Consider the following 111691-nt stretch of genomic DNA (forward strand, 5'->3'; position numbering starts at 1 on the left):
CCAACTGCTGGAAATGGAAATGGGGCAGATTTGGCTCTCCGCCGAGATCTCCAACCTCTCCCAGCCCGCCTCCGGCCACTGGTATTTCACCCTGAAAGACGACCGCGCCCAGGTGCGCTGCGCGATGTTCCGCAACAGCAACCGCCGCGTCACCTTCCGGCCGCAAAACGGCCAGCAGGTCTTGGTGCGCGCCAGCATCACGCTGTATGAACCGCGCGGCGACTACCAGCTGATCGCCGAGAGCATGCAGCCCGCCGGCGACGGCCTGCTGCAGCAACAGTTCGAGCAGTTAAAACAGCGCCTGAGCGCCGAAGGGCTGTTCGATCAGCAGTTCAAGCAGCCGCTGCCCGCACCGGCCAAACGCGTCGGGGTGATCACCTCCGCCAGCGGCGCGGCGCTGCACGATATCCTGCAGGTATTGCAGCGGCGCGATCCGTCGCTGCCGATCGTCATCTACCCCACCTCGGTGCAGGGCGCGGAAGCGCCGATGCAGATCGTGCGCGCCATTGAGACCGCCAACCGCCGCGATGAATGCGACGTGCTGATCGTCGGCCGCGGCGGCGGTTCGCTGGAGGATCTGTGGAGCTTCAACGACGAACGCGTGGCGCGGGCGATCTTCGCCAGCCGCATTCCGATCGTCAGCGCCGTCGGCCATGAAACCGACGTCACCATCGCCGACTTCGTCGCCGACCTGCGGGCGCCGACCCCTTCCGCCGCCGCCGAACTGGTGAGCCGCAATCAGCTCGAGCTGTTGCGCCAGCTGCAGTCGCAGCAGCAGCGGCTGGAGATGGCGATGGATTACTACCTGGCGCAGCGTCAGCAGCAGTTCACCCGCATTCATCACCGTTTACAGCAGCAGCATCCGCATCTGCGCCTGGCGCGCCAGCAGACGCTGCTGTTCAAGCTGCAGCGCCGAATGGAAGACGGCATGCAGCAGCAGCTGCGCCTGGCCACCCGCCGCAGCGAACGCATCCAGCAGCGGCTGGCGCAGGTGCAGCCGCAGGGCCGCATTCACCGCTACCAACAGCGCGTGCAGCAGCAGGAATACCGTCTGCAGCAGGCGATGGAGCGCCAGCTCAACGCCTACCGCCAGCGTTTCGGCGTGGCGTGCAGCCAGCTGGAGACCGTCAGCCCGCTGGCGACGCTGGCGCGCGGCTACAGCGTGACGCAAACTCCGCGCGGCGAGCTGCTGAAAACCACCAAGCAGGCGCAGGTCGGCGAACTGCTGAAAACCCGCCTGCAGGATGGCTGGGTGGAAAGCGAGGTGAAAACCATCACCGTCGACAAAAAGCCGCGCAAGAAGCGCGCGGCCGAGTAAGCCCTACTCCAGCGTAAAACGCTCGCCGGGTTCACCGTTCACCCACAGCGCGCGCGTTTCGCCTTCCGGCAGGCTGAGCGTCAGCGTGCGCCAGGCCGGGCGGAAATGCCCTTCCGTCGTGATATCCACCATGATGCGCTGATGGTCGCAGCGCATTTCCCAGCGCAGCCACAGCGCATCGCCCTGCCGCCAGCCGTCGCTTTCGCCGTCGTCCTCAAACAGCAGCCCGCCGCTCGCCCCGCCGCCCTTGAGCGGAAACAGGCGCAGCTCGCGCCGATCGTCGGCGGCCACGTCCACATGCGCCAACCGCTGCGACAGCGGCAGCGCCGCCCCGGCGCGCACCAGCAGCGGCAGACGCTCCAACGGCGCCGCCAGCGTCACCGTCTGGCCGCCGCCGAACCACTGGCCGCTGTAGAAGCAGTACCAGCCTTCGCCATTATCCGGCAGATACACCGAACGGCGACGTTGCCCCGGCTCCACCACGCTGGCCACCAGCAGATCGCGGCCAATCAGAAAATCGTCGTTTTCGCCAAAGGTGCGCGCATCCTGTTCGTGATCGAGAAAAGTCGGGCGCAGCATCGGCTCGTCGTCGGCGCAGGCCTGCCACAGCAGCGTGTAGAAATACGGCAGCAGCCGGTAACGCAAGTTGATCGCCTCGCGCACCGCCGGGGTGGCGGCCGGGTACATCCAGGGTTCGTTGACCGTGGCGTCGTCATTCCAGGAGTGGATGGTGAAACGCGGGTGCATCACGCCGTTTTGTACCCAGCGCACCAGCAGCTCCGCGTCCGGTTTGTCACCGGAGAAGCCACCGACGTCGTGGCCGAGGTTATACAACCCGGACAGGCTCATGCCCAACCCCATGCGAATGTTGTAGCGCAGCGTCTGCCAGCTGGTGCGATTATCGCCGCTCCAGGTCTGCACGTAGCGCTGCATGCCGGCGCAGCCGGAGCGCGAGATCAGGTACGGCCGCCGCTGCGGCGCAAAGCGCAACTGGGCCTCCATCGAGGCGCGCATCATCAGCAGCGGCATCACCGGGCGGAGATGTTTGATGGCGATCGGCCGTCCAAAGCCGTGGCAGCGCGCTTCGCCGTCCCACACTTCGTACTCGTTGTTGTCGTTCCAGGTCGAATCGATGCCCATCTCCAGCAGCTGCTGTGTGACGCCCTGCTGCCACCAGCGCACCGTCGCCGGATTGGTGAAGTCGAGGTGCGATCCTTCGTCGTCCCAGAAGCTGGAGCGTTCCGGCGCGTCGCTTTGCGAATCGCGGATAAACAGCCCCTGCGCCGCCACCTCTTGATACTGCGGATGATCCTGCAGCAGGCACGGCTTGATGTTGGCCGCCAGCTTGAGGCCGGCGTCGTGAAACGCCTGGCTGAGCAGCCTGGGCTGCGGCACCTTGTCATAGTTCCAGTTAAACACGTAGCGTTTGTTGTTGATCGAGGTGTAGCCCGACGACAGCTGGAAAGAGTCGCAGGGGATGGCATGTTGGCGGCACAGCGCAATGAACTGTTGCAGCTGCTGCTGGGCGTCCGGCGCGTCGGTGTAGTACATGGTCGAACCGCTGTAGCCCAGGCTCCACTTCGGCCCGAAGTGGGTGCGGCCGGTCAGGCGCACGAACGCCTTGGTGACATCCAAAACCTTCGGCCCGAGGAACAGGTAGTAATCCAGATCGCCCGCTTCGGCCTGATAGCGGCGGTAGGCCGTATGGTAGTTGTCGATCTCGTTGCCCAGATCCAGCCAGCAGCTGCTCAGGTTGTCGTAGAACAGGCCGAAGCTCGCCTCCGGCCCGCGGGTGATGGTAAACGGAATGTGCTTGTACAGCGGATCGGTGCTGGCGGCGTTGTAGCCCATCGCGTCCAGGTTGCGCATCTCGAAGCGGCGGCCGGTGCGTTCCAGATCGCCGGCCTTCTCCCCAGGCCGTAATAGCGCTCATCGGCGAAACGCCGCTGGTAATGCGCCACGCCGTCGCCGTGCGCGTTGAGCAGGTAGGCGCTGGTCGGCCGATCCGCCGCCAGCGGCCGCCACTCGCCGGCGGCATTGCAATACTCCCACGCCAGCCACAGCGGCTGATGCACCGTCACGCGCAGCAGCGGCGTGCTGACCACCAGCCGATCGCCCTCCCGGCGCAGCTGATAACCCGGCAGGCTGAAACCGGCGACGCTGAGCCGATCGCGCCCCTCCCAGGGCACATCCTCCTGCGGCGCAATGCTCCAGGTGCGATCCAGCGCCAGCTCGCCCTCACGTTTGATCAACACGCGGAACAGACCGTCTTCCAGCACGTACAGGCAGAAACGGTGGCGTTCATCGACCAGCAGCTCGACGTAGTCGGCATGCTGCGCCGCCAGCGTCCAATTTTTCAACGTTTTCATACATATTCCACTTAGCTGTGTGAAGGGGTTTTCTTACCGCCGCGCTCGGCGATCAGGGTGATCAAGAACAGGGCGCCGATCAAATCGAAGAAGCCCATCGCGATAAACAGCGGGTTGAAACCGAGGGTGTCGGATACCGCGCCGATCAGGAGCGTGAACAGGAAGCTGGCGATCCAGGCGCTGGAGCCGCGCATGCCGTTGACCGTCGCCATTTGGTTCTTATCGAACGATTCCACCACCAGGGCGCTGAGCATGCAGGAGATCACCTGATGGCCGAATCCGCCGATCGAGATCAGCGCGATCGCCACATAGGGATCTTGGGTGATCGCCACGAACGCCAGCGACACCATCAGGAAAGCGCCGGTCACCGAGCTGGCGACCACCGAGTTGACGCGGCTGCAGCCGAACCATTTGCGGTATAGCGTGGTGAGATAGCCGCTGGCGACGCTGCCGATATCCGCCGCCAGAAACGGCAGCCAGGCGAACATCGCGATCTGCTTCAGATCCATGCCGCGTTCGGTGGCCAGGTACAGCGGCACCCAGAAACTGAAGACCGCCCAGGCCGGCTCGGCGAGAAAGGCCGGGATGGCGATGCCATAGAATTTCTTGTTCTTGCACAGGCTGGCCAGCGAAGTGAAGAACGGCAGCTTCGGCAGCACCGGCTCGTTGTCTTCACGGATCAGATCCAGCTCTTGTTGGCTGAGGTTCGGGTGCTGCTGGGGCGAGTGGTAGAACAGCCACCACAGCACTACCCAGATCAGCGCCAGCCCGCCGGAGAACAGGAACGCGCCCTGCCAGCCGAAGGAGACGTGGGCGATGACGATGATCGGCGGCGCCAGCATGGCGCCGATGGAGAAACCGACGCCCGCCCAGCCGGCGGCGATCGGACGCTCCTTCTTCGGGAACCAGTCGGAGATCGCCTTGGCGTTGGCCGGAGTGGCCGCCGCCTCCGCGCCCCCCATGAAGAAGCGCAAAATGGCCAGTTGCAACCAGCTGCCGGCGCCGGCGTGCAGCATGCACACCACCGCCCAAATGCCCGCGCAGATCAGAAAGCCCATCTTCAGGCCGATGACGTCGATCAGCCAGCCGCAGATCGGCTGAAATACCGTATAGGCCAACTGGAACGACGCCACCACCCAGGCATATTGCTCGGTGCTCATGTTCAGGCTGGTTTTCAGTTCCGGCGCCAGAATGCCCAGCGAGTTGCGGGTAATGTAGTTGACCGTGACGCCCAACAAGAACAGCGCCAGCATCCACCAGCGTAGCGATTTGAACTTGCGCCGGCCGCTCTGCGCGACCGTCTGATTGATCTCCACACTCATCGGTTCTCTCCCCGCGGCCGCCCGTGACAACGACGCGCGCATTGGTAGGGTACATTGCGCTATCAAAAGGGGACGGTGAACACAGGCCAACGCCCGCATAACAGACCGGCAGTCCATCACAACCCCATGATTTATTTTTTGTTTTTCTTCTTTGCACACCGTTAAAATTGGACTGACAAGTCGTTAAAATTGGTGTACCAATGCAGACTACTCAGCGATCACGCACAGCGAAACGGGGTTTTTTGCAAAGATTTTCACAGGCGGGTGAAAAAATAGTCATAATGGCCGCAGGATCCAGTCAAAGTGCTGAAAAGCCGCAGTGAAAATATTCTCATGGACGAATTTGAAGGAGATCACAAAATGAACGGAAAGCTGAAAATCCAGGAGATCGCCCGCCAAACCGGGCTGTCGATCAGCACCGTTTCCCGCGTGCTGGCGGGCAAGGCCAACACCAGCGCCGAAGCGCGCCGCAAGGTGCTGGAATGCGCGCAGCAAAACGGCATTCTACAGGGCATTTCCAGCGGCCGACTGATGTTGAACAATGTGATGGTGTTCGCGCCGCAGCGCGCGTTCGACGTGCGCACCGATATCTTCTACTACAAGGTCATTCAGGGCATCGCCGCCGCACTGATGCAGCACGAGGTGCGCATCCGTTACTGCGGCCTGGAAGAGCAGCACAGCGACGGCGCGCTGTTTCTGGAAAAAATGAGCGATCCGCACACCGAAGCGGCGCTGATCATCGGCATCGACGACGAACACATCCATACCCTGGCGGCCGATCTGCCCAAGCCCTGCGTGCTGATCAACTGCACCGATCGGCAGATGCGGCTGGACAGCGTCTCGCCGGATCATCAGCTGATCGGCGACTATTCCGCCAGCTATCTGTTCCAGCAGGGGCACAGCCATATTCTCAACCTGCAGTGTCTGCGCCGCCACACCATGGAGCTGCGGCTGGCGGGCATCCGGCAGGCCTACGCGCGGCATCATCTGCCGTTCGACGACGGCCGCCATCTGGTGACCACTTCCGGCTTCGGCAGCGAAGAGGCCGAACAGGCGCTGAGCACCTACCTGAACCGCGCCCCGCTGCCGACGGCGATCCTGGCCGGCGGCGACTACATGGCGGTCGGGGCGGTCAAGGCGCTCAGCAAGCTGGGGCTGAGCGTACCGGGCGACGTATCGGTGATGAGCACCGATGGCTTCAACCTGGCGGAAATACACGACGTGCCGCTGACCTCGGTACAGGTGCCGCGCGATGAGCTGGGCTACGAGGCGATCCAGCTGCTGCAGCGGCGCATGCTGCGCGCCGACGCGCCGCCGTGCAACCTGCTGCTGCATGGCCGGTTGGCGGTACGCGCCTCGGTGCGGCGCATAAGTCCCCACAAGACCACCCCGGCGGTGAGCACGCATAACCACAGGCTTTATGACGAGTAGACTACACTTAGGCTCAGTGCATTCATTCGATGAGGTAAATTTTTTGCCTAAGGAGAGCCACTATGCCAGCCCAGCGCATGCGTTCCGTCATTCCTCCCTACATGCTGCGCCGCATTATTGAACACGGTAACGCCCCGCAGCGCGACTGCGCGCTGCACACCCTGAACCACGTGCAAAGCCTGCTCGGCAACAAGCCGCTGCGTTCACCGACCGAGAAAAACGCCCGAGCCGGCGAAGCGCTCCGCGATATCTACGACGCCCAGAACGGCACCCAACTGCCCGGCAAACAGGTGCGCAAGGAGGGCCAGCCCAGCAACCACGACGTGGCGGTGGACGAGGCCTACGACTATCTCGGCGTCACCTACGATTTCTTCTGGCAGGCCTACCGGCGCAATTCGCTGGATAATAAAGGGCTGCCGCTGGTCGGCAGCGTGCACTACGGCAAGGAGTACCAGAACGCTTTCTGGAACGGCCAGCAGATGGTGTTCGGCGACGGCGACGGCGAGATCTTCAACCGTTTCACCATCGCCATCGACGTGGTCGGCCACGAGCTGGCGCACGGCGTGACCGAGAGCGAGGCTGGGCTGATCTACTACCAGCAGTCCGGCGCGCTCAACGAATCGCTGTCTGACGTGTTCGGTTCGTTGGTCAAGCAATTCCACCTGCAGCAAACCGCCGATAAAGCAGACTGGCTGATCGGCGCCGCTCTGCTCGCCAAGGGCATCAAAGGCAAAGGGCTGCGCTCGATGTCAGCGCCCGGCACCGCCTACGACGACCCGCTGCTGGGCAAAGACCCGCAGCCTGCCAGCATGAAGGATTACATCCAGACCAAGGAAGACAACGGCGGCGTGCACCTCAACTCCGGCATTCCCAACCGCGCGTTCTACCTGGCGGCAACCGCGCTGGGCGGCTTCGCCTGGGAAAAAGCCGGCTACGTCTGGTATGACACAGTGTGCGACAAAGCGCTGCCGCAAAACGCCGACTTCGCCACCTTCGCCCGCGCCACGGTGAAACACGCGCAGGCGCGTTTCGATCAAAGCGTGGCGGACAAGGTGCAACAGGCCTGGCATCAGGTGGGGGTGGAGTAATGAAACCGCTGCCGACGCTCAATCAGGATACGGTCATTGAGCTGGCGCGCGAGGGAGGCTTCGCCTACATTCCTAAACTGGCGGGCCAGCGCCGCATTGCGCTGGCCGATATCACGCCGGAGCAACGGCAGCGCCTGAATCAGTTGCTGAATCAGACTCTGCCGTACGCCCAGGAAGAGGGCCAACCCAACTCCCCGGCTGCGGCGACCAGCGCTACTACCGCGTACAGATCAACTACACCAGCCCCACCCTGAGCACCGAGATCGTGCTGTTAATCCCGGAAAGCAGCGCGCCGCAGGCGCTGGTGGATCTGTGGAAAACCGGCCAGGTGGATGAGTGAGGGCTTACAGCGGCTGATAGCTGAAATTCACCCGTTTTTTGGAGATCAGCCCGTGCCCGTTCTGGCACAGGTAATCCACCGCCCCGCAGGCCTTCAACTCTTGCAGCGGCTGCCCGCACTCCGGGCAGCTCGCCAGCTGCCGATAATCGCGCTGACAGGCGGCACAATGGTAGTGACCCGCTACCCAATTCATGGTCTGACGACAGTGCGGACAATGCGCATCCATAACGGCTCCCAGGTTAAATCGCGCCCCATGAGCGCAAGAAATAGATCCCCAACGCGGTGGTGAAGAACGACCCGACGGTGGTGATAGCGATAATGTTGGCCGCCAGCGTGGCGTTGCCGCCCATAGCGCGCGTCATCACATAGCTGCCCGAAGCGGTCGGCGTGGCGGAAAACAGGAAGATAATGCCCAGCGCCGCCCCCTGAAACCCGCACAGCCAGCCGGTCAGCGTCATCAGGAACGGCACCAGAAACAGCTTGGCCGCCGACGACAGCGCCGCCACGTTGGACGAGCGGAACATGGCGCGAAAATCCAGGCTGGCGCCGGTGCACAGCAGCGCCAACGGCAGCGACAGCGCGGAGATATAGCTGCCGGTCTGGCGGATCACGGTCGGGATGCCCAGCCCGGTTTGCGCATACAGCAGCCCGCACACCAGGCCGATGATCAGCGGATTGGTGACAATGCTGCGCAGCAGCGACAGGTGGCTGATTTTCTTGCCCTGCCCGCCCTGCAGGCTGCGCGTGAGGGTGATGACCGACAGTATGTTGAACAGGATCACGGTCACCGTCAGGTACAGCGAGGCGAGCGCAATGCCTTCGCTGCCGTAGGCGGTCATGGCGTAGGCCAGACCGACGATGGCGGTGTTGGCGCGAAACCCGCCCTGCACGAACACCCCGCGCTCACGCGGTTCTTTCACCACCCACCTGGCCGCCAGCTCCAGCAGCAGGAAGGTCGCCAGCGTGCCGACCGCGCCGAACAGCACCAGCGGCAGATTGCCGAGCAGCTGCGGATGGTTGGTGGCGATGCTGAAAAACAGCAGGCACGGCAGCGCCAGATTGAACACCAGGCGGGTCGCGCCGTCGACGAAGCGGTCATCCATCAGGCGCCAATGGCGCAACAGGATCCCCAGCAGCATCATCAGCAGATTCGGCACGGTGACGTCGAACGCAAAACTCCAGGTTTCCCAGGACATGGTGTTCCTTCAGACAGGCGAGGTAATCTTCAGATAATAAAACGATTTCGGGCCAATAAAAAAGGGGCGCGGCATCACTGCCGCGCCCCTCATGAGCGATTACTTGCTCTTTTTCAGGTGGCTCATCAGGCGTTTGCGCTTACGCATCTGGGTCGGCGTCAGCAGGTTGCGTTTGCCGGCGAACGGGTTGTCGCCCTCTTTGAACTGGATGCGGATCGGCGTCCCCATCACGTTCAGCGAGCGACGGAAGTAGTTCATCAGGTAGCGCTTGTACGAATCGGCCAGATCGCTGACCTGGTTGCCGTGGATCACCACGATCGGCGGGTTGTAACCGCCGGCGTGGGCGTATTTCAGCTTCACGCGGCGGCCGCGCACCAACGGCGGCTGGTGATCGTCAACCGCCATCTGCATGATTTTGGTCAGCATCGAGGTGTTTACGCGACGGGTTGCGCACTCGTAGGCTTCCTGCACCGATTCGAACAGGTTGCCGACGCCGCTGCCGTGCAGGGCGGAAATAAAGTGCACACGCGCGAAGTCGACGAAGCCCAGACGCAGATCGAGCATCTCTTTCACGTGCTCGCGATCTTCTTCGCTCATGCCGTCCCACTTGTTGACCGCAATCACCAGTGAGCGCCCACTATTGAGGATAAAGCCGAGCAGCGAGAGGTCCTGATCGGAGATGCCTTCACGCGCGTCGATCACCAGCAGCACCACGTTGGCGTCTTCAATCGCTTGCAGGGTCTTGATCACCGAGAATTTCTCGACGGTTTCGGTCACCTTGCCGCGTTTGCGCACCCCGGCGGTGTCGATCAGCACGTATTCGCGTTCGTCACGCACCATCGGAATGTAGATGCTGTCGCGGGTGGTGCCCGGCATGTCGTACACCACCACGCGCTCCTCGCCGAGGATACGGTTAGTGAGCGTAGACTTACCTACGTTCGGGCGGCCGACGATCGCCAGTTTGATCGGCAGATCCTGCGGATTGAACGCTTCTTCCGGCTCTTCGTCTTCTTCGCCTTCCAGCGTTTCGCCGTTTTGCTCGGCCCAGTAAGCGGCGTTGGCCTCTTCCTCGGTCAGCTCGACGTCTTCCGGTTTTTCCGGCACGAACGGCACCAGCACGTGTTCAATCAGCTGGGTCACGCCGCGGCCGTGAGAAGCGGCGATAGCGAACACTTCACCCAGACCGAGCGAGTAGAAATCGGCGGTGGCGGTGTCCGGATCCAGACCGTCGGTCTTGTTGGCCACCAGGAATGTCGCCTTCTGGCGGCTGCGCAGGTGCTGGGCGATGCCCTGATCCGCCGGCATCAGGCCGGCGCGGGCGTCGACCATGAACAGCACGATGTCCGCTTCTTCGATCGCCAGCAGCGACTGACCGGCCATGCGCGTTTCGACGCCGTCTTCGGTGCCGTCGATGCCGCCGGTATCGACGATGATAAATTCATTGCCTTCGATTTCAGCACGACCATACTTGCGGTCACGCGTCAGCCCCGGGAAATCCGCCACCAGCGCATCGCGCGTATGGGTTAAACGGTTGAACAAGGTGGATTTACCCACATTCGGGCGCCCGACCAGCGCGACGACAGGTATCATTGTTGAAGCCTCATTACTTAATAATCAATGCGTTACTGCACTGTGGATAGACACCAGCGGTGCAGCTTATAAAATACGAAACGGCCCCTGAACATTCAGGAGCCGTTTTCCCCTTCATCTTTCGCGCCACAGCGGCGTTGTCTGCGCACCTTCGCCTCGGTCACTTAGCTCACTAAGCTCCCGAGGACTCATGCGCTTGCCGCCTGGCTGCAACCCGAAATCATTCGGATGCAAGAAGGGATACGACGAGCGGCGTTAGCGGGTGAAAGCGTAAACTTTCCCGCCGCGAGCCTGGATGATCAGCTTGTCGCCGGCCACCATCGGCGCAGACAGGAAGCCGGAGCTGTCCACTTCCTGCTGGGCGACAAAACGGCCATCGGTGGTGTTGACCCAGTGCAGATAGCCTTCGGCGTCACCGGTCACCAGATAACCATTATACATCACCGGCGGCGTCAGGTTGCGGTGCAGCAGATCGCTTTGCGTCCACACGGTCACGCCGCCTTCGGTGCTGAGCGCCACCACGCGATCGTTCTGGTCGATCAGGTAGATGCGGCCCGCATCGACGATGAAATCATTCACCGAACCCAGCTCGCGTTTCCAGATGATCTGACCGGAACGCAGATCCAGCGCCGTCAGGTTGCCGTTGTAACCCAGCGCGTAGACCACGCCGTCAACGATCACCGGCGTGGTGTCCACGTCGTTCAGGCGATCGATTTCGGTCGCGCCGCTCGGCTGAGAAATGCGCTGTTGCCAGATCAGCTGGCCCTGCTGCATCAGCACGGCGCTGACGCGGCCGTTGTCACCGCCGACGATGGCGGCGCCAAAGGCGACGGCCGGCGCGGATTCACCGCGCAGCGACAGCGAAGGCATGTCCAGGTTAACCGTCCACTTCACCGCGCCGTCGGCTTCGTTCAGCGCCTGCAGCATGCCGTTGGAGGTATGCACCAACACCATGCCGTCGCTGACAACCGGACGGGAGATCGCTTCGCCGGCCACTTTGGTCTGCCAGGCGATGGCGCCGTCGGCGGTGTTCAATGCGTAAACCACCGCTTTTTCGCTGCCGACGTAAACCTTGTCACCCGCAACCGTCAGGCCGCCCGACAGCAGCGCAGACAGGTTGCTGGAGAAGAAGCCGGTCTTCTCGGAAAGATTGACCTTCCACTTCTCGTTGCCGCTGTCGGCGTCCATCGCTTTCACGATGCCGAAGCGATCGGCGGCGTAAATGGTGCTGTCCTGATAGGCCGGGCGCAGGTGGGAGTAATACTCACCGATACCGTCGCCCACCGAGGTGCTCCACGCCTTGTTCGGCGTAAACTGATTTTCAACTTTCGGCAACGGCGACATGGTAACCACGTCTTCTTCGCTGTTAAACAGCGAGCAACCACTCAGCAAGGCAGCGGAAACCAGTCCGACCAAGAGTGTTTTACGCAATTGCATGGGAATTCCCCTTAGCTGGACAAGTTATTCAATTTCATGCGCAGCAGAACCTGCAGCGCTTGAGAAGCGTTGGACTCAATGCCTTTGCTGTAAGCTTCGCGCGCGCCCTTGGCGTCGCCCTTCGCCAGCAGCACATCGCCGCGCACATCCTGCATCATCGCCGCCCAGCCTTCGCCTTTCACGCCATCCAGCGTTTTCAGCGCTTCATCCAGCTTTTTCTCCTGCAGCTGGACGCGCGCCAGACGCAGGTCGATCATCGCCAACAGGTTGTCGTCTTTGGTCTGGCCCTGCGCCAGCGCCAATTGTTGTTCCGCCTTGGCGAAATCATTCTGTTCGACAAAGTGCTTGGCCAACTGCAGCGCGGCCAGTACGCCGTAGCTGTTGCCGTTGGCCTGGACAAATTTCTCTGCGGCAGCCACGTCATCCGGCTTGCCGGCCGCCAGACGATCGCTGGCTTCCTGATAGGATTGCGATGCCGCCATCATGTTGGAGTTTTCATGGCTCTGCCAGTAACGCCAGCCAACCAGGGCACCAATTCCGAGCACCACGCCCACCGCCAGCGCTTTGCCGTTCTCGGCAAAGAACCGACGCAGTGCGTCGACTTGTTCGTTTTCAGTGGTATAGACTTCCACGGTGTCCTTCTCCTTAACCTAACATCAAAGCCAGACGCGCAGCGACTTCGCTTTGCGCCAGCGTTTCTTGTTCACCACTGCGCAGGTCTTTCACCACCACCTGCTGCGCCGCCACTTCGCTCTCGCCCAGGATCAGCGCGATGCGCGCGCCCCATTTGTCCGCACGGGTGATCTGCTTCTTGAAGTTGCCGCCGCCGTAATTGGTCATCAGCTTCAGCTGCGGCGCCGCGTCGCGCACCTGTTCAGCCAGCTGCATCGCCGCGCTCTGGGTGCCCGCGCCGGAAGAGATGACGTACACGTCAATAGCCGACGGCGCCTTGAATTCCGGGTTGACCGCCTGCACCAGCAGCACCAGACGCTCCAGGCCCATGGCGAAACCGACCGCCGGGGTGGCGCGGCCGCCCAACTGCTCGACCAGACCGTCGTAACGGCCGCCCGCGCAGACGGTGCCCTGCGCGCCCAGGCTGGTGGTCACCCACTCAAACACGGTGCGGTTGTAGTAATCCAGACCGCGCACCAGGCGCTCGTTAACGGTATATGGGATACCTGCCTGCGCCAAAAGTTCACACAGACCAGCGAAGTGAGCACGGGATTCTTCATCCAGGTACTCGGACAGGCGCGGCGCGTCGTTCAGCAGCGCCTGCACCTCAGGATTCTTGGAGTCCAGCACGCGCAGCGGGTTGCTGTACATGCGGCGTTTGCAGTCTTCGTCCAGCACCTCGACGTGCTGCTCCAGGAACGCCACCAGCGCATCGCGGTAGTTGGCGCGCGCCTCCAGCGAACCGATGGAGTTCAGCTCCAGCTTGACGTGCTCGGCGATGCCCAGCGCTTTCCACCAGCGGGCGGTCAGCAGGATCAGCTCGGCGTCGATATCCGGGCCTTGCAGGCCGAACACTTCCGCACCCAACTGATGGAACTGGCGATAGCGGCCCTTTTGCGGGCGCTCGTAGCGGAACATCGGGCCGATGTACCACAGACGCTGTTCCTGATTGTACAGCAGACCATGTTCGATGCCGGCGCGCACGCAGCCGGCCGTCCCTTCCGGACGCAGCGTCAGGCTTTCGCCGTTGCGGTCTTCGAAGGTATACATCTCTTTTTCCACGACGTCGGTCACTTCGCCGATCGCGCGTTTGAATAACGGGGTCTGCTCTACAATCGGCAACCGGATTTCGCTGTAACCGTAGCCGCCCAGCACCTGCTTGAGGGTGCCTTCAATACGCTGCCATAATGCCGTTTCTTCCGGCAGGTAGTCGTTCATGCCGCGGATGGCTTGAATGTTCTTTGCCACGTGAGTTCTCTGTCCGTTGTCTGTAAAAATGAACCTGATTATAGGGACTTTGCCGCCCGGTATTCAACGCGGATGCGGTTTTCCGCCCTTCAGGTGCATAAACAAGCGGGCCAACAGGCCCGCCGTGTAGCGATAACGCTTATTTTTCCAGCAGATTGACCGTGATACGGTTGCTTTCGTCCATCATCGCGGCCTTGGCGCGAATCTTCGCTTCCAGCTGGTCGATCATCTGTTCGTTGTCGAAACGCTCTTTCTGGCGCACGCCGTCTTCGTAGAAGCCGCTCTTCTTGTGGCCGCCGGTCACGCCCATGGTGGACACCAGCGCTTCGCCCGGGCCGTTCACCACGCAACCGATGATCGAGACGTCCATCGGCGTGATGATGTCTTCCAGGCGCTGCTCAAGCGCGTTCACCGTGCCGATCACGTCGAACTCCTGACGCGAACAGGTCGGGCAGGCGATGAAGTTGATGCCGCGCGCGCGGATGCGCAGCGACTTCAGGATATCGAAACCGACTTTCACCTCTTCGACCGGATCCGCCGCCAGCGAGATGCGCAGGGTATCGCCGATGCCTTCAGACAGCAGCATGCCCAGGCCGATGGCCGATTTGACCGACCCGCTGCGCGCGCCGCCGGCTTCGGTGATGCCCAGATGCAGCGGCTGATCGATGCGCGACGCCAGCAGACGGTAGGATTGCACCGCCAGGAACACGTCCGACGCCTTGACGCTGACCTTGAACTGGTCGAAGTTGAGGCGATCGAGGATATCCACGTGGCGCATGGCGGATTCCAGCAGCGCTTCCGGCGTAGGTTCGCCGTACTTTTCCTGCAGATCTTTCTCCAGCGAACCGCCGTTGACGCCGATGCGAATCGGGATGTTCTTGTCGCGGGCGCAGTCCACCACCGAGCGAATGCGCGATTCGTTGCCGATGTTGCCCGGGTTGATGCGCAGGCAGTCCACGCCGTATTCGGCAACCTGCAGCGCGATGCGATAATCGAAGTGGATATCGGCGACCAGCGGCACGTTGACCTGCTGCTTGATCAGCTTGAACGCCTCGGCGGCGTCCATGGTAGGAACCGAAACGCGGACGATGTCGACGCCCACGCGCTCCAGCGCTTTAATCTGATTAACCGTTGCTTCAACATCGGTGGTACGGGTGTTGGTCATCGACTGCACAGCAATCGGCGCGCCATCACCAATAGGCACCTTGCCGACGTAAATGCGTGTAGATTTTCGACGGTTGATGGGCGCTTGGTTATGCATTACTTACTCTCCATTGCTGCTCTGACATCACGACCGGGGCCGCGCGATTACTGCGCGGCGACGGTCAGGCGAGCAACACGGTTTGACTTAACGAACCGGCTCAAATCAACCGGTTTACCCTGATACTGGATCTGTACTGCCGCCGGCGCGCCGATGGTCAGTTTGTACGGCGCAGTGCCGGTCAGGTTCAGCTTGCCGCCCTGCTTCTGGGTGCCGCTGAACAGCGTTTTACCGCTCGCGTCGGTCACCTGCAGCCAGCAGTCGGCGGAGAAATCCATCACCAGCGCGTTCGGATCGGCCGCCGGCGCAGCCACGCCCGCATCGGCGGTCGGCAACGGCGATTGCGCCGCCGGCGCGGTTTCCGGCAGGGTGGTCTGGCTTGGCGACACCACGGCAGGCTGTTGCTGAGCCGCGCCCGGCGTCTGGGCGGTCGCCGCCGGCGCCTGAGCCGCTGCGCCGGTATCGGCCGGCGCGGCGCTGTTGTCGGTCAACGGCACGTTGGTGCCGGCGTCGGCGTTGCCGTCCGTCAGCGGCACGGACTGCCCTTCGTTATTCTGTGAAAGCTGCGCGGAGGATTGATCGGCCATGGTGGCGATCTCTTCCTGCTGCGCCTTGTGGTTTTGCCACCACCAGGCGCCGGTCAGGCCAATCACCACGAACACGATAAGCCAGGTGAAGCTCATCAGCCAGCCGTCGCGTTTCTTGCGGCGCTTGCCCAGCGAGAAGCTTTGCATCGGCGCCACTTTCGCCATCTTCAACGGCGCCTGCTTGGCCAGCATCGGCAGCAGTTCGTCTTCCGGCAAATGCACCAGCTTGGCGTAGGAACGGATGTAGCCGCGCACGAAGGTGGACGCGAGGTCAGCGGACACGCTGTCTTCCTCGATATCGCGCACGGTGGACATTTTGAGACACAGGCGTTCTGCAACGGCCTGTTGGCTCAGCCCGAGTTGCTCACGGGCCTGACGCAGGCGCTGGCCCGTCGTCATGGATACGGTTTTATCTTGGGAGGCTTCAGTATTCATTAGCTAAGAACTGCTGGTACTGTTTGGATTGTGGAAAACTTCGCGCTAACTGCTTGCCATAGCGTTGAACGCTATCCTGACGGCCGGCTAACGCGGCGAAACGAATCTGTAACCATAAGCTGCTGGCGCTAGCCGGCAGAACATGCTGATAAACATCCAATAAAAGTTGCGACTGGGCGCGCTTCCCTTCTCCAAATTGCTTTTCGGCCTCCGCCAACAGCGGAGCGCCTTTGTCCGGATCGACTTTCAGCGCGCGGCTCAACAGCGTGCGCGCTTCATCGTTTTGTCCGGCCTTGAGAAAACAGTAACCTGCGTTTTCCAGGCTGTCGGCGACCTGACCATAATCGGGCGCCAGCGCCGCAGCGCTAAACTGCTGTTGCGCCGGTACATACTGCCCTAAACTGCAAAGAAACGCACCGTAATTATTCAGTACGGTGCCATTGCCCGGCGCAAGTTTGAGCGCTTGCCGATAACGCTGTTCGGCCGCGGCGTTTTCACCGATCCGCTGCGCGTAGAGCGCCATGCCCAACTGCGTGCGGTAGTCCTGCGGGGCCGCGTCCAGCGCCTTTTCCAGGTTCTGGCGCGCGGCGTCCATGTCACCTTGCTGCAGGTACTCCAGCCCCAGCTGCAACCGCGTCTGGCCCGCCTCAGCGACCTGTGCTTCCTTTTCCGGCGATGAGCCGGAACACCCGGCCAACAATCCGGCCGCCAGCCACACACCCCACAGTTTCAGCTTCATGCCCGCATTCATTTCCTTATCGGCCGTCAGCTAACGCCCATTAGCGTCAACATCTCGCATAACAGGCTGTTAGATAACAAAAAAGGTGCTATAGGATTCAGACCGCCCGTACGTTGATAGGTTCCCCGGCCATTTTCTTTTTCAGGGTACGCTTGGTACGGTCGATCACTTCACCCGCCAGTTGCCCGCAGGCGGCATCGATATCGTCACCGCGGGTTTTACGAACAATAGTCGTAAAGCCGTATTCCATCAACACCTTGGAGAAACGATCCACCCGGCTGTTGGAGCTGCGGCCGTAAGGGGCGCCCGGGAACGGGTTCCATGGGATCAGGTTGATCTTGCACGGCGTGTCTTTCAGCACTTCCGCCAGCTGATGCGCATCGTCGGTGCTGTCGTTGATATGATCCAGCATCACGTACTCGACGGTGACGCGCCCCTGGTTGGCGTTGGATTTCTCCAGGTAGCGACGCACCGCGGACAGGAAGGTCTCGATGTTGTACTTGCGGTTGATCGGCACGATCTCATCGCGGATGGTGTCGTTAGGCGCGTGCAGCGAAATGGCCAGCGCCACGTCGATCATGTCGCCCAGCTTGTCCAGCGCCGGCACCACGCCGGAGGTAGACAGGGTCACGCGGCGTTTGGACAGGCCAAAGCCGAAGTCGTCCAGCATGATTTCCATCGCCGGCACCACGTTGTTCAGGTTGAGCAGCGGTTCGCCCATGCCCATCATCACCACGTTGGTGATCGGGCGTTGGCCGGTCACCTTCAGCGCGCCGATGATCTTCGCCGCGCGCCACACCTGGCCGATGATTTCCGACACACGCAGGTTGCGGTTGAAGCCCTGCTGCGCCGTCGAACAGAATTTGCACTCCAGCGCGCAACCCACCTGCGAGGAGACGCACAGCGTCGCGCGGTCGGCTTCCGGGATGTACACGGTTTCGACCTGCTGATCGCCCACCTTGATCGCCCATTTGATGGTGCCGTCGGCCGAGCGCTGTTCTTCCGCCACTTCCGGCGCGCGGATTTCCGCCACGCGCTGCAGCTTGCCGCGCAGGACTTTGTTGATGTCGGTCATCTGCTCGAAATCGTCGCAGCAGTAGTGATAAATCCACTTCATCACCTGATCGGCGCGGAACGGTTTCTCGCCCATTTCGGCGAAGAACTCGCGCATTTGCTGGCGGTTCAGATCCAGCAGGTTGATTTTTGGCCGCAGCCGGTTGCTCCACGTTAACGGAGGGGGTAGTCAGCGAATTATTTTCAGACACGGTGTGCTCGGACGTGATGGGTTCTAACATAATGATCTCTGGCCTCGTTATTACACGTTATGGCGCTAAAGAATGGAAAGTAAGTTGTGCATTTCAGCCCGCGAGATTCGGGTGGCGGCACTAAAAACACGCCCCTGACAAGTCGTCTTATCAGGGGCGCGGCATTGTACAAATTTTAGTAGCGGGTTTCTATGGCTGAAAGGCATTCAGGGCATTTTTATTGTTTCAGCCGGTGAATGTCTGGCTATCAGCTCAGAAACGGCACGATTAACGTGCGCAGATTTCGCTTTCGTTGAAGAAGTAAGCGATTTCACGCTGTGCGGATTCAACGGAGTCGGAACCGTGAACGGCGTTAGCGGTGAAGCTGTCCGCGTAGTCGGCGCGCAGGGTGCCGGCCAGTGCGTTGTCCGGGTTGGTTGCGCCCATGATGTCGCGGTTGCGCTGCACGGCGTTTTCAGATTCCAGAACCTGCACCATGATTGGGCCGGAGGTCATGAACTCTACCAGACCGTCGAAGAATGGGCGGCCTTTGTGCTCAGCGTAGAAGCCTTCAGCTTGCTCGCGAGTCAGACGCAGCATTTTAGCGGCGATGATTTTGAAACCGGCGCGCTCGAAACGCGCGTAGATAGCGCCGATGTCGTTATTGGCTACAGCGTTTGGTTTAACGATGGAAAAGGTACGTTCTACGGTCATGATGGCCTCTGTATGACTTCCAAAACAGGCCGGTCTGCAATGTTGCCGGCCTTCTCAAGTGGCGCAGATTATATGTGCGCCGTTAACGCTTGCCTACGGGAAAATCAACATTTCATTAAAAAAATATGATCTTCCTGCGGCATTTCCGACCACGCGCCGCGTTACTGGGTTTTGTCGGTGGACGGGATCAAATTGCGCAGCCAGCTGCCCCAGCGGCGCTGATAAAACGGCTGCGTATGGGCGATCAGGTAGTGGCTGATGCCGCGCTCTTTCTCCGACACCAGGCAGAAATCGACCGGTTCGTCATTCGGCGCCGTTTCGCTGGCGACGCTGCCGGCCTCGTTGATCAACGCCTCGATCTCCGCCGGTTCTGCATCCACTTCCAGCCCGATCAGCAGATTCGGCTTCTCGTCCGCCGCCTGGTCGTGCATCAGCGCCAGAAACGCGCGGCGCACCGGTTTGCGCTGGCTGAACAGCGTGGTCAGCGCACCCACCATCGCCGACGGGTACTCTTCGGGCTGCCCCAACAGGATTTGGGTCTCTTTGTCGACGTAATGCTCCACCGGTTTGACGACGCCGCCGGTCGCCAGCAGCATCGCCACCTCTTCCGGGTAGAACTCTTTGCCGTATTCCGCCTTCGGGTTGAGGAACAGATCCGCGCCCTGGGTGATTTCAAACAGCACCCGAGCCGGCATGGCGATGAACGGCTGTTCGTCCTCAACGGCCTTCTGCAACGCTTCCAGCGAGGTGAAGAACGGAATGATGCTGCCGCCGTCCTGCTTTTCCCAATGCTGGATATTGACCGGCGTATCCGCGTTCAGCGTAATGTCGCCGTCCTGCTGCACCTGCTCGCTGTCGCCGAGGATCAGCACCGTGGCGTCGAGCAGTTCACGGAAGAACGCCGGACGGTGGGCCGGCTCCGTCACCGCCAGCTTCAGCAGGCGTTCAAGCTCGTTCTCGCTCGGGGCGGCATCGTGATGATGGGAACTCATGGCAAACTCCAGGGATCAAATAGCGAGGCCCAGCATGCTGGGCCCCGAAGATAATGCGCATTCTAGCGCCCGACGCGGCGGGCGTTCAATTATTTGGCTTTGCTCAGCAACAGATTAGCCAGGGTGCGCACGCCCAAACCAGTCGCGCCGGCCGACCACTGATCCACCGCGCCTTTGCGGTAGGTGGCGGAACAGTCGATGTGCAACCAGCCTTGCTGGTAGTTCTTAACGAAATGCGACAGGAAGGCCGCCGCGGTGCTGGCGCCGGCGGTGTAGGCCGGGCCGGCCACGTTGTTCAGCTCGGCGAAGTTGGACGGCAGCTGGCTGCGGTGGAACTCGGCCAGCGGCAGACGCCAGAACGGCTCGTGCTCGGCGGCGGCGCTGCTCAGCAGCTCCTGCGCCAGCGCGTCGTCGAAGCTGAACAGCGCGTGATAGTCGTTGCCTACCGCCGTTTTCGCCGCGCCGGTCAGGGTGGCGCAGTCGATAATCAGCTGCGGGTTCTGCTCAGAAGCGTCGATCAGGCCGTCGGCCAGCACCAGGCGCCCTTCCGCATCGGTGTTCATCACCTCAACGGTTTTGCCGTTGCGGTAGCGAATGATGTCGCCCAGTTTGAAGGCGTTGCCGCTGACCATGTTGTCGGCGCAGCACAGGTACAGCTTCACGCGCTGCTTCAGGCCGCGCGCCGCCGCCAGCGCCAGGGCGCCGGTGATAGTGGCCGCGCCGCCCATGTCGGATTTCATCGAATCCATAAAGGCGCTCTGCTTCAGGCTGTAGCCGCCGCTGTCGAAAGTGATGCCCTTGCCGACCAGGCAAGCGAACACCGGCGCATCCGGGTTACCGGTCGGGTTGAAGTCCAATGCCAGCAGCACCGGCGGACGTTCGGAGCCGCGGCCGACGGTGTGGATGCCGGCATAGTTCTGCTCGCGCAGATCTTCGCCCTTGGTGATGCGGTAGCTGACGGCATCGCAGCCGACGTCGCACATCAGATCGACGGCACGGGTCGCCAGTTGCTCCGGCCCCAGCTCTTCCGCCGGCATGTTGATGGTGTCACGCACCCAGTCGACGATCTTCAGGCGCTTATCCAGCTCCTGACGCGCGGCTTCCGGCAGTTCGGCCCATTCGACGTTGCGCTGCCCTTTCGGCCCGCGATAGCCTTGCCAGAACGCCCAGCTGTTTTCCAAATCCCAACCGTCGCCGGCCAGCTTGACGTTTTTGATGCCCTGGCCGTCAATTTTGCGGCCCGCGCGCTGGATCGCGCCCAGCTTGTCGGCCCCGGTCAGGTGGATAGTCATCCCTTCGCCGTTGGTGCTCAGCAGCGCTTTCTCGCCCCAGCGGGCGTCGGCAGGTTGTTGCGACAGCGTGACCTGCATGAATTCAGTTGTCATAGCCTTCTTACTCCGGATGTTCCCTTTATTATTTCATTAGGGCTTTATTGCATACCCTATGGATTTCAAATTGCAGCTAGGCGCCCAGCGATCTCATCCCCAGGAGCTTACTCAGGTAAGTGACTGGGGTGTGATCGTGCAGGTAACAACGCTGCGGTTTGAAAGACGACGGGTATGTCGGATACAAAATAAACGGGCCGCCCATGGCAGCCCGTTACGCTATTTACTCCGCTTCATCTAACCAGACCAGCAGGATCGCTTCCAGTATTTTTTCGTTGGAAGCCTGCGGATCGTCATCGAACTCTTCCAGATCGCAGATCCACTGATGCATGTCGGTAAAACGCACGGTTTTCGGATCGGTGTCCGGGTATTGGTCGTACAGGGCTTCGCCGATTTCACGGCTGTCGGTCCACTTCAGTCCCATTATGATCTCCGGGTTGACGCTGCGGCTAACAATTAATGCTCACGCGCGTGGTTGACGGTGTAGCGCGGCATTTCGACCACCAGATCTTCGTCGGCGACCAGCGCCTGGCAGCTCAGACGGCTTTCCGGCTCCAGCCCCCACGCTTTGTCCAGCATGTCGTCTTCCAGCTCGCTGCTCTCTTCCAGCGAATCGAAGCCTTCACGCACGATGCAGTGGCAGGTGGTGCAGGCGCAGGATTTCTCGCAGGCGTGCTCGATTTCAATGCCGTTGCGCAGCGCAACGTTGAGGATCGACTCCCCTTTTTCGGCTTCCAGAACCGCCCCTTCCGGGCACAGATCTTGATGGGGCAGGAAAACAATTTTAGGCATGGTTAAACCTCATCCACAGAATGGCCAGCCAGCGCGCGGCGAATGGAAGCATCCATGCGGCGCGCGGCAAAATCTTGCGTTTGTGCATCTAATGTTTTGATGGCGTCTTCGATAGCGGCGGGGTCTTCACCCTGCACCGCCTGCTGCAACGCCTGGGTCGCGGCGGCGATCGCCTGGCTTTCCGCCTCGCTCAGCAGCGCGGCGTCGGTAGCCAGCGCGCCCTGCAGGCTTTCCAGCACCCGCGCGGCTTCCACGCGTTGCTCCGCCAGCTTGCGCGCGCCCACGTCGCTTTGCGCGTTGGCCATCGAATCCTTGATCATGCCGGCGATTTCGCTGTCCGACAGGCCGTACGACGGCTTGACCTGGATCGAGGCTTCGACGCCGGTGGATTTCTCCATCGCGGTGACGCTCAGCAGGCCGTCGGCATCCACCTGGAAGGTGACGCGAATATGCGCGCCCCCGGCAGGCAATGGCGGCAGGCCGCGCAGCGTGAAGCGCGCCAGCGAACGGCAATCCTGCACCAGCTCGCGCTCGCCCTGCAGCACGTGGATCATCATCGCGCTCTGGCCGTCTTTAAAGGTGGTGAACTCCTGCGCGCGCGCCACCGGAATGGTGGTGTTGCGCGGGATCACTTTCTCCACCAGACCGCCCATGGTTTCGAGGCCCAGCGACAGCGGGATCACGTCCAGCAGCAGCATGTCGCTGTCCGGCTTGTTGCCCACCAGAATGTCGGCCTGGATCGCGGCGCCGATGGCGACCACTTTATCCGGATCGATCGACGTCAGCGGCGTGCGGCCGAAGAAGGCGCCCACTTGCTCACGCACCAGCGGCACGCGGGTGGAACCGCCGACCATCACCGCTTCCAGTACCTCGGCGGCGGCGACGCCGGCGTCTTTCAGCGCGCGGCGGCAGGCCATCAGCGTGCGTTTCACCAACGGAGCGATCAGCGCTTCAAACTGGGCGCGGGTCACTTCACCCTGCCAGCCGGCCACCTCGACGCGCACGCTGTCGGCATCGCTCAACGCGATTTTGGCGGCGATGGCGGCATCCAGCAGTTGGCGCTGCACGCCGTGGTCGCTGCGATCGGCCACGCCGGCCTGCTCGCGCAGCCAGTCGGCCAACAGGTGATCGAAGTCGTCGCCGCCCAGCGCGGAATCGCCGCCGGTGGCCAGCACTTCGAACACGCCGCGGCTGAGGCGCAGAATGGAGATATCAAAGGTGCCGCCGCCCAGATCGTAAACCGCGATCACCCCTTCCTGGCCGGAATCCAGCCCATAGGCGATCGCGGCCGCAGTGGGTTCGTTCAACAGACGCAGAACGTGCAGGCCGGCCAGACGCGCCGCGTCTTTGGTGCCCTGGCGCTGCGCGTCGTCGAAGTAAGCGGGAACGGTGATCACCACGCCATCCAGCTCGCCTTCCAGCGCCGCTTGCGCGCGCGCGGACAGGGCTCGCAGGATATCGGCGGAGACGCCGACCGGGTTAACCGCGCCGGCGGCGGTGACGATCAGCGGCAGGCCGTTGTCGCTGGCCTGAAATTGATACGGCAGGTTCGGGTAACGTTGCTGCACGTCCGCCAACGAGCGGCCCATCATGCGTTTGATGGAGCTGACGGTATTGGCCGGATCCTGCGCCGCCTGTTGGCGCGCCTCCCAGCCGACGCGCTGCGCGTCCGCCTGATAATGCACTACCGAAGGGAGCAAATGGCGACCCTGTTCGTCGGCCAGCGTTTCCGCTTGCCCGCTGCGCACCGTGGCGACCAGCGAGTTGGTGGTGCCCAAGTCGATGCCGGCGGCCAGACGTCGCTGGTGCGGCGCGGCGCTGAGGCCAGGCTCACTAATTTGTAATAAGGCCATGTTGAAGCTTCCACAATCAGAATCAGAAGGTGTTACTCAAAACCCAGCAGTTTTTCTTCGAGTTGTTCAACCTGTTGCTGGAGTTTGTCCAAGAAGCGCAGCTTGCGCACGGTGTCGGCGGCGTCCGCCCACTGCTCACTGTCCAACTGCTGCAGCATCAGCGCGCTGCGCTGTTTGACCGAGGCGGCCAGCCGCGCGCCGAAATCGGCCAGCAGGCTTTCCGCCTCCGGCTTGCGCTCAATGGCGTCGAGCTCTTCGCGCAGTTCCAGCTGTTCCATCAGGAACGCGGTGTCGCGCATCGTATGCTGTTCGTTGCCCAGATCGAAGCCGTGCAACGATAGCATATACTCCGCGCGTTTTAACGGGTGCTTCAGCGCCTGGTAGGCTTCGTTGATGGTCGCCGCCTGCTGCAACGCCATCAGGCGTTCGCGCTCCGGCTGGTTGGCGAAACGATCGGGGTGGAATTGGCGCTGCAGATCCTGGAAGCGGGACGCAAGCAGGCTGCCGTCCACGGTGTAGCGAACTGGCAGCCCGAATAAAGTAAAGTAATCCATAGCGTGCTCTGGGCGTTAGCGGATGAAGTTCCCCCGCCGAAACGGGGGAGCACGATGGACTGTCAGACGTTGAAACTCTCGCCGCAGCCGCACTCGCTTGAGACGTTCGGGTTGTTGAACTTGAAGCCTTCGTTCAGGCCTTCCTTAACGAAATCAAGCTCGGTGCCGTCAAGGTAGACCAGGCTCTTGCCGTCGATGATCACCTTGATGCCTTTGTCTTCAAATACGATGTCGTCATCGTTGGCTTCGTCAACAAATTCCAGCACGTACGCCATCCCGGAGCAGCCGGAAGTTCGCACTCCCAGACGCAGGCCGAGACCTTTGCCGCGGTTCGTCAAAAACGCCTGAACACGCTGCGCAGCGCTGTCGCTCATGGTAATAGACATCACAACCTCACACTTCACATCAAAGCCCGGCGCGGCCGGGCCGACTCAGACAAATTACTTGGCGCTATGCTTGCTCTTATAGTCGGCAATCGCTGCTTTGATGGCGTCTTCAGCCAGGATCGAGCAGTGAATTTTGACCGGCGGCAATTCCAGCTCTTCGGCGATCTGGGTGTTTTTGATCGCTTCAGCCTGATCGAGCGACTTGCCTTTCATCCATTCGGTCACCAGTGAGCTGGAGGCGATGGCGGAACCGCAGCCGTAAGTTTTAAAGCGCGCGTCTTCGATGATGCCTTCATCGTTAACCTTGATTTGCAGCTTCATCACGTCGCCGCAAGCCGGCGCCCCTACCATGCCGCTGCCGACGGTAGGATCTTCGTTGTCGAAAGAACCCACGTTACGCGGGTTTTCATAATGATCGATTACTTTTTCGCTGTAAGCCATGACCTTGCTCCTGAAACCTGAGAATTAATGATGCGCCCATTCGATGCTGTTGATGTCCACGCCCTGCTTGAACATCTCCCACAGCGGGGACAGATCGCGCAGACGGCCGATAGATTTACGCACCAGTTGAATGGTGTAGTCGATCTCTTCTTCCGTGGTGAAACGCCCCAGGGAGAAACGGATCGAGCTGTGCGCCAATTCATCGCTCATGCCCAGCGCGCGCAGCACGTAGGACGGCTCGAGGCTGGCGGAGGTACAGGCTGAACCGGAAGAAACGGCCAGGTCTTTCAGCGCCATGATCAGCGACTCGCCTTCAACATAGTTGAAGCTGACGTTCAGGATGTTCGGTGCGCCGTGCTCCAGATCGCCGTTCAGATACACTTCTTCCATATCTTTCACGCCGTTCCACAGACGATCGCGCAGGGTGCGCAGACGCGCCATCTCTTCGGTCATCTCTTCTTTGGCGATGCGATAAGCTTCGCCCATGCCGACGATCTGGTGGACAGGCAGGGTGCCGGAACGCATGCCGCGCTCGTGACCGCCGCCGTGCACCTGCGCTTCGATGCGGATGCGCGGCTTGCGACGCACATACAGCGCGCCGATGCCTTTCGGACCATAGATTTTGTGGCCGGAGAACGACATCAGGTCGACTTTCAGCTTGCTCAGATCGATAGGCAGTTTGCCCACGCTCTGGGTGGCGTCAACGTGGTAGATGATACCGCGCACACGGCACATTTCGCCGATCGCTTCGATATCCTGCACCACGCCGATTTCGTTGTTGACGTGCATGATGGAGACCAGGATGGTGTCATCGCGCATCGCCGCTTCGAGATCCTGCAGGCTGATGATGCCGTTGCTCTGCGGCGCCAGGTAGGTGACTTCAAACCCTTCGCGCTCCAGCTGACGGCAAGTGTCGAGCACGGCTTTGTGTTCGGTTTTGCTGGTGATGATGTGCTTGCCTTTTTTCTGGTAGAAATTGGCAGCGCCTTTTATCGCCAGGTTGTCGGATTCGGTCGCCCCGGAGGTGAAGACGATTTCGCGCGGATCGGCGCCCACCAGTTCGGCGATTTGGTTACGGGCGATGTCTACCGCCTCTTCCGCCTGCCAACCGAAACGGTGGGAACGGGAAGCCGGGTTGCCGAAAGTGCCGTCCAGGGTCAAAAACTGCATCATCTTCTCAGCAACGCGCGGGTCAACCGGCGTCGTTGCTGAGTAATCCAGATAAATCGGTAATTTCATTGCTCTTGTGCTCCGTACATCACTTCCAAAAACTAAAATAATTTCGCCAGCTGCTTATGCGCGCAGATTAACGTTGATAGTTTCTTGCGGACGACCGTTGGCCGTGCGGCGCGTATCGTTGTTTTGACGATCCGCCACCACCAGCACTTCCTGGTTGTTGACCAGTTCAGCCAGCGTAATGTTGTTCAGGAACCCGCTGATGCGCTCGCTCAGATCGCGCCACAGGGCGTGGGTCAAGCAGCGATCGCCGCCCTGACAGCCTTCTTTGCCCTGGCAACGGGTTGCATCTACCGATTCATCGACGGCAGTGATGACAGCGCCAACGGCGATCTCACCCGCGTCTTTACCCAGCAGATAACCACCGCCCGGACCGCGCACGCTGGCCACCAGGCCATTCTTGCGCAGACGGGAGAATAATTGTTCCAGATAAGAGAGCGAAATACCCTGGCGTTCGGAAATGTCCGCCAGTGGCACCGGCCCTTCCTGGGAATGCAGCGCTACGTCGAGCATAGCGGTTACGGCATAACGGCCTTTGGATGTCAGTCTCATAGCTCAATGGTTACCTGTTGGTCAAATATGGCCGAAAGTCTGACATTCCTGAGTAAAACAGTCAACTATTTAACCTAGTAATTAACTCAAGTATTAGCACGTTTTGAACTTAGCAAGAACAAAGGTATATAAAATACATGTTATAACCTTTGGATAACTAATACTATTGTCACCCACCGTTATGCCACATCAATTAATTACCTTGATGTTTATCCTGTTTCTCGATCGAGGTCAGCATGCCGCGCAGGATATTCAGCTCCTGCCCTTCCGGGCGCGCGCGGGTGAACAGCCGGCGCAGGCGGCTCATCACCTGGCCCGGATGGGACGGGCGAATGAAGCCGGTACGCTGCAGCGTCTGCTCAAGGTGCTGATAGAAACGCTCAAGGTCGTCCACCAGCGGATACGGCGTCTCTTCCAGCTGCGGCGCGCCCGCCTGTTGGCGATCGAGGTAAGCCACGCGCACTTCGTACGCCAGGATCTGCACCGCCATCGCCAGGTTCAGCGAGCTGTAGTCCGGGTTGGCTGGAATGGCGACGTGGTAGTGGCACTTCTGCAATTCATCGTTGGTCAGCCCGACGCGTTCACGGCCGAACACCAGCGCCACCGGCGCGTGCTCGCCCTCGTGCACCGCGCGCACGCCGCATTCGCGCGGCTCCAGCATCGGCCACGGCAGGGTGCGAGAGCGCGCGCTGGTGCCCACCACCAGGCTACAGCCGGCGATGGCGTCATCGAGGGTATCGACGATGGTGGCGTTGCCGATCACGTCGCTGGCGCCGGCGGCCAGGGCGATGGCCTGAGAATCGGGTTTGATCAGCGGATTAACCAGATAAAGGTTGGTTAACCCCATGGTTTTCATGGCTCTGGCGGTCGAGCCCATGTTGCCGGTATGTGAAGTCTCTACCAGAACAATGCGGATATTGTGCAGCATACAAACTCTGAGCGTGGCGGAAAATCGCAGCATCTTAACACAGCCGTAGGCAATTTGCCGAACAGCTGCTATACTTCGCGCCGTTTCCTGTTCTTTAACATCCTAGTTGGAAGATACCCATGCATCCGATGCTGACTATCGCCGTGCGCGCTGCGCGCAAGGCCGGTAACCTGATTGCCAAAAACTACGAAACCCCGGACGCTGTAGAAGCGAGCCAGAAAGGGACCAATGACTTCGTCACCAACGTCGATCGCGATGCAGAGCATCTGATCATCGACGTCATCCGCAAGTCTTATCCGCAACACAGTATCGTGAGCGAAGAACGCGGTGAGCTGATCGGCGAAGATCGTGATGTGCAATGGGTGATCGATCCACTGGATGGCACTGCAAACTTCATCAAACGTTTCCCTCATTTCTCCGTTTCCATCGCCGTACGCATCAAAGGCCGCACTGAAGTGGCCGTGGTTTACGATCCGATGCGCAACGAACTGTTCACCGCCACGCGCGGTCAGGGCGCCCAGCTGAACGGTTACCGTCTGCGCGGCACCAACGCCAAAGATCTGGATGGCACCATCCTGGCGACCGGCTTCCCGTTCAAAGTCAAACAGCACGCAACGCCTTACATCAACATCGTCGGCAAGCTGTTCACCCAGTGCGCGGACTTCCGCCGCACCGGTTCCGCTGCGCTGGATCTGGCCTATGTGGCCGCCGGCCGCGTAGACGGTTTCTTCGAAATCGGCCTGAAGCCGTGGGACTTCGCCGCGGGCGAACTGCTGGTGCGTGAATCCGGCGGCCTGGTCACCGACTTCGTCGGCGGCCACAACCACTTCAGCTCCGGCAACGTGGTAGCAGGCAATCCGCGCGTCGTGAAAGCCATGCTGGCCACCATGCGCGAAGAACTGAGCGAAGCGCTGAAGCGTTAATCGCCAGAAGTGAATCGAAAAAGCGCTGCCGATGCAGCGCTTTTTTTTATGCCCGTCAGCGGGAGAAGGGGTGAATGCCGCCGCCGAATTCCGGCTGCGCGCTGACGTACAGCAACAGCCCGGCAGCCAACAGGATCAGGCCCCCGGCCAGCGCCAACGAGCCCCAGGCCACCGCGCTCCAGGCGGCGGGTGCACGCGAGCGGCTAAGGCGAACCGCCAGCCGTCGGCTGTAATGCACCAGCAGCGCCAGCATGGAGATGGTCAACGACGTGCCGAACGCCATCGCCAGCGCGGAGATCACTCCCCAGCCGAACACGCCGATCACCTTGGAGAACAGCAGCACCAAAATCGCCCCCGAACAGGGACGCATGCCCATCGCCAGCACGATGGCGGTCTGGGTGCGCCAATCGCTTCCCGCCTGCAGCTCGCTGTCGCTCGGCAGATGCCGGTGGCCGCAGCCGCAATCGGCGCTGTGCACATGCTCCGCCGCCAGCGGCGTCAGGCTGTTAATGCGCAGCGCCGGCGCCGGGCGCATCGCCTTGATCGCCGCAAACAGACGTTTCAGCGCGCGCCAACTCAGCAACACGCCAAGCAACATCACCAGAATAAAGCTGCCCTTCTCCAGCCAGAAGCTGCTTTGGTGCAGCTGGCGCGAAGAGAGCTGCAATACCACCAGCATCAGCGTGACCAGCGCGATCGCCACCCCGCCCTGCACCAGCGAAGCGGCAAAGGTCAGCTTCAGGCTGCTTTTCAGCCGCGCCGGGTGAGTGGCCAGATAGGTGGCGATCACCACTTTGCCGTGGCCGGGGCCGAGCGCATGCAAAACGCCATAGCCGAGGCTGAACAGCGTCAGCGCCAACCCTGCCTGCTGCGGCGCGGCCTTCACCTGCTGCAACAACCCCGCCATCTGCTGGTGCAGCGCTTTTTGCCATACCACGCTCTGCATCAGCAGCTGCGGCCAATAGTGCCACGCCAGCAGCGCGGCGGCCGCCAGCGCCAGCGTGAACGGCAGCAGCGGCCACAGGCCGAAAGCCCAGTGGCGCCGGTTTATCGTCGGTTGCGAGAGATTCAGCGACATTGCAGCGTCACCCGCTGGGCGAACTGCTGCCCCAGCGCCAGATCTTCACCGGGCGAGTCGTTCTTGTCGAGCGACAGCGCATAGGCCTGCAGCGACGCATTCGGCTTCGGCGTCATCAGCTTGTAGCTGCACTGCTGCGCCATCTCCGGCGGCAAATGCAGCGCATTTTGGTCTTTATAGGTCATATCCACGAAATAAGTCGGATCGTAAGTAGAAAGCTCGAACGGCTTGCCCGCCAGCGGCTGCGGCTCGGCCAACGGCAGCACGAACTCCAGCACCGCCTGGTTGCCCTGGCGCGACAGGTGATATTCGCTGGGCAAGTTCAGGTATTTCACCGGCTTGCCGTCGCGGTAAAGGTCGGTGAAATAGTGCTGCCCCAGCACGTTGGCCATCACTTCCGCCGCCAGCTTTTTCCACACTTCCGAATCGCTCTTGGCGTTTTTCGCATCGTAGAGCAGATCCGCCGAGGTGATTTCATCCATCACCCACACCATTTTCAGGCCGACCAACCGCTGGTCCTTGGCGACGAAGGTAGTGTTCATATCGATAAAGCTGTGCGGATGCGCGATCGCACCGGCGCTGAACACGGCGCCAAAGGCAGCCAAAAGTCGACGTAACTTCATCATTATCCTGCTTTACCTATATTTGTTATAACGTAACACAAATAAATGTCGAACGGCCCGCCTCTGCCGGCGATATTTGTGACGAAAGTTGTAAGCCGAAGTAAAAGCCGCGCGTTAACCCTGCCGGCACAAAGCCTTTTGCTATGCTTAGGCATAATCGCAACCTTTTATGCCGGAAGGTGATATGAGCCTGGACACCTCTCCCGTGCCTGAGCTCTCCGGACAACAACGGCGCTGCCATCTGCTGCTGATGCTGTACACGCCGGAGCCCGAGTTACAGCTGGAGACCCTCAGCCGAATCAATGGCGTCGCCCCCCGATAACCCGGCAAGATATAGCCGAGGTGGCCAGTGAAATCCAGCGTTTCCACCATCTGGAGATCGCCGTCGATCCCGACCATGGCTACCGATTGAGGGGCAGCGCGCTCAACCAACGCCTGTGCCTGCTCCATTGGCTAAGGCGCACCCTGCGCTGCAGCCCGCGGTTCGTCGAAGACGATTTCGCCCCGCGCCTGCGGCAAGCGCTGGCGGCCGATGCCGAGTCGACATCGCTGTTGGCCCAGGCGCTCGACGCCTGCGAGCCGCTGCTCAATCGTCACTTTGACGCGCGCGACCGCCAATTCCTGCAGCATTATCTGCTCTACTGCGCCTGGCAAAACCGCCTGCAGCAACACCCGCGTTTCGACGCCGTTCAGCGCAACTGGCTGCGGCAAAAACCGGAGCAGCAAGCCGCCGCCTGGCTGCATCAGACCTGCAACCGGCTGTTTAACCAGCCGCCGCACGCGGACGAGCGCGATTTCCTGGCGCTGACCTTCACCCTGTTGAAAAGCCACAGCTACCACAGCAACGACTCGGCGCATGAGCAGCGGTTGATGACGGCGATCGACAGCATGGTCGAGCGGTTCCAGCAGCTGTCCGGCATGGCTTTCAGCAGCAAGGCGGAGCTGGTCAGCCAGCTGTTCGCCCATCTGGCGCCGGCGCTGGAGCGCTGCCGTTTCGCCATCGGCATCGACAATATGCTGCTGGAAGAAGTGGTGCGCAAATACCCGCGGCTGATGCGCACCACGCAGGAAGCGTTGAAACCGCTGGAGCAGGAGTACGGCGTGCATTTTTCCAACGAGGAGGCGGGCCTGGTGGCCATCAGCTTCGGCGCCTGGCTGATGCAGGACAACGCGCTGCAGGAAAAACAGGTGCTGCTGCTGACGCTGGATAACCCGCAGTTGGAAGAGGAAGTGGAATATCAGATCCGCGAGCTCACGCTGCTGCCGCTGAACATCAAGTATCTGCCGCTGAGCGACTATCTGTGCGGCGGAGCGCCGCAGGGCGTCACGCTGGTGATCACCCCCTACGCGGCGGTGCACAGCGCTCCACACCCGCCGCTGATCTATACCGAACTGCCGCTGGAAAACCGCCAGCGCCAGGCCATCCGCGCGCTGCTGGAAGCCCCTTAATCACCGGCTGACGCTGACCGCCGGCGGCCGGATGAACAAGGCCGGCACCGCGACCGCCGCCATCACCCAGAACACCCCGCCCTGCCAATGTTCGAACAGGAACCCGGCAATGACCGTCATGACGGCGATACCGCCGCCCATCGCCAGCGCCGAATACACCGCCTGCAGTTGGATCACCTCTTGCCCCTGGCGCGCGGCGATAAAGCGCATCGCCGCCAGATGGCACACGGTGAAGGTGCCGCAGTGCAGGATTTGGATCAGCAGCAGCCAACCCAGCTCGGTGCTGTAGGCCATCAGGCTCCAGCGCAACACGCCGCAACAGGCGGAAAGCAGCAGCAGGTTGCGCGCATTCCAGCGGCGGAACAGCACGTTGCTGCTGGCGAAAATAATCACTTCCGCCACCACGCCCAGCGACCACAGATAACCGATGGTCGAGGCCGAATAGCCCGCCTCCTGCCAGTAAATGGAGCCGAAGCTGTAGTAGCCGGCGTGCGCGCCCTGCAGCAGCGTGACACACAGCAGGAAGCGCCACACCGGCCCTTCTTTCAACAGCGCCCACAGCGAACGCTCGGCCCCGCCGTGCGTGCGCGCTTCGCCCTGCGGCATCACGCTCGGCTTCAGCAGCATGCCCAGCAGCATCGCCAGCACGCTGAGGATCAGGCTGTAGAGAATGGCGTTATGGCCCCACACCGCCACCAGTTGCCCGGTCAGCGCCGAGCCGATGACGAACGCCAGCGAGCCCCACAGCCGCACCCGGCCATAGTCCATGCGGATCTGCTTTTGCCAGGTGGCGGCCAGCGCGTCGGTCAGCGGCACCAGCGGCGAGAAGAACAGGTTGAAGCCCGCTATCACCAGCATCAGCCAGCCCCAGCCGTTGCCGAAGCAGAAGCCAACCGCGAAAGCCAGGGTCAGCAGCGCCAGCAGGCGCAGCGCGGAAACCAGATGAGAGGGATCTTTAACGCGGGGAGCAATCAGTAAACTGCCGAGGAAGCGGGCCACCAAACCGGCGCCGAGCAATATGCCGATGGTTTCGGGCGCGATGCCTTCGCCTTTCAGCCACACGCCCCAGAACGGTAAGAAAATGCCGTAGGAAAAAAGTAGGTGAAATAACTGAGCGCGAGCCAACGCGTGGATTGCAGAACCATGATCCCTCCGGAGTGAGGGCAATACTTTGACAGAGCTCACACCTGCCCGCAATCTTCATTCCACGTCAATGCGTTAGAGTGCCAGACAGCTCACAGTTTGCCGCGAGCAGCCACAAAAAAACCCGCCGCAGCGGGTTTTTCAGGCAAAAGCGGGATTATGCGTAAACCGGCAGGCGGGCGCAGATATCCAGCACTTTCTTCTTGGTGCGTTCGATGGTGGCTTCATCGTTGATGTTATCCAGCACATCACAGATCCAACCGGCCAGTTCGCGCACGTCGGCTTCTTTGAAGCCGCGACGGGTCACGGCCGGGGTGCCGATACGCACGCCGGAGGTGACGAACGGGCTCTTCGGATCGTTCGGCACGCTGTTTTTGTTGACGGTGATGTTGGCACGGCCCAGGGCGGCGTCCGCTTCTTTACCGGTCAGGTTTTTGTCGACCAGATCCAGCAGGAACAGGTGGTTATGGGTGCCGCCCGAGACCACTTTGTAGCCGCGCTGCAGGAACACGTCAACCATCGCCTTGGCGTTGACCGCCACTTGCTGCTGGTAAACCTTGAACTCAGGCTCCATCGCTTCTTTCAGCGCCACCGCCTTGCCGGCAATCACGTGCATCAGCGGGCCGCCCTGGCCGCCAGGGAACACGGCGGAGTTCAGCTTCTTGTACAGCTCTTCGTCGCCGCCCTTCGCCAGGATCAGGCCGCCGCGCGGGCCCGCCAGGGTTTTGTGGGTGGTGGTGGTGACGATGTGCGCGTGCGGTACCGGGTTCGGGTACACGCCGGCGGCGATCAGGCCGGCCACGTGCGCCATGTCGACGAACAGATAAGCGCCGATGCTGTCGGCGATTTCGCGCATTTTGGCCCAGTCAACCACGCCGGAGTAAGCGGAGAAGCCGCCGATGATCATTTTCGGCTTGTGGGTTTGCGCCTGTTTGGCCAGATCGTCATAGTCGATTTGACCTTTGTCGTCGATGCCGTAAGGCACCACGTTATACAGTTTGCCGGACAGGTTAACCGGGGAACCGTGGGTCAGGTGGCCACCGTGCGCCAGGTTCATGCCCAGAATGGTGTCACCCGGCTGCAGCAGCGCGGTGTAAACGGCGAAGTTAGCCTGGGAGCCGGAGTGCGGCTGCACGTTGGCGTAATCGGCGCCGAACAATTCTTTGGCGCGGTCGATAGCCAGCTGCTCAACGATATCCACGTATTCGCAGCCGCCGTAGTAACGCTTGCCCGGATAGCCTTCAGCGTATTTGTTGGTCAGCTGGGAACCCTGAGCCTGCATCACGCGCGGGCTGGTGTAGTTCTCAGACGCGATCAGCTCGATGTGCTCTTCCTGACGCACCACTTCCTGCTCCATGGCACGCCACAGTTCCGCATCGTAATCGGCAATGTTCATTTCACGCTTTAACATCCGGCATCTCCTGACTTAAATCAGCTAACTAAAAAATCACCAAATAACTACCCGTTTGGGTTCTGGGCCACAGTGTAAACCGTTTCGCCCCACCGAAGATAGGTCTTGACAGAGGTTTTTACGCAAACGATTGGCATAAGGCAGCGCAAGGCTTTGATCCGCTAAACGCCGCCGTTTATCAACGGACATTTCCTCATGCGAACGATGCGCTTTTTTCATGTTCTGTGAGCGCGATCGACGCCCGAAGAACACCGCAACGAAAACAAGGGTATTTACAAGCGGCGTGGAACCCAATAAGATGCATTTAAAATGCATCATTAAAATTCTCGTCAAGATCCCAACCCAAGGAGCGCTCCCATGCTGGATAGCCAAACCATCGCCACCGTTAAATCCACCCTTCCCCTGCTGGCTGCGACCGGGCCGAAGCTGACCGCCCACTTTTACGATCGCATGTTCGCGCACAACCCGGAATTGAAAGACATTTTCAACATGAGCAACCAGCGCAACGGCGATCAGCGTCAGGCGTTGTTCGACGCCATCTGCGCCTATGCCGCCAACATCGAGAACCTGGCGGCGCTGCTGCCGGCGGTGGAGCGCATCGCGCAGAAGCACACCAGCTTCAATATCCAGCCGGAACAATACCAAATCGTCGGCGGCCACCTGCTGGCGACGCTGGACGAAATGTTCAGCCCGGGTCAGGAAGTGTTGGACGCCTGGGGCAAAGCCTACGGCGTGCTGGCCAACGTGTTTATTCAGCGTGAAGAGCAGATTTATCAGCAGAGCGAAACCGACAACGGCGGCTGGCGCGATCTGCGCGCATTCCGCATCCTGAAGAAACAGCCGCAGAGCGACGTGATCTGCAGCTTCGTGCTGGCACCGGTGGACGGCGGCCGGGTGGCGGACTTCAAACCGGGGCAATACCTGGCGGTCTACATCAAGCACGACAGCCTGGAGCATCAGGAAATTCGCCAGTACTCGCTGACCACCTCACCAAACGGCGAGTTCTACCGCATCGCGGTGAAGCGCGAAGATCAGGGGAAAGTGTCCAACTACCTGCACCAGCAGGCGCAGGAAGGCGACGTGATCGACATCGCCCCGCCGCACGGCGACTTCTTCCTCGATGTGGCGCCGACCACGCCGGTGGCGCTGATCTCCGCCGGCGTCGGCCAAACCCCGATGCTCGGCATGCTCAACAGCCTGCACGACAACCAACACCAGGCGCAGGTCCACTGGCTGCACGCGGCGGAAAACGGCAGCGTGCATGCCTTTGCCGAGGAAGTGGCGGATATTGCCGGGCGCATGCCGAATCTTAGCCGCCATGTGTGGTACCGCGAGCCGGGCGCCGATGACGTGGAAGGCCGCGACTACCACAGCCGCGGATTGATGGATTTGAGCGTGCTGCGCGGCAGCCTGGCCGATCCGCAAATGCACTATTACTTCTGCGGCCCGGTGGCCTTCATGCAGTTCGTGGGCAAACAGCTGCTGGAGATGGGCGTAGAGGCCGAACGCATCCACTACGAATGCTTCGGCCCGCATAAGGTGCTGTAATGCTTGCGGAGCGCGGCCGTCAGACCGCGCTCCCTCTTCATTTCGCCTGCAGTTGGCGCGCGTCCTGCACCTGCTGCACCGTTACCGGCGCCGCCTGGTTGCCCCAGCTTCCCCGCAGATAGCTCATCAGGTCGGCCGCCTGCCGGTCGTTCAACGCCCAGCCGTAAGCCGGCATCCCGAGCGCCATCGCCTGCTGCGTGATCGGGGTATGCGCCCCTTCCAGCACCACCCGCAGCGCAGTCAGCGGATTGTCCGCCGTTACCGTGGCGTTGCCCGCCAGCGCCGGGATGGTGAAGTCGGTGCCCTCTCCCTTATTGCCGTGGCAGGTCGAGCAATACATCGCATAGGTCGCCTTGCCGCTCGGATTATCCGCCAGCGCAACCTTCGAGGCGGCCCCGGCGACGGTGTCCGGCGCCAGGCTGCGCAGGTACACCGCGATGGCGTTCAGATCGCCGTCGCTGAGGTACTGCGTGCTGTGGGCCACCACCTCGCTCATCGGCCCGGCGACCGCCGCATGGCGGCTGCGGCCGGTTTTCAGCAGCGCCGTCACCTCTTCCGGCGGCAGGCCGCGCAGGTTGGAAGCGTACCAGCCGTCCAGCTCGGCGCCGCTCAGGAACACCGGTTCCTTACCGTCCAGCCCCTTCTCCTGCATCGCCCAACCGCGCGGCGTATGGCAGCTGCCGCAGTGGCCCGCGCCCTGCACCAGGTAGGCGCCGCGGTTCCACTCGGCACTTTGCTGCGGATCGGCCTGATACGGCTGGTCGTCGTGGAACAGCTGGTTCCACACCGCCAGCGGCCAACGCATCGACAGCGGCCAGCTGATGTCGCTGGCGCGGTTGGCGACGTTCTGCGCCGACACCTCGTTCATCAGATAGTCATACAGCGCGCGCATGTCTTCCGCGCTCATTTTGGCGTACGAGGTGTACGGCATCGCCGGATAAAGCCGGTGACCGTCTTTGGCGATCCCCTGACGCATGGCGCGATCGAACTCTTCGAACGAGTAAGCGCCGATGCCGTGCAGCTTGTCCGGCGTGATGTTGGTGGCGTAGATAGCCCCGAGCGGCGTCGGGAACTTCATGCCGCCCGCCAATTCGGCGCCGCCCGGTGCGGTATGGCAGGCGGTACAGTCACCGGCTTTGGCGACGTATTCCCCGGCCGACATCGCCTGGGCCGAGCCGCCGGCGGCCAGCAGGCTCAACAGGTACAGCGAACGCAGACTCATGCTCCCTCCTTGGCGGCAACCTTGCCGTAGGCCAGTTCGTTCACCGCGCGCCACGCCTGATCGATCGCCGAGTTGGCGTACGGGCTCCAGTCGGCATCGGAGTTGGCGATAGCGATCTTGCCGATCGGCTGCCGCGCCGTTTCGATGATTTTCTTGGCTTCGTCTTCGTCGTCAAACAGCCCGTTGAGGAAGTAGGAGTAACCGTGCGACCAGCGGTTGACGGTGATCGCCTGAATGTCGCGCTGATGATCGAAACCGGCCTCACCCAACATGCCCTGCAGCTGTTCGCGGATCATCTGTTCGTGCACTTCAAACGGCGTGCCCAGCAGCAACGCGCGCCCTTTACGCGACTGTTCGCGCGTGCTGAGGCCGCTGCCCGGCAGCGTCGGTACATACACCATATGCAGGCCGATCGGCCGATCCGGATCGCGCGGGTGCTGATAACCGCCCATGCTCACCGGATAGTCCAGCTTCACGCGGCTGTACGGCGCGGCCGGCGAATAAACCTCGTGCACACCCAGCTTGATGAACGGCTGCCAGTTGCGGATCACCACCTTGCTGTACACCAGCGGCGCCTTGACGTTCTGCTTCAGCGCCTCCTGCTGCTCGTGCGACATCTCCGGTACCAGATACGGGATCATCATGTTGTAGCCGGCCATCACCACCTGCCCGGCGCGCACTTTGGTCATCTTCTCGCCGGTCATGTAGGTGACTTCCACCTTGTCGCCGACGTTGGCCGCGTGCAGCCCGGTGCTGTTCAAACGCAGCTTCACCGGCCATTCCGGCCGATCGAGCTGGCTGTAGTCGAATTTGGCCAGCACCACGTCGTTCATGTCCTTGCCGGCCGGCGCCACCGCCGGGATCAGCTGGCGCACCATCAGGCGCGCCAGCGTGGCGTTGCCGTCCGGGAAGTGGAACACGTAAGGATCGTCGAGATCCGCCTGCGACTCTTCGTCCAGCGGCGGCAGATTCATGCCGTCAAGGCCCGGCAGATCGCAGATGCGCGCATCGCTGCACGAGGTGCCGTCAATACCCACCGCCTGGAAGTCGTTGGTGGTCTGCTGGAAATAGCGGATCGCCAATTCGCTCAGGCCCACCTTCTCGCGCAGGAACTGGGTATAGCTGTGGGTATCGAGCCACTCGACCTTCTGCTCCAGCGTCATCTCCGGCAGATAATCCTTCTCCACCGTGTGCAGCGCGATCAGCGCCTGGCGATCGCTTTCCGGCAGCGGGAAATCGCCGATGAACGCTTCATAAGAACGGCCGTTGAGCCGATCGCGCGGAATGTCGTCCGCCACCGTGCGGCCCGGATCGCCGCTCACCACCTTGTCGACGCCGAAGTTCTTGCGATCGAAGTAAACCCCGCGGCTCAAATTCAAATCCGGGTAGAAGGTGGTGTCGAAAGCCTGCTCCAGTTGGTCGATATCGACGCCGAGCTTGCGCAGCAGCCCCATCGCCACCGGGCTGAAGTTGGAGCGCGGCGACTGCAGCGATTCGCTGCCGCCGTAGCCGAGCAGCATGCCGTCGTCGCTGTTGAACTCGTTGCGCTTGGCGTGGCCGCCGAAGTCGTCGTGGTTGTCGATCAAAAGAATGCGCTGCCGCTCGCCTTTCAGTTGCTGCCAGAAACAGGCGGCCGCCAGCCCGCTGATGCCGGCGCCGACCACCACCAGATCGAACTCTTCAACGGCGGGTACGCTGCCGAAATCAAAGGTTTTGCCGTCGCGCCCCAACTGGTGCGCATGCTCGAACGAGCCCGGATGGTTGCCCCGCAACCCGGTCAGCGCCGGCGGATAGTACAGGGTTTGATTGGCGGTTTGCGGCGACGCGCGCAAGATTTGCAGCGGCGTCAACCCGGCGGCGATGGTGATCGCCACTCCGTTGAGAAAATCGCGTCTGGTGATACCCATATAGGCTTCCTTTCAATTTTTATTATCATCAGCCGGCCGGAGCCGGCTCGAAGGCCGCGCTATTGTGCGGATAATTACTGTAAAATCAATGTTTGAACATCACATGACGAATGGCCGTGTAATCCTCCAGCCCGTACATCGACATATCCTTGCCGTAGCCGGACAATTTCTGGCCGCCGTGCGGCATTTCGCTCACCAGCATGAAGTGGGTGTTCACCCAGGTGCAGCCGTATTGCAGGCGGGCGCTTAAGCGATGCGCGCGGCCCACGTCGCGGGTCCACACGGACGACGCCAGCCCGTAATTGGATTCGTTCGCCCAGGCCAGCACCTGCTCTTCGTCGTCGAACGGCGTCACCGTCACCACCGGGCCGAACACTTCGCGCTGCACGATCTCATCGTCCTGGCGCGCGCCCGCCAACAGCGTCGGCTGGAAGTAGTAGCCCGGCCCTTTCACCTTCTCGCCGCCGGTCACCACCTGTACGTGCGGCAACGCTTTGGCTCGCTCGACAAAACCGGCCACCCGCTCCAGATGCTGGGCGGTAATCAACGGCCCCAGCTCGGTGCTCTCGTCGTCCGGCGCGCCGATCTTCAGGCTGGCCACCGCCTCGCCCAACCGCTTGACCAGCTCGGGATAAATGCTTTTCTGCGCGTAGATGCGGCAAGCGGCGGTGCAATCCTGCCCGGCGTTGTAGAAGCCGAAACCGCGAATGCCGTCGACCACCTGCTGCAGATCGGCATCGTCAAACACCAGCACCGGCGCCTTGCCGCCCAGCTCCATATGAGTGCGCTTAATGCCGGCGGCGGTGTGGGCGATAATGTGCTCGCCGGTGGCGATCGACCCGGTCAGCGACACCATGCGCACCTTGTCATGCCCGGTCAGCCGATCGCCCACGCCGGCGCCGCGCCCGAACAGCACGTTGAGCACGCCCGGCGGGAACAGCCCGGCGGCCAGTTCGGCCAGTTTGAAAGTGGTCAGCGGCGTCTGCTCAGAAGGCTTGATCACCACGCAGTTGCCCGCCGCCAACGCCGGCGCCAGCTTCCAGGCCGCCATCATCAGCGGGTAGTTCCACGGCGCGATCGAGGCCACCACGCCGAGCGGATCGCGGCGGATCATCGAAGTGTGCCCGGCCAGATACTCGCCGGCGGCCATGCCGGTCAGGCAGCGGCTGGCCCCGGCGAAGAAGCGAAACACGTCGGCCACCGCCGGCAGTTCGTCATTCAATACGCAGTGATAAGGCTTGCCGCAGTTGAGCGACTCCAGTCTGGCGAAGGTCTCGGCATGCTCGTCGATCAGATCCGCCAGCTTGAGCAGATGCTCGGCGCGCTCCTTCGGCGTGGTTTGCCCCCAGGCGGCGAACGCGGCGTCCGCCGCCAGCACCGCGCGATCGACCTGCTCCGGGCTGGCCTCCGCCACCTGCGCGATCACTTCGCCGGTCGCCGGGTTATACACCGGCTGGGTCGCGCCCTGGCCATTCACCAGTTGGCCGTCAATCAACAGTTGGCTTTGCATAGGGTTATCCTTTTGTCAGAGGTCGGGTAAGGAAATTATTTGCCGCTGCCGGCGACGCTTTCTCCACCTTTGGTCAGGTAGTAAGCGCCGAGGATCGGCAGCATGGTCAACAGCATCACCGACAGCGCCACCACGTTGGTGATTGGCACGTCGCGCGGGCGGCCGAGCTGGTTCAGCAGCCACAGCGGCAGCGTGCGCTCGTGGCCGGCGGTAAAGGTGGTCACGATGATTTCGTCGAACGACAGCGCGAACGCCAGCATGCCGCCGGCCAGCAGCGCCGAGCCGAGGTTCGGCAAGATCACGTAACGGAAGGTTTGCCAGCCGTCGGCGCCGAGATCCATCGACGCTTCGATCAGGCTGTACGAGGTGCGGCGGAACCGGGCGATGACGTTGTTGAACACGATCACCACGCAGAACGTCGCATGGCCGACGACGATGGTCAGGATGCCGGGCTCGATGTTCAGCGCTTTGAACGCCGCCAGCAGCGCCAGGCCGGTGACGATCCCCGGCAGCGCAATCGGCAGCAGCAACAGCAGCGAAATGCTGTCCTTGCCGAAGAAATCGCGCCGATACAGCGCCGCCGCCGCCAGGGTGCCGAGCACCAGCGCGATGGCGGTCGCCAGGCAGGCGATCTGCGCCGACAGCAACACCGCATCGATAATGTCCTGCCGCCCGGCGGCGACGTTGAACCAGTGCAGCGTGAAGCCCTTCGGCGGGAAGCTGAAGGCCGCGTCCTCGGTGTTGAAGGCGTAGATGGCGATGATCGCCAACGGGAAATGCAGGAAGACAAGTCCGCCCCAGGCGGCCAGCTTCAGCCCTAAGGGCGCGCGTTCAGAGTGCATCGAAAGCCCCCAGACGTTTGACGATGGAAAGATAGATGGCGATCAGGACGATCGGCACCAGCGTAAAGGCCGCGGCCATCGGCATATTGCCGATCGCGCCCTGCTGGGCGTACACCATGCTGCCGATGAAATAACCCGGCGGCCCCACCAGCTGCGGCACGATAAAGTCGCCCAGCGTCAGCGAGAAAGTGAAGATCGATCCGGCGGCGATGCCCGGCACCGCCAGCGGCAAAATGACGTGACGGAAGGTCTGCGCCGGCCGGGCGCCCAGATCCGCCGAAGCGTGCAGCAGCGAGGGCGGCAGGCGCTCCAGCGCCGCCTGGATCGGCAGGATCATGAACGGCAGCCAGATATAGACGAACACCAGAAAACGCCCCAGCCCCGAGGTCGACAGCGTGTTGCCGCCGACGCCGGGCACCGTCAGCAGCGACGCCAACAGCGGCTCCAGCCCCAGGTGCTGCAGGAACCACTGCGCCACGCCATCTTTCGCCAGCAGCAAAGTCCAGGCATAGGCTTTGACGATATAGCTGGCCCACATCGGCATCATCACGGCGATGTAAAAGAACGCCTTGACGCGGCCGCTGGTGTAACGCGCCATGTAATAGGCGATGGGGAACGCCAGCGCCGCGCTGGCCAGCGACACCAGCACCGCCATGGTCAGCGTGCGCAGGATAATGTCGTAGTTGGCCGGGTTGAACAGCGCCGCCAGGTTGGCGAAGGTCAGATCCGGCGTCACCGCCATGGTGAAATCGTCGAAGGTGTAAAACCCTTGCCACAGCAGCGTCAGCAGCGAACCGAGGTACACCGCGCCGAACCACAGCAGCGGCGGCACCAGCAGTAACAGCAGATACAGCGTCGGCCGGCGATAGAGCCAGGTCGACAGCGCGCGCACGGTACCGCCGCGCGCCGGGGGGAATCGATGCTCATGTCCATCTCACCTCTCCTCCAGCAGCGGCACCATCGCCGCGCGCGGCCAGCAGGCGACGATCGGCTGGCCGATCTGCCGCTGTTGCCCTTCGGCGATCCACTGCGGATTGGCCTGGCTGACCAGCAGCTTTTCGCCGCCGTTCAGCGCGATTTCATACCGCGTGGCCGCGCCCTGGTAATGGATTTCCTGCAGCGTGCCCTGCACCTGGATCTCGTCCTGCGCCGCGCCGCCGTGCTCCAGCAGGCGGATATGTTCCGGACGGATCGAGAAGGTTCGGCTTTCGCCCAGCAGGCGCTGCGCCAGCTCGCTGCGCACCACGTTGGAGGTGCCGACGAACTCGGCGACGAACGGCGTCTTCGGCCGCATGTAAAGTTCGCGCGGCGTATCCACCTGTTCGATGCGGCCGTTATTGAACACCGCCACCCGATCGGACATCGACAGCGCTTCGCTTTGATCGTGGGTGACGAAGATAAAGGTGATGCCCAGCTGACGCTGCAGCTTCTTCAGTTCGCCCTGCATCTGCTCACGCAGCTTGAGATCCAGCGCGCCGAGCGGCTCGTCCAGCAGCAGCACCCGCGGCCGATTGACCAGCGCGCGCGCTAACGCCACGCGCTGGCGCTGGCCGCCCGACAGGTGCGCCGGTTTGCGTTCGGCAACGAAACCGAGCGCCACGCTCTCCAGCGCCTCTTGCGCCCGCGCCAGCCGCTCGCGTTTGGCGACGCCCTTCACCATCAGGCCGTAGGCGACGTTTTCCAGCACCGACATGTGCGGGAACAGCGCGTAATCCTGAAACACGGTGTTCACGTCGCGCTGATACGGCGGCAGGTTGGCGGCTTCCTGACCGTGAATGCGAATCGAGCCGGAAGTCAGCTGTTCAAAGCCGGCGATCAGGCGCAGGCAGGTGGTTTTGCCCGAGCCGGATGGCCCGAGCATGGAGAAGAATTCCCCGTCCTGAATATCGATGGATACCCGATCCACGGCGCGAACATCGCCGAAAGTCCGCGAAACATCGATGAATTGCACGGCAATGGTCATTTTCTGTGCTCCATACGGATGTGATTCGGGCGCAGCGGGCTGCGCCCCGCGGCTTAGCGGCCGCCCATGATGGCGATGTAGTCCTGGGTCCAGCGGCTGTACGGCACGAACTTGCCGCCCTGCGCCTGAGGCGTTTTCCAGAAGGCGATTTTGTCGAACTGATTGAAGCCGTTGGTTTCGCAGCCCTTCTCACCCAGCAGCGCGCTGGCCTTGCAGCCCGCCGGCGAAGCCGGCACCGACCCGAACCAGGCCGCCACGTCGCCCTGCACCTTCGGCTCCAGCGACCAGTTCATCCACTGGTAGGCGCAGCTCGGGTGTTTGGCGTCGCTGTGCAACATGGTGGTATCCGCCCAGCCGGTCACGCCCTCTTTTGGGAACACGGTGGCGATCGGCTGCCCCTCGCTCTTCAGGGCGTTGGCCTGATACGGCCAGGCGCTGGAAGCCACCACGCCTTCGTTTTTAAAGTCGCTCATCTGCACCGAGGTATCGTGCCAGTAGCGGTGGATCAGCGCGTGCTGGCTGCGCAGCAGCTTCAGCGCCGCCTGATACTGCTCTTCGTTGAGCTGGTAAGGATCGCTGATGCCGAGCTGCGGCTGGGTGGCTTTCAGGAACAGCGCCGCGTCGGCGATGTAGATCGGGCCGTCGTAAGCCTGCACCCGCCCCTGGTTGCTCTTGCCGTCCGGCAGGTTCTGCTGCTGGAAGATCACCGCCCAGCTGTCCGGCGGCGTCGGGAAGGTTTTGGTGTTGTACATCAGCAGGTTTGGCCCCCACTGGTACGGCGTGCCGTAGGTTTTGCCGTCCACGGTATACCAGGCGCCGTTCAGCAGGCGCGGATCGATGTTCTTCCAGTTCGGGATCAGCGCGGTATTGATCGGCTGCACCCGCTTGCCGAAGATCAGGCGCAGCGAGGCGTCGCCGGAGGCGGTCACCAGATCGTAGCCGCCTTTGGCCATCAGGCTGACCATTTCATCGGAGGTGGCGGCGGTCTTCACGTTCACCGCACAGCCGGTTTGCTTCTCAAACTGGGTGACCCAGTCGTAGTTTTTGTCGGACTGGCCGCGTTCGATGTAGCCGGGCCAGGCGATGATGTCCAGCCGGCCTTCGCCTTTGCCCAGCGACTGCGGCAGATCGGCCGCCTGAGCCAGGCCGCACAGCACGGTGAGACAGAGCGCGGAGACGGTGGTGGTGACTGCGGTAGTTTTTCTCATCGTAATTACCCCTGTGTTGCGTATCTGTGTGCGGCAGGGAACGGCTGCCGCCCGATTTTGCTTTATAGAACTGCTAGAAGCTGGCTTTGAACTTCGCCATTACGTGCCTGACAACGCTGTAATCCTGCAGCGAATCGCTGGACAGATCCTTGCCGTAGCCGGAGCGTTTCAGGCCGCCGTGCGGCATTTCGCTCGCCAAGGTGAAATGGGTGTTGATCCAGGTGCTGCCGTACTGCAGATGGGCGGCGATGTGCAGCGCCCGATCGATATTTTGCGTCCACACCGACGAAGCCAGCCCATATTCCGAGTCGTTGGCCCACTCGACCGCCTGCGCCAGATGCTCGAAGCGCGTGACGCTGACCACCGGGCCAAACACCTCGCGCTGCACGATCTCGTCGCTTTGCAGGCAGCCCGCCAGCAGGGTCGGCTGATAGTAGAATCCCGGCCCGGAGTGCGCCGCGGCGCCGGTGATCAATTCGATATGCGGTTGGCTGAGCGCGCGCTCGACAAAGCTGGCGACGCGATCGCGCTGGCGGCTGCTTATCAACGGGCCGATCTCGTTGTCCTGATCGCGCTTGCGGGCGAAGCGCAGGCTGGCGACCGCCTCGCCCAGCGCATCCACCAGTTTGGGATAGATGCCGGCCTGCGCGTAGATGCGGCAGGCGGCGGTGCAGTCCTGGCCGGCGTTGTAATAGCCATAGGTGCGAATGCCGTTGACCACTTCGTCAAGATCGGCGTCGTCGCAGACGATCACCGGCGCCTTGCCCCCCAGCTCCAGATGGGTGCGCTTGACGCTTTTGGCCGCCGCCTGAAGAATTTTTTGCCCGGTGACGATATCGCCGGTGACCGACACCAGCCGCACCTGCGGGTGCCCCACCAGCTGGCTGCCGACCCCTTCACCGCCGCCGTAGACGATGTTCAGCACGCCCGGCGGCAGGATCTCCTGCAGCGCCGGCACCAGCGCCAAAATAGTCAGCGGCGTGTGCTCGGACGGTTTGAATACCACGGTATTGCCCGCCGCCAACGCCGGCGCGATTTTCCACGCCGCCATCATCAGCGGATAGTTCCAGGGGGCGATCGAGGCGACTACGCCGATCGGATCGCGGCGGATCATCGAGGTGTGGCCCGGCACATACTCACCGGCCAGTTGCCCTTGTTGCGTACGCACCGCGCCGGCGAAGAAGCGGAACACGTCGACCGCCGCCGGCAGATCGTCATTGAGCGCCTGATGCAGCGGCTTGCCGCAGTTGAGGGCTTCCAGCTGCGCCAGCTGCGGCGCCTGCCGCTCGATGGCGTCGGCGATGCGCAGCAACAGCGTGGCGCGCTGGGCCGGCGTAGTGCGCGACCAATGGCCGAACGCCTGCTGCGCGGCTTTTACCGCGCTGCCGACCTGCGCCGAAGAGGCTTCGGTCAGGGCGATCAGCGTCTCGCCGTTGGCCGGATTGACGATGCATTCCTGCTGGCCTTCGCCGTCGATAAGCTGGCCGTTAATGAACTGCTGACAGGACAAACCTGAGAGAACCTGCACATCCGCCATCGCCTGACGCCCCTAAGTGACAAAAACGTTAACCAAATGTGAATAAGTTAGTTTTAATCAGCCTAAGCGAGCCTCTGGCGAGCAACAAATTCTAAATACTGAACGCCGCGTTCGATTAAATCGAATGCTTAAGCCCGGCGGCGTGTTTGCTGCCGTTCTCGCGCGCGATGGTGAGGAACGGCGTCACCAGCTCCGGCCGCGCGCTGCCGCGCCGCCATGCCAGCCCGATATCCAGCGGCTCCAGCAGATCGTCCAGCTTGCGCGCCTCGATCATATTGCCCTCCAGCGACCAGGCGCGGTACGCCATGTCCGGCTGGATGGAGACCCCCATCCCCGCCGCCACCAGACTGCGCACCGCCTCGGTCGAGGCGGTCTTCATGGCGATCTCCGGCTTCAGCCCGGCGCGCGCCCAGATGCGCCGCGCGTGCACGTCCATCTCATCGGCGTTGAGCTGGATCAGCGGCTGTTTGGCCACGTCCGCCAGGCTGATGCTCTCGTGCTCCAGCAGCGGGTGCAGCGGCGGCAGCCACAGGCGATACGGCGAGTGCATCAGCACCTCGGTCTGCAGCGCGTCGCGGTCCTCGATGTTCGACAAGATCAGCACGCCGATGTCGATCTCGCCGCTGACCAGCAGATGCTCGATGTACGGGCGTTCGTCTTCAACCACCTGCACGGTGACGTTGGGATAGGCCGATTTAAAGCGCGTGAGCAGTTCCACCAGGAAGTAGCCCGCCACCAGACTGGTGACGCCGATGGTCAGCTTGCCGGTCAGGCTTTCGGTGCCGATCTGCAGGCTGCGCTTGGCGTTGTCCACCGTCGCCAGGATCAGATACGACTGGCGTAGAAACTGATGCCCCTGATGGGTCAGCGTCATGCCCTTGGCGTGGCGCTCGAACAACCGCACGCCGATCTCGGTCTCCAGCTGCTGGATAGCGAGCGTCAGCGAAGACTGGGAGACAAACACCGCCTGGGCGCCGGCGGAGATCGACCCGGTTTCCGCCACGGCGATAAAGTGGCGGATTTGGCGTAACGTCATCATGGGGGTGATTCCTCAAGCAAAAACATTGCGTTGAGTGTAGACGCCGGCCGTGAAGCGATCGGGAAAAGTATCAAAAACGCTATAGCGTTCGCTTTTTTAGAATGCCGACAGGCAAAAATGGGGGGAACAATGAGGCGAAGAAGTGCGATGTGCGGGGGACAGAAATGACAAGGGCGCAGCAAGCTGCGCCCTGATGACCGATGATCCTGCGGAGGATCAGATCGCTTCTTCGTCCTGCTCGCCGGTACGGATGCGCACCACGCGCGCCACGTCGAAGACGAAGATCTTGCCGTCGCCGATCTTGCCGGTCTGCGCCGTCTGCATGATGGTTTCTACGCAGGTGTCGACGATGTCGTCGGCAACCACGATCTCTATCTTCACCTTCGGCAGAAAGTCGACCATGTACTCGGCGCCGCGGTACAGCTCGGTGTGGCCCTTCTGGCGGCCGAAGCCTTTCACTTCGGTGACCGTCATGCCGGTGATGCCCACTTCGGCCAGCGCTTCGCGGACGTCATCCAGTTTGAACGGCTTGATAATCGCGTCGATCTTTTTCATCTTCTTTCCTTATTACCAATTTTTGCGGCCAAAACCGGATGTGATGGGATAACGGCGGTCTTTGCCGAAGTTACGGGCGGTGATGCGCGGCCCGACGGCGGCCTGACGCCGCTTGTATTCGTTGATGTCCACCAGGCGGATCACCTTGCGCACGATCGCTTCGTCGAAGCCTTCGGCCACCAGATCGGCGACCGACTTGTCGCGCTCAACGTAGCCTTCCAGGATCGCATCCAGGATATCGTACGGCGGCAGGCTGTCCTGATCGACCTGATCCGGCGCCAGCTCGGCGGACGGCGGACGATCGATCACCCGCTGCGGGATCACGTAGGAGACGGTGTTGCGGTATTCGGACAGCTTGAACACCAGCGTTTTCGGCACGTCCTTCAGCACGTCGAAACCGCCGGCCATATCGCCGTACAGCGTAGCGTAACCGACCGCCATTTCGCTCTTGTTGCCGGTGGTCAGCACGATGCTGCGGCGTTTGTTGGACAGCGCCATCAGCACCACCCCGCGGCAACGCGCCTGCAGGTTCTCTTCGGTGGTGTCGCGCTCGGTGCCGGCGAACATCGGCGACAGCTGGCCCATAAAGGCATCGAACATCGGCTCGATGGAGACGATATCGAACTCCACGCCGAGGATTTCCGCCTCTTCCTTGGCGTCGGCGATGCTGATATCCGCGGTATAGCGGAACGGCATCATCAGCGCCTGCACCTTGTCTTTACCTAACGCATCCACGGCGATCGCCAGCGTCAGCGCCGAGTCGATGCCGCCGGACAGCCCCAGCACCGCGCCTTTGAAACCGTTCTTGGTCACGTAGTCGCGCACCGCCAACACCAGCGCCTGATACACCTGCGCCAGCTGCGGCAGTTCGGCGGCCGGATCGGCCATCGGCACCACGTCCAGCTCGTTGAATGCCAGGCGAGTGACCTGCTCGTCGAAGGCCGCCAGACGGTGGGTCATGGTGCCGGCGGCGTCGAAGACCTTGGAGCAGCCGTCGAAGATCAGCTCATCCTGGCCGCCGACCTGGTTGAGGTACACCAGCGGCAGCTGGGTGCGCTGGCAGTGGCCGGCCATCAGCGTTTTGCGGATATACGGTTTTTCGCGGTTATACGGCGAGGCGTTGATCGACAGGATAATCTCCGCGCCGGCGGCCTTGGCGGCGTCGATCGGCTCCGGGAACCACAGATCTTCGCAAATCAGCAGCCCCAGACGGTAGCCTTTCAGTTCCACCACGCAGGTGTCGTTGCCGGCGTGGAAATAGCGCTTCTCATCGAACACGCCGTAGTTCGGCAACTGCTGTTTGAAGTAGCGGGTCAGCAGACGGCCTTCGGCAAACAGCGACAGCGCGTTGTACAGCTTGTCGCCTTCGCGCCACGGGTGACCGACCAGGATTGCCGTTTCGGCGGAAGCCTGCTGCAGGCGCAGCAGCTGCGCATCACAGCGCTGATAGAAATCATTCCGATACAGCAGGTCTTCCGGCGGGTAGCCGGACAGCGCCAGTTCGGTGAACATGACCAGATCGGCTCCCGCCTTCTGCTGCTCCTGCACGATTTGCAACATGCGTTCGGTGTTGCCTTCAATGTCGCCGACCAGCAGGTTCAGCTGGGCCAGGGCGATGGAAAGTGATCTGCTCATTTGTGTACGATCCCGCTTAATACGTTCCATGGTGCTCTACGCCGGGGCGCGCCGCGGCAAAGAGAACGGAGTGTAAATCATTCCGCCGGATTTGTTGAGAACCTGCGTGGCAGGCGCCGGCGGGAATCTGTCATTCTTTGAAATCGTTGGCGTCCAGCTCGTGGCGCGACAGCAATTTGTAAAACTCGGTGCGGTTGCGGCCCGCCATACGCGCGGCCTGGGTCACGTTGCCCTTGGTGATCTGCAGCAGTTTGCGCAGATAGTGCAACTCAAACTGGTTGCGCGCTTCGGCGAAAGTCGGCAGCGCGGTGTTTTCCCCTTCCAGCGCCTGTTCCACTAACGCCTCGCTGATCACCGGCGCCGAAGTCAGCGCCACGCACTGCTCGATGACGTTGACCAACTGACGCACGTTGCCCGGCCAGCTGGCGGTCATCAGCCGCTTCATGGCGTCGGTCGAGAAGCTGCGCACGAACGGCTTGTGCCGCTGAGCCGCTTCGCGCAACAGGTGATTGGCCAGCAGCGGAATGTCTTCGGCCCGCTCGTTGAGCGCCGGGATCTTCAGATTCACCACGTTGAGACGATAGTAGAGATCTTCTCGGAACTCGTTCTTCGCCATCGCCTTTTGCAGATCGCGGTGGGTGGCGGAGATGATGCGCACGTCGATGTCCAGATCGCGGTTGCTGCCCAGCGGCCGCACCTTGCGCTCCTGCAGCACGCGCAGCAGTTTCACCTGCAGCGACAGCGGCATATCGCCTATCTCGTCGAGGAACAGCGTGCCGCCCGCCGCCGCCTGGAACAGCCCTTCGCGGCTGCTGACCGCGCCGGTGAAGGCGCCCTTGGCGTGGCCGAACAGTTCGGACTCCAGCAGTTGCTCCGGCAGCGCCCCGCAGTTGATGGCGATGAACGCCTTGCCGGCGCGCGGGCTGGCGGCGTGGATCGCCTGCGCCAACACCTCTTTGCCGGTGCCGCTCTGGCCGTTGATCAACACGCTGACGTCGGACTGGGCCACCATTTTCACCTGCTCCAGCAGGCGCAGCATCAACGGGCTGCGGGTGACGATGTCTTCGCGCCAGGCGTCGTCACCCGCGGGGGAGGCCGACAGCGACAGCGCCTCGTCGATGGCCTTATAGAGCGCATCGCGATCCACCGGTTTGGTGAGGAAGCTGAACACCCCCTGCTGGGTGGCGGCCACCGCATCGGGAATCGAACCGTGCGCGGTAAGAATGATCACCGGCATGCCCGGCTGATGCTTTTGGATTTCGGCGAACAGCGCCATGCCGTCCATCTCATCCATGCGCAGATCGCTGATCACCAGATCGATCTGTTCGCGCGCCAACAGGCGCAGCGCCTCCTGGCCGCTTTCGGCGGTGGTGACGTGAAAACCTTCGCTGGTCAGGCGCATGCCCAGCAGCTTCAGCAGGCTGGGATCGTCGTCAACCAATAACAGGTTGGCCGGTTTGCGTGCGGTCATTGCGCGTGGGACTCCTTATTGGCGGGATGCGGCGTATAGGTGTCTTCCGGTTCAACCGGCAGCGCGGTGCCTTTTTCCGGTTCGTCCTGCGTTTCTGCGCCTTTGGCGGCCGCGCCGCTTTTACCGGCAGCTTCGCCCTTCTGCTGGCCCGCGCCGTTTTCCGGGATTTCCCCTTGCAGCTGCTTGCGCGATGAGAGCTGGCGCTCGATATCGGTCAGGTTTTCCAGCTTGCGCGAGGTGTCCTGCAGCTGCGACTGCAGGCGCGCCTGATTCTGGCGCAGTGAATCGATCTGGCTGTCGCTGCTCTCCTGCAGATGCTGATAGCGCGCTTTCTCATCGAACAACGTGATCTGCAGCATCTGCTGCTGGCGCCACAGCTGCGTCAACGGACGCAGCGAACCGGGGAACTCCATCCGGTAACTGTTGATCCTGTCGAGCATCTGGCGACGTTCACCGGAGGTCGGCTGTGCGCTCCCCAGCAGGATGCTCTGTTTGAAAACGCCGAACCAGTTGTCGCCCGGCACCGTTTTCGCCAGCGCACGCGCCTGGGTCGAGCCGATGCGATCGGCGCAGTCCATCGCGCGCAGCCAGTAGAGCGCGTTATCCAGCGCGTCCTTGTCGTCCAATTGCCACAGGGTATCGCAAGCCGCAGTGCGGTAATCGATCACCTTGGTATCTGGGATCGCCTCTTGCTGCTGAGCGCTCAATCCGCCGCTGACGGCGCGATCGACGCAGCCCGCCAGCAACAGCGGCATAAAGAAAACGGCGCCCAGCCAGGTGATCGGGCGTTTGCCGAGCGGCGCTCTGTGCGTGGCACGCGGTGAACGTTCGGTCTGTGAAAGACGAAGGCGTTTAGACCATGTGTACATTATTTATTCATTCTCGGCGGTTAACGGCAGTTCAATGCGGAAGCAGACGTCTGCACCGGCGACCGTCGCCAGTTGCAGCTCACCGCGCATGCGACGGATACAGTCCTGAGCGATGCTCAACCCCAGTCCGCTTCCTTTTACCGCCCCTTTTCGCTGGTGACTACCCTGGAAAAAAGGCTCGAAAATCATGGCTCTTTCAGCCTCGGGGATCGGCGTGCCGGTATTGGCGACGTCGATTTGCACCCGTTGTCCAACCTGACGGCTGCGGATCCAAATGTTACCGGATTCCTTGCCGTAGTGCACCGCATTGGAGTAGAGATTATCCAGCACGCGCATTAATAGCGTAGGCTCTGCCCAGCAGATTTCCGCTTCCAGCGCGATTTCGGTGGAAATCATCTTCGCCCGCGCCGGCAAACTGTGCGCGGCGACAACCAAATCGACCATCTCGCGCAGCTCGACGTTCTCGTGCTCCGCCGGGCCATCGGCCAGTTTGCGGTTGTAATCCAGCAGTTGTTCAATCAGCTGCTGCAGGTGGCGGCTGCTGTTGTCGAGGATCGTCACCACCTCTTTCTGGTCGGAAGTCAGCGGCCCCGCCACCTCGTCGGCCAGCAGTTCGGTGCCTTCGCGCATGCTGGCCAGCGGCGTTTTCAATTCGTGCGAGATATGGCGCAGGAACTCGTGGCGCTGCGACTCCAGCCACGCCAGCCGTTCGCTCAGCCAGATGATGCGCTGCGCCAGCGAACGCAGCTCGCGCGGCCCTTTGAACGATGCGGTGCTGCCCAACGCGCGCCCTTCCCCCAGGCGGTTGATCATCCGCTCCACGGCCTTGACCGGCCCGATAATCATGCGGGTGAACAGCACCACCAGCAGCACGCTGACCAGGAACAGTAGCAGCGCCTGCCAGCCGAAGAACTGGCCGCGCTCGGCGATGGCCTGCTGCAGCTGCTGGCCGCGTGAGAACACCACCGCGCGCGTGGCCTGCACCATTTCGGCATTGGAGCGCGAGAACGACTCGAGCAAGGCGGAGGCTTCTTGGTCCGGCCCGCTGTTATGGCACTTGATCGCCGCCAGCTGGGTCAGCAACTGACGCAACGTTTGGTAGTAGCGCTCGTCCGGCAAGATCGGCGCGTGGGCGTCCAGCATCTGCGAATACTGCTTGCGCTGATTTTGGTACAGCTTCTGCAGCGTGGGCTCAACCAGCACGCAGTACTGACGATAGCTGCGCTCCATCTCCAGCGCCACGCTGGTCATCGCCTCGCTGCGCCTCGCGTCCACCAGCGTGGTGCGGTTGATGTCCGCCGCCTGCGCGCTCAGGTGATCCAGGCTCTGGTAGGCCTGATAGGCCAGCACCAACAGCGGCAGCAGCACCAACAGGAACGCCAGCAGCACCAATTGCCGCAGCGAACGTGGGAATAAACGCCATTTTTTCAACGAAATCATCTCATTCTCTCAGGCCTGTCACGATGCTAACTGACTCGCCGGAAAGAGAAAAGCCCGGCAAGGGAGAATCCTGAACGCACAAGGAAAAAGCCGCGGGATCGGTGAGCCGCGCCGATAGGGTTGGCCTGCCGATGGCATACGGCCCCGGTAACAAAAACCGGTACGAAAGCGAGAGTGTGGGAATAGCGTCTGCGTTCGAGGGCATAGGCAACGAAACAGGAGTAAGCGCAGCGTTGAGAATTGACGCCGGGGCAATAAGCTTGCCCCGCCGCAAGGAAAGTGTGGATGCCCTTGAACCTCGTCCCCAGGGTGATGTAGCGCAGCGGCTGGCATCGAACAGGACGAATAGCATCCGTAAGTATCCAGGATTGATGAACCCTTCATCACAGTTGGATACAGGCGGTGCCTCACTCCACGTGTCGCCCGATGCTTGATAAAGCCGCTTGCGCAGTCTGTTATCGGTTTGGTTGGACGATAGGCACCATTTCTTTGGCATCATTCGGAGGCTTATGAGGCGATTTGCCGTTTATAATTACGGCGCCGTCATAAAAAGGTGAATGAGCAACCGCAGAGAATAATGCATGTTACGTGCCAACTTTGCAATTAAATTAATAACAAATTGATTTTACTAAAAAATAAATAAAATCCTGCCGTTTGATTCGCCGATTCCGCGCCGAGCAGTGATGAAATAAACGCCGCTCTGTCGCCAAACGCCGACAACTAAAGTCAAACCTGTTTACCGATAATAAAATCAATGGGTTAAATGTCTCCATTTAGCGACAAGCAAACCAGCACTTGTCGCAAAATGCAGACACTGCCGCCAATCGCCGAGTGCCGGCCATAATAAAGGGCGCAATTGCTTGCGCCCTCTGTACGGTGGTGGCCGTTTTTAGCCCAGTTGCTTACGGGCGTTGCGGAACATGCGCATCCACGGGCTATCCTCTCCCCACTCTTCCGGGTGCCAGGAGTTGCTGACGGTGCGGAACACGCGTTCCGGATGCGGCATCATCACCGTTGCGCGCCCGTTGGCGCTGGTCACGGCGGTGATGCCATTCGGCGAACCGTTCGGGTTAGCCGGGTAAGCTTCCGTGACCTGACCGGCGTTGTTGACGAAACGCAGCGCCACCAGGCCGTGGCTTTCCAACGCCGCCAGATGCGCCGCATCGCGCACTTCGACATGCCCTTCGCCATGGGAAACGGCGATCGGCATGCGCGAACCGGTCATGCCCTGCATGAACAGCGACGGGCTGGCCGCCACTTCCACCAGGCTGAAGCGCGCCTCGAAGCGATCCGACAGGTTGCGCACGAAGCGCGGCCAGTGTTCGGCGCCTGGGATCAGCTCACGCAGGTTGGACATCATCTGGCAGCCGTTGCACACGCCCAGCGCCAGCGTCTGCGGACGGTGGAAGAACGCCTCGAACTCGTCGCGCACCCGCTCGTTGAACAGGATAGACTTCGCCCAGCCTTCGCCGGCGCCCAGAACGTCGCCGTAAGAGAAGCCGCCGCAGGCCACCAGCGTGTGGAAGTCCTGCAGATCGCGGCGCCCGGCCAGCAGATCGCTCATGTGCACATCCACGGCGTCAAAGCCGGCGCGGTGGAACGCCGCCGCCATTTCAACGTGGGAGTTCACCCCCTGCTCGCGCAGCACCGCCACTTTCGGGCGAGCGCCCTTGGCGATGTACGGCGCAGCGATGTCTTCCTCGGGTGCGAAGGTCAGCTTCACGTTCAGGCCGGGATCTTGTTCATCCTGCTTGGCCTGATGTTCCTGATCGGCGCACGCCGGGTTGTCGCGCAGACGCTGCATCTGCCAGGTCGTTTCCGCCCACCAGGTGCGCAGGGTATTGCGGCTTTCGCTGTACAACGCTTTGCCGTGCTGATTGATGACGAAACGATCGCCGGCCTGTACGCTGCCGATGTGATGCACGTTGTCGGTCAGACCGTGCTGCGCGAACGCCCGCTTCACGTCGTCAAGACGTTCGGCGCTCACCTGGATCACCGCGCCCAGCTCTTCGTTGAACAGCACCGCCAGCGCATCGTCGCCGAGGCCATCGAGGTTAACCTCTACGCCGCAGTGACCGGCGAAGGCCATCTCCGCCAGCGTCACCAGCAGGCCGCCGTCAGCACGGTCGTGATAAGCCAGCAGCGCGCGATCGGCCACCAGTTGCTGCATGGCGTTGAAGAAGCCCGCCAGCTGCGCGACATCGCGCACATCTGCCGGTTTGTCGCCCAGTTGGCGATAAACCTGCGCCAGCGCGGTAGCGCCCAGTGCGTTATGGCCGTTACCCAGGTCGATCAACAGCAGCGCACTGTCGCCCTTATCGGTGCGCAATTGCGGCGTCACGGTGTGGCGCACGTCTTCCACGCGGGCGAAGGCGGTGATGACCAGCGACAGCGGCGAGGTCATTTCACGCTGTTCATTGCCTTCCTGCCAGCGGGTTTTCATCGACATGGAGTCTTTACCCACCGGAATGGTGATGCCCAGCGCCGGACACAGCTCTTCGCCCACCGCTTTCACCGCTTCGTACAGGCCGGCGTCTTCACCCGGGTGGCCGGCGGCGGCCATCCAGTTGGCGGACAGCTTCACGCGCTTCAGGCTGCCGATTTCCGTGGCGGCCAGGTTGGTCAGCGCTTCCCCGACCGCCAGGCGGCCGGAGGCGGCGAAGTCCAGCAGCGCCACCGGCGCGCGTTCGCCGAGCGACATCGCTTCGCCATAATAGCTGTCCAGACTGGCGGTGGTGACCGCGCAGTCGGCCACCGGGATCTGCCACGGGCCGACCATTTGGTCGCGCGCCACCATGCCGGTGACGGTGCGGTCGCCGATGGTGATCAGGAAGGTTTTCTCCGCGACGGCCGGCAGATGCAGCACGCGCTTCACCGCGTCGGCCAGCGTGATGTTCTCACGCTGTACCGCCTGGCCCTGCGCCTGCAGACGGGTTACGTCACGGGTCATCTTCGGCGTCTTGCCGAGCAGCACGTCCAGCGGCATGTCGATCGGCTGATTGTCGAAGTGACGATCGTTCAACGTCAGATGTTGCTCTTCGGTCGCTTCGCCGATCACCGCGTAAGGCGCGCGCTCGCGTCGGCAGATCTCGTCGAACTGCGCCATCTGCGCCGGGGCGATCGCCATCACGTAACGTTCCTGCGATTCGTTGCACCATACTTCCAGCGGGCTCATGCCCGGCTCGTCGTTGAGAATGTCGCGCAGTTCGAAACGGCCGCCGCGGCCGCCGTCGCTCACCAGCTCCGGCATGGCGTTGGACAGGCCGCCGGCGCCGACGTCATGGATAAACAGGATCGGGTTCTGGTCGCCCAGCTGCCAGCAGCGGTCGATCACTTCCTGACAGCGGCGTTCCATTTCCGGGTTGTCGCGCTGCACCGATGCGAAGTCCAAATCGGCATCGGACTGGCCTGACGCCATCGATGACGCCGCGCCGCCGCCCAGACCGATATTCATCGCCGGGCCGCCCAGCACCACCAGCTTGGCGCCGACGGTGATTTCCCCTTTCTGCACGTGATCGGCGCGGATGTTGCCGATACCGCCCGCCAGCATGATCGGTTTGTGGTAGCCGCGCAGCTCAACGCCGTTATGGCTGTTGACGCGCTCTTCATAGGTGCGGAAGTAGCCCAGCAGCGCCGGGCGACCGAATTCGTTGTTGAACGCCGCGCCGCCCAGCGGGCCTTCGGTCATGATGTCCAGCGCGGTGACGATGCGCTCCGGTTTGCCGAAGTCCTGCTCCCACGGCTGTTCAAAGCCGGGAATGCGCAGGTTGGACACCGAGAAGCCCACCAGGCCGGCCTTCGGCTTGGCGCCGCGGCCGGTGGCGCCTTCGTCGCGGATCTCGCCGCCGGAGCCGGTCGCGGCGCCAGGCCACGGCGAGATCGCCGTCGGGTGGTTGTGAGTTTCCACCTTCATCAGGATATGCGCGTCTTCCTGATGGTAGTCGTACGTGCCGTTCTCCGGCGCGGCGAAGAAGCGGCCGACCTGCGAGCCTTCCATCACCGCGGCGTTGTCTTTATACGCCGACAGCACATAGTCCGGCGTCTGCTCATAGGTGTTCTTGATCATTTTGAACAGCGACTTGGGCTGCTGTTCGCCGTCGATGATCCAGTCGGCGTTGAAAATCTTGTGGCGGCAGTGCTCAGAGTTGGCCTGCGCAAACATATAGAGTTCGATATCCGTCGGGTTGCGCCCCAAACCGGTAAAGGCATTCAGCAGGTAATCGATCTCGTCCTGCGCCAGCGCCAGGCCGAGCCGGACGTTGGCCTGCTCCAGCGCGGCGCGCCCTGCGCCCAGCACGTCGACCGACTGATACGGCGCCGGCTGATGGTGCGCGAACAGCTGTTCAGCCTGTTGCAGCTCGCTGAAGACGGTTTCCATCATGCGATCGTGCAGCAGCGCGGCGAGCTGGTGCCACTGGGCCTCCGTCAGCTCAGGCGCCTTGACGTAGAACGCCAGACCGCGCTCCAGCCGCAGCACCTGTTGCAAACCGCAGTTGTGGGCGATGTCGGTGGCTTTGGAAGACCAGGGGGAAATGGTGCCCGGGCGCGGCGTGACCAGCAGCAGCCGGCCTTCGGGGGCGTGTTCGGCGAGAGAAGGACCGTACTTGAGCAAGCGCTGAAGTTTGGCGTGTTCTTCGGCACTTAGCGGTGCGCTAACATCGGCAAAGTGGACGTACTCGGCGTAGATATCACTGACGGGCAGGTGGGCGTCCTGGCAGCGGGACAGCAGTTTGGTAATGCGAAAAGCCGATAAAGCGGGCGAACCACGCAGAATTTCCATAATCAAAGTTCTCTCGTCTTCGAAGCGACGGATAAGACGCTTCATTGGGCGCAACAGGGGAAAACGCGCGTCATTATAGAGAATCCTCGCCGCCGACGAAACCGTTTGCGTAGGGATTATTGATAAAAGCGCGCCGCACCGTCGAATTGTCATAACGTGTCAATAAAGTTGCACACTGGCGTTTTGTTGCGCAAAATGCCCCCCGCACTGGTGATTTAACCATGAGAAAAGTCGCGGTTGTCGTCGCCGGCGTACCTGTGCCACCACTGGATAACTATTTGAAACGTCTTAAAATAAACTACATCCTCATCGGCGTTGTCACCCTGCTTCTGGCTCTCGCGCTGTGGCCCAATATCACCTGGCGCAGCGGCCAGGGCGGGCAACTCCAGGAGATCATTTCCCGCGGCGAGTTGCGTATCAGCACGCTGAACTCACCGCTGACCTATTTCAACACCAAGCAAGGGCCGGGTGGGCTCGACTACGAACTGGCCAAGCGCTTCGCCAACTACCTCGGGGTAAAACTGGTGGTGATCCCCCATCAGAACATCAATGACCTGTTCGACGATCTGGACGACGACGACGCCGACCTGCTGGCGGCGGGCCTTATCTACAACCAGGAGCGCCTCAGCCGCGCGCGCACCGGCCCCGCCTACTACTCCGTTTCCCAACAGCTGGTGTACCGGCTGGGCACCCCGCGGCCAAAAGGCTTCGCCGACATCAAAGGCAAGCTGGCGGTCGCCTCCGGTTCCGCGCACGTCAGCACGCTAAAGCAGCTCAAACAGGATAAATACCCGGATCTCGCCTGGGAGTCCTCCAGCGATCTCACCTCCAAAGAGCTGCTGGAGCGGGTTGCCGACGGCAAGCTGGACTATACCCTCGGCGATTCGGTGACCATCGCGTTGCTGCAGCGCATCCATCCGCAGCTGGCGGTGGCGTTCGACGTCACCGACGAAGAGCCGGTCACCTGGTACCTCAAACGCGACGGCGACGACAGCCTGTACGCGGCGATGCTGGATTTCTACAGTCAAATGGTGGACGACGGCACCCTGGCGCGGCTGGAAGAGAAATACCTCGGCCACGTCGGCAGCTTCGACTACGTGGATACCAAAACCTTCCTGTCGGCCATCGACTCGGTGCTGCCCAACTTCCGCCCGCTGTTCGAGAAACACGCCAACGAGATCGACTGGAAGCTGCTGGCGGCCATCGCCTATCAGGAATCGCACTGGAATCCGCAGGCCACCTCCCCCACCGGCGTGCGCGGCCTGATGATGCTGACCCGCGCCACCGCCGACGGCCTGGGGGTCAACGATCGCCTCGATCCGGAAGAGAGCATTCAGGGTGGCGCCCTGTACCTGCAGCGGCTGATGGCCAAGGTGCCGGACAGCGTGCCGGAAGATGAGCGCATCTGGTTCTCGCTGGCGGCCTACAACATGGGCTGGGGCCATATGCTGGACGCGCGCAAGCTGACCAAAACGCAAAAAGGCAACCCGGACAGCTGGGTCGACGTCAAACAGCGTCTGCCGATGCTCAGCCAAAAACGCTACTACCCGCAGCTGACCTATGGCTATGCGCGCGGGCGCGAAGCCTACAATTATGTAGAAAACATCCGCCGCTACCAGGTCAGCCTGGTGGGTTATCTGCAGGAAAAAGAGAGAAAGGCGGCGCAAGCGGCCGCCGAGCAGGAAGCGTTGGGAAAAGGCTATCCGACGGTGATGCCGGAACTGGCGCTCAACTACTGATTATTCCGGCTTATCCGCCGCCCGCTGCGCCAGCTTGAGCGCTTTTTTCTGTTCGCGGCGCAGGCGGAAGAAATTACTCAGGGTGGCGGCGCATTCGTCCGCCAGCACGCCCGAGACGATCTCCACCTGATGATTCATGCCCGGATGGCGCAAAATATCCACCAGCGAACCGGCCGCGCCGGTTTTCTCGTCGGCGGCGCCGTACACCAACCGGCGGATGCGGCTGTGCACCATCGCGCCGGCGCACATCACGCAGGGCTCCAGCGTGACGTACAGCGTGGCGTTCAACAAGCGGTAGTTTTGCAGCACCGCGCCGCCCTGGCGCAGCGCCATGATCTCGGCGTGCGCGGTAGGATCGTGCCGGCCGATCGGCCGGTTCCAGCCCTCGCCGATGACCTGATTGTCCAGCACCAGCAGCGCACCCACCGGCACCTCGCCCTCTTCCTGCGCGCGCAGGGCCAGCTGCAATGCCTGACGCATCCAGTACTCATCGTTATATTCAGTCATCGCATAATTCCTCGTGCGCTTTTGCGGCGGGCATTATACACACTAGCCTCCCTTTGTCGTAGCCGCCCGCCAATGGCTATACTGGCCACATCAGCGTGTGATTCAGGGACAAGAAACATGAAACTCAGTAAAAAGAACGCCGTCGTGGTGCGCAAGGCGCTGGACGGCTGGGTTGGGGAAGGCGCCTTGACCCCCGAGCAACAACAGCAACTGCTGCTGCATGTGGACGTGCAGCCTTTCGACTGGCGACGGCTGGCGCGCTATGCGTTTCTCGCCGCGCTGGCCTCGTTGCTGATCGCCGTCACCAGCCTGTTCGCCGACAGCGCACTGCTTGAATGGCTGAGCGAACTGTTCCGCTTCGACGCGCCGGTGCGCATGGCGATCGCCGGCGTACTGGCGGCGCTGGCCTACGTCTGGGCGCTGCGTCGTCGTCAACGCCACCCGGAAAAACGCTACGGCAATGAGGCGGCGCTGTTTGTCGCCGTGTTGCTCACCGCCTGCGCCTTATGGCAACTGGGCGTCTGGCTGGATAACGGCAGCGGGCGGGTTTCCGTGCTGCTGCTGGTCGCCGCGCTGCTGTACGGCGCCATCGGCTGGTTCAGCCGCTCCGGGCTGGTATGGTGGTTCGCCCTGCTGTCTCTCGGCAATGCCTTCGGCGCCGAGACCGGCTACCTGTCCGGCTGGGGCGCCTACTGGCTCGGCATGAGCTACCCGATTCGCTTTATCGCCTTCGGCGCGGTGCTGATCGCCGCCGCATTGCTGCTGCGGCCGCTATTGGCGCAGCGCGGCCTGCAGCGGGTGTCGCTGGCGATGGGCCTGCTGTACCTGTTCATCGCGCTGTGGCTGCTGTCCATCTTCGGCAACTATGGCGATCTCGACAGCTGGTACCGCGCGCGCCAGATTGAGCTGTTCCACTGGAGCCTGCTGTTCGGGCTGGCCGCCTTCGCCGCCATCTGGCTGGGGTTGAAGCATGACGACGCCATGCTGCGCGGTTTCGGGCTGACCTTCCTCGGCATCAACCTCTATACCCGCCTGTTCGAGTTTTTCTGGGACAGCATGCCGAAGACGATTTTCTTCGCGCTGCTCGGCCTGAGCCTGTGGGCGTTGGGGCATTATGCGGAGAAGATTTGGCAGCTCGGACGCAAACCGCACGACGTAACCGACGACTGATCGCGGCAGCGGTAACAGCAAAGGGCGGAATTCTCCGCCCTTTGTTTATTCCAGCTGCTGCAGCTCGCCCTGCTTGCTCACCCGCCAACGGTGCTCGCAAAAAAACAGCAGCGGGTTATCCTGCTTGCTGTCGCTGTAACCGCTGTACAGCTTCAGCGGCGCGCCGAGCCGTTGCTCCAGCTGCACCACTTTTTGTACGCCCAGACAGCGCAAGGTCAGCACCCAGCCGCCATAGCGGCGCGCGATGCGGCTGCCGACCAACCGCACCCGCGGCAGAAACGCCGAATCCCGATACACCTGCGCCACCAGTTGCTCCGGCGAGCCGGTAATCAGCCACACCTCGGCATCGTGCTCATCCAGATACTGCCGCAAGCGCATTTGCACCACCGGAAACGCAGTGACCTTCTGGCGGAAAACCTCGATGAACTGCCGCTCCAGCGCCTTCAGCGTCGCTTCGGTACGCCCGAAGGTGATAGCCCACAACAACAGGCTCATCGGCCAGCGCGCGGCGCGCCCCAGCAGCAACAGCGCCAGGCCAATCAATGGCAACAGCGGTATCACCAGCAGCAAATTCAGCGGTAAACGGCGCAGCAGGAAACGCAAGAAACTGCCGAACATATCCTCCTGATGCAGAGTGCCGTCCAGATCGAAAAAGACCACGCGGCGCCCTGCTGCGGCCGATGGTTGCTGCTTGTCGCTCAAACGCTACTCCTCGGGATCGTTGAACCCCATCATCCAGGTGAAGAGAAAACCGGCGATAATCGTAATCAGCATCCCCGCCAGATACAACATCACCTTACCTGAGACGATGGTCAACGCCAAAGGCAGCCCCGAAATGCCGAAGGTAATCACCGTCGCCACTTTCCAGTAGCTGATCAGCGCGCCGCCTACCGCACCGCCGAGGCAGGCGCCGATAAACGGCCGGCCCAGCGGCAGCGTCACCCCGAAGATCAGCGGCTCGCCGATGCCGAGAATGCCGACCGGCAACGCCCCTTTGATCACCTTCTTCAGCCGCGCGTTACGGGTTTTCAACAGCACCGCCAGCGCCGCCCCCACCTGACCGACGCCGGCCATCGCCAGGATCGGCAACAGCGGGTTGGAACCGTGCGCCTGCACCAGCTCGACGTGGATCGGCACCAGCCCCTGGTGCAAGCCGGACAGCACCAGCGGCAGGAACAGCCCGGAGAGCAGCGCCCCGACAAGCAGCCCGCCCTTGTCGATCGCCAGATTGGCGCCGTGGGCGATGGCATCGGAAATGGCGCCGCCGATCGGCTGCAGGATCAGGATCGCCAACGAGGCGGTCACCAGCGTGGTCAGCAGCGGATTGAGGATCAGTTCGACCGACTCCGGCAGCAGCGTGCGCAGGCGTTTCTCCACCCAGCACATCAACGCCACCACCAGCAGTACAGCGATCACCCCGCCGCGCCCCGGCTGCAGCGCCTCGCCGAACAGGGTGATCTGCGCCAGCGCCGGGCTGGAGAGGATCCCGGCCATCACGCCGCCCATCGCCTGTGAGCCGCCGAACACCCGCGCGGCGTTCACCCCGACCAGAATGTTCATGATGGCGAACACCGCGCTGCCGAAGATCGCCAGCAGCCCCAGCGCGTTCGGGTAGTCCAACGCCAACTGTCCGGCGATGTCGGGCCGTTTCAGCAGGTTGATGATGCCGGTGATCAGCCCCGAGGCGATAAACGCCGGGATCAGCGGAATAAAAACGTCGGCCAGCTTTTTCAGCGCGCCGCTCATCGGCGCCGCGTATTTCTGTTTGGCCTGCGCCTTGGTGCGGGCGGCGTCACCAACGGCGGGCTGCGCGCTGCCGCTCAACAAAGCGCGCATGGCGTCCACCACCTTGGCGGCGGCGCCCGGGCCGACGATAAACTGATGCTGTTCACCCTGCTTGATATAGCCCTTCACGCCGGGCAACTGCTTGAGGGCCGCCAGATCCAGACGCTGTTCGTCGCTGACCTCGACGCGCACCCGCGTCATGCAGTTCTCCAGTTTGAGGATATTGCCCTCGCCCCCCACGCCCGCCAGGATCTGTGTCGCCAATGCCGTTGTCTTGTCCATCGCCGCCCCCACCGTGAATTAACGCGCCAACGCCGCGCGCAGGTAGCCGTCGTGCCGCTGCAGCCGCTGCTGCGCCTCATCGGCGCTGACGCCGGCTAAAATCATCAGGATCGCCGGTTTGACCTCAAAGCCGGTCTGCGCCAGCGCCGCCTCCGCCTGAGCGCGTTCGGCGCCGGTGGCCTCCACCACGATGCGGCAGGCGCGATCCACCAGTTTGACGTTGGTGGCCTTCACGTCCACCATCAGGTTCTGGTAGACCTTGCCCAGCTTGACCATCGCGCCGGTCGACAGCATGTTGAGCACCAGCTTCTGCGCGGTGCCTGATTTCAGGCGCGTAGAACCGGTCAGCGCCTCCGGCCCCACCACCGGCGAGATCGCCACCTGCGCTTCGTGCGCGATCGGCGAATCCGGGTTGCATGAGATGGCCGCCGTCGGGCAGCCCAGCCCGCGCGCATAGCGCAGCGCGCCGATCACGTAGGGCGTGCGCCCCGAGGCCGCCAACCCCACCACCATATCGACGGCGGTCAGGTTCAGCGCTCTGAGGTCGGCCTCACCCAGGGCTGCGTCATCTTCCGCCCCTTCCACCGCTTTGAGCAGCGCGCCCGGCCCACCGGCGATCAGCCCCACCACCACGCCGTGCGGCACGCCGAAGGTCGGCGGGCACTCGGAGGCATCCAATACGCCCAGGCGCCCGCTGGTGCCGGCGCCCAAATAAATCAGCCGCCCGCCGGCCTTCAGCGCCGCCGCGGCCAAATCGACCGCCTGCGCGATCGCCGGCAGCACCTTTTCAATCGCCTCCGGCACCTTGCGATCTTCCTGGTTAAAGCAGCGGACCATGTCCAGCGTCGACATCTCATCCAGCCCCATGGTGGCCGGGTTGCGGGTTTCCGATACCAGTGCGCCTAAGTTCATCTGTTCACCTTTGAATTTTTAATTCACAAAATTAAATCAATATTTGAATATTTTATTCAACAAAGCGAGCGCTATTTGCTATTTTAACGACGAGCTCACAAAAATTTTCACCGCGCGTTTTCGCCGCCTGCGTGGCAAAATGGCCGCTGGTTTCCAGGGAAAGATCAATGAGTACCCTTCTGCGCATTCGCCAGATGTATCCGACACTGGCGCAAAACGACCGCAAGCTGGCGGATTTTTTGCTGAACAACGCCGAACAGGCGCGCCATCTCAGCTCGCAAAAGCTGGCCCAGCTGGCCGGCGTCAGCCAGTCGAGCGTGGTGAAGTTCGCCCAAAAGCTGGGCTATAAAGGTTTCCCGGCGCTGAAGCTGGCGCTGAGCGAGACGCTGGCCCAGCCGCAGGCAGAACCGGTAGTGACCGTTCATAACCACATTCTCAGCAGCGACACGCTGAAAACCGTCGGTGAAAAGCTGTTGGCGGAAAAGCAGGCGGCGCTGCGCGCGACGCTGGACATCAACAGCGAAGAACGGCTGCATCAGGCGCTGGACATGCTGCGCCAGGCGCGCCGGGTGATGCTGATCGGCATCGGCGCCTCCGGGCTGGTGGCCAAGGATTTTTCCTTCAAGCTGCTGAAAATCGGGGTGATGGCGGTAGCCGAAGCGGATATGCACGTTCAACTGGCGGCGGTGCAGGCGCTGGACAAACGCGATCTGCTGGTGGCGATCTCCTTCAGCGGCGAGCGGCGTGAAATCAATCTGGCGGCGGAAGAAGCGCGCCAGGCCGGCGCCAGGGTGCTGGCGCTGACCAGCTTCTCGCCCAACGGCCTGCAGCAACGCGCCGATCACTGTCTCTATACCATCGCCGAAGAGCCCCGCACCCGCAGCGCGGCCATCTCTTCCAGCACCGCCCAGTACGCTCTCACCGACCTGCTGTTTATGGCGCTGATCCAGCACGACCTCGATCATGCCCGCGACCGTATCAGGCACAGCGAACAATTGATGAAAAAGTTGGTTTAACCGGTATAATCGCCGCTGCGAAAAATACCCCTGTTAATAATGAGAGATACGTCATGGCCCTGCTAATCACACGCAAATGCATCAACTGCGACATGTGCGAGCCGGAATGCCCGAACCAGGCGATTTCGATGGGCGATGAGATCTACCAAATCGATACCGACCGCTGCACCGAGTGCGTTGGCCATTACGATACGCCAACCTGTCAGCAGGTCTGCCCGATCGACAACACCATCATTACCGATCCGCAGCATCGCGAGACTAATGAGCAGCTGTGGGATAAGTTCGTGGTGTTGCACCACGCCGATCGCATTTAACCCGCCGCAGGACTGACAAGGGCGCCGCAGGGCGCCCTTTCTATTTTCAGCTTTCGACGATCACCGTCGCGCAGGCATAGCGCCGTTCATCGGCCAGCGAAACGTGGATCGCGGTGACCCCCATCTCCCCCGCCAGCTCGGCGGCGCGGCCGTGCAAACGAATATTCGGTTTGCCCAACGCATCGTTGAACACCTCGAACTGGTTGAACGCCAGGCCGTTGCGAATGCCGGTGCCGAACGCCTTGGCGGCGGCCTCTTTCACGGCGAAACGCTTGGCCAGAAAGCGAATCGGCTGCTGGTGCTGCTGGTATAGCGCCCATTCGGCGTCGCTCAGCACGCGGCGCGCCAGACGATCGCCGCTGCGTTCCACCACCGCTTCGATACGCGCCATCTCGACGATGTCGGTACCCAGCCCGAGCACCGCCATTACCGGCGCGCTTCCCGCATCAGCACTTTCATATCGGCAACCGCAGCCGGCAGCCCGCTCATCACCGCCTGGCCGATAATCGCATGGCCGATGTTCAGCTCGTGCATTTCCGGCAGCGCGGCGATCGGCTGCACGTTGTGATAGGTCAGGCCGTGGCCGGCGTTGACCTTCAGCCCCTTCTCGGCCGCGTAGGCGGCGGCGACCGCGATGCGGCGCAGCTCGGCCTGTACCGCCAGCTCGCCCTGCGCTTCGGCGTAGGCGCCGGTGTGGATTTCAATATAGGGGGCACCCACCGCCACCGCCGCGTCGATTTGGCGATGATCGGGATCGATGAACAGCGAGACCAGAATGCCCGCCTGCGCCAGGCGCTCGACCGCCACGCTCATTTTGTCCAGCTGGCCGGCAACGTCCAGGCCGCCTTCGGTGGTCACTTCTTCGCGCTTTTCCGGTACCAGGCAACAGAAATGCGGCTTCAGCTCCACGGCGATGTCCAGCATCTCGTCGGTCACCGCCATCTCCAGATTCATGCGCGTCTGGATGGTCTGGCGCAGCAAACGCACGTCGCGGTCGGTGATGTGGCGGCGGTCTTCGCGCAGATGCACGGTAATGCCGTCGGCCCCCGCCTGTTCGGCAATGAATGCCGCCTGAACCGGATCCGGGTATTGGGTTCCGCGCGCGTTACGTAACGTGGCGATGTGATCGATATTGACGCCCAGCAGTAAATCAGCCATGACAACCTCTAAATACGATTTTCAGTGCCAGCAGTTTACACGCGGGTGCAGAACGGCAAAAGGAGAAAAGGTCAGGCGTCGTCGACCGGCGTATTCGGCTGCTTGCGCACGAATTGACGGAACAGTTCGCGGCTCTTCAACGGCTTGCCGCCGAGGTAGGGTTTCAGCGCCATGCGGGTGAAACGCTTGGCGGCGCGCAGCGTCTCGGCATCGGGAAACTGCCGCTCCGCCAGCGCGCGCAGTTCGCGCCCGGTGAAGCTGTAGTGATCCACCACCAGGCTGGCGATAAAGCCTTTCTCTTCACGGTAGCGGTAGGTCATGGCGTCATCCACAGGCAGGCCGCTGCCGGCGCAGTGCAGGAAATCGAGGCCGTAACCCAGGTGCTGCAACAAGGCCAGCTCGAACTGGCGCAACGCCTGTTCCGGCGAGCTGTCTTCCGCCGCCAGCGCCTGCAGGCATTGCAGGTAGTCGAAGAACAGCACCGAGTAGTTGGTTTCCTGCTCCAGCACTCGCGCCAGCAGTTCGTTCACGTACAGGCCGCTGTAAAGCATCATGCCGCTGAGGGGTAAACCGAGAGAGACCGCTTCGGCGTTGCGCAGCGTTTTCACTTCGCCGCGGCCGCCCCAGCGCACTAACAGGGGGGTAAAGGGCTGCAGGCAGCCCTTCAGATTGGAGCGGCGGCTGCGCGCGCCTTTTGCCAGCAAGCGCACCCGCCCATGACCTTCGGTAAACAGATCCAGCATCAGACTGGTTTCACTGTACGGCCGCCCATGCAGGACGAAAGCGCGCTCCCAGCCGTCCACGGATCGTTACTTCAGATCGTCAACATAGCCCAGGCTGCGCAGCGCACGTTCGTCGTCCGCCCAACCGGATTTCACTTTCACCCACAGCTCCAGATGCACTTTAGCGTCGAACATCTGTTCCATGTCCTGGCGCGCTTCGATGCCGATGGTTTTGATCTTGGCGCCCTTGTTGCCGATGACCATTTTCTTCTGGCCTTCGCGCTCGACCAGGATCAGGCCGTGCACATCGTAGCCGCCGCGATCGTTGGCCACGAACTGTTCGATTTCCACCGTCACCGAATACGGCAGCTCTTCGCCCAGGAAACGCATCAGCTTCTCACGAATGATCTCAGACGCCATAAAGCGCTGGGAGCGATCGGTGATGTAGTCTTCCGGGAAGTGGTGCTCCGCTTCCGGCAGCAGCTTGCGCACGATGCCGGCGATGGTGTCGACGTTCATCCCTTTCTCGGCGGAGATAGGCACCACGTCGAGGAAATTCATCTGCTGGCTGAGGAACGCGATGTGCGGCAACAGCTTGGATTTGTCGGTGACGTTATCGACCTTGTTGATCGCCAGCAATACCGGGCAGCGCAGGCTGCGCAGCTTGTTGACCACCATTTCGTCGTCGGCGGTCCAGTTGGTGCCTTCGACCACGAAGATAACCAGTTCGACGTCGCCGATCGAGCTGCTGGCCGCGCGGTTCATCAAACGGTTGATGGCGCGTTTTTCTTCGATGTGCAGCCCTGGGGTATCGACGTAGATCGCCTGATAGGCGCCATCGGTGTCGATGCCCATGATGCGGTGACGGGTCGTCTGCGGCTTACGCGACGTAATGGAAACCTTCTGCCCCAGCAGTTGGTTCAGCAACGTCGATTTGCCCACGTTCGGGCGGCCGACGATGGCGATAAAACCGCAGTGTTGTTTTACTTCACTCATTCAAGCTCCAGATTTTTCAGCGCTTGTTCCGCTGCCGCCTGCTCGGCTTTACGGCGGCTCGAGCCGGTGCCCACCACGGGCTCGCTCAAACCACTCACCTGGCAGTGGATGGTAAACTCTTGGTCGTGCGCTTCACCGCGAACCTGCACCACCAAATAAGAAGGCAACGGCAGATGACGCCCCTGCAAAAATTCCTGCAAACGGGTTTTCGGGTCTTTCTGCTTATCACCGGGGCTGATTTCGTCCAACCGGCTGCGATACCAGTCCAAAATCAGACGCTCGACGGTCTGGATGTCGCTGTCCAGGAACACGCCGCCGATCAATGCCTCCACCGTATCCGCCAGGATTGACTCGCGGCGGAACCCACCACTTTTCAATTCGCCCGGCCCAAGCCGCAGACATTCGCCCAGGTCAAACTCGCGCGCCATCTCCGCCAGCGTGTTGCCGCGCACCAGCGTGGCGCGCATGCGGCTCATATCGCCCTCGTCTACGCGAGGAAAGCGGTGATAGAGCGCATTGGCGATGACAAAGCTAAGAATCGAGTCACCCAGAAACTCAAGACGTTCATTGTGTTTACTGCTGGCGCTGCGGTGAGTCAAAGCCTGCAGTAAAAGCTCCTGCTGTTGAAAAGTGTAGCCCAGCTTCCGCTGCAGCCTGTTTATTACGATGGGGTTCATGAGTTACCAATAGATCAAGAATGCGTCAAAAACTTGCAGCATACGGAACAGGCCTGCTTCGCCGAAAGCCGATCCAAAGCTGTTTCGTTTGCAGTGGCTCCCAGCAGGAGCCAACTTTTATCGCTCGAGAAAGTATTCTACAACGAGTGGAAACATAATGCTGTGTTTATATCCCCTTAATCTTTCACGCCGCAGCAGGCTGCGGCGTGAAATTGACAGGGAATAAATCAGCGATTAATGAATGCCGCCAATCCGGCTGAAACGCACGCCGGTAGGCCACTCGCCTTCCTGCTTTTCAAAGCTCATCCAGATGGCCGTGGCTTTACCCACCAGATTCTTCTCCGGCACAAAGCCCCAGTAACGGCTGTCCGCGCTGTTGTCGCGGTTGTCGCCCATCATGAAGTAATGCCCGGCCGGCACCACCCACTCCGCCAGCGGTTTGCCCGGCTGTTGGTAGTAAGCGCCCACCTGATCCTGCGTGCCCGGCACGGTCAGGATGCGGTGCGTCACGTTGCCCAGGCTCTCCTGACGTTCACGCAGACGAATGCCGCCCTGCGGCACGGTGTCATTCAGCGGGATCTGGTAGAAACCGTTGCTGGCCTCGCCCATGCCGCTGCGGCTGAACAGCTGTACGAAGTCGCTCGGCTGCGCGTCGGCGTAGGTGACCGCCAGCGCGGTATCGCAGGACTGCCCGCTGTTGCACGACGGCTGCACCGTAACGCGCTTATTCACCGGATCGTAAGTAATACGGTCGCCCGGCAGGCCAATCACGCGCTTGATATAATCCAGCTTCGGATCCAGCGGATATTTAAATACCGCAATATCGCCGCGCTTCGGATGACCGGTTTCAATTAGCGTGGTCTGGGTTATCGGATCTTTAATGCCGTAAGCATATTTCTCCACCAGAATGAAATCGCCAATCAACAGCGTCGGCATCATTGAGCCGGACGGGATTTGGAACGGTTCGTAAATAAACGAGCGCACCACAAAGACCAGCAGCAACACCGGGAAGACCGATGCCCCGGTCTCTACCCAGCCTGGCTGCTTAGCCACTTTCGCCAGCGTTTTATCGTCTACTGCGCCCGCGGTCTGCTCGTTGACCGCCGCAATCTTCGCGCGGCGGGCCGGCGCCCATTTAAAGCGCTCGAAGCACCAGATGATCCCGGTGACCAGAGTGGCCAACGCCAGGATCAGGGCAAACATATTCGCCATGCAAACTCCCTCGTTTCGCGAACTCGTCGCGGTTACTTGCCGTCTTTACCGACGTGCAGAATGGCCAGGAACGCTTCCTGCGGCAGCTCGACGTTGCCGACCTGCTTCATGCGTTTCTTACCGTCTTTCTGTTTCTGCAGCAGCTTTTTCTTACGGCTGACGTCACCGCCGTAGCATTTCGCCAGCACGTTTTTACGCAGCTGCTTCACGGTGGAGCGCGCGATGATGTGCGTGCCGATCGCCGCCTGAATCGCGATGTCGAACTGCTGACGCGGGATCAGATCTTTCATCTTTTCCACCAATTCACGGCCGCGATACTGCGAGTTGTCGCGGTGGGTGATCAGCGCCAGCGCATCCACGCGCTCGTTGTTGATCAGCACGTCCACGCGCACCATGTCGGAGGCCTGGAAGCGCTTGAAGTTGTAATCCAGCGACGCATAACCGCGCGACGTGGACTTCAGGCGGTCGAAGAAGTCGAGCACCACTTCCGCCATCGGGATTTCATAGGTCAACGCCACCTGGTTGCCGTGGTAGACCATGTTGGTCTGCACGCCGCGTTTCTCAACGCACAGGGTGATGACGTTGCCCAGGTATTCCTGCGGCATCAGCATGTGGCATTCGGCGATCGGCTCGCGCAGTTCCTGGATGTTGTTCAACGGCGGCAGCTTGGATGGGCTGTCGACGTAGATCACTTCTTTGCCGGTGGTTTCCACTTCGTAGACTACCGTCGGCGCGGTGGTGATCAGATCCAGATCGTATTCACGCTCCAGACGCTCCTGAATGATCTCCATGTGCAGCAGACCAAGGAAGCCGCAGCGGAAGCCGAAGCCCAACGCGGTGGAGCTTTCCGGTTCGTAGAACAGGGAGGCGTCGTTAAGGCTCAGCTTGCCCAGCGCATCGCGGAAAGATTCATAGTCGTCGGAGCTGATCGGGAACAGACCGGCGTACACCTGCGGCTTCACTTTTTTGAAGCCCGGCAACGCTTTATCCGCCGGCTGACGCGCCTGCGTCAGGGTATCGCCCACCGGCGCGCCGAGGATGTCTTTGATCGCACAGACCAGCCAGCCCACTTCGCCGCAGTTCAGCACGTCGCGATCGACCTGCTTCGGCGTGAAAATGCCCAAACGATCGGCGTTGTACACCTGGCCGGTGCTCATGACCTTGATCTTGTCGCCCTTGCGCAGCGTCCCGTTCTTGACGCGCACCAGCGACACGACACCCAGGTAATTATCGAACCAGGAGTCGATGATCAGCGCCTGCAGCGGCGCATCCGGATCGCCCTGCGGCGCAGGAATGTCGCGCACCAGGCGCTCCAGCACGTCGGGCACGCCGACGCCGGTTTTGGCCGAGCAGCGCACGGCATCGGTGGCGTCGATGCCGACGATATCTTCAATTTCCTGCGCGGCGCGATCCGGATCGGCGGCCGGCAGGTCGATTTTGTTCAACACCGGCACCACTTCCAGATCCATTTCGATCGCGGTGTAGCAGTTGGCCAGCGTCTGGGCTTCTACGCCCTGGCCGGCGTCCACCACCAGCAGCGCGCCTTCGCAGGCCGCCAGCGAGCGGGACACTTCATAGGAGAAGTCAACGTGGCCTGGGGTGTCGATAAAGTTAAGCTGATAGGTCTGCCCATCCAGCGCCTTGTAATCCAGCGTGACGCTCTGCGCCTTGATGGTGATGCCGCGCTCGCGCTCCAGATCCATGGAATCGAGCACCTGCGCAGCCATTTCACGGTCGGACAGGCCACCGCAAATTTGGATAATGCGGTCAGACAGCGTCGACTTACCGTGGTCAATATGGGCAATAATGGAGAAATTTCGTATATGCTTCATTATAAAAGTTTTTCTGCCTTGGTATTTCTGAATTACTCGCCTATAGAAACCCGCATGGACCTAAAGCGACAGTGAATGGGTTAGGCCGTCTTGCACCTGAATCGCTGCATTCTACATGCCACACCACTGAAAACCTAGCGATCGGTGCAGTGAAGGCATTCTATTATGCGCAGCTAAATGTTACAGGGCGCCCCGGCTGATGAAAACAGATGTTAACACGGGCTATACGGCCTGAACCCAAGGCTTGCAGGTGCTCCGTGGCCGTCAAACTCCGGCGCTAATACATAACCGGCCGCAGCGCAATAAACCCCTTCTGAAATTATCGAAAAAGAATATTTGGATCAACCTCTTAGAATTCGATTTTGCCCCACATCCTTTAGGAAAAACCCCATATACGCCACCACCGTCCCTCGGATAGAAAGGGCATGAACTCCGCGACAAAACATTATTCCGGGCACTACATCGGCAGCCCACCGGGGTTCACCAGCATATCTGCGTACGTTGATTGGAAGGTGCATTATGATCGATAAAGGGCAAATGCTGAGCCGGCACGATTTTTCGAAGGTCAACTGGGGCATTCTGGCGGCGGCGGCGCTGCTGTTCAGCGTAGGTGCGGCGCTGTTGGTGCTGCCGCTGCTGAGCAGCATTGATGAGAATGACGTCATCACGCTGTTGCAGGCCGGCGCGGGCACAATTTTACTCGGCTGTACGCTGCTGGCGCTGCGGCATTACCTGCGCCCGGTGTTGACGTATCGGCTCTACGAGCACGGCGTGCGGGTCTTTGACGGCCACCATCACAAAGAGCGTTTCATTCCGTTTGAGAAAATCGGCGACATCTATCGCTTTCGCGGCGGCAAGGCTTTTGGCGGGTTGTTTGACGTCACGGCGTTCCGCGCCGGCGCGGATCAGCCCTGGTGCACGGTCTTCAGCAATGTCGCCCATTCGTGGCGACTGGCGGATGTGATCGTCGATCAGCAGCTGCAGCAGCGCGGGCCATTGGCGTTGAACGCGCTCTATCAGGGGGAGACGGTGTCGTTTCACACGGTTGAGGGCGACGCACGCTGGCTGTGGCAGTTGCTGCTCGGCAAACGGCAAGGCACGCCGACCGAAACGCTGCGGCTGAGCGCCACCCTGCTGACCACTGAACGGGGCAACGTGCCTATCGAGCAGATCCGCGCGTTGGAAAATCATCCGCAGCGCGGCATCCGCTTATTCGACGGCCAGGGCAATGTGCTGTTCGCTATCAACGATGATTCGCTGCTCAGCGCCGATCTGTTCATCGCGCTGCTGGAACATATGATCCACAACCGCATCCCCGCCTATCACAACCCGGCGATGACGCGGCCGTCGGTTTAAATCAGCGGGGAGTTTTCCGCCTGCATGCGCAGTGCGGTAGGCGGTAAGCCAATCTGCAGCACCACCGGCTGATAGTCGGCCTGCTCGCCCAGACGTCGGGCCAAGCGGCGCGCCAGCATAAAGGCCACCCCGCCGCCCAGTACGGCGCCGACTGCCGCCGAGGCGTCGCTGCCGAAACAATATTGCAATAACGCGCCACCCAGCATCATGCCCAGCAGCGGCGTCAGGTAAACCAGCATGGCGGAGCGCAGCAGGCTGCCTTCCGCGATGCCGACCTCGACGCGCTGCCCCGGCTCGAGCGGCTGATCGATATGCACCTGCAGCTGATGCTCGGTTTCCGGCACCAGCTCGTTCAACGCACGCGCGCCACAGCCGGAGCGCGCGGTGCAGCTGCCGCAGCCGGCCTTGGGTTCACAGCGCAGCAGCGCTACGCCCTGTTGCCACGAAACCACCGTGGCCCACTCTTTCATCATTACGGCGATACCTTGAAAGAAATGCTGTCGGCGATGCGTTTGGCCGTCGCCGGCGGCAATTCGCCCACAATCGTGATTTCGTTGCCCGCGCGCACTTCGGTCTGGATGGTGCGGCGCCCTTGACGGTAGTACTGCTGCCCGGCTCCGCTGCCCGCCGGGCTGACGTTGACCGAGAAGCTGAACAAGCCGTCGCTGTAAAGGCGGGATTCAACCGGCACGGCGACGTTAGGCAATTTGCGGCGGTTGCGCGCCACCTCGTCTACCCCCGCCGGCAGCCAGCCGGTGCTCCAGCTCAGCTGGACGTTTTCCACCGCCGGCAGCGACAGCAGCGGCGGCAGGTTGGCTTTGAGCAGCCCCTGCATCGCGCCCTGCACGTCGGCGCCGACCGCGAAGGAGATCACCCGATATTGCTCCAGCGTTTCGCCGTCGCGATCGAGCAAATCCACCCGCAGCGGCAGCTTGGTGTCCTCGTCCATCCAGACGATGTAGCTGTAGCGGGAACCGTCGCGCGCCACCACGCGCAGCACTTCACACGGCCGATCGGCGATGCGGGTGCTGCCCACGGAGATAAAGTCGTAGTACTTGGCCAGGCGGGTGAAATCGGCATAAACGATCGCCGGCAGCGCATCGACGATGTGATCGCCGGTGAGCGTGAACGGCTCCAGGCCGGGTTCGAAGTAGCTGATCCCGCCGCCGCGCTGCAGCACTTCGCGGCGCGGGCCGTCCATGTGCAACAGCTGGCCGAGCGGCACGTTGCCGATCACCGCATGGCGATAGCGCAACGACTCGATTCCCTGCTTGCTGATGCTGATGTAGGCGAGCTCGTAATTGAGAGAACGGCTGGCGCTGCTCATCTGTTGCAATAACGCCCCGGACGCAGTCGGCTGCGCCGGGGCGATGCTGGAATAGAGCAGGCTGCCCGTCAATAAACAAACGGAGAACCAGATTTGCTTCATTACTGCTGTTGCATTCCTAAAGACTGAGTTCCGGGAACCTGAATGGCAGCCTGTTGCGGATTGCTTTGCTCAAGCTGCAGCTGATCCGAATGCAGGCGACGTTGCAGTTCATAGTCCTGCAGCATGGCGTTGATACGCTTACGCTGTTCCTGCACCTGCTGCTGTTGGCCGCTGCCGGTGGAGAAACTGTCGGCAGGAACGCCCAGGCTGACCGGTGAGGCCTGGCCCATGATCGGCAGCGTGGTGAAGGCCGGCGATTCGGACGCGTTCGATGACGCAGAAGGCTGGTTGTAGTGCTGCACGCCAACGATGACCGCCAGCGACACGCAGGCCGCCATGCCGATTTGCGTAATCTGGCTCGCCCAAGGACGCACTTTGTCCCAGAACGGCATTTTCTGCCAGGTGTGAGGCTGCGGCTGAGATTCCTGAACGGCGGAAGGCACCAGCCGGGCAGGTTCTTTCTCAAGTGCAGCGGCGACGCGATCGGCGATATCGAAATGCATCACTTGTCCGATATCACCCCGCAGTGTGTCACGTATCAGGTGATAGCTCTGCCAGCTTTGCTGAAGCGTTCGATCTTGCGACAGAGAACTCAACAGCTCGCTGTCGAACGATTCACCATCCATCAGAGCGGAAAGCTTTTCTTTCTGCATGCCTAAGTACCCTTCCTGTGCCCGCCATTGCTAACGCTGGATCAGCGGTTGAACTTTATTATCGATAGCTTCCCGGGCGCGGAAAATACGCGAACGTACGGTTCCGACCGGGCAATCCATGATGGCGGCTATCTCTTCGTAGCTTAGACCATCCAACTCCCGCAGGGTAATCGCCATGCGAAGATCCTCAGGGAGAGACTCAATGGTACGGAAAACTATCTGTCTCAGCTCTTCTGACAACATTAAGTTCTCAGGGTTCGAAATTTCTTTCAGTGCGCCCGCACTTTCGTAATTTTCCGCATCGTTGGCGTCCACATCACTGGATGGCGGACGGCGCCCCTGAGCAACCAGATAATTCTTTGCCGTGTTCACGGCGATTCGATACAACCAGGTATAAAAAGCGCTGTCGCCACGGAACGATTCCAGTGCGCGATAGGCCTTGATAAACGACTCCTGCACCACATCGGGCACATCGCCCTGCGGCACATAGCGGGAAACGAGACTCGCCACCTTATGCTGATAGCGCACTACCAGTAGGTTAAACGATTTCTGGTCGCCCTTTTGGACCCGCTCAACCAGAACTTGATCCGTTAACTGCTCGCTCATCCGAGGTAAACTCTCCCCAAATCCGTCTCCACGCGTAAAATTGTACTGCCAGCCATACATTATTTTCCTGAGCAAGCACTCGCTTGGAGTTCATATAGAACACGAAGTTCCATATCGCCATTGTTTTTTCTGTTGATGTCACCCTATCCGTGGCTTTTGCCCGGACAGTTAGGCTAACATGAAATTCACTCTTCTTCTGCACACATCATACGTTATGCAACCATCATCTGAACATGTTAGCGATGTACTGATCGTCGGCAGCGGCGCTGCGGGCCTGTCACTGGCGCTGCGCCTGGCGCAGCATTGCAAGGTTACCGTTCTCAGCAAGGGGCCGCTCAGCGAGGGGGCCACCTTTTACGCCCAAGGCGGGATCGCCGCGGTGTTCGATGAGACGGACAGCATTGCCTCACACGTTGATGACACTTTGATTGCCGGCGCCGGCCTGTGCGACAAAGAGGCCGTCGAATTCATCGCCGGCAACGCGCGCCACTGCGTGCAGTGGCTGATCGATCAGGGCGTGCTGTTCGACACCGAGGTCAACGCGCAGGGCGAGGCGCATTATCACCTCACGCGCGAAGGCGGCCACAGCCATCGCCGCATCCTGCACGCCGCGGACGCTACCGGTAAGGAAGTAGAGACCACGCTGGTGGGGAAAGCAAGCGCTCACCCCAATATTTGCGTGATGGAACGCCGCAACGCGGTTGACCTTATTACCTCGAACAAAATCGGCCTGCCGGGCACCCGCCGAGTCGTGGGCGCTTACGTCTGGAACCGCGAGCTCGAGCGGGTGGAAACCTACCGCGCCAAAACGGTGGTGCTGGCCACCGGCGGCGCGGCCAAGGTATACCAATACACCACCAACCCGGACATCTCCTCCGGCGACGGCATCGCCATGGCCTGGCGCGCCGGCTGCCGGGTCGCCAACCTGGAGTTCAACCAGTTCCACCCGACCTGCCTGTTCCACCCACAGGCGCGCAACTTCCTGCTGACCGAAGCGCTGCGCGGCGAAGGGGCTTACCTGAAGCGCCCGGACGGCAGCCGCTTTATGCCGGATTTCGATCCGCGCGGCGAACTGGCACCGCGCGATATCGTCGCCCGCGCCATCGACCATGAAATGAAGCGCCTGGGCGCCGACTGCATGTACCTGGACATCAGCCACAAGCCGGCGGAGTTCATCACCCAGCATTTCCCGATGATCTACGAAAAGCTGCTGACGCTGGGCTTCGATCTGACTCGGCAACCGATCCCCATCGTCCCGGCGGCGCACTACACCTGCGGCGGCGTGATGGTCGATCAGCACGGCCGCACCGATCTCGACGGGCTGTACGCCATCGGCGAGGTCAGCTACACCGGCCTGCACGGCGCCAATCGCATGGCGTCGAATTCGCTGCTGGAGTGCCTGGTTTACGGTTGGTCGGCGGCGGAAGACATTCTGCAGCGCCTGCCGTTCATCCAGCAGGCCAAACAGGTGCCGCACTGGGATGAAAGCCGGGTGGACGATGCGGACGAACGGGTGGTGATTCAACACAACTGGCACGAGCTGCGGCTGTTCATGTGGGATTACGTCGGCATCGTGCGCACCACCAAGCGCCTTGAGCGCGCCCTGCGCCGCATCAACACGCTGCAGGCGGAAATCGACGAGTACTACGCTCACTTCCGCATCTCCAACAACCTGCTGGAACTGCGCAATCTGGTGCAGGTGGCCGAGCTTATCGTGCGCAGCGCCATGGCGCGCAAAGAGAGCCGCGGCCTGCACTACACGCTGGACTACCCGGATTTGCTGCCGGAAGCACTGCCGACCATTTTGCAGCCTTAAACTCTGCGACAGGGCGCCTAATCGGCGCCCTTTTCTTTTCAGTAGAACAGGTAGAAGTCGGTGATCAACCGGCGGAAATCGTCGGTATAGCTGCCGTCGGCCTGCTTGATCGCCAGCGCCTGCTCCCGCAGCGGCGTTTCCCGCCGCGTCAGCGCCAGCAACACCCGGTGCAGCGGCGTATCGGCCCGATCGCTGACGTTCACTTTCGCAGCCGTGTGCCAACCGCTTTGCTGCGCCAGGCGTTCGAATTCGGCGCCGATGTCGTGCGGCAGCACCACGCAGAACATACCCTGTTCCGCCAGCAGCTGTACTGCACAGGCTAACAGCGCCTCGTGCGTCAGGGTTTCGGTGTAGCGCGCGTTGTGGCGCGCCTGGTCGCGGCAGGCCACCGCCGGCTCAAAATAAGGCGGATTGCTGACGATCAGATCATACTCAGCGGCATGCTGCTGCGCATAATGGTGAATATCCTGCGCATGCACGCGGATGCGCTGCGGCCACGGCGATTCCGCCGCGTTTTCGCGCGCCTGGCCGGCGGCGGCTTCATCCAGCTCCACCGCGTCGATGGTCACTTCGTCGCCGCTGCGCTGCGCCAGCATCAGCGCGATCAGCCCGCTGCCGCTGCCGATGTCCAGCACCCGGCGCGCCTGCCCCAGCGGCGCCCAGGCGCCGAGCAGCACCCCGTCGGTGCCCACTTTCATGGCGCAACGATCGTGGGCGACAAAGAATTGTTTAAAGGTAAAACCCCCGCGGCGCGGGGTAAAATCGGCTTTCGATCGCTTGCTCACACTCACCACCTGGCTATAAAACTGGCGTAGCATAAGGCAATCTGATCGGCGGGAAAAGAGCGGCTTTCCGCTTAAATAGGTGAAGATCGCGGCCAACCCGTCTATAATCGGCGCCCCAAGTAGAGGTAGACCATGACAGCAACCACTTTTTCCGAACTCGAACTCGATGATCGCCTGATCGACGCGCTGCGCGACAAAGGCTACGATCGCCCCACCGCCATTCAGGCCGCTGCGATCCCGCCGGCGATGGACGGGCGCGACGTCTTAGGTTCGGCTCCGACCGGCACCGGCAAAACCGCCGCCTTCCTGCTGCCCGTGTTGCAGCACCTGCTGGACTTTCCACGCAAGAAATCCGGCCCGCCGCGCGTGCTGATCCTGACGCCAACGCGTGAACTGGCGATGCAGGTCGCCGACCAGGCGCGTGAATTGGCTGTTCATACCTCGCTGGATATCGCCACCATCACCGGCGGCGTCGCTTACATGAACCACGCGGAAGTGTTCAGCGAAAACCAGGACGTGGTGGTCGCCACCACCGGCCGCTTGCTGCAATACATTAAAGAAGAGAACTTCGACTGCCGCGCGGTGGAGACCCTGATCCTCGACGAAGCCGACCGCATGCTCGATATGGGCTTCGCGCAGGACATCGAAACCATCTCCGCCGAAACACGCTGGCGCAACCAGACGCTGCTGTTCTCCGCCACGCTGGAAGGCGAAGCGCTCCGCGAATTCGCCGAGCGCATCCTGAAAGAGCCGGTGGAAGTGGAAGCCGATCCGTCGCGCCGCGAACGCAAAAAGATCCTGCAATGGTACTATCGCGCCGATGACGTGCAGCACAAAACCGCGCTGCTGATCCACCTGCTGAAGCAGCCGGACGTGCAGAAATCGGTGATCTTCGTGCGCAAGCGCGAGCGCGTGCATGAGCTGGCCACCTGGCTGCGCGAAGCGGGCATCAACACCTGCTATCTCGAAGGCGAGATGGTGCAGGCCAAACGCAACGAAGCGGTCAAACGCATGATGGATGGCCGGGTTAACGTGCTGGTGGCCACCGACGTTGCCGCGCGCGGCCTGGATATCCTCGATATCACCCACGTGTTCAACTTCGACATGCCGCGCACTGCGGATACCTACCTGCACCGCATCGGGCGTACCGGCCGTGCCGGGCGCAAAGGCACCGCCATTTCGCTGGTGGAAGCGCACGACCATCTGCTGCTGGGCAAAGTGGGCCGTTACCTGAACGAGCCGCTGAAAGCGCGCGTGATCGACGAACTGCGGCCGAAAACCAAGGTGCCGAACGAGAAGAGCAACGGCAAGCCATCGAAGAAAGTGCTGGCCAAACGCGCGGAAGATAAAGCGAAGAACAAAGAGAAGGCCAAGGTGAAAGTGCGCCATCGCGACGCCAAAAACGTCGGAAAACGCCGTCAGGCGAAGGCCAAACCGGCCGGCGACGCAGAATAACCACCGCTGCCTAAGAAAAAACCGCCTGTACAGGCGGTTTTTTTATGGGCGTTTACTGCTGCGCGTAATGCGTGGCCAGGCGGCGCCCCTGCAGCCATTTATCCAGCTCGCGGAACTGCGCCTTCAGCTCGTCATTCTGCAAATGCGCCGGCGTTTGCGAGAAATAAAACTGGAACGCATAACCCTGCTGATTGCGCGCCTGGGCATCGGCCCCGGCCTGCAACAGCAACAGCGCCAGATGCGGCGCGTTGATCTTCGCCGCCAGATGCAGCGGGGTATCCCCCAGCCGATCGCTCAGGGTGGTGTCCGCCCCGGCCGCCAGCAACAACCGCAGTTGCTCCTCGCGCCCGGCCAGCACCGCCGCCGCAAGCGGCGTGGCGCCGGTAACGGCATTGCGCACGTTCACCTGCGCCCCTTCAGCCAGCAGCAACCGCAGATACTGCACGTCTTGCAGTATCGCCGCGGTGTGCAGCGCGCTGTTGCCGTCCAGCCCCGCTACCGACGGGTCGGCCCCGAGATCCAGCAACGCCTGCACGCTGGCCGGCTGCTGCGAAAGCACCGCCCACTGCAACAGCGTGACCTGCCGATCGCCCCGTTCGCGCAAGCGATCCTGCGTAGCCTGCGCATGGATGCCCTGCGCATCGCCGCGCGCCACCGCCTGAGCCAGCGCCTGGTTGCTGCGGCCGTCAAACGGTGAAATCTCCTGCCCCATCTGTTGCTCCTTAGCCATCATCAGTAAACCGGTCACCGCGACCAGCGCCAGTAAGGCTATCGCCAGCGCCCGCCGCAAGCGACGCCCTTCAGGCATTGGCCTTCGCCTCCCACGGCTTTTGTTCCGCCATCGAGCTTATCACCTTGTCGATGCCGTGCGCCGTCAGGCTGCGATCCAGATGCTTGCTCGGCCGCCAGTCATCGATGCCGGTCAGGGTATCGTTGTTGGCCAGGGTAATGTTGTGGCCGATGGCGTCCGGGATCAGCGAAGTCGATTCCTGGGTGCTGGTCAGCATGTCATATTGCTCGCTGTAACGGCGAATGCCCCCGGCTTCGGCGTCTTTCTTCGCCGCCGCCGGATCGATCCCCAGGCGATTCAGGGTGTAATCCGACACCCCGGCCGCATTGAAGGTGACCGCGACGGTGCCGGTCGCCAGCGCCGCCGTGGCCGCCAGACCGCCGCCGAGCGAATGACCGGCGATCACCAGCGCATCGCCGAAGGCGGCCTTGGCGCTTTTGGCGGCGGCAACCGCCTGATTGTACTGCACATCGTCATAACCCGTCGCCTGTCGCACGTTGCTCAGCCAGTCGCGCCAGTCGTTGGTGCCGGCGAACGCCAACACATACTGCTTGTCGTTGCTGTAAATCCCGGCCTGGAAACCGCTGCCCGCGTCGTGCAGGCTGGCGGGATCGATGCCGAACCCGAGCAACGCGCTGTCGCTCAGACGGTTGAACCCGGCGGCGCCCTGGCCGTTCAGCGAGTAAACGTCCTTGGCCAACAGCGCCAACGCATAATCGCCTTCCTGAGATTGTTGCCCCCGGGTCACGCCCGGCGCAACCGCCGTCGGCGCCGCCGCAGAGATATCGCCGACCAGCGTATTCAACAGGTTCTGCGCGTTCAGCGTATTCTGAGAAGGGGTGGCCACCGGCGCCGGATTTGCCGGCGCTGCCGCAGGCTGCGATGCCGTCGCCGTTTCGGCAGCGGCGCGAGGTGTAGGGATCGCGGCCACCGGGGATACTGCAGAGGTAAAACTTAAAGGCATACTCATGCCGACTCCTTGTCGATAGACTTTTTTATTTAGCACCTGAATAGGTGCTGATTTAGCTATCGGCAGGTCGGATGAGTTCTGTATCAGGAATGCTTATCTTTGTGCAGAATGTGATCCGCCTTCAGTTTTCGGCCATCAAGCGCAAAAAGGGAGCCGAAGCTCCCTGATTGACTGCGCCGCCGATTACAGGCTTTCGGTAAAGGTGCGGGCGATAACGTCGCGCTGCTGTTCCGGCGTCAGGGAATTGAAACGCACCGCATAGCCGGACACGCGGATGGTCAGCTGCGGGTATTTTTCCGGATGCTTGACCGCGTCTTCCAGGGTTTCGCGACGCAGCACGTTGACGTTCAGGTGCTGGCCGCCTTCCACGCGCACGGTCGGCTGCATTTCCAGCGGCACTTCACGGTATTCGATCTGGCCCAGATCGCTGACCGCGACAACCTGATCTTCCGCGTAGTTGGCCTTGGCGCACACGCAGCGAGCTTCCGCTTTTTCATCGTCCAGCAGCCAGAAAGAATTCACCAGCGCCTGGTCGTTCGCTTTGGTAATTTGAATACCGGTAATCATTATGTTGCCTCCGTACAAGGGCGTAAAAATTCACATCGTGAGAAAACCCAATTCTGGTTTCGGCCATTTGGTAAAACCATTGTTGTCTTGTTGTTCTGTATACCAGCCTGACCGGGCCAGTTCTTTGATTAAAGTCAATTTTTACCGGGTAGGCACAAGGCGTGAAGGGGCAAATTTATGTTTTATATCAATTTTCCCGTCGCGCTAAAAAACAATTATTTTTGTAAATTTTCAAAAATAATTGCATTACAAACGGCGGCGAGAAATGAAAAGCGGGTTTCGCTGCGCGGGCCGACACGGTAAGCTATAGCCCATGAATTGCTAAAGAAAACAAAGGAGAGCGTTTATGGCCACCTCCCTCACCTGGCATGACGTGATCGGCAAAGAGAAAGAGCAGCCCTATTTTGTTGAAACGCTCGCCTTTGTTGCCGCTGAGCGCCAGGCCGGTAAGACCATTTATCCACCGCAGAAAGACGTGTTCAACGCGTTCCGCTTTACCGAGCTGGCGGACGTCAAAGTCGTCATCCTCGGCCAGGATCCCTACCACGGCCCCAATCAGGCGCACGGCCTCTCTTTCTCGGTGCGCCCCGGCGTGCCGGCGCCGCCGTCGCTGGTGAACATGTATAAAGAGCTGGCGACCGACATTCCCGGTTTCGAGCGCCCGGATCACGGCTACCTGCAAAGCTGGGCCGAACAGGGGGTGCTGCTGCTCAACACCGTGCTGACGGTGGAAGGCGGCCGCGCGCACTCGCACGCCAACCTGGGCTGGGAAACCTTTACCGATAAGGTGATTGCCGCCCTGAACGAGAACCGCGAAGGCGTGGTGTTCCTGCTGTGGGGCTCGCACGCGCAGAAGAAAGGCAACTTTATCGACCGCAACCGCCACCATGTGCTGAAAGCGCCGCACCCGTCGCCGCTCTCCGCGCACCGCGGTTTCCTCGGCTGCCGCCACTTCTCGCAGGCCAATCAGCTGCTGGAGCAGCAAGGGCTCACGCCGATCGACTGGATGCCGCGCCTGCCGCAGGCGTAGTCCAGAGACAAAAAAGGCACCCTCGGGTGCCTTTCTTTATGCCGTTGCCGGGGCGATTACGCCTTGGCTTTGGAGACCGCGACCATCGCCGGACGCAGCAGGCGGCCGTTCAGCGTATAGCCTTTCTGCATCACCATCATCACGTGGTTCGGCTGGTGATCGGCGGATTCCATCATGCTCATCGCCTGATGCACTTCCGGGTTGAACGGCACGTTGACGTCGCCGACGATTTCGATACCGTACTTGCGCACCACGTCCAGCAGCGATTTCAGCGTCAGCTCGATGCCTTCGATCATCGCGGCCAGTTCCGGATTGTTTTTATCCGCCAGATCCAGCGCGCGCTCCAGGTTGTCGATCACCGGCAGCAGATCGCCGGAGAATTTCTCCAGGGCGAACTTGTGCGCTTTCTCGACGTCCAGTTCGGCGCGGCGACGGATGTTCTCCGCTTCCGCTTTGGCGCGCAGCAGGCTGTCGCGCTCGTGCTGCTGAGCTTCCGCCAGTTGGGCTTCCAGTTCGGCGATACGCGCATCGCGCAGATCGACGCCTTCCGCCGCTTCCGGCAGCGTATCCTCGTGATGAGCGTGTTGTTCCATTTCTTCCGAGACTTGCTCGTTTGGCGTCTTCTGTTCTTTACTACTCATGAATATCTCCGCGTTTTAGCATTAATCTCGCAACTTGGCTTATTATGGGGATCAAAACCGGGGTTTCAAGTCAACCGGTCACAATGTGGGGCATAAACGGGTCCCGGTGAGGAAAATCACAACAAATGAATAAAAAATTCGCCTGTATTGGCATTGTTGGCCACCCGCGTCACCCTTCAGCGCTGGCAACCCACGAGATGCTGTTCCACTGGCTGGTCGCCCGTGGCTATTCGGTGATGGTCGAACGCCAAATCGCCCATGATTTGGGGCTGAAAGACGCCGTCACCGGCAGCCTGGCGGATATCGGCCAGCGCGCCGATCTGGCGGTGGTGGTCGGCGGCGACGGCAACATGCTCGGCGCCGCGCGCGTGCTGGCGCGCTACGACATCAAGGTAATCGGAGTCAATCGCGGCAACCTCGGTTTCCTCACCGATCTCGATCCCGACAACGCCCTGCAGCAGCTGGCGGACGTGCTGGAAGGCGAGTACATCGACGAACAGCGTTTCCTGCTGGAAACCATCGTGCATAAAGAGCACCAGCAGTGCCGCATCAGCACCGCCATCAACGAAGTGGTGCTGCACCCCGGCAAAGTGGCGCACATGATCGAATTCGAGGTGTATATCGACGATCGCTTCGCCTTCTCGCAGCGCTCGGACGGCCTGATCATCGCCACGCCGACCGGCTCCACCGCCTACTCGCTCTCCGCCGGTGGGCCGATCCTCACCCCGTCGCTGGAGGCGATCGCGCTGGTGCCGATGTTCCCGCACACCCTTTCCGCCCGGCCGCTGGTGATCAACGGCGACAGCACCATCCGCCTGAAATTCTCGCAGATCGGCAGCGATCTAGAGATCAGCTGCGACAGCCAGATCGCACTGCCGATCCAGGAAGGCGAAGAAGTGCTGATCCGCCGCAGCAACTTCCATCTGAACCTGATTCATCCGAAGGACTACAGCTATTTCAACACGTTAAGCACCAAGTTGGGCTGGTCGAAAAAATTATTCTAAAATCTGCATCGGCCACTTTACTGTATATAAAACCAGTTTATACTGTATGAAACTACAGTTATGTATTTATACACAGGAAGGTTCCCATGCTGGCGCAATTAACCATCAGCAACTTTGCTATCGTTCGTGAGTTGGAAATCGATTTTCAACCGGGCATGACGGCGATCACCGGTGAAACCGGCGCCGGCAAATCCATCGCCATCGATGCGCTGGGGCTGTGCCTCGGCAACCGCGCCGACGGCAACGTGGTGCGCCTGGGAGCCGCCCGTGCCGACATTTGCGCCCGCTTCTCGCTGGCGGACACCCCGTCCGCGCGCGCGTGGCTGGAGCAAAACCAGCTGGACGACAGCAACGAATGCCTGCTGCGCCGGGTGATCAACGCCGACGGCCGTTCGCGCGGCTTTATCAACGGCACCGCCGTGCCGCTGTCGCAGCTGCGTGAGCTGGGGCAACGCCTGATCCAAATCCACGGTCAACACGCCCATCAGCTGCTGCTCAAGCCGGAGCACCAAAAAGCGCTGCTCGACGCCTATGCCGACGAACCCGCCCTGCTGGCAGCGATGAGCCAGGCCTACCAACGCTGGCATCAGAGCTGCCGCGAGCTGGCGCACCATCAGCAGCAGTCCATCGAGCGCGAAGCGCGCAAGCAGCTGCTGCAATACCAATTGAAAGAGCTGAACGAATTCGCGCCGCAGGCCGGCGAGTTCGAACAGATCGACGCCGAGTACAAGCGCCTGGCCAACAGCGGCCAGCTGCTGACCCTCAGCCAGCAAACGCTGCAGCTGCTGGCCGACAGCGACGAGAACAACATGCTCAGCCAGCTTTACAGCGCCAAACACCTGCTGCTTGAGCTGGCCGGGCTGGACGATAAGCTCAGCGGTCTGCTGGACATGCTGGAAGAGGCCTCTATCCAGATCAGCGAAGCCAGCGACGAACTGCGCCATTACGCCGATCGCATGGATCTCGATCCCAATCGCCTGCACGAGCTGGAACAGCGCCTGTCGCGTCAAATCAGCCTGGCGCGCAAACACCAAGTCGCGCCGGAAGAGCTACCGCAGCTGCATCAGCAGTTGCTGGATGAACAGCAGCTGCTGTCTCAGCAGGAAAGCGACCATGAGCACCTGAACGAGGCGGTTACCCTGCATCACCAGCAGGCGCTGGCGCTGGCGGAAGAGCTGCACCAGAAACGCCTGCACTACGCCGCCGAGCTGACCACGCTAATCACCGACAGCATGCAGGCGCTCTCCATGCCGCACGGCAAATTCAACATCGACGTGCGCTTCGAACCGCAGCACCTGAGCGTCGAAGGGGCCAGCCGCACCGAGTTCTGCGTCTCCACCAACCCGGGGCAGCCGCTGCAGCCGCTGGCGAAGGTCGCCTCCGGCGGTGAGCTGTCGCGCATCGCGCTGGCCATTCAGGTGATCACCGCCCGCAAGATGGAAACCCCGGCGCTGATCTTCGATGAGGTGGACGTGGGCATCAGCGGCCCGACCGCCGCCATCGTCGGCCGCCTGCTGCGCCAGCTCGGCGAATCCACCCAGGTGATGTGCGTCACCCACCTGCCGCAGGTGGCCGGATGCGGGCATCAGCACCTGTTCGTCAGCAAGCAGACCGACGGCACGGTTACCGAAACCCAGATGGCGCCGCTGGATAAACGCGCCCGGCTGCAGGAGCTGGCGCGCCTGCTCGGCGGCAGCGAAGTCACCCGCAATACGTTGGCGAACGCCAAAGAACTGCTGGCGGCATAAAAAAGCTCAACTTTTTCACTTTCCTGCGGTCTGACAGTGACGCTGTTGGCCCGAGAAATATCTAAAGTGCGGCGCGGCGGTGATCCAAAGCCATCTCAACAGCCTGAAAAAGGCCAAGCGCTTGAGGTGCTAAAGGAAAGCCAATGCGTCGCAACGTGAAAGATGAAGGGTATAAAGGTTTCCAACTGCCGCAAGGTCTATTATCATCGGCATCCTATGCCCTAAAGGAATGTGATTACTATGCGCTGTAAAACGCTGACTGCCGCCGCTGTAGTTCTTGTGATGCTGACTGCAGGCTGTTCTACTTTTGAAAAGGTGGTTTATCGTCCTGACATCAACCAGGGGAACTACCTGACGTCGACCGACGTGGCGAAAATTCAGAAAGGGATGACCCAACAACAGGTCGCTTACACATTGGGCACCCCAATGCTGCAAGACCCGTTCGGAACTCAGACGTGGTTCTATGTGTTCCGCCAGCAGCCTGGCCATGAAGATATCACCCAGCAGACGCTGACGCTGACCTTCGACAGCGCAGGCGTGTTGACCGACATCCAGAACAAACCGGCGCTGACCAAGTAATCGGCGCTGCCCGCTCTTCCGGCCCATGAGGGGGCATGGTGTTCCTCATGACAGTCGCAGGCTGCAACGCGGAAGAGAAAATCAGTTTCAGATAAAAAAATAAGGCGCTATAAGCGCCTTATTTTTTTGTCCTTTTCTGCCCGTTGCCGGCGCAGCTCTTTCGGATCGGCGATCAGCGGCCGGTAAATCTCCACCCGGTCGCCATCGTTCAGCGTATCGCCCAGCTTGGCCGGGCGGCTGTAAATGCCGATTTTATTGCTTTTAAGATCGATATCCTGGCGCAGCTCCAGCAGGCCTGAAGCCTGAATCGCCTGCTCGACGCTGCTGCCCTCGGCCAGCTTCACCTTGCGCAGGTACTGCCGCTCCGGCAAGGCGTACACCACCTCGACCTGGATGTCAGACACTGTAGACCTCTTTCGCCCGCTGGGTGAATGCCTGCACCATGCTGCCCGCCAGCTCTTTGAACACCTTGCCGAACGCCAGCTCAATCAGTTTGTTGGTGAACTCGAAGTCCAGGTGCAGCTCCACCTTGCAGGCCTCTTCGCTCAGCGGCGTGAACTGCCAGCCGCCCATCAGCTTGCGGAACGGACCATCGACCAGTTGCATATTGATGCTCTGGTTATCCAGCAGCGTATTGCGGGTGGTGAAGGTCTTGCTGATACCGGCCTTGGCGACGTCCACCGCGGCGGTCATCTCGTTGGAGGTAGCGTTAAGCACCCGGCTGCCGGTGCAGCCTGGCAGAAAATCGGGATAAGAATGAACATCGTTAACCAACTGATACATCTGCTCGGCGCTGAACGGCACTAATGCAGACCGACTGATCTGGGGCATATCATTTCCTGTAAGACATAAAACGTACAGATAATACCATTTATCTGGCGGCAAACAAAAAATCTGCTAAGGGATGAGGGCACCAAAAATGCGAAAAATTGCGCAGGTGCTGAACGGGAAAGGATTTCTTTCGCTGAAGCATCCAGTATAATGAACGCACTATGACAAAGAAAAAAGCACACAAACCCGGTTCCGCCACCATTGCCCAAAACAAGCGTGCGCGTTTCGAATACTTCATTGAAGAAGAGTTCGAGGCGGGCCTGTCGCTGCAAGGGTGGGAAGTTAAATCGCTGCGTGCAGGCAAAGCCAACCTCAGCGACAGCTACGTGACGTTCCGTGACGGTGAAGCCTACCTGTTTGGCGCCACCATCACCCCGCTCAACGTGGCTTCGTCGCATGTGGTGTGCGATCCGACGCGTACCCGTAAACTGCTGCTGAACCGACGCGAGCTGGACACCCTGCTCGGCCGCGTCAACCGCGACGGTTACACCGTGGTGGCCTTGTCCCTGTATTGGAAAAATGCCTGGAGCAAGATCAAGATCGGCGTAGCCAAAGGCAAGAAAGAGCACGACAAACGCGATGACATCAAAGATCGCGAATGGCAGACGGCGAAAGCCCGTATCATGAAGCACGCCAATCGTTAAGCCGCTGGCTTATCGAGGTAAACTTCTGGTATACTGCACAAAGTTACTTGGGGCTGATTCTGGATTCGACGGGATTTGCGAAGCCCTAGGAGCATGCCGAGGGGCGGTTGGCCTCGTAAAAAGCCGCAAAAAAATAGTCGCAAACGACGAAAACTACGCTTTAGCAGCTTAATACCCTGCTTAGAGCCCTCTCTCCCTAGCCTCCGCTCTTAGGACGGGGATCAAGAGAGGTCAAACCCAAAAGAGATCGCGTGGATGTCCTGCCTGGGGCTGAAGCGTTAAACTCAATCAGGCTAGTCTGTCAGTAGCGTGTCCATCCGCAGCTGGCCGGCGAATGTAAAGATTGGACTAAGCATGTAGTGCCGACGGTGTAGTAATTTCGGACGCGGGTTCAACTCCCGCCAGCTCCACCAAATACGTCGCCAGTGAACCAGATAGACCCGGCGATAATAGCGAAAAAGCCCGCAACTTCGGTTGCGGGCTTTTTTGTTTTTGTCACATTCAGGGGGAAACCCCTTGGCCCGGGCTCCCCCGGGCCGATGCAGGCTAGTGATCCAGATAAAGGTAGTGCAGCCAGCTGGTCATGCGCAGCAACACTTTGCGCATCACGGAGACGTGCTCGAAGTGGCCGGTGTAAACCGCCGCCTGGGCGCTCACGCCGTCGGGCAGATGATCCAGATCCGGGTTGGCCGCCAGATCGATCATCACGTACACCCCTTCCCGGCCCGGCGTGGCGCTCAGGCCCTGCAGTGCGCCGCTGGCCTGGTAGCTGCCGTCCGGTATCGCCGGCAACACCCGGCTCACGGTGCCGCCATAAACCTGTCCCGGCAAACCGTTAAACACCACTTCAGCCTGATCCCCCTGCGCCAAGCGCAGGATGGCGTTCTGGCGGAATACCGCCACCACCTGGCGCTTTTGCTGCGGGATAAAGATCATCACCGGTTTGAACGGCAAGCGCACCGCCGCCGTGCCCGGCCGCGCCAACACCTGCGTGACATAACCATCGCTCGGCGCACGCACCACCGTTTGTTCCAGGTTGTAACGCGCTTCGGCTATTTGCGATTTCAGGCTGGCTATCGTGGCGTCTTCACCGTCATAGCGCCCGGACAACCGCGCCTGTTCCTGTTGGAACTGGGCTTTCGCCGCCTGCAGCGCGGCGGATTGCGCCTGATACTGCTGCTGCGCATGGCTGACGTCCTGCTCCGAAAATGGATTGACCGGCATGGCCGCCCCTTTCGCGTAGCGCTGGTAATCTTTACGGGCGCGCTCAAACTCCACGTTCGCCCGCTGCACGTTGGCGGCAGACTCGCTCAGCGCTGCCCGACGCGTTCTGATCTCCGCCTCCGCCCCGGCCAGATCCGCTTCCAGCTTGGTGAGCCGCGCGCGGTAGCGACTGTCGTCGAGCCGGAACAGCACCTCGCCTTTGCGCAGCAGCACGTTGGTTTTCTCCGTCACCTCAACGATCATGCCCGAGACCTGCGGCACCATCGGCACCGACACGGCAATTTTCTGCGCCCGATCGCTGTACGGATGGTTGTAGTTCATCGTCAGAATCAACGCGCCGACGATAACGATCCCGCCGAGTACGGCGGTCGGCACGGTCCATTTGTTGACCGGAATGCGGAACAGTTTAAATACGCCGTAGCTTAGCGCCACGTAGCTGAGAATAATGAGCAAATCCATAGGCTACGCTCAACTTACCGTAGGGCCGGGAACCGCCGTCGACTTTTCCTGCAGGCGTTGTAATTCCGCTTCGAGCACGGCGATGCGCGCCTGCAGATCCGTTGAGGGTTCCGGCCTTTCACTCATGCCCCAGCCGCGTTCCGGCCGATAGAGCGTCGCCCAGATCCACAGCAGCGGCCAAATGGCGTGCAGCGTAAACAGGCTGACCCAACCGGCGACGTGAATCGCATCCTGATGCGGATGGCGGCGCTTTTTCGCCAGTAAATAAGGAATGTCATGAATAATAATGACGCCGTAGAATAATATCAGGAATACCGCGATCAGTACGCCTAAAGCAAAATAGTTAAGAAACATGTAAAGTCCTGGTTGAGAATAATGAAAATAAATAATCTCTATAGCGTTTTATATTGTCTGATGTCGTTGGCGATAGTATCGATGGCGTTCTTCACGTCGGTGACTTTCAGCTGTGCTTTCTCATTATTAAGATTTTCTCCCGAAGCCTTACGCACCACTTTAATGACCGGCTGATTGGTCGCGGCATCGATAAACTCGCCTTCCATATAGACCGCGCTCTCTATAGTACGGTGCCCGGTGACGCTTTGCGTCGCGGCGATCAACAGCGTGATTGGCAAGACTTCATAGACCTGCAGCCCTTTCTTCTGCGTGTCGATCGCCGTGATGGCGCCGCGGAAAATCAGGGTATGCTCGCGTGGCATGTCCACCAGCGTAAAATGGGTGCCCATCGCCTGCTTAAACTGCTGGTTGGTGTAATTCAGGATATTGTCGAGCGCGCGTTGGCTCACCATCTCGCTCGGTTTCGGCCGCGGGAAATAGATCATCGGTTGATACACCAGATATTGATAACGGGAAAAATCGACGTTCTTATCCTTCCAATATAAAACGTCTTTGCCGGACGCGGATTGACCTTTATTGATATCGTTATAATTGGTCAGAAAGGTCGAGTATTTTTCTTTTTCGGTCACGGCGGAAGAGCACGCGGCCAGTAATAACAGCGCAGGTAAAATAACCGCTCTTGTCACTTTCATTGACGGGTTTCTCTTTATTTTTGTGGATAGCAAATAATCAAATCGAATGATACCCACCCACCCGTGATAAGTCATATGACAATGCCGCCAAAGGTGTATATCATTTTTGATATACAAACTCATACGAGCCGGCCAGTGAAAGAGAAAGACTTCCGCATTGAAGAACTCAGGATTGTCCGCGTCATTGCCGAAACGGCGAGCGTCAGCAAAGCGGCGCAGCTGTTGGATATGCCGCAGTCTAACGTGTCGCGCGCCCTCACCGCGCTGGAGCGGCGGCTCGGGCTGGAGCTGTTCCTGCGCGGCCCGCGCACTCTGTCACTGACCGAGTTCGGCGAACAATTCTTGCGGCGCGCCTCGCAGTTGCTGAACGAGCATAGCGATCTGCTCGATATGGCCGGCACCTATAAGCGCAGCCTGAACGGCATGGTCACGCTCGGCGCGCCGATCGGCATCCACGCTTTCCTGGCCAGCTATTTGCTGCCGCCGCTGCTGCACGCTGCGCCGGCGCTGACTGTCGATCTGGTAACCCGCAACCCCGACGAACGCGAGAAAAAATATGGCGCAGTATTCGACAGCGACTGCGATTTGCTGATCAGCTTTTTCCAGCCGCAAAACGAAAGCCTGATTGCCAGGCCCTTTACCCGTTTTCGCGTCGGGCTGTTCGCCGCGCCGGATTACATCGCCCGCTCGCCGCTGAATGAGCTGGATGAACTGTCGCAGCATCGCTGCATTACCTTGCGCATGCTGGGCGGCATTCGCAATACCTGGAGCGGCTACAGTGCGCAGGGGGAGTTGGTACAGGTCGAGATCAACGGCGCCAGCGTCTGCGATAACATTCTGCCGGCGATCGAGCTGGCCAAACAGGGCCTGGGCATCGTCTACGCCCCGTATTATTCCGTCGCCGCCGAGCTCGATGCCGGCACGCTGCTGCCCTGCCTGGCGCGCGAGCGCGGCATCGATATGCAGGCCTACCTGATCTACCGCCGGCGCGGCGTGTTGCCGCACCGCGTGCAGGTGACGATGGACAGCATCATGGAAAGCGTCAAACTGCACGCACACCGGCTGATATAGCCAAGAAAAACCCCGCCGCAGCGGGGTTTAACGCATCACATCAGCGCAAAAGACCTCACCGCCCCTCTTTTTCCCCCAGGAAGAAATACCACAGCGGAATGGAAAGCAGCAGGGTGAACACCAGCGTATACAGCAGCACCATCAGGCTCTGCATGATCACCATCTGTGCGCTCCAGTCACCGATCGGCAGCTGAAACTGTTCGACGGTGCCACCGAGGATCGCCCGGCCCATCACGCAGCCGACCGCCACCGCCACTGTCGCCACCGCCGCGCGGAACTTGCGCACCTCGGCGCGGCGGGCGGCCGCTTCCGGCGTTTCGTCCCGAAGCCCTTGCCGCTGGCCGCGCCAGCGCCCTACGTCCACCAGCAGCAACGCCGCGAGGCTCACGCCCATTACCGGCAGGCAATAACCCAGCGCCGCTGCTACCAGCAGCGTGACGGCGCGGGCAGGCAGGGAAAGCGCCAGCCAGGCGGCAACCAGGGTCTGCACCGGATGCTGCGTCCCCGCCGCCGGGCGGCGACTCCACCACATGCGGTAACCCAGCACGATCGTTAAGCACAGCCCGAGGCCGAACGCCGCCAGCAGCAGCTGATTCGGCAAGCCGAACAGAATGCCCATGTGGGCGTCGATGCCCCAGCGGGTCAGCTTGGCGATGAGCGGGAAGGTGTCGAACCGCACCTGGTCGACGACGGCGAAGCTTTGCGGCGCGATGGCAACCGCGTCCACCTGCGTCGGCCAGCTGCGATCTACTTCGGTCACCGTCCAGGCTTTGCCCTCGCCTTTCGGCTGGCGCAGCTCGACCTTAGCGGCGTCTATTCCGGCGGCGCGCGCGGCATGCAGCGCCCGATCCCAATCGCCGTTCAGCGCATTGCTTTGCGCGGCAGGGCCCATCTTCATGCCCGGCATCATCCCGCGGTGCTCGGCGTGCGGATCGGTCGGCGTCTGCGGCGCATCGGCCTGCAGGCTGGTGTTGACCTGCGGCGTCAGCCAGCCCAGGTTGGCCCGCAGCGCGTCGATGTTGCCGCCGGCCCACTGCGACCAGGTCAGCCCGGTGGCCGAGAAGAACAGCAGCCCGGCCAGCAGCGCCACGCCCAGCGTGATATGCCAATGGCGGTTAGCGGCGAAGCCCCCTTTCACCCTTTTCAGCTTGCGCTTCGGCCGCGTCGCCAGCCACAGCGCCACGCCGCCCAGCGCGGCCACCCACAGCCAGGAAGCCGCCAGTTCGCTGTAGTTGCGGCCCAGATCGCCAAGCAGCAGGCTGCTGTGCAGCTTGTCCAGCCAGGTGCGCAGCGGCAGTACGCCGGAGGTGCCGTACACCGTCATATCGCCCTTGATCGCCAGGGTATAGGGATCGACAAACAGCGCACGTGACTCGGAAGCACCCAGCTCGGCACTCGCGAACTGTACGCGCGTGGTGTCCATTGCGCCGGGTGCCGGACGCACGGCGTAAATGCGCGCCTCGTCACCCGCCGCACGGCGGGCAGCGGCGATCTGGTCAGCCAGCGATCTCGCCTGCCCGTGCGGTTCGGTGAAAAGCGCATCGCGATACAGCGCCTCTTCAAGTTGCGGCGTCAGCACATACAGCGTGCCGGTCAGTGCGGCGACCAGAATAAAAGGGGCGACCAGCAGGCCGATATAAAAATGCAGCCGTCTGATCAGGTTCAGCATCGCGCCACGCGGCGATGCGGCAGGTGGAGTTTTGGTTATTGAAGACATGGCCTTTCTCGTTTTTCAAACTGTGCGCGCAGGCAAACCGTCCGCAGCGATACGGACGGCGTTACCCATGATCAAGCAATAGGGAAAAACGGTTGGCCGGGCGGCCCGCGCGGGCTCGGCCGCAGAGTAAGGCGCCGAATGGGCGGTGGGACGATGCGCGGCGCGCAAGGCAGGCGCGCGATACGCGCCATCAGCCACAGCAGCGGGACGAATGCCCACAGCAGCAGCGGCACGTGGATCAGCAGCTCGCAATAGCCGCAGAAAATCATCTCCGCAGGATCCATGCCGTGGTGGCCGGCATGCTCGGCGGCGGGCATCGCCATCCCGTGCATGTCGTGCGGCATGGCGGCTGCCGACTGCGTCATGCCGCCCATCATCGGGTGGTGCGTCAGCGATTTCGACACCACCGGCGCCACAAACAGCAACAGCACCGCCATAATGGCGATGCAGGCGGTAAAGCGTTGCTGTAGCTGACGTGGCACTCTCATCGCGGCGGCGAATTAACCCGGTCGGTGGCGAACAAGCGGCCAGTGTAACCCGCGATGCGCGATGAGGTGAAAGAAAAGTCAGGTTTGTCTTACCCGCCCCCGGCGAGGGCGATCACAGCGCCCGCGAGTAGACCCGCGAGGCTTCGCCCCAGGGGTGATAGCCGAGCCCGTTATAAACGAAGCCGCTGCGTTCGTAGTACCCTTCCAGATCGGTGCACAGGTGCAACTGCGGGAAGCCCAGCCGGCGGGTTTCCGTCGCCACATGCTCAATCAGCTTGGCGCCGTAGCCCCGGCCGCGCTGCGTCTCTTCTACGTAGAGCGCACACAGCCAGGGATACAATTCCCCACGGCTGATAAAGTCGTTGGTAATCAGCCCCGCGCAGCCGAGGATCCGGTCATTTGCCATCAGCAGATACCACTGCGGCAGCGGGTTGGCGGCGCCGAGGCTGCGGTTGATGGCGTCTTCATACATCATCAGCGTTTCTGCCGTGGCCCAGTGCTGCTGAAAATACGCAATGGCGCGCGGCGCCAGTTCGGGCGCTTGCCGCACCGAAATCATGTCCATCGTCATTCCCGTTATTCATGTTGTCAGCGTAGAATTATGCAGCAATATGCACGGTATGGCAGCGGCATTCCGCCGCCGTCATTCACCCCAAGGAATCATCATGACGCAAAACATCTATGACAATCAGGCCTTCTTCGACGGCTATGCGCAGCTCAGCCGCTCGCAGCACGGCCTGGACGGCGCGCCGGAATGGCCCGCCATCCGCCGCATCCTGCCGGATTTACAGGGCAAAAGCGTGGTCGATCTCGGCTGCGGCTACGGCTGGTTCTGCCGCAGCGCCCGCGAACAGGGCGCAGCCAGCGTGCTGGGGCTGGACGTTTCGGAAAAGATGCTGGCCAAAGCGCGGGAGATGACCGCCGATGCGGGCATCGAGTACCGTCGGCAAGATTTGGCGCAGTTGAAGCTGCCGCCGGAAAGTAACGATCTGGTCTACAGCTCGCTGACGCTGCACTACCTCGAGGATCTGGCCGCGCTGTTCGCCACGGTTTACGCCGCGCTGAAACCCGGCGGGCAGTTCATCTTCACCGCCGAGCACCCGATCTACACCGCCCCGGCGCAGCAGGGCTGGCTGACCGACGGCAACGGGCAGAAATCCTGGCCGGTCAACGGCTACCAACGGGAAGGCCGGCGCGTCTCCAACTGGCTGGCGGAAGGCGTCATCAAGCAGCACCGCACGCTCGGCAGCTATATCAACCCGCTGGCGCAGCAAGGGTTTATCATCCAGCATTTGAACGAATGGGGCCCCAGCGCGCAGCAAATCGCCGCTACCCCGGCGCTGGACGAAGAGCAGGAACGCCCGATGATCTTCATTCTCGCCGCCCGCAAACCCGCCTGATTTATCCGCAGTAAACCGTTCACACCACCACAGTTGGGGAGGCCGCCTCCCCCCAACGGCTATTGTACCGGCAGCGCCGCCCCGTGCGCCGCGAAGTGCGTCAGCGCCTCGCCCTCCATGCGATAACGCACCCACTCGCCCTGCGGCTGCGCGCCGATGCTAAGGTAGAAATCGATAGCCGGCTGATTCCAGTCCAGCACGCTCCACTCCAGGCGGCCGCACTGCCGCTCGCACGCCAGTTGGGCGATGTGCCGCAGCAGCGTTTTACCGGCGCCCGCGCCGCGATGCTTCGGCGCCACGTACAGGTCTTCCAGATAGATGCCGTTTTTACCCAGCCAGGTGGAGTAACTCATAAAGAACACCGCATAACCCGCCGGCTCGCCGTTTACCGTACAAATCAGCGCTTCGGAACAGGCGCCCGGCCCAAACAGGCTGCGTTCGATGTCCTCCACGCTGGCCCGCACCTGCTCGCGCGCCTTTTCGTACACCGCCAGCTCGATAATCATATCCAGAATCAGTTTGGCGTCGCTTTTTTGCGCCGGGTAAATCTCAATGGTCATGGCAAGTCCCGTGTGAGTTGATGGCCGTGCTTGCCAGCATACAGCGCCTCTCATGCTGCATGAACGGCATTTTCATCAACAGGCAATGAATATCATGCATCTGGATTTGAAACGCCTCGCTCTCAACCTGCCGCGGGTGTTCGAAGCGGCGTTATAACGCGGGTTCGCCGATCGGCAGATACCCCTGCCACAGCGGCCGGGCCGGTTCGCCGTGCGGGTTGGCGCGCAGATGAACGTGGTAGCCCTGCAGCGCCTGCAGCAGCAGGCAGTCGTCCACCTCGGCCAGGTCATCCTTGTGCTGCTGCGCGCTGTCCGTCAGCAGCGCCCGTTTGGCTTTCTCCTTCGCCTCGTCGGCGGAGCGCGCCACAAAAAGGCCGAACTGGTGCAATTCCGCCAGCTCATCGCTGCGGTAGCCGCCCACGTTGACGAAAAACAGCCTCTCTTCGCCGGCAAACGGCGCAGGCTCCAGGCTCACGTCGTAACCGCCCGCCCAGTCGATGCGCGCATAGCCGTCGACATGCACCTTACGCTTATCGCCGAACCACTTTTCGCGCAGCAGCGGATACGCTTCTTCCGGCCGATCCGCCGCCGCGAACTGCACGTCGTGCAACTCAATATTGGCGCCCGGCGCCGTACCGCCCATATAAAACATCAATAATCCCGGCATGTTAGTTTGCTCTCCCTGGTAATAATCGCTGTATAATTTAATACATAACGAAACACCTACCAACGGCGGCGCCATTCTGTGTTATCAATAGATGAGGTTTAATCTGTTGTGGAGGAACGCATGGCATTCAATATCGGTGATTTTGTACAACGCACCACCGGCGGCCCGAAGATGACCGTGGTGGCGATCGACGGCGAAACCCTGGTTTGCAGCTGGAATGAACTGGGTAAAGAGCAGCGCACGGAAGTGCAGGCCAACGAGGTGGCGCTGTACCACGAAGACGGCGATTTCGGCGTCTGCTGAATGACCGGGGCGCGCCGCGCCCCGTTATCGCCTCAGGCGCGAATGTCCTGATAGGCTGGGGTGGTATCGAACTCATGCTTGGCGAACGGGCACAGCGGAATGATTTTACGCTGCTCCGCGCGCATTTTCTCCACCACCAACGCCACCAGCTTTTTGCCGACGCCCTGCCCCTTCAATGACTCATCCACCCAGGTGTGATCGATAATGGTCAGCTTGTCGCCGCTCGGCACAAAAGAGATCTCGGCGATCAACTTGCCGTGCTCGTCATTGATATAAAAACGCTTCTCGTCCGCCAGTATTTTATGATCCATATTATTTCTCCCTATATTTCAGTGCGCCGCTGGGGCAAGTATCGATAACGCGTTTCACTTCGGCCGCTTCGGCATTGTCCGGCATAATCCACGGCCGGCGGTTCAGGGTAAAAATAGCCGCGTTGCCACGCACGCAGTTGGCGGAATGGCGGCATATCGCGCTGTTAAAATAAACGTCAATCTTGTCGCCGGAATAACGGCGGTAACCGGCGGCGGTCAATTCCTCATCCATCATGGCCTCACATTGCCTGTTTTATTGTTTTTGCTCCAGGCTCAAGTATAGGCAATGCCGTCGGCTTCACCACGCGTCTCACCCAACGAAAAAAGTGGCGCAACCGCCCGTCGCCGCTAGAAAAAACCGTAAATTGTTCTAATCTTTATTCAGCAAGACAACATAATTCCGACAGTGGCTAAGGAGTTCGAAATGGGTGATAGCTCAAAAGACGGCGTAATTCTGCTGTCCCGCATTCTACTGATGGTTCTGTTTATCATTTTCGGCTGGATGAAACTGGTCAACTTCGGTGCGACCGTCACGGCGATGGAAGGCTATGGCACGCCGATGCCTTATTTGGCGGCGATTGTCGCCGTGGTGGTGGAGTTTATTTTCGGCATCGCGCTTATTCTCGGCCTGTTTACTCGCCCTATCGCGGTCATTTTTGCCCTGTATGTGTTGGGCACCGCGTTTATCGGCCATCCGTTCTGGAAAATGACCGGCATGGAAATGATGGGCAACGAAATCAACTTCTTTAAAAACATCAGCATCATTGGCGGTTTGCTGCTGCTGGCGGTGACCGGCGCCGGCCGTTATTCGCTGGACTATAAAATATTTAATAAATAATTCATCGATGGCCGGCGATATGCGCCGGCCATTTTATTTCGGCTATCCTTTCACCGGCTGCGCTTGGCGTGACGTTCAAAGTTTTCCGCCCTGGCCTGCGCCGATTTACGCAGCGTGACATAGCAGGCGCCCTCGCCGCCGTCGCGCGGTAAGGCGCGGCAAAACGCCTGCACCTGTTCAAACTGCGCCAGCCATTTGGCGACGTAACTGCGCACGATATTCGGATGGCTTTCGTTCTGCCGCCCGCGGCCGTGCACGATCAGCAGCGAACGCAGGTTTTGCGCCTCCGCCTGCATAATGAAGCGGAACAGCGCCTGCCTGCTGGCTTCAACCGGCTGACGCAGCAGGTTCAGCGACGCCTGCGGCGGGTAACGCCCGTTGCGCAGCTTGTCCAGCACGCCCTGCTGAATGCCTTCCCCTTTGAACTCCAGCGGCCGATCGCAGGGGATCACCTCGAGGAAATCGGTGCTGAGGAAGTTTTCCTGCCGCAGCCGCTGCGCTTCGCGCCGCGCGCTTTTGTCCACCGCCTCCTGCGGCTTGAGGTACAGCGTCTGCCGCCTGCTCGCCAGCGGCACCACGTCTGCCATCGCCTGTTCAAAAAAGTCTTTTTCCTGCTCGCTCATGTTCCACCTCTCTTGAACGGCAGCCTTTACGGCCGGGGATGGGGACGATTGTAAGACGCCTTGGCGCGGTTGCAAGCCAGGAATTGTCAGCGGCATTTGTCTCAATTGTCGTCAACGGGTGAGCTTGCGAGCAGTTTTCGCTATACTGCTAAGCCATCATTGAGTGCCGCAAAGGATCGAGCCCATGACAATGCGCGAGCTGGAAATCCAGTTTCAAAATGCGATGAATGAGTTGCAGAGCAGCTTCGAACGGCAACACCGCGAATGGCAGCGGAGCTACCAGGCGCTGCAGCAACTGCTGGAAGAAGCCAAACAGCGCGAAGCCGCGCTGCGGGCGCAGAATGAACAACTGGCGCGCAAACTGAGCACCGCCAGTTCGGTGCCGGAGCAGCATGCGCTGGTCAAGCAGATCAAAATGCTCGGCGCCCATCTGGACGCGCTGGCCAAAGACGCGGCCACCTTCAATCACCACCTGCGCCAACAGAGTGCGGTCGGTAATTTCAGCGGCGAACAGCATTGATAGCGGGCGCTGTCGCACAGCGCCTCCCGCCCCTCTTCTGGCGTACTGAGAGTGTAATAAAGCCTAAATGACCTGGATCATCCTCGCCGCCCTGATCGTCGTATTCATCATCGGTTACCGCATTTTGACGTCCGACACCCGTAAAGCCATCGATTCGCTGGCCCATCTGCTGAGGGTCAAACCGATGCTGATCGAATCGATGATCCAGGAAATGGGCGGCCGCCAAAGCCAGACCTTTATCCGCATGCTGAACAACGGCTATACCGAAGAGATGCACCAGGCCGCTTACCTGCTGTTCATCTACCTGACGTTCATCAAACAGGCGGACGACGAGCAGATTGGCCATTGGCGCGACGTGCTGCTGCGCGCCGGGCTGTCGCCGGAGCTGCACGCCGAGCACACCGAAGCGGCGCTGTTTTACTTCGCCGAGTTGGATATCGATGCGTTTGAACTGGCGCAGTTCCGCCGCGCCTACAACGAGCGTTTCAACCGCGAAGCGTTGGCCCACGGCTGATAGCGTCCCCCTGGCGGGGGACCGTTTACAGGAACATGCTGTAGAGGTAACGCGACAGCGCTTCGCGCGAGCTGAAGCCGTGTGCGATGCCGTAACGCTGATTCGGCGCGTCGCTGCTTAAATCCAGGGGAAATTCCAGATATTGCTCGCTGGTGCGCACCGGCGAGGTCGGCGTGGCGAAATGCACGCTTCTCTCTTTCAGCGCCGGGTGGATCACCAACGCGGTTCTGCCCATCCGCGCTTCGCGATTCACATACACGTAGTGTGCACCCTTGCGGTAACCATAGGCCTGATCGGTGACATAATCACGCTCAAAGCCGGTATTCTCCAACACTTTAGCCACTTCATCCGGCCGTAAATACATCGATTCCTCCTCTCATTCTGGACCGCTGAGCGACCTTACCGTAATCATTCACCGAAACAATGATTTTCTGGGGAGGAATCCGGGTTTCGGACTATTCCTGAATCAGGCCCGGCTGCGCTGCAGCAGGCGCAGAGTGAGCAACACCCCGAGCGCCACCAGCAGCGCCGCCGCCAGATAAATCGACGGCACGCCCGCCTGCCCAATCAGCAGCCCGGCCAGCGGGCCGGTGATGCCCAACGCCAGGTCGAGGAACGCCGAATAGGTGCCGAGCGCCGTGCCCTGATTCTGCGGCGGCACCTGTTTCACCGCCTCAACGCCCAGCGCCGGGAACACCAGCGAAAAACCGGCGCCGGCCAGCAATGCGCCGGTTTGCACCATCCAGGGCTCGCCGGCCTGCCAAATCAACAGCAGCCCGACGATCTCAACCAGAAACGACGCCAGCGTCACCTTCAACCCGCCGTGGCGGTTGATGACATTGCTGAAGATCAGGCGAATGCCGACGAAGGCGCAGCTGAACAGCGTCAGCGAAAACGCCGCGCCGCTCCAGCCTTTGTCGGCGTAGTAAAGGGTGATGAACGTGGCGATCACGCCGAAGCCGACGGTGCCCATCGCCAGCCCGAGACCATAGGCCCAAATGCGGCCGAACACCGCGCGAAAGGCGATGCGTTGCCCGGCGGCGATCGAGACGTCCGGCTTGCCGCTCGCCAACAGCAGCGCCACCGCAACCGCCAGCACGATCAGCGCCGCCACCCCGGCCAAGCCCCACTGCTGATTCAGATACACGCCGAGCGGCGCGCCGGCCGCCATCGCGCCGTAGGTGGCGACGCCGTTCCAGGAGATCACCCGCGCGGTGTGCATCGCCCCAACCCGGCCGATGCCCCACAGCGTGGAACCGGTGCTGGCGAAGCTTTCGCCGACGCCGAGAAACACCCGCCCTACGCACAGCAGCAGCAGGCTGAGCCACGGCCAACCGTCAACGCCGAACGCCAGCGCGTAAAACAGGCCACTGGCGCCGCAGCAGGCCAGGCCGAACAGCACCACCTTCTTCGGCCCCAACTGATCGGCGTAACGCCCGGCGTGCGGGCGGCTGAACAGCGTGGCGAAGTACTGCGCGCTGATGATAAGGCCCGCCAGCACCGAGTTGTAGCCCAGGTGGTCATGCACAAACCCCGGCAGCACCGCCAGCGGCAGGCCGATGGTCAGGTAGCAGACGAAGGTGAACATCACCACGGACAGAATGCGTCGGTTCAGTTGGAGGTTATTTTCTGCGGTCATCGAAGGTGGCTCGCATCGGACGGGGTAGACAGAGATTGCCAGCATACCCCGATGGGATCTGATGATAAATGAGAGAGTGATAACGAATTATTATTTCGCTAATGATTTTGCCGCCACCCGCGCGCGCAGAAAATCGATAAACGCCCGCACCTTCTCCGGCACGTGGCGGGTGTTCGGGTAGAGCGCATAGATGCTCTGCTCGGGGAAACGGTGATCCGGCAGCAACCGTTGCAGCCTGCCGGCGTCGATGTCGGGCTGCGCCAGCCACGCCGGCAGCAGCGCCACCCCGGCGCCATGCAGGGCGAACGCCAGCAATGCCGCGGCGCTGTCGCCGGTGAGCGTCGCCGCATCCGCGACCTTGAACAGCACCGCGTCGCGCTGCGGCGTGACCACCTGCCAGCTGAGGGGCGAACTGAGCCGGCTGTGGGCGATCCACTGCGCCTGCGCCAGATCCGTCAGCGAATGAATCGGCCGCTCGGCCAGATAATTCGGCGCCGCCACCGGAAAGATGGCGAAGCTGTCGATCAGCGCCGCGCGGTGGCTGGAATCCGCCAGCTGGCCCAGGCGGATCGCCACGTCGAAGCGCTCAGAGATCAGATCGGCATGATAAGAGGAAGACACATGCTGGATGCGCAGCCGCGGATGCTGCCGCGAAAACGCCGCCAGCGCCGGCACCACCACCTGCGCGCCATACTCAGGCGTGCTGGTGATACGCAGCACGCCGCTCAGCCCGTGATGATCGCGTCGCACGTCGTCGAGCACGTTCTCGGCCTCCTGCAACAGCTGCAGGCTGCGCTGGTAGAAGCGTTCGCCGGCATCGGTCAGCGACAATCGGCGGGTGCTGCGCGCCAGCAGTGAAACCCCCAGTTCGTTCTCCAGCTGCTTGACGTTAAAGCTCACCACCGCCTTGGTTTGCCCCAGCGCCGCCGCCGCCGCGGTAAAGCTGCCCGCTTCCACCACCGCCGCGAAGATCGCCAGACGCTGCAAATTCAGCATTTCGTCGCCCTTATTGTCAAAATAATTTTGACAGTGTAATTGCCCGCCGCCGATTTATCCGCACTTTTCCCCCGATACACTGCTCGCCTTCAACCGGAGGCACCATGTCTTATCGCAGCAAAGTGGCAATCGTCTATCTGCTCGGCTTTTTCGTCGATCTGATCAATATGTTTATCGCCAACGTCGCCTACCCCGCCATCGGCCAGGCGATGGGGGCATCGGTCAGCCAGCTGGCGTGGGTCAGCAACGGCTATATTCTCGGCCTGACGCTGGTGATCCCGCTCAGCGCCTGGCTGGCGCAGCGCATCGGCGGGCGGCGGGTGTTTCTGCTCTCGCTGGCGCTGTTCATGCTGGCCACCCTCGGCGCGGGCAACGCCGACAGCATCGGCGCGCTGATCGGCTGGCGCACCCTGCAAGGCATGGGCGGCGGTTTGCTGATCCCCATCGGCCAGACCCTGACCTATCAGCTGTACCGCAGCCATGAACGCGCCGGGCTGTCGGCGGCCATCATGTTGGTGGGGCTGCTGGCGCCGGCGCTGTCACCGGCGCTGGGCGGCTGGCTCGTCGATCGGTTGGACTGGCGCTGGGTGTTTTTCGCCAACCTGCCGCTGGCGGCCCTGGCCCTGGCCCTGGCGGCGTTGTGGCTACGTGCGGAAGCGCCGACGGCGGCGCGCAAACCGCTCGACGCGACAGGATTACTGAGCGCATGCGCGGCGCTGACGCTGCTGCTGCTCGGCCTGACCCGGCTGAGCGAAGCCGGTCATCAGGTTTCCGGCGCGGCGCTGCTGGCCGCCGGCCTGCTGGTGCTGGCCTATTATCTGCGCCATAGCCTGCGCACCCCGCAGCCGCTGCTGAACCTGCGGCTGGTCGGCGATCCGCTGCTGCGCAACGCCATGGCGATTTATTTGTGCATTCCCGGCCTGTTCATCGGCGTCAGCCTGGTGGCGATGCTGTATTTGCAAAACCAGCTGGGGATGCCCGCCGCGCAGGTCGGCGGCCTGATGCTGCCTTGGGCGCTGGCGTCGTTCCTGGCCATCACGTTGACCGGCAAAAGCTTTAATCGCCTCGGCCCGCGGCCGCTACTGATCGCCGGCTGCCTGTTGCAAGGCGCCGGCATGCTGACGTTGGCGCAGATCGATCAGGCCGGGCAGCACGCGTTGCAGATCGCCGCCTTCGCCCTGATGGGGTTCGGCGGCAGCCTGTGCAGCAGCACCGCGCAGAGCAGCGCGTTTCTGCAGATCCCCGACGGCCAATTGGCGGACGCCAGCGCACTGTGGAATATCAACCGCCAGCTCAGTTTTTGCCTCGGCGTGGCGCTGCTCAGCCTGCTGCTGAATCTGCTGCTGACCGTGTTGCCGCCCGCGGCGGCTTACCGAACCTGCTTCATTCTGGCGGGCGCCAGCGCACTTATCCCGCTGTTGCTGTGTCTGCGCCTCGCGAACCGCGCCATCGTGCGCCAACTCAATGCTCAACAGGATGCTTTATGAACCCGTATTTTACCGAAGTGATCGACGCCCACATCGCCATTGAACGCTGGCTGGGCAAAGGCGCCGGAGAGGAGCAAGCGCTGCTGGCGCGCTTTACGCCGGATTTCAGCATGATCGCGCTGAACGGCGCCCCGCTGGATTTCACCGCGCTGTGCGCTTTTTTCCGCGCGCATCGCGCCGCCAAACCGGGACTGGAAATCGAGATAGAAGAGATGAAGCTGGTGGCCGAATGGCCGACGGGCGCGGTAGTCAGCTACCGGGAAAAACAGAGTCTGCCGGGGCAAAGCGCCACGCTGCGCTACTCCACGGTGGTGTTTGAACGCCTGCCCGACGCGCTCGGCTGGCGGCATTTGCACGAAACCGCCGCGGCGCAATAATTACAGGAAGCTGCCGGCCAGAAACAGTTCCCAACCGACGATCACCCCGCACAGGGTTACCGCGCTGAAAATGACTTCAAACAGATAGCGATGGATCATCGTGAGTAGCCTAAAAAGAAGACACCCGGAAAGACCGGGTGTCTGAAATACGGGCTGTAGAGTGCGGAACCTTGTCGGTTCCGCAAACATCACTTAATTAAGCTTTTTTACCGGCTTTTTTGTGGTGTTTTTTAGCGGCCTGAGCTTTCTGCACTGGCGCTTTTTTGTGGTGTTTTTTAGCAGCCTGGGCTTTCTGAGCTGGCGCTTTTTTGTGGTGCTTTTTAGCGGCCTGAGCTTTCTGGGCTGGCGCTTTTTTGTGGTGCTTCGCTTTCTTGTGGTGCGTTGCTTTAGCTGGCGCTTTTTCAGCAGCAGCCGCTGGCGCAGCGGTAGTGGTGGTCGCAGCTGGCGCGGTGGTGGTAGCCGGAGCAGTAGCTGCAGTATCAGCAGCGAAAGCAACAGAAGACAGACCCATAGTGGCAGCAACGATCAGCGCTAATACTTTTTTCATCTTTAAATCCTCAGAGTGTTGTTTCGGTAAGCTCCGGTGGAGCCGTTGAAACAGATACTAGTGGAATCAAACGGCCGTTTCCGTGAGTGATTGGTTTCGCCGAGTAACCAAATGTACAAAGCCCAGGTGCCGGCAAACACCTGCGTGACGGCGGTTTTTTTCCGTGATCGGCCACACAAATCTCGGCATGGTCTACACTTAAAAGACATGTGTCGAAATGGAGAGCTGAATGTTTAAGAAAGCGGAAAGAACAGAACGCGATATCGATCAGGATGTGACTCTGTTGGCCGATACGCTGGATGAAGTGTTGCGCGAGTCCGGTGACAAGACCAAAGAGGAACTGAAAGAGCTGCACAGCAAGGCGAAAGGCGTGCTGCGCGACGCGCGAGCGCGATTCAACGGCTCCACCAGTCTGACACAGCATGCGCGCGACGCGGTCGATCAAGCCGACAGCTATGTGCGTGACAAACCTTGGCAGGGCGTAGGGATCGGTGCCGCCGTCGGCATCGTGCTCGGCGTGCTGCTGGCCCGGCGTTAACACCCCTGCAGTCATAAAGATAAAACAGATGTGCGTCTGGCCCGCGGAAATCGCGGGCCGTTTAATTTTAGCGAAACAGCTGCGCCAGCCCCTGTACCGCCCGCTCCGCCTCCTCTCGCCGGCTGAAATTGGCGAACCCCAGCAGTAACCCTTGCCCCGCCGGATGGTCGATTCGCCAGTCCGACAACGCCTGCACCGCCAGCCCCTGTCGCCAGGCTTGCGCCGCCAACGGCGCATCCGCCAAGCCGTCGCGCAGCCGGGCCAACAGCTGAATGCCGCCCTGTTGCGGCACCGTCGTCAGCCACGCCCCCAGCTGCCGCTCCAACGCCAGCGTCAGCCACTCGCGCCGCTGGCGGTACAACGGCCGCATGCGTTTCAGGTGGCGGTAGAAATGCCCTTGCCGGATAAAATCCGCCACGCCGGCCTGCAGCAGCGGCGGGCAACCGCAGCCGCGCAGCCGGCTGCTGCGCGCAAAGGCCTCCGTGAGGCCGACGGGCACCACTAAATAAGCCATGCGCAGCGCCGGGAACAGCGTTTTGCTGAAGGTGCCGGCATACAGCACCCGCCCCTGAACATCGAGGCTTTTCAGCGGCGGCAGCGGCCGCCCGTGATAGCGAAACTCGCTGTCGTAGTCATCCTCAAGGATCCAGGCCCCGCGCTGCTGCGCCCAGTCGAGCAGCGCCACCCGCCGCGCCAGGCTGAGCGAGACGCCGAGCGGGCTTTGATGGGTCGGCGTCACCACCGCCAGCCGCGCCTCAGGCGCCGTCAGAATACCGGCGGCCACGTCCATGCCCTGTTCATCCACCGGCACGGCGACCGGCCTGACGCCGGCGGCTCGCAACAGCGGGCGCGTGACCGGATAGCCGGGATCTTCGATCCATACCGCGTCGCCGGCGTGCAACAGCGTCTCCGTCACCCAGTCCAGCAACGCCGGATAACCGGCGCAGAGGAAAATTTGCTCCGGCCGGCAGCTGATGCCGCGCGACAAATGCAGATAATGGGCGATCGCCTCACGCAGTTCAGGCAGGCCGCCGGCCGGCGGCAGCGCCAGGGAAGCCGCCGTGGAACCGCGCAGCTGGCGGGCGACAATGCGCTGCCACAGCGCCCGAGGAAACGCATCCAGCGCCGGCACGCCCAGTTGGAAAGGCTGCAGCATGCCCTGCGGCTGCAGCGGATCGGGCGCTATCGTCGCCAGCGGCGGCGCAGCGGGCATCGCGCCCGGCGGCATGTGCGGCAACTGCGGCGAGACATAGGTGCCCGCCTGCCCCCGGCTCTGCAAGAAACCTTCGGCAATAAGTTGCGCGTAGGCGCTTTCCACCGTGGCGCGCGCCACGCCCAAATCGCTCGCCAACCCGCGCACTGAGGGCAACCGGCTGCCTGCCGCCAGGCTGCCCTGGGCAATGGCGTCTTTAATCCGCTGGTAAATCTGCCGGTACAGCGGCTCGGCGAGCCGGCTGTCCAGCCGCAATGAAGTCAGGAACGGTGGCATCATGGCCCGGTTAAATAATCATTTTATGGCCCTATAGCATAGACCATAAGGCCGCTAAAGTAGCGCCATGATTTCGTTACTATCAATTGAGGTTGACCATGATTAAGCCACGTTTGAACTATGCCGAGCTGGCGCCCGCCCCGTACAAAAATATGGTGAGCGCGCTGATGGCGCTGGAGAAAGGCGCCCTGGACAAAGCGACCATCGAGTTGATGTTTATGCGTGTTTCGCAGATCAACGGCTGCGCCTACTGCCTGGACATGCACGGCAAAGCGCTGCGCGAAAGCGGCTTCAGCCATGCCAAGCTGGATACGTTGGCGGGCTGGCGCGTCAGCCATGAATTCAGCGAGCGTGAACGCGCGGCGCTGGAGTGGGCCGAGTCGGTTACGCTGATCGCCGCCACCGGTGCGCCGGACAGCGCTTTCGAGGCGCTGAAGGCGCACTTCAGCGATACCGAGATCGCCGATCTGACCTTCGCCATCAGCATCATGAACGCCTTCAATCGGCTGGCCGTCAGCATGCGCCAGTAATGCGCTCGCCTCCCCCTCTTCACCGAGAGGGGGAATTTCACACCCGCAAAAATTTTTCCCCTCGCCTTTTCCAGCCCCGGCGCGGCCTGCGCGCAAAACCCGAAAAAACACCATATATAGCGCGGTTGATAAAATAAATATCAACATATAGTATTTTATCTATCAGCCGCAGGGAATATTGTTCGGCTGATAACGCCGTCAGAAACGCCAGGAACAATGCTCCGTTCTCTGACTTGTCCGCCTTTCCTTCAGCCTAAAGGTAAATGCGAATCATGAGCATTATTATTTATAGTAAGCCGGACTGTGTCCAGTGCAACGCCACCTATCGCGCATTTGATAAACAGGGGATTGATTATCAGGTGATCGACCTCACCCAGGATCCGCAGGCGCTGGACCACGTTAAATCCTTAGGTTATCAGCAAGTTCCGGTGATTATCGCCGGTGACGATCACTGGGCCGGTTTCCGGCCGGACAAAATCGGCGCGCTGGCGCTCACCTGCTGAGGCCCGACGATGAATCCGCTGGTCTATTTCTCCAGCAGCTCGGAGAACACCCACCGATTCGTTGAGAAACTGGGCCTGCCGGCGATCCGCATTCCGATCGCCGGCGCCCGCAGCAAATTGCTGATGGAACAGCCCTATATCTTGATCGTGCCCAGCTATGGCGGCGGCAGCGCCGTCGGCGCGGTGCCGATCCAGGTGATCCGCTTTCTCAACGTTCCGCAAAACCGTTCATACCTGCGCGGCGTCATCGCCGCCGGGAACACCAACTTCGGCGCAGCGTACGGCATCGCCGGCGACATCATCGCCAAAAAATGCCAGGTGCCTTTCTTGTACCGCTTCGAGCTGCTCGGCACTACGCAAGACGTTGAAAACGTTAGACAGGGAGTAACCGCATTTTGGCAACGACAGAACTGACCAGGCCCGAGACGGGCGCGCTGGATTACCATTCGCTCAACGCGATGCTCAATCTTTACGATGCGGAAGGCCAGATCCAGTTCGATAAAGATCGGCTGGCGGCGCGGCACTACTTCCTGCAGCACGTCAACCAAAACACCGTGTTCTTCCATAACCTGGAGGAAAAGCTGCGCTATCTGGTGGAAGAAGGCTACTACGAGCCGCAGGTGCTGGCGCAGTACGAATTCCCGTTTATCAAGCAGCTGTTCCAGCAGGCCTACGCCAAAAAATTCCGCTTCGAGACTTTCCTCGGGGCCTTCAAGTACTACACCAGCTATACGCTCAAAACCTTCGACGGCAAGCGCTATCTGGAACGCTACGAAGACCGGGTGTGCATGGTGGCGCTGACGTTGGCGGCGGGCGACACCGCCCTAGCGCAGGATCTGGTGGAAGAGATGATTTCGGGCCGCTTCCAGCCGGCCACGCCGACCTTCCTCAACTGCGGCAAACGCCAGCGCGGTGAGCTGGTCTCCTGCTTCCTGCTGCGCATCGAAGACAATATGGAATCGATCGGCCGGGCGGTGAACTCCGCGCTGCAGCTGTCGAAACGCGGCGGCGGCGTGGCCTTCATGCTGAGCAACATTCGCGAGGTGGGCGCGCCGATCAAACGCATCGAGAACCAGTCCTCCGGCGTCATTCCGATCATGAAAATGCTCGAAGACGCCTTCTCCTACGCCAACCAGCTCGGCGCGCGCCAGGGGGCGGGCGCGGTGTATCTCAACGCCCACCACCCGGATATCCTGCGTTTTCTCGACACCAAGCGGGAAAACGCCGACGAGAAGATCCGCATCAAAACGCTGTCGCTGGGGGTGGTGATCCCGGATATCACCTTCGAGCTGGCGAAGAACAACGAAGAAATGTACCTGTTCTCGCCCTACGACGTCGAACGGGTGTATGGCACGCCGCTGTCTGAAATCAGCGTCAGTGAAAAATACCGCGAGATGGTGGACGACAAGCGCATCCGCAAGTCGCGCATCAACGCGCGCGAGTTCTTCCAGGTGCTGGCGGAGATCCAGTTCGAATCCGGCTACCCCTACGTCATGTTCGAGGACACGGTCAACCGAGAGAATCCGATCGCCGGGCGCATCAACATGAGCAATCTGTGTTCGGAAATCCTGCAGGTCAACCGCGCCAGCACCTATCACGAGGATCTGACCTACGATCGCATCGGCAAGGATATCTCCTGCAACCTCGGCTCGCTGAACATCGCCAAAACCATGGACGCGCCGGACTTCGGCAAGGCGATCGAGACCGCGATCCGCGCGCTGACCGCGGTGGCCGACATGAGCGATATCCGCTCGGTGCCGTCGATCGCCGAAGGCAACCGCAGCGCCCGCGCCATCGGTCTCGGTCAGATGAACCTGCACGGTTACCTGGCGCGCGAGCGCATCTTCTACGGCTCGGAAGAAGGCATCGACTTCACCAATCTCTATTTCTATACCGTGGCCTATCACGCCATCCGCGCCTCGAACCGGCTGGCGATCGAACGCGGCGGCGCGTTCGACGGCTTTGAGCACTCGCGCTATGCCAGCGGCGAGTACTTCGACAAATACACCGAACGCGACTGGCTGCCGCAGACCGAGCGGGTGCGCGAGCTGTTCGCCGCCGCCGGCATCGCCATTCCGGGCCGCGATGAGTGGCGCGCGCTGCGCCAGTCGGTGATGATGCACGGGCTGTACAACCAGAACCTGCAGGCGGTGCCGCCGACCGGTTCCATCTCGTACATCAACAACGCCACCTCCAGCATCCATCCGATCGTCTCGCGCATCGAGATCCGCAAGGAAGGCAAGATCGGCCGCGTTTACTATCCGGCGCCGTACATGACCAACGACAACCTGGCGTATTACCAGGATGCCTACGAGATTGGCCCGGAAAAAATCATCGATACCTATGCCGCCGCGA

The 111691-nt window shown here is 61.2% G+C and carries 108 protein-coding genes, 1 other RNA gene and 5 pseudogenes (2 of these 114 cut by a window edge); 33 read left to right on the plus strand and 81 right to left on the minus strand.

Translation table 11 applies throughout. The features are described 5' to 3' along the window. On the plus strand, nucleotides 1–1318 hold the 3' portion of the coding sequence (gene xseA / locus SERRSCBI_RS18035) for an exodeoxyribonuclease VII large subunit (protein WP_042785772.1). Its footprint begins 59 nt before the window's first position; 1318 of the gene's 1377 nt are visible here — the last part of the coding sequence; its start codon lies off the left edge, out of view; it ends in the stop codon at nucleotides 1316–1318. 3 nt (nucleotides 1319–1321) lie between these two features. On the opposite strand, the pseudogene SERRSCBI_RS18040 reads toward xseA, so the two are convergent. Further along, a pseudogene (locus SERRSCBI_RS18040) lies at nucleotides 1322–3687 on the minus strand (TIM-barrel domain-containing protein). A gap of 11 nt (nucleotides 3688–3698) precedes the next feature. Further along, on the minus strand, nucleotides 3699–5009 hold the full coding sequence (locus SERRSCBI_RS18045) for an MFS transporter (protein WP_042785208.1): 1311 nt from the start codon (nucleotides 5007–5009) through the stop codon (nucleotides 3699–3701). A gap of 360 nt (nucleotides 5010–5369) precedes the next feature. On the opposite strand from SERRSCBI_RS18045, the gene SERRSCBI_RS18050 reads away from it, so the two are divergent. From SERRSCBI_RS18050 to SERRSCBI_RS18060, 3 genes and pseudogenes are all read left to right on the plus strand, one after another. Further along, nucleotides 5370–6440 carry a LacI family DNA-binding transcriptional regulator gene (locus SERRSCBI_RS18050; protein ID WP_042785773.1) on the plus strand — a complete coding sequence of 357 codons (1071 nt, stop codon included), beginning with the start codon at nucleotides 5370–5372 and terminating at the stop codon, nucleotides 6438–6440. 62 nt (nucleotides 6441–6502) lie between these two features. Further along, nucleotides 6503–7528, plus strand: a complete 1026-nt coding sequence (locus tag SERRSCBI_RS18055) for a M4 family metallopeptidase (protein ID WP_042785209.1) — start codon at nucleotides 6503–6505, stop codon at nucleotides 7526–7528. Then, nucleotides 7528–7868: pseudogene (locus SERRSCBI_RS18060) on the plus strand (protealysin inhibitor emfourin). Before SERRSCBI_RS18055 ends, SERRSCBI_RS18060 begins: the two are co-directional and overlap by 1 nt. Before the next feature lie 4 nt (nucleotides 7869–7872). On the opposite strand, the gene SERRSCBI_RS18065 reads toward SERRSCBI_RS18060, so the two are convergent. The 22 genes and pseudogenes from SERRSCBI_RS18065 to trmJ form a co-directional block, all read right to left on the minus strand. Further along, nucleotides 7873–8094 carry a zinc ribbon domain-containing protein gene (locus SERRSCBI_RS18065; protein ID WP_004941446.1) on the minus strand — a complete coding sequence of 74 codons (222 nt, stop codon included), beginning with the start codon at nucleotides 8092–8094 and terminating at the stop codon, nucleotides 7873–7875. Between the two features lie 13 nt (nucleotides 8095–8107). Next, entirely contained in the window at nucleotides 8108–9064 is a 957-nt protein-coding gene (locus SERRSCBI_RS18070; RefSeq protein ID WP_042785210.1) for an AEC family transporter, read from the minus strand. A gap of 99 nt (nucleotides 9065–9163) precedes the next feature. Further along, nucleotides 9164–10654, minus strand: a complete 1491-nt coding sequence (gene der, locus SERRSCBI_RS18075) for a ribosome biogenesis GTPase Der (RefSeq protein WP_004941442.1) — start codon at nucleotides 10652–10654, stop codon at nucleotides 9164–9166. A gap of 255 nt (nucleotides 10655–10909) precedes the next feature. Continuing rightward, nucleotides 10910–12091, minus strand: a complete 1182-nt coding sequence (bamB, locus tag SERRSCBI_RS18080; RefSeq protein ID WP_033644089.1) for an outer membrane protein assembly factor BamB — start codon at nucleotides 12089–12091, stop codon at nucleotides 10910–10912. A gap of 11 nt (nucleotides 12092–12102) precedes the next feature. Then, on the minus strand, nucleotides 12103–12723 hold the full coding sequence (locus tag SERRSCBI_RS18085) for a YfgM family protein (protein WP_033635592.1): 621 nt from the start codon (nucleotides 12721–12723) through the stop codon (nucleotides 12103–12105). Nucleotides 12724–12736: 13 nt separating this feature from the next. Beyond that, nucleotides 12737–14011, minus strand: a complete 1275-nt coding sequence (gene hisS, locus SERRSCBI_RS18090; protein ID WP_025303909.1) for a histidine--tRNA ligase — start codon at nucleotides 14009–14011, stop codon at nucleotides 12737–12739. A 139-nt stretch (nucleotides 14012–14150) separates the two neighbouring features. Beyond that, nucleotides 14151–15272 (minus strand): flavodoxin-dependent (E)-4-hydroxy-3-methylbut-2-enyl-diphosphate synthase, encoded by a 1122-nt coding sequence (gene ispG, locus SERRSCBI_RS18095; protein WP_016929756.1) that lies wholly within the window; start codon nucleotides 15270–15272, stop codon nucleotides 14151–14153. Between the two features lie 47 nt (nucleotides 15273–15319). Next, complete coding sequence (gene rodZ, locus SERRSCBI_RS18100) at nucleotides 15320–16294, minus strand: cytoskeleton protein RodZ (RefSeq protein ID WP_033644090.1); 975 nt, start codon at nucleotides 16292–16294, stop codon at nucleotides 15320–15322. Further along, nucleotides 16284–17033 carry a type IV pilus biogenesis/stability protein PilW gene (pilW, locus tag SERRSCBI_RS18105; protein ID WP_042785775.1) on the minus strand — a complete coding sequence of 250 codons (750 nt, stop codon included), beginning with the start codon at nucleotides 17031–17033 and terminating at the stop codon, nucleotides 16284–16286. Before pilW ends, rodZ begins: the two co-directional genes overlap by 11 nt. 97 nt (nucleotides 17034–17130) lie before the next feature. Further along, nucleotides 17131–18328: pseudogene (locus tag SERRSCBI_RS18110) on the minus strand (bifunctional tRNA (adenosine(37)-C2)-methyltransferase TrmG/ribosomal RNA large subunit methyltransferase RlmN). Nucleotides 18329–18565: 237 nt separating this feature from the next. Then, entirely contained in the window at nucleotides 18566–18991 is a 426-nt protein-coding gene (gene ndk / locus SERRSCBI_RS18115) for a nucleoside-diphosphate kinase (RefSeq protein WP_004941424.1), read from the minus strand. Nucleotides 18992–19152: 161 nt separating this feature from the next. Continuing rightward, on the minus strand, nucleotides 19153–19983 hold the full coding sequence (gene sseB, locus SERRSCBI_RS18120; protein WP_042785211.1) for an enhanced serine sensitivity protein SseB: 831 nt from the start codon (nucleotides 19981–19983) through the stop codon (nucleotides 19153–19155). A gap of 89 nt (nucleotides 19984–20072) precedes the next feature. Further along, entirely contained in the window at nucleotides 20073–21368 is a 1296-nt protein-coding gene (gene pepB / locus SERRSCBI_RS18125; protein WP_033632327.1) for an aminopeptidase PepB, read from the minus strand. 223 nt (nucleotides 21369–21591) lie between these two features. Further along, nucleotides 21592–21792, minus strand: coding sequence for a Fe-S cluster assembly protein IscX (gene iscX, locus SERRSCBI_RS18130; protein ID WP_006327336.1), 201 nt, complete (start codon nucleotides 21790–21792; stop codon nucleotides 21592–21594). Nucleotides 21793–21824: 32 nt separating this feature from the next. Continuing rightward, entirely contained in the window at nucleotides 21825–22160 is a 336-nt protein-coding gene (fdx, locus tag SERRSCBI_RS18135) for an ISC system 2Fe-2S type ferredoxin (protein WP_004941417.1), read from the minus strand. A 2-nt stretch (nucleotides 22161–22162) separates the two neighbouring features. Next, entirely contained in the window at nucleotides 22163–24013 is a 1851-nt protein-coding gene (hscA, locus tag SERRSCBI_RS18140) for a Fe-S protein assembly chaperone HscA (RefSeq protein WP_042785212.1), read from the minus strand. Between the two features lie 32 nt (nucleotides 24014–24045). Next, nucleotides 24046–24567, minus strand: coding sequence for a co-chaperone HscB (hscB, locus tag SERRSCBI_RS18145; protein WP_033644094.1), 522 nt, complete (start codon nucleotides 24565–24567; stop codon nucleotides 24046–24048). A 62-nt stretch (nucleotides 24568–24629) separates the two neighbouring features. Continuing rightward, nucleotides 24630–24953: an iron-sulfur cluster assembly protein IscA gene (gene iscA / locus SERRSCBI_RS18150; protein WP_004941410.1), complete on the minus strand. Its 324-nt coding sequence runs from the start codon at nucleotides 24951–24953 to the stop codon at nucleotides 24630–24632. 54 nt (nucleotides 24954–25007) lie between these two features. After that, nucleotides 25008–25394: a Fe-S cluster assembly scaffold IscU gene (gene iscU, locus SERRSCBI_RS18155; RefSeq protein ID WP_004941408.1), complete on the minus strand. Its 387-nt coding sequence runs from the start codon at nucleotides 25392–25394 to the stop codon at nucleotides 25008–25010. A gap of 24 nt (nucleotides 25395–25418) precedes the next feature. Further along, a complete protein-coding gene (gene iscS, locus SERRSCBI_RS18160) occupies nucleotides 25419–26633 on the minus strand; it encodes a cysteine desulfurase (RefSeq protein WP_042785213.1) in 1215 nt (404 codons plus the stop codon). A 54-nt stretch (nucleotides 26634–26687) separates the two neighbouring features. Then, nucleotides 26688–27182: a Fe-S cluster assembly transcriptional regulator IscR gene (gene iscR / locus SERRSCBI_RS18165; protein ID WP_004941404.1), complete on the minus strand. Its 495-nt coding sequence runs from the start codon at nucleotides 27180–27182 to the stop codon at nucleotides 26688–26690. A gap of 193 nt (nucleotides 27183–27375) precedes the next feature. Next, nucleotides 27376–28110 carry a tRNA (cytosine(32)/uridine(32)-2'-O)-methyltransferase TrmJ gene (gene trmJ / locus SERRSCBI_RS18170; protein ID WP_025303916.1) on the minus strand — a complete coding sequence of 245 codons (735 nt, stop codon included), beginning with the start codon at nucleotides 28108–28110 and terminating at the stop codon, nucleotides 27376–27378. A 119-nt stretch (nucleotides 28111–28229) separates the two neighbouring features. Between trmJ and suhB the strand changes: the two genes are divergently transcribed. Further along, nucleotides 28230–29033: an inositol-1-monophosphatase gene (gene suhB / locus SERRSCBI_RS18175; protein ID WP_033644096.1), complete on the plus strand. Its 804-nt coding sequence runs from the start codon at nucleotides 28230–28232 to the stop codon at nucleotides 29031–29033. A gap of 55 nt (nucleotides 29034–29088) precedes the next feature. Here the strand turns inward: suhB and SERRSCBI_RS18180 are convergent, their stop codons facing one another. Further along, entirely contained in the window at nucleotides 29089–30111 is a 1023-nt protein-coding gene (locus tag SERRSCBI_RS18180) for a nickel/cobalt transporter (RefSeq protein WP_042785214.1), read from the minus strand. Beyond that, a complete protein-coding gene (locus tag SERRSCBI_RS18185) occupies nucleotides 30102–30737 on the minus strand; it encodes a DUF1007 family protein (protein ID WP_046687657.1) in 636 nt (211 codons plus the stop codon). The genes SERRSCBI_RS18180 and SERRSCBI_RS18185 overlap by 10 nt, the downstream gene beginning before the upstream one ends. Nucleotides 30738–30918: 181 nt before the next feature. On the opposite strand from SERRSCBI_RS18185, the pseudogene csiE reads away from it, so the two are divergent. Further along, nucleotides 30919–32183: pseudogene (gene csiE / locus SERRSCBI_RS18190) on the plus strand (stationary phase inducible protein CsiE). Here csiE and SERRSCBI_RS18195 read toward each other — a convergent pair. Both SERRSCBI_RS18195 and glyA read right to left on the minus strand, forming a co-directional pair. After that, nucleotides 32184–33328, minus strand: a pseudogene (locus SERRSCBI_RS18195) (3-phenylpropionate MFS transporter). It lies immediately after the preceding pseudogene. Nucleotides 33329–33483: 155 nt separating this feature from the next. Further along, on the minus strand, nucleotides 33484–34737 hold the full coding sequence (glyA, locus tag SERRSCBI_RS18200) for a serine hydroxymethyltransferase (RefSeq protein ID WP_025303922.1): 1254 nt from the start codon (nucleotides 34735–34737) through the stop codon (nucleotides 33484–33486). 357 nt (nucleotides 34738–35094) lie between these two features. Between glyA and hmpA the strand changes: the two genes are divergently transcribed. After that, nucleotides 35095–36285: an NO-inducible flavohemoprotein gene (hmpA, locus tag SERRSCBI_RS18205; RefSeq protein WP_042785215.1), complete on the plus strand. Its 1191-nt coding sequence runs from the start codon at nucleotides 35095–35097 to the stop codon at nucleotides 36283–36285. Between the two features lie 37 nt (nucleotides 36286–36322). On the opposite strand, the gene SERRSCBI_RS18210 is transcribed toward hmpA, so the two are convergent. The 15 genes from SERRSCBI_RS18210 to purL form a co-directional block, all read right to left on the minus strand. After that, the gene (locus SERRSCBI_RS18210) at nucleotides 36323–37507 is read right to left on the minus strand and encodes a cytochrome c (RefSeq protein WP_042785216.1); all 1185 of its coding nucleotides are present in this window, start codon (nucleotides 37505–37507) and stop codon (nucleotides 36323–36325) included. Next, on the minus strand, nucleotides 37504–39414 hold the full coding sequence (locus tag SERRSCBI_RS18215) for an FAD/NAD(P)-binding protein (protein WP_042785217.1): 1911 nt from the start codon (nucleotides 39412–39414) through the stop codon (nucleotides 37504–37506). The genes SERRSCBI_RS18210 and SERRSCBI_RS18215 overlap by 4 nt, the downstream gene beginning before the upstream one ends. A gap of 85 nt (nucleotides 39415–39499) precedes the next feature. Then, nucleotides 39500–40924, minus strand: coding sequence for an aminobutyraldehyde dehydrogenase (gene patD, locus SERRSCBI_RS18220; protein ID WP_033651578.1), 1425 nt, complete (start codon nucleotides 40922–40924; stop codon nucleotides 39500–39502). Between the two features lie 35 nt (nucleotides 40925–40959). Next, a complete protein-coding gene (locus SERRSCBI_RS18225; RefSeq protein ID WP_016929774.1) occupies nucleotides 40960–41766 on the minus strand; it encodes an ABC transporter permease in 807 nt (268 codons plus the stop codon). Continuing rightward, nucleotides 41756–42658: an ABC transporter permease gene (locus SERRSCBI_RS18230; protein ID WP_042785218.1), complete on the minus strand. Its 903-nt coding sequence runs from the start codon at nucleotides 42656–42658 to the stop codon at nucleotides 41756–41758. Before SERRSCBI_RS18230 ends, SERRSCBI_RS18225 begins: the two co-directional genes overlap by 11 nt. Before the next feature lie 42 nt (nucleotides 42659–42700). Beyond that, entirely contained in the window at nucleotides 42701–43729 is a 1029-nt protein-coding gene (locus SERRSCBI_RS18235) for an ABC transporter ATP-binding protein (protein ID WP_033651579.1), read from the minus strand. A gap of 53 nt (nucleotides 43730–43782) precedes the next feature. Then, nucleotides 43783–44937 (minus strand): putative ABC transporter substrate-binding protein YdcS, encoded by a 1155-nt coding sequence (gene ydcS, locus SERRSCBI_RS18240; protein WP_042785219.1) that lies wholly within the window; start codon nucleotides 44935–44937, stop codon nucleotides 43783–43785. Nucleotides 44938–45010: 73 nt separating this feature from the next. Continuing rightward, the gene (locus tag SERRSCBI_RS18245; protein WP_042785220.1) at nucleotides 45011–46474 is read right to left on the minus strand and encodes a gamma-aminobutyraldehyde dehydrogenase; all 1464 of its coding nucleotides are present in this window, start codon (nucleotides 46472–46474) and stop codon (nucleotides 45011–45013) included. Nucleotides 46475–46589: 115 nt separating this feature from the next. Next, complete coding sequence (locus SERRSCBI_RS18250) at nucleotides 46590–47513, minus strand: LysR substrate-binding domain-containing protein (RefSeq protein ID WP_033644109.1); 924 nt, start codon at nucleotides 47511–47513, stop codon at nucleotides 46590–46592. Between the two features lie 216 nt (nucleotides 47514–47729). Beyond that, nucleotides 47730–48068 (minus strand): nitrogen regulatory protein P-II, encoded by a 339-nt coding sequence (gene glnB / locus SERRSCBI_RS18255; protein ID WP_004847623.1) that lies wholly within the window; start codon nucleotides 48066–48068, stop codon nucleotides 47730–47732. Nucleotides 48069–48080: 12 nt separating this feature from the next. After that, nucleotides 48081–49703, minus strand: a complete 1623-nt coding sequence (locus tag SERRSCBI_RS18260) for an NAD+ synthase (RefSeq protein WP_042785221.1) — start codon at nucleotides 49701–49703, stop codon at nucleotides 48081–48083. A gap of 130 nt (nucleotides 49704–49833) precedes the next feature. Next, a complete protein-coding gene (glrR, locus tag SERRSCBI_RS18265; protein ID WP_033644111.1) occupies nucleotides 49834–51174 on the minus strand; it encodes a two-component system response regulator GlrR in 1341 nt (446 codons plus the stop codon). Continuing rightward, nucleotides 51171–52043, minus strand: a complete 873-nt coding sequence (qseG, locus tag SERRSCBI_RS18270) for a two-component system QseEF-associated lipoprotein QseG (RefSeq protein WP_049866704.1) — start codon at nucleotides 52041–52043, stop codon at nucleotides 51171–51173. The genes glrR and qseG overlap by 4 nt, the downstream gene beginning before the upstream one ends. Nucleotides 52044–52046: 3 nt before the next feature. Beyond that, on the minus strand, nucleotides 52047–53483 hold the full coding sequence (locus SERRSCBI_RS18275; protein WP_033644112.1) for a HAMP domain-containing sensor histidine kinase: 1437 nt from the start codon (nucleotides 53481–53483) through the stop codon (nucleotides 52047–52049). Between the two features lie 889 nt (nucleotides 53484–54372). Continuing rightward, nucleotides 54373–58266 (minus strand): phosphoribosylformylglycinamidine synthase, encoded by a 3894-nt coding sequence (gene purL / locus SERRSCBI_RS18280; RefSeq protein ID WP_172428024.1) that lies wholly within the window; start codon nucleotides 58264–58266, stop codon nucleotides 54373–54375. Nucleotides 58267–58541: 275 nt separating this feature from the next. On the opposite strand from purL, the gene mltF reads away from it, so the two are divergent. Then, on the plus strand, nucleotides 58542–60002 hold the full coding sequence (gene mltF / locus SERRSCBI_RS18285; RefSeq protein ID WP_033644113.1) for a membrane-bound lytic murein transglycosylase MltF: 1461 nt from the start codon (nucleotides 58542–58544) through the stop codon (nucleotides 60000–60002). On the opposite strand, the gene tadA is transcribed toward mltF, so the two are convergent. Then, nucleotides 60003–60509 (minus strand): tRNA adenosine(34) deaminase TadA, encoded by a 507-nt coding sequence (gene tadA / locus SERRSCBI_RS18290; RefSeq protein ID WP_033644114.1) that lies wholly within the window; start codon nucleotides 60507–60509, stop codon nucleotides 60003–60005. It lies immediately after the preceding gene. A 117-nt stretch (nucleotides 60510–60626) separates the two neighbouring features. Between tadA and SERRSCBI_RS18295 the strand changes: the two genes are divergently transcribed. Beyond that, nucleotides 60627–61679: a DUF2157 domain-containing protein gene (locus tag SERRSCBI_RS18295; protein ID WP_033644115.1), complete on the plus strand. Its 1053-nt coding sequence runs from the start codon at nucleotides 60627–60629 to the stop codon at nucleotides 61677–61679. A gap of 45 nt (nucleotides 61680–61724) precedes the next feature. Here the strand turns inward: SERRSCBI_RS18295 and yfhb are convergent, their stop codons facing one another. From yfhb to murQ, 3 genes are read right to left on the minus strand one after another with little or no spacing between them, the layout of a single operon-like run. Next, complete coding sequence (gene yfhb / locus SERRSCBI_RS18300) at nucleotides 61725–62381, minus strand: phosphatidylglycerophosphatase C (protein ID WP_042785222.1); 657 nt, start codon at nucleotides 62379–62381, stop codon at nucleotides 61725–61727. 3 nt (nucleotides 62382–62384) lie between these two features. Next, nucleotides 62385–63746, minus strand: a complete 1362-nt coding sequence (locus tag SERRSCBI_RS18305) for a PTS transporter subunit EIIC (RefSeq protein ID WP_033644117.1) — start codon at nucleotides 63744–63746, stop codon at nucleotides 62385–62387. Nucleotides 63747–63764: 18 nt separating this feature from the next. Further along, nucleotides 63765–64658 (minus strand): N-acetylmuramic acid 6-phosphate etherase, encoded by an 894-nt coding sequence (gene murQ, locus SERRSCBI_RS18310; protein WP_033651584.1) that lies wholly within the window; start codon nucleotides 64656–64658, stop codon nucleotides 63765–63767. A 167-nt stretch (nucleotides 64659–64825) separates the two neighbouring features. Between murQ and SERRSCBI_RS18315 the strand changes: the two genes are divergently transcribed. After that, on the plus strand, nucleotides 64826–65674 hold the full coding sequence (locus SERRSCBI_RS18315) for a MurR/RpiR family transcriptional regulator (protein ID WP_033644119.1): 849 nt from the start codon (nucleotides 64826–64828) through the stop codon (nucleotides 65672–65674). Nucleotides 65675–65727: 53 nt separating this feature from the next. Next, entirely contained in the window at nucleotides 65728–65988 is a 261-nt protein-coding gene (locus SERRSCBI_RS18320) for a YfhL family 4Fe-4S dicluster ferredoxin (RefSeq protein WP_033632309.1), read from the plus strand. A gap of 46 nt (nucleotides 65989–66034) precedes the next feature. Here SERRSCBI_RS18320 and acpS read toward each other — a convergent pair whose 3' ends face one another. From acpS to lepA, 7 genes are all read right to left on the minus strand, one after another. Then, the gene (acpS, locus tag SERRSCBI_RS18325) at nucleotides 66035–66415 is read right to left on the minus strand and encodes a holo-ACP synthase (RefSeq protein WP_004929169.1); all 381 of its coding nucleotides are present in this window, start codon (nucleotides 66413–66415) and stop codon (nucleotides 66035–66037) included. Then, the gene (gene pdxJ, locus SERRSCBI_RS18330) at nucleotides 66415–67146 is read right to left on the minus strand and encodes a pyridoxine 5'-phosphate synthase (RefSeq protein WP_033651585.1); all 732 of its coding nucleotides are present in this window, start codon (nucleotides 67144–67146) and stop codon (nucleotides 66415–66417) included. The genes acpS and pdxJ overlap by 1 nt, the downstream gene beginning before the upstream one ends. Before the next feature lie 71 nt (nucleotides 67147–67217). Further along, nucleotides 67218–67949, minus strand: coding sequence for a DNA repair protein RecO (recO, locus tag SERRSCBI_RS18335; RefSeq protein WP_015378804.1), 732 nt, complete (start codon nucleotides 67947–67949; stop codon nucleotides 67218–67220). Nucleotides 67950–67955: 6 nt separating this feature from the next. Further along, nucleotides 67956–68864 carry a GTPase Era gene (era, locus tag SERRSCBI_RS18340; RefSeq protein ID WP_004929162.1) on the minus strand — a complete coding sequence of 303 codons (909 nt, stop codon included), beginning with the start codon at nucleotides 68862–68864 and terminating at the stop codon, nucleotides 67956–67958. Next, on the minus strand, nucleotides 68861–69541 hold the full coding sequence (rnc, locus tag SERRSCBI_RS18345; RefSeq protein ID WP_042785223.1) for a ribonuclease III: 681 nt from the start codon (nucleotides 69539–69541) through the stop codon (nucleotides 68861–68863). The genes era and rnc overlap by 4 nt, the downstream gene beginning before the upstream one ends. Before the next feature lie 234 nt (nucleotides 69542–69775). Next, nucleotides 69776–70753 (minus strand): signal peptidase I, encoded by a 978-nt coding sequence (lepB, locus tag SERRSCBI_RS18350; protein ID WP_042785224.1) that lies wholly within the window; start codon nucleotides 70751–70753, stop codon nucleotides 69776–69778. A gap of 32 nt (nucleotides 70754–70785) precedes the next feature. Then, nucleotides 70786–72585: a translation elongation factor 4 gene (lepA, locus tag SERRSCBI_RS18355; RefSeq protein WP_019452315.1), complete on the minus strand. Its 1800-nt coding sequence runs from the start codon at nucleotides 72583–72585 to the stop codon at nucleotides 70786–70788. Nucleotides 72586–73104: 519 nt separating this feature from the next. Between lepA and SERRSCBI_RS18360 the strand changes: the two genes are divergently transcribed. Next, nucleotides 73105–73941 (plus strand): hypothetical protein, encoded by an 837-nt coding sequence (locus SERRSCBI_RS18360; protein WP_033644123.1) that lies wholly within the window; start codon nucleotides 73105–73107, stop codon nucleotides 73939–73941. On the opposite strand, the gene rseC is transcribed toward SERRSCBI_RS18360, so the two are convergent. The 4 genes from rseC to rpoE are packed head-to-tail and all read right to left on the minus strand — an operon-like array spanning nucleotide 73938 to nucleotide 76629. Further along, nucleotides 73938–74414, minus strand: a complete 477-nt coding sequence (rseC, locus tag SERRSCBI_RS18365) for a SoxR-reducing system protein RseC (protein ID WP_033644124.1) — start codon at nucleotides 74412–74414, stop codon at nucleotides 73938–73940. The genes SERRSCBI_RS18360 and rseC overlap by 4 nt on opposite strands. After that, on the minus strand, nucleotides 74414–75370 hold the full coding sequence (gene rseB / locus SERRSCBI_RS18370; RefSeq protein ID WP_025303948.1) for a sigma-E factor regulatory protein RseB: 957 nt from the start codon (nucleotides 75368–75370) through the stop codon (nucleotides 74414–74416). Before rseB ends, rseC begins: the two co-directional genes overlap by 1 nt. Continuing rightward, complete coding sequence (gene rseA / locus SERRSCBI_RS18375; RefSeq protein ID WP_033644125.1) at nucleotides 75370–76023, minus strand: anti-sigma-E factor RseA; 654 nt, start codon at nucleotides 76021–76023, stop codon at nucleotides 75370–75372. The genes rseB and rseA overlap by 1 nt, the downstream gene beginning before the upstream one ends. A 30-nt stretch (nucleotides 76024–76053) precedes the next feature. Continuing rightward, nucleotides 76054–76629 carry an RNA polymerase sigma factor RpoE gene (gene rpoE / locus SERRSCBI_RS18380; RefSeq protein ID WP_004929136.1) on the minus strand — a complete coding sequence of 192 codons (576 nt, stop codon included), beginning with the start codon at nucleotides 76627–76629 and terminating at the stop codon, nucleotides 76054–76056. A gap of 214 nt (nucleotides 76630–76843) precedes the next feature. Here rpoE and nadB point away from each other — a divergent pair, with 214 nt between their 5' ends. After that, nucleotides 76844–78445, plus strand: a complete 1602-nt coding sequence (nadB, locus tag SERRSCBI_RS18385; protein ID WP_197752444.1) for an L-aspartate oxidase — start codon at nucleotides 76844–76846, stop codon at nucleotides 78443–78445. 38 nt (nucleotides 78446–78483) lie between these two features. On the opposite strand, the gene SERRSCBI_RS18390 is transcribed toward nadB, so the two are convergent. Continuing rightward, the gene (locus SERRSCBI_RS18390) at nucleotides 78484–79263 is read right to left on the minus strand and encodes a tRNA1(Val) (adenine(37)-N6)-methyltransferase (protein WP_042785226.1); all 780 of its coding nucleotides are present in this window, start codon (nucleotides 79261–79263) and stop codon (nucleotides 78484–78486) included. 99 nt (nucleotides 79264–79362) lie between these two features. On the opposite strand from SERRSCBI_RS18390, the gene srmB reads away from it, so the two are divergent. Beyond that, nucleotides 79363–80685, plus strand: coding sequence for an ATP-dependent RNA helicase SrmB (gene srmB, locus SERRSCBI_RS18395; RefSeq protein WP_042785227.1), 1323 nt, complete (start codon nucleotides 79363–79365; stop codon nucleotides 80683–80685). 52 nt (nucleotides 80686–80737) lie between these two features. On the opposite strand, the gene SERRSCBI_RS18400 is transcribed toward srmB, so the two are convergent. From SERRSCBI_RS18400 to grcA, 3 genes are all read right to left on the minus strand, one after another. After that, nucleotides 80738–81493 carry an ankyrin repeat domain-containing protein gene (locus tag SERRSCBI_RS18400; RefSeq protein ID WP_042785228.1) on the minus strand — a complete coding sequence of 252 codons (756 nt, stop codon included), beginning with the start codon at nucleotides 81491–81493 and terminating at the stop codon, nucleotides 80738–80740. Then, nucleotides 81486–82445, minus strand: a complete 960-nt coding sequence (locus SERRSCBI_RS18405) for a DUF2974 domain-containing protein (RefSeq protein ID WP_033644128.1) — start codon at nucleotides 82443–82445, stop codon at nucleotides 81486–81488. The genes SERRSCBI_RS18400 and SERRSCBI_RS18405 overlap by 8 nt, the downstream gene beginning before the upstream one ends. A gap of 183 nt (nucleotides 82446–82628) precedes the next feature. Further along, entirely contained in the window at nucleotides 82629–83012 is a 384-nt protein-coding gene (gene grcA, locus SERRSCBI_RS18410; RefSeq protein WP_004929114.1) for an autonomous glycyl radical cofactor GrcA, read from the minus strand. 346 nt (nucleotides 83013–83358) lie between these two features. On the opposite strand from grcA, the gene ung reads away from it, so the two are divergent. Continuing rightward, nucleotides 83359–84042, plus strand: a complete 684-nt coding sequence (gene ung / locus SERRSCBI_RS18415) for a uracil-DNA glycosylase (protein ID WP_004929112.1) — start codon at nucleotides 83359–83361, stop codon at nucleotides 84040–84042. A 56-nt stretch (nucleotides 84043–84098) separates the two neighbouring features. Here ung and grpE read toward each other — a convergent pair whose 3' ends face one another. Continuing rightward, on the minus strand, nucleotides 84099–84683 hold the full coding sequence (gene grpE, locus SERRSCBI_RS18420) for a nucleotide exchange factor GrpE (RefSeq protein ID WP_025159545.1): 585 nt from the start codon (nucleotides 84681–84683) through the stop codon (nucleotides 84099–84101). A 125-nt stretch (nucleotides 84684–84808) separates the two neighbouring features. On the opposite strand from grpE, the gene nadK reads away from it, so the two are divergent. The 3 genes from nadK to bamE all read left to right on the plus strand — a co-directional run bounded on the left by nadK (nucleotide 84809) and on the right by bamE (nucleotide 88014). Next, a complete protein-coding gene (gene nadK, locus SERRSCBI_RS18425; RefSeq protein WP_004929107.1) occupies nucleotides 84809–85687 on the plus strand; it encodes an NAD(+) kinase in 879 nt (292 codons plus the stop codon). Nucleotides 85688–85773: 86 nt separating this feature from the next. Then, nucleotides 85774–87435, plus strand: a complete 1662-nt coding sequence (recN, locus tag SERRSCBI_RS18430) for a DNA repair protein RecN (RefSeq protein WP_042785229.1) — start codon at nucleotides 85774–85776, stop codon at nucleotides 87433–87435. A 240-nt stretch (nucleotides 87436–87675) separates the two neighbouring features. After that, nucleotides 87676–88014 (plus strand): outer membrane protein assembly factor BamE, encoded by a 339-nt coding sequence (gene bamE / locus SERRSCBI_RS18435; RefSeq protein ID WP_004929101.1) that lies wholly within the window; start codon nucleotides 87676–87678, stop codon nucleotides 88012–88014. 107 nt (nucleotides 88015–88121) lie between these two features. Here the strand turns inward: bamE and SERRSCBI_RS18440 are convergent, their stop codons facing one another. After that, nucleotides 88122–88418 carry an RnfH family protein gene (locus SERRSCBI_RS18440; RefSeq protein ID WP_042785230.1) on the minus strand — a complete coding sequence of 99 codons (297 nt, stop codon included), beginning with the start codon at nucleotides 88416–88418 and terminating at the stop codon, nucleotides 88122–88124. Beyond that, nucleotides 88411–88845 carry a type II toxin-antitoxin system RatA family toxin gene (locus SERRSCBI_RS18445; RefSeq protein ID WP_004929096.1) on the minus strand — a complete coding sequence of 145 codons (435 nt, stop codon included), beginning with the start codon at nucleotides 88843–88845 and terminating at the stop codon, nucleotides 88411–88413. The genes SERRSCBI_RS18440 and SERRSCBI_RS18445 overlap by 8 nt, the downstream gene beginning before the upstream one ends. Before the next feature lie 161 nt (nucleotides 88846–89006). Here SERRSCBI_RS18445 and smpB point away from each other — a divergent pair, with 161 nt between their 5' ends. After that, nucleotides 89007–89489, plus strand: a complete 483-nt coding sequence (gene smpB, locus SERRSCBI_RS18450; RefSeq protein WP_016929804.1) for an SsrA-binding protein SmpB — start codon at nucleotides 89007–89009, stop codon at nucleotides 89487–89489. A 49-nt stretch (nucleotides 89490–89538) separates the two neighbouring features. Continuing rightward, nucleotides 89539–89902, plus strand: a transfer-messenger RNA (tmRNA) gene (gene ssrA, locus SERRSCBI_RS24310). Nucleotides 89903–90035: 133 nt separating this feature from the next. Here the strand turns inward: ssrA and SERRSCBI_RS18455 are convergent. The 3 genes from SERRSCBI_RS18455 to SERRSCBI_RS18465 are packed head-to-tail and all read right to left on the minus strand — an operon-like array spanning nucleotide 90036 to nucleotide 92218. Then, the gene (locus SERRSCBI_RS18455) at nucleotides 90036–91172 is read right to left on the minus strand and encodes an HlyD family secretion protein (RefSeq protein ID WP_025303962.1); all 1137 of its coding nucleotides are present in this window, start codon (nucleotides 91170–91172) and stop codon (nucleotides 90036–90038) included. 9 nt (nucleotides 91173–91181) lie between these two features. Further along, nucleotides 91182–91526, minus strand: a complete 345-nt coding sequence (locus SERRSCBI_RS18460; RefSeq protein ID WP_042785231.1) for a DUF3302 domain-containing protein — start codon at nucleotides 91524–91526, stop codon at nucleotides 91182–91184. 38 nt (nucleotides 91527–91564) lie between these two features. Further along, entirely contained in the window at nucleotides 91565–92218 is a 654-nt protein-coding gene (locus tag SERRSCBI_RS18465) for a DUF3313 domain-containing protein (protein ID WP_042785232.1), read from the minus strand. Between the two features lie 135 nt (nucleotides 92219–92353). On the opposite strand from SERRSCBI_RS18465, the gene SERRSCBI_RS18470 reads away from it, so the two are divergent. Next, complete coding sequence (locus SERRSCBI_RS18470) at nucleotides 92354–93289, plus strand: LysR family transcriptional regulator (RefSeq protein ID WP_025303965.1); 936 nt, start codon at nucleotides 92354–92356, stop codon at nucleotides 93287–93289. Nucleotides 93290–93344: 55 nt separating this feature from the next. Here SERRSCBI_RS18470 and SERRSCBI_RS18475 read toward each other — a convergent pair whose 3' ends face one another. From SERRSCBI_RS18475 to SERRSCBI_RS18485, 3 genes are all read right to left on the minus strand, one after another. Continuing rightward, nucleotides 93345–95006 (minus strand): DUF2534 family protein, encoded by a 1662-nt coding sequence (locus SERRSCBI_RS18475; protein WP_042785233.1) that lies wholly within the window; start codon nucleotides 95004–95006, stop codon nucleotides 93345–93347. Nucleotides 95007–95077: 71 nt separating this feature from the next. Then, nucleotides 95078–95494, minus strand: coding sequence for a DUF2946 domain-containing protein (locus SERRSCBI_RS18480; protein WP_232230723.1), 417 nt, complete (start codon nucleotides 95492–95494; stop codon nucleotides 95078–95080). Between the two features lie 112 nt (nucleotides 95495–95606). Beyond that, a complete protein-coding gene (locus tag SERRSCBI_RS18485; RefSeq protein WP_042785778.1) occupies nucleotides 95607–96059 on the minus strand; it encodes a GNAT family N-acetyltransferase in 453 nt (150 codons plus the stop codon). Between the two features lie 100 nt (nucleotides 96060–96159). On the opposite strand from SERRSCBI_RS18485, the gene SERRSCBI_RS18490 reads away from it, so the two are divergent. Beyond that, entirely contained in the window at nucleotides 96160–96894 is a 735-nt protein-coding gene (locus SERRSCBI_RS18490) for a bifunctional 2-polyprenyl-6-hydroxyphenol methylase/3-demethylubiquinol 3-O-methyltransferase UbiG (RefSeq protein ID WP_042785235.1), read from the plus strand. A 59-nt stretch (nucleotides 96895–96953) separates the two neighbouring features. Here SERRSCBI_RS18490 and SERRSCBI_RS18495 read toward each other — a convergent pair whose 3' ends face one another. Together SERRSCBI_RS18495 and SERRSCBI_RS18500 are read right to left on the minus strand one after the other, a co-directional pair. Beyond that, the gene (locus SERRSCBI_RS18495; RefSeq protein WP_033651602.1) at nucleotides 96954–97454 is read right to left on the minus strand and encodes a GNAT family N-acetyltransferase; all 501 of its coding nucleotides are present in this window, start codon (nucleotides 97452–97454) and stop codon (nucleotides 96954–96956) included. 151 nt (nucleotides 97455–97605) lie between these two features. Next, a complete protein-coding gene (locus SERRSCBI_RS18500) occupies nucleotides 97606–98121 on the minus strand; it encodes a DUF1543 domain-containing protein (RefSeq protein ID WP_042785236.1) in 516 nt (171 codons plus the stop codon). A gap of 120 nt (nucleotides 98122–98241) precedes the next feature. Here SERRSCBI_RS18500 and SERRSCBI_RS18505 point away from each other — a divergent pair, with 120 nt between their 5' ends. Next, entirely contained in the window at nucleotides 98242–98424 is a 183-nt protein-coding gene (locus tag SERRSCBI_RS18505) for a YodC family protein (protein ID WP_016929823.1), read from the plus strand. A 32-nt stretch (nucleotides 98425–98456) separates the two neighbouring features. Here SERRSCBI_RS18505 and SERRSCBI_RS18510 read toward each other — a convergent pair whose 3' ends face one another. Together SERRSCBI_RS18510 and SERRSCBI_RS18515 are read right to left on the minus strand one after the other, a co-directional pair. Then, nucleotides 98457–98735, minus strand: a complete 279-nt coding sequence (locus SERRSCBI_RS18510) for a GNAT family N-acetyltransferase (RefSeq protein ID WP_033644139.1) — start codon at nucleotides 98733–98735, stop codon at nucleotides 98457–98459. Nucleotide 98736: 1 nt separating this feature from the next. After that, a complete protein-coding gene (locus tag SERRSCBI_RS18515; RefSeq protein WP_042785779.1) occupies nucleotides 98737–98967 on the minus strand; it encodes a (4Fe-4S)-binding protein in 231 nt (76 codons plus the stop codon). 192 nt (nucleotides 98968–99159) lie between these two features. On the opposite strand from SERRSCBI_RS18515, the gene SERRSCBI_RS18520 reads away from it, so the two are divergent. Continuing rightward, nucleotides 99160–99573 carry a DoxX family protein gene (locus tag SERRSCBI_RS18520; RefSeq protein ID WP_016929826.1) on the plus strand — a complete coding sequence of 138 codons (414 nt, stop codon included), beginning with the start codon at nucleotides 99160–99162 and terminating at the stop codon, nucleotides 99571–99573. 50 nt (nucleotides 99574–99623) lie between these two features. On the opposite strand, the gene smrA is transcribed toward SERRSCBI_RS18520, so the two are convergent. Then, complete coding sequence (smrA, locus tag SERRSCBI_RS18525) at nucleotides 99624–100196, minus strand: DNA endonuclease SmrA (protein WP_033651604.1); 573 nt, start codon at nucleotides 100194–100196, stop codon at nucleotides 99624–99626. 184 nt (nucleotides 100197–100380) lie between these two features. On the opposite strand from smrA, the gene SERRSCBI_RS18530 reads away from it, so the two are divergent. Both SERRSCBI_RS18530 and SERRSCBI_RS18535 read left to right on the plus strand, forming a co-directional pair. Beyond that, nucleotides 100381–100716: an MbeD/MobD family mobilization/exclusion protein gene (locus SERRSCBI_RS18530; RefSeq protein ID WP_033644141.1), complete on the plus strand. Its 336-nt coding sequence runs from the start codon at nucleotides 100381–100383 to the stop codon at nucleotides 100714–100716. A 67-nt stretch (nucleotides 100717–100783) separates the two neighbouring features. Then, a complete protein-coding gene (locus tag SERRSCBI_RS18535; protein WP_033644142.1) occupies nucleotides 100784–101230 on the plus strand; it encodes a DUF1198 family protein in 447 nt (148 codons plus the stop codon). Between the two features lie 25 nt (nucleotides 101231–101255). Here SERRSCBI_RS18535 and SERRSCBI_RS18540 read toward each other — a convergent pair whose 3' ends face one another. The 3 genes from SERRSCBI_RS18540 to SERRSCBI_RS18550 all read right to left on the minus strand — a co-directional run bounded on the left by SERRSCBI_RS18540 (nucleotide 101256) and on the right by SERRSCBI_RS18550 (nucleotide 103865). Then, nucleotides 101256–101594 carry a DUF2002 family protein gene (locus SERRSCBI_RS18540; RefSeq protein WP_042785237.1) on the minus strand — a complete coding sequence of 113 codons (339 nt, stop codon included), beginning with the start codon at nucleotides 101592–101594 and terminating at the stop codon, nucleotides 101256–101258. A gap of 102 nt (nucleotides 101595–101696) precedes the next feature. Further along, on the minus strand, nucleotides 101697–102869 hold the full coding sequence (locus SERRSCBI_RS18545; protein ID WP_042785238.1) for an MFS transporter: 1173 nt from the start codon (nucleotides 102867–102869) through the stop codon (nucleotides 101697–101699). Nucleotides 102870–102959: 90 nt separating this feature from the next. Then, complete coding sequence (locus SERRSCBI_RS18550) at nucleotides 102960–103865, minus strand: LysR family transcriptional regulator (RefSeq protein ID WP_042785239.1); 906 nt, start codon at nucleotides 103863–103865, stop codon at nucleotides 102960–102962. Nucleotides 103866–103969: 104 nt separating this feature from the next. Between SERRSCBI_RS18550 and SERRSCBI_RS18555 the strand changes: the two genes are divergently transcribed. Both SERRSCBI_RS18555 and SERRSCBI_RS18560 read left to right on the plus strand, forming a co-directional pair. After that, nucleotides 103970–105352, plus strand: coding sequence for an MFS transporter (locus SERRSCBI_RS18555; protein WP_042785240.1), 1383 nt, complete (start codon nucleotides 103970–103972; stop codon nucleotides 105350–105352). Beyond that, the gene (locus tag SERRSCBI_RS18560) at nucleotides 105349–105729 is read left to right on the plus strand and encodes a DUF4440 domain-containing protein (protein ID WP_004928958.1); all 381 of its coding nucleotides are present in this window, start codon (nucleotides 105349–105351) and stop codon (nucleotides 105727–105729) included. Before SERRSCBI_RS18555 ends, SERRSCBI_RS18560 begins: the two co-directional genes overlap by 4 nt. 196 nt (nucleotides 105730–105925) lie before the next feature. Here SERRSCBI_RS18560 and asr read toward each other — a convergent pair whose 3' ends face one another. Then, nucleotides 105926–106276: an acid resistance repetitive basic protein Asr gene (gene asr / locus SERRSCBI_RS18565; RefSeq protein ID WP_004928953.1), complete on the minus strand. Its 351-nt coding sequence runs from the start codon at nucleotides 106274–106276 to the stop codon at nucleotides 105926–105928. Nucleotides 106277–106505: 229 nt separating this feature from the next. Here asr and SERRSCBI_RS18570 point away from each other — a divergent pair, with 229 nt between their 5' ends. Continuing rightward, entirely contained in the window at nucleotides 106506–106814 is a 309-nt protein-coding gene (locus SERRSCBI_RS18570; RefSeq protein ID WP_004928950.1) for a YqjD family protein, read from the plus strand. Nucleotides 106815–106881: 67 nt separating this feature from the next. Here SERRSCBI_RS18570 and SERRSCBI_RS18575 read toward each other — a convergent pair whose 3' ends face one another. Beyond that, entirely contained in the window at nucleotides 106882–108306 is a 1425-nt protein-coding gene (locus tag SERRSCBI_RS18575) for a PLP-dependent aminotransferase family protein (protein ID WP_042785241.1), read from the minus strand. A gap of 95 nt (nucleotides 108307–108401) precedes the next feature. Here SERRSCBI_RS18575 and SERRSCBI_RS18580 point away from each other — a divergent pair, with 95 nt between their 5' ends. The 4 genes from SERRSCBI_RS18580 to nrdE form a co-directional block, all read left to right on the plus strand. Continuing rightward, nucleotides 108402–108833: a carboxymuconolactone decarboxylase family protein gene (locus tag SERRSCBI_RS18580; protein ID WP_042785242.1), complete on the plus strand. Its 432-nt coding sequence runs from the start codon at nucleotides 108402–108404 to the stop codon at nucleotides 108831–108833. Nucleotides 108834–109105: 272 nt separating this feature from the next. Then, nucleotides 109106–109336 carry a redoxin NrdH gene (locus tag SERRSCBI_RS18585; RefSeq protein ID WP_033644148.1) on the plus strand — a complete coding sequence of 77 codons (231 nt, stop codon included), beginning with the start codon at nucleotides 109106–109108 and terminating at the stop codon, nucleotides 109334–109336. A 9-nt stretch (nucleotides 109337–109345) separates the two neighbouring features. Then, on the plus strand, nucleotides 109346–109750 hold the full coding sequence (gene nrdI, locus SERRSCBI_RS18590; protein ID WP_004928930.1) for a class Ib ribonucleoside-diphosphate reductase assembly flavoprotein NrdI: 405 nt from the start codon (nucleotides 109346–109348) through the stop codon (nucleotides 109748–109750). Further along, on the plus strand, nucleotides 109732–111691 hold the 5' portion of the coding sequence (gene nrdE, locus SERRSCBI_RS18595) for a class 1b ribonucleoside-diphosphate reductase subunit alpha (protein ID WP_071883575.1). Its footprint extends 185 nt past the window's final position; 1960 of the gene's 2145 nt are visible here — the first part of the coding sequence; the start codon lies at nucleotides 109732–109734; its stop codon lies beyond the right edge, outside the window. The genes nrdI and nrdE overlap by 19 nt, the downstream gene beginning before the upstream one ends.

Source organism: Serratia sp. SCBI (assembly GCF_000747565.1).
Classification (GTDB): Bacteria; Pseudomonadota; Gammaproteobacteria; order Enterobacterales; family Enterobacteriaceae; genus Serratia; species Serratia ureilytica.

Coding starts and splice junctions, on each gene's coding strand:
- SERRSCBI_RS18045 (WP_042785208.1), bottom strand. CDS start 5,009: ATGAGTGTGGAGATCAATCAGACGGTCGCGCAGAGCGGCCGGCGCAAG.
- SERRSCBI_RS18050 (WP_042785773.1), top strand. CDS start 5,370: ATGAACGGAAAGCTGAAAATCCAGGAGATCGCCCGCCAAACCGGGCTG.
- SERRSCBI_RS18055 (WP_042785209.1), top strand. CDS start 6,503: ATGCCAGCCCAGCGCATGCGTTCCGTCATTCCTCCCTACATGCTGCGC.
- SERRSCBI_RS18065 (WP_004941446.1), bottom strand. CDS start 8,094: ATGGATGCGCATTGTCCGCACTGTCGTCAGACCATGAATTGGGTAGCG.
- SERRSCBI_RS18070 (WP_042785210.1), bottom strand. CDS start 9,064: ATGTCCTGGGAAACCTGGAGTTTTGCGTTCGACGTCACCGTGCCGAAT.
- der (WP_004941442.1), bottom strand. CDS start 10,654: ATGATACCTGTCGTCGCGCTGGTCGGGCGCCCGAATGTGGGTAAATCC.
- bamB (WP_033644089.1), bottom strand. CDS start 12,091: ATGCAATTGCGTAAAACACTCTTGGTCGGACTGGTTTCCGCTGCCTTG.
- ispG (WP_016929756.1), bottom strand. CDS start 15,272: ATGCATAACCAAGCGCCCATCAACCGTCGAAAATCTACACGCATTTAC.
- rodZ (WP_033644090.1), bottom strand. CDS start 16,294: ATGAATACTGAAGCCTCCCAAGATAAAACCGTATCCATGACGACGGGC.
- pilW (WP_042785775.1), bottom strand. CDS start 17,033: ATGAAGCTGAAACTGTGGGGTGTGTGGCTGGCGGCCGGATTGTTGGCC.
- ndk (WP_004941424.1), bottom strand. CDS start 18,991: ATGACCGTAGAACGTACCTTTTCCATCGTTAAACCAAACGCTGTAGCC.
- sseB (WP_042785211.1), bottom strand. CDS start 19,983: ATGAGTTCCCATCATCACGATGCCGCCCCGAGCGAGAACGAGCTTGAA.
- pepB (WP_033632327.1), bottom strand. CDS start 21,368: ATGACAACTGAATTCATGCAGGTCACGCTGTCGCAACAACCTGCCGAC.
- iscX (WP_006327336.1), bottom strand. CDS start 21,792: ATGGGACTGAAGTGGACCGACAGCCGTGAAATCGGCGAAGCCCTGTAC.
- fdx (WP_004941417.1), bottom strand. CDS start 22,160: ATGCCTAAAATTGTTTTCCTGCCCCATCAAGATCTGTGCCCGGAAGGG.
- hscA (WP_042785212.1), bottom strand. CDS start 24,013: ATGGCCTTATTACAAATTAGTGAGCCTGGCCTCAGCGCCGCGCCGCAC.
- hscB (WP_033644094.1), bottom strand. CDS start 24,567: ATGGATTACTTTACTTTATTCGGGCTGCCAGTTCGCTACACCGTGGAC.
- iscA (WP_004941410.1), bottom strand. CDS start 24,953: ATGTCTATTACCATGAGCGACAGCGCTGCGCAGCGTGTTCAGGCGTTT.
- iscU (WP_004941408.1), bottom strand. CDS start 25,394: ATGGCTTACAGCGAAAAAGTAATCGATCATTATGAAAACCCGCGTAAC.
- iscS (WP_042785213.1), bottom strand. CDS start 26,633: ATGAAATTACCGATTTATCTGGATTACTCAGCAACGACGCCGGTTGAC.
- iscR (WP_004941404.1), bottom strand. CDS start 27,182: ATGAGACTGACATCCAAAGGCCGTTATGCCGTAACCGCTATGCTCGAC.
- trmJ (WP_025303916.1), bottom strand. CDS start 28,110: ATGCTGCACAATATCCGCATTGTTCTGGTAGAGACTTCACATACCGGC.
- suhB (WP_033644096.1), top strand. CDS start 28,230: ATGCATCCGATGCTGACTATCGCCGTGCGCGCTGCGCGCAAGGCCGGT.
- SERRSCBI_RS18180 (WP_042785214.1), bottom strand. CDS start 30,111: ATGTCGCTGAATCTCTCGCAACCGACGATAAACCGGCGCCACTGGGCT.
- SERRSCBI_RS18185 (WP_046687657.1), bottom strand. CDS start 30,737: ATGATGAAGTTACGTCGACTTTTGGCTGCCTTTGGCGCCGTGTTCAGC.
- glyA (WP_025303922.1), bottom strand. CDS start 34,737: ATGTTAAAGCGTGAAATGAACATTGCCGATTACGATGCGGAACTGTGG.
- hmpA (WP_042785215.1), top strand. CDS start 35,095: ATGCTGGATAGCCAAACCATCGCCACCGTTAAATCCACCCTTCCCCTG.
- SERRSCBI_RS18210 (WP_042785216.1), bottom strand. CDS start 37,507: ATGAGTCTGCGTTCGCTGTACCTGTTGAGCCTGCTGGCCGCCGGCGGC.
- SERRSCBI_RS18215 (WP_042785217.1), bottom strand. CDS start 39,414: ATGGGTATCACCAGACGCGATTTTCTCAACGGAGTGGCGATCACCATC.
- patD (WP_033651578.1), bottom strand. CDS start 40,924: ATGCAAAGCCAACTGTTGATTGACGGCCAACTGGTGAATGGCCAGGGC.
- SERRSCBI_RS18225 (WP_016929774.1), bottom strand. CDS start 41,766: ATGCACTCTGAACGCGCGCCCTTAGGGCTGAAGCTGGCCGCCTGGGGC.
- SERRSCBI_RS18235 (WP_033651579.1), bottom strand. CDS start 43,729: ATGACCATTGCCGTGCAATTCATCGATGTTTCGCGGACTTTCGGCGAT.
- ydcS (WP_042785219.1), bottom strand. CDS start 44,937: ATGAGAAAAACTACCGCAGTCACCACCACCGTCTCCGCGCTCTGTCTC.
- SERRSCBI_RS18245 (WP_042785220.1), bottom strand. CDS start 46,474: ATGGCGGATGTGCAGGTTCTCTCAGGTTTGTCCTGTCAGCAGTTCATT.
- SERRSCBI_RS18250 (WP_033644109.1), bottom strand. CDS start 47,513: ATGATGACGTTACGCCAAATCCGCCACTTTATCGCCGTGGCGGAAACC.
- glnB (WP_004847623.1), bottom strand. CDS start 48,068: ATGAAAAAGATCGACGCGATTATCAAGCCGTTCAAACTGGATGACGTC.
- SERRSCBI_RS18260 (WP_042785221.1), bottom strand. CDS start 49,703: ATGAGCAGATCACTTTCCATCGCCCTGGCCCAGCTGAACCTGCTGGTC.
- glrR (WP_033644111.1), bottom strand. CDS start 51,174: ATGACCGCACGCAAACCGGCCAACCTGTTATTGGTTGACGACGATCCC.
- qseG (WP_049866704.1), bottom strand. CDS start 52,043: ATGTACACATGGTCTAAACGCCTTCGTCTTTCACAGACCGAACGTTCA.
- SERRSCBI_RS18275 (WP_033644112.1), bottom strand. CDS start 53,483: ATGATTTCGTTGAAAAAATGGCGTTTATTCCCACGTTCGCTGCGGCAA.
- tadA (WP_033644114.1), bottom strand. CDS start 60,509: ATGACTGAATATAACGATGAGTACTGGATGCGTCAGGCATTGCAGCTG.
- SERRSCBI_RS18295 (WP_033644115.1), top strand. CDS start 60,627: ATGAAACTCAGTAAAAAGAACGCCGTCGTGGTGCGCAAGGCGCTGGAC.
- SERRSCBI_RS18305 (WP_033644117.1), bottom strand. CDS start 63,746: ATGGACAAGACAACGGCATTGGCGACACAGATCCTGGCGGGCGTGGGG.
- murQ (WP_033651584.1), bottom strand. CDS start 64,658: ATGAACTTAGGCGCACTGGTATCGGAAACCCGCAACCCGGCCACCATG.
- SERRSCBI_RS18315 (WP_033644119.1), top strand. CDS start 64,826: ATGAGTACCCTTCTGCGCATTCGCCAGATGTATCCGACACTGGCGCAA.
- SERRSCBI_RS18320 (WP_033632309.1), top strand. CDS start 65,728: ATGGCCCTGCTAATCACACGCAAATGCATCAACTGCGACATGTGCGAG.
- acpS (WP_004929169.1), bottom strand. CDS start 66,415: ATGGCGGTGCTCGGGCTGGGTACCGACATCGTCGAGATGGCGCGTATC.
- pdxJ (WP_033651585.1), bottom strand. CDS start 67,146: ATGGCTGATTTACTGCTGGGCGTCAATATCGATCACATCGCCACGTTA.
- era (WP_004929162.1), bottom strand. CDS start 68,864: ATGAGTGAAGTAAAACAACACTGCGGTTTTATCGCCATCGTCGGCCGC.
- rnc (WP_042785223.1), bottom strand. CDS start 69,541: ATGAACCCCATCGTAATAAACAGGCTGCAGCGGAAGCTGGGCTACACT.
- lepB (WP_042785224.1), bottom strand. CDS start 70,753: ATGGCGAATATGTTTGCCCTGATCCTGGCGTTGGCCACTCTGGTCACC.
- lepA (WP_019452315.1), bottom strand. CDS start 72,585: ATGAAGCATATACGAAATTTCTCCATTATTGCCCATATTGACCACGGT.
- SERRSCBI_RS18360 (WP_033644123.1), top strand. CDS start 73,105: ATGATCGATAAAGGGCAAATGCTGAGCCGGCACGATTTTTCGAAGGTC.
- rseC (WP_033644124.1), bottom strand. CDS start 74,414: ATGATGAAAGAGTGGGCCACGGTGGTTTCGTGGCAACAGGGCGTAGCG.
- rseB (WP_025303948.1), bottom strand. CDS start 75,370: ATGAAGCAAATCTGGTTCTCCGTTTGTTTATTGACGGGCAGCCTGCTC.
- rseA (WP_033644125.1), bottom strand. CDS start 76,023: ATGCAGAAAGAAAAGCTTTCCGCTCTGATGGATGGTGAATCGTTCGAC.
- rpoE (WP_004929136.1), bottom strand. CDS start 76,629: ATGAGCGAGCAGTTAACGGATCAAGTTCTGGTTGAGCGGGTCCAAAAG.
- nadB (WP_197752444.1), top strand. CDS start 76,844: ATGCAACCATCATCTGAACATGTTAGCGATGTACTGATCGTCGGCAGC.
- SERRSCBI_RS18390 (WP_042785226.1), bottom strand. CDS start 79,263: ATGCTACGCCAGTTTTATAGCCAGGTGGTGAGTGTGAGCAAGCGATCG.
- srmB (WP_042785227.1), top strand. CDS start 79,363: ATGACAGCAACCACTTTTTCCGAACTCGAACTCGATGATCGCCTGATC.
- SERRSCBI_RS18400 (WP_042785228.1), bottom strand. CDS start 81,493: ATGCCTGAAGGGCGTCGCTTGCGGCGGGCGCTGGCGATAGCCTTACTG.
- SERRSCBI_RS18405 (WP_033644128.1), bottom strand. CDS start 82,445: ATGAGTATGCCTTTAAGTTTTACCTCTGCAGTATCCCCGGTGGCCGCG.
- grcA (WP_004929114.1), bottom strand. CDS start 83,012: ATGATTACCGGTATTCAAATTACCAAAGCGAACGACCAGGCGCTGGTG.
- ung (WP_004929112.1), top strand. CDS start 83,359: ATGGCCACCTCCCTCACCTGGCATGACGTGATCGGCAAAGAGAAAGAG.
- grpE (WP_025159545.1), bottom strand. CDS start 84,683: ATGAGTAGTAAAGAACAGAAGACGCCAAACGAGCAAGTCTCGGAAGAA.
- nadK (WP_004929107.1), top strand. CDS start 84,809: ATGAATAAAAAATTCGCCTGTATTGGCATTGTTGGCCACCCGCGTCAC.
- recN (WP_042785229.1), top strand. CDS start 85,774: ATGCTGGCGCAATTAACCATCAGCAACTTTGCTATCGTTCGTGAGTTG.
- bamE (WP_004929101.1), top strand. CDS start 87,676: ATGCGCTGTAAAACGCTGACTGCCGCCGCTGTAGTTCTTGTGATGCTG.
- SERRSCBI_RS18445 (WP_004929096.1), bottom strand. CDS start 88,845: ATGCCCCAGATCAGTCGGTCTGCATTAGTGCCGTTCAGCGCCGAGCAG.
- smpB (WP_016929804.1), top strand. CDS start 89,007: ATGACAAAGAAAAAAGCACACAAACCCGGTTCCGCCACCATTGCCCAA.
- SERRSCBI_RS18455 (WP_025303962.1), bottom strand. CDS start 91,172: ATGGATTTGCTCATTATTCTCAGCTACGTGGCGCTAAGCTACGGCGTA.
- SERRSCBI_RS18460 (WP_042785231.1), bottom strand. CDS start 91,526: ATGTTTCTTAACTATTTTGCTTTAGGCGTACTGATCGCGGTATTCCTG.
- SERRSCBI_RS18465 (WP_042785232.1), bottom strand. CDS start 92,218: ATGAAAGTGACAAGAGCGGTTATTTTACCTGCGCTGTTATTACTGGCC.
- SERRSCBI_RS18475 (WP_042785233.1), bottom strand. CDS start 95,006: ATGTCTTCAATAACCAAAACTCCACCTGCCGCATCGCCGCGTGGCGCG.
- SERRSCBI_RS18480 (WP_232230723.1), bottom strand. CDS start 95,494: ATGAGAGTGCCACGTCAGCTACAGCAACGCTTTACCGCCTGCATCGCC.
- SERRSCBI_RS18485 (WP_042785778.1), bottom strand. CDS start 96,059: ATGGACATGATTTCGGTGCGGCAAGCGCCCGAACTGGCGCCGCGCGCC.
- SERRSCBI_RS18490 (WP_042785235.1), top strand. CDS start 96,160: ATGACGCAAAACATCTATGACAATCAGGCCTTCTTCGACGGCTATGCG.
- SERRSCBI_RS18495 (WP_033651602.1), bottom strand. CDS start 97,454: ATGACCATTGAGATTTACCCGGCGCAAAAAAGCGACGCCAAACTGATT.
- SERRSCBI_RS18500 (WP_042785236.1), bottom strand. CDS start 98,121: ATGCCGGGATTATTGATGTTTTATATGGGCGGTACGGCGCCGGGCGCC.
- SERRSCBI_RS18505 (WP_016929823.1), top strand. CDS start 98,242: ATGGCATTCAATATCGGTGATTTTGTACAACGCACCACCGGCGGCCCG.
- SERRSCBI_RS18510 (WP_033644139.1), bottom strand. CDS start 98,735: ATGGATCATAAAATACTGGCGGACGAGAAGCGTTTTTATATCAATGAC.
- SERRSCBI_RS18515 (WP_042785779.1), bottom strand. CDS start 98,967: ATGGATGAGGAATTGACCGCCGCCGGTTACCGCCGTTATTCCGGCGAC.
- SERRSCBI_RS18520 (WP_016929826.1), top strand. CDS start 99,160: ATGGGTGATAGCTCAAAAGACGGCGTAATTCTGCTGTCCCGCATTCTA.
- smrA (WP_033651604.1), bottom strand. CDS start 100,196: ATGAGCGAGCAGGAAAAAGACTTTTTTGAACAGGCGATGGCAGACGTG.
- SERRSCBI_RS18530 (WP_033644141.1), top strand. CDS start 100,381: ATGACAATGCGCGAGCTGGAAATCCAGTTTCAAAATGCGATGAATGAG.
- SERRSCBI_RS18535 (WP_033644142.1), top strand. CDS start 100,784: ATGACCTGGATCATCCTCGCCGCCCTGATCGTCGTATTCATCATCGGT.
- SERRSCBI_RS18540 (WP_042785237.1), bottom strand. CDS start 101,594: ATGTATTTACGGCCGGATGAAGTGGCTAAAGTGTTGGAGAATACCGGC.
- SERRSCBI_RS18545 (WP_042785238.1), bottom strand. CDS start 102,869: ATGACCGCAGAAAATAACCTCCAACTGAACCGACGCATTCTGTCCGTG.
- SERRSCBI_RS18550 (WP_042785239.1), bottom strand. CDS start 103,865: ATGCTGAATTTGCAGCGTCTGGCGATCTTCGCGGCGGTGGTGGAAGCG.
- SERRSCBI_RS18555 (WP_042785240.1), top strand. CDS start 103,970: ATGTCTTATCGCAGCAAAGTGGCAATCGTCTATCTGCTCGGCTTTTTC.
- SERRSCBI_RS18560 (WP_004928958.1), top strand. CDS start 105,349: ATGAACCCGTATTTTACCGAAGTGATCGACGCCCACATCGCCATTGAA.
- asr (WP_004928953.1), bottom strand. CDS start 106,276: ATGAAAAAAGTATTAGCGCTGATCGTTGCTGCCACTATGGGTCTGTCT.
- SERRSCBI_RS18570 (WP_004928950.1), top strand. CDS start 106,506: ATGTTTAAGAAAGCGGAAAGAACAGAACGCGATATCGATCAGGATGTG.
- SERRSCBI_RS18575 (WP_042785241.1), bottom strand. CDS start 108,306: ATGATGCCACCGTTCCTGACTTCATTGCGGCTGGACAGCCGGCTCGCC.
- SERRSCBI_RS18580 (WP_042785242.1), top strand. CDS start 108,402: ATGATTAAGCCACGTTTGAACTATGCCGAGCTGGCGCCCGCCCCGTAC.
- SERRSCBI_RS18585 (WP_033644148.1), top strand. CDS start 109,106: ATGAGCATTATTATTTATAGTAAGCCGGACTGTGTCCAGTGCAACGCC.
- nrdI (WP_004928930.1), top strand. CDS start 109,346: ATGAATCCGCTGGTCTATTTCTCCAGCAGCTCGGAGAACACCCACCGA.